73 protein-coding genes and 2 pseudogenes (1 of these 75 running past the window's edge) are annotated in these 91,597 nt (G+C 67.5%); 50 read left to right on the top strand and 25 right to left on the bottom strand.

The genetic code is table 11. From position 1 onward, the window contains the following. Positions 1-80: 80 nt before the first annotated feature. The 3 genes from WS61_RS10195 to WS61_RS10185 all read left to right on the top strand — a co-directional run bounded on the left by WS61_RS10195 (position 81) and on the right by WS61_RS10185 (position 3,410). Positions 81-1,265: a M20 aminoacylase family protein gene (locus WS61_RS10195; protein ID WP_095211657.1), complete on the top strand. Its 1,185-nt coding sequence runs from the start codon at positions 81-83 to the stop codon at positions 1,263-1,265. Positions 1,266-1,308: 43 nt separating this feature from the next. Next, on the top strand, positions 1,309-2,628 hold the full coding sequence (locus tag WS61_RS10190) for an MFS transporter (RefSeq protein WP_059500346.1): 1,320 nt from the start codon (positions 1,309-1,311) through the stop codon (positions 2,626-2,628). A 239-nt stretch (positions 2,629-2,867) separates the two neighbouring features. Then, positions 2,868-3,410 (top strand): cysteine hydrolase family protein, encoded by a 543-nt coding sequence (locus WS61_RS10185; protein ID WP_059500345.1) that lies wholly within the window; start codon positions 2,868-2,870, stop codon positions 3,408-3,410. Positions 3,411-3,677: 267 nt separating this feature from the next. On the opposite strand, the gene WS61_RS10180 is transcribed toward WS61_RS10185, so the two are convergent. The 5 genes from WS61_RS10180 to WS61_RS10160 form a co-directional block, all read right to left on the bottom strand. After that, on the bottom strand, positions 3,678-4,784 hold the full coding sequence (locus WS61_RS10180) for a porin (RefSeq protein ID WP_059500344.1): 1,107 nt from the start codon (positions 4,782-4,784) through the stop codon (positions 3,678-3,680). Between the two features lie 63 nt (positions 4,785-4,847). After that, positions 4,848-5,267 carry a DoxX family protein gene (locus WS61_RS10175; RefSeq protein ID WP_059500375.1) on the bottom strand — a complete coding sequence of 140 codons (420 nt, stop codon included), beginning with the start codon at positions 5,265-5,267 and terminating at the stop codon, positions 4,848-4,850. Positions 5,268-5,439: 172 nt separating this feature from the next. Then, on the bottom strand, positions 5,440-6,717 hold the full coding sequence (locus WS61_RS10170; RefSeq protein WP_059500343.1) for a cytochrome c: 1,278 nt from the start codon (positions 6,715-6,717) through the stop codon (positions 5,440-5,442). A 2-nt stretch (positions 6,718-6,719) separates the two neighbouring features. Then, positions 6,720-8,339: a GMC family oxidoreductase gene (locus WS61_RS10165; RefSeq protein WP_059500342.1), complete on the bottom strand. Its 1,620-nt coding sequence runs from the start codon at positions 8,337-8,339 to the stop codon at positions 6,720-6,722. Next, entirely contained in the window at positions 8,339-8,845 is a 507-nt protein-coding gene (locus WS61_RS10160) for a sugar dehydrogenase complex small subunit (protein ID WP_034204693.1), read from the bottom strand. The genes WS61_RS10165 and WS61_RS10160 overlap by 1 nt, the downstream gene beginning before the upstream one ends. Before the next feature lie 304 nt (positions 8,846-9,149). Between WS61_RS10160 and WS61_RS10155 the strand changes: the two genes are divergently transcribed. The 3 genes from WS61_RS10155 (at position 9,150) to WS61_RS10145 (ending at position 18,274) form a co-directional block, all read left to right on the top strand. Beyond that, complete coding sequence (locus WS61_RS10155) at positions 9,150-15,194, top strand: alpha-2-macroglobulin (protein ID WP_059500341.1); 6,045 nt, start codon at positions 9,150-9,152, stop codon at positions 15,192-15,194. Positions 15,195-15,204: 10 nt separating this feature from the next. Then, the gene (gene pbpC, locus WS61_RS10150; RefSeq protein ID WP_059500340.1) at positions 15,205-17,460 is read left to right on the top strand and encodes a penicillin-binding protein 1C; all 2,256 of its coding nucleotides are present in this window, start codon (positions 15,205-15,207) and stop codon (positions 17,458-17,460) included. Positions 17,461-17,584: 124 nt separating this feature from the next. Continuing rightward, on the top strand, positions 17,585-18,274 hold the full coding sequence (locus tag WS61_RS10145; protein ID WP_059500339.1) for a hypothetical protein: 690 nt from the start codon (positions 17,585-17,587) through the stop codon (positions 18,272-18,274). Positions 18,275-18,303: 29 nt separating this feature from the next. Here WS61_RS10145 and WS61_RS10140 read toward each other — a convergent pair whose 3' ends face one another. After that, positions 18,304-18,825, bottom strand: coding sequence for a GNAT family N-acetyltransferase (locus tag WS61_RS10140; protein ID WP_059500338.1), 522 nt, complete (start codon positions 18,823-18,825; stop codon positions 18,304-18,306). 21 nt (positions 18,826-18,846) lie between these two features. Continuing rightward, positions 18,847-20,094 (bottom strand): multidrug effflux MFS transporter, encoded by a 1,248-nt coding sequence (locus WS61_RS10135; protein WP_059500337.1) that lies wholly within the window; start codon positions 20,092-20,094, stop codon positions 18,847-18,849. 297 nt (positions 20,095-20,391) lie between these two features. Here WS61_RS10135 and WS61_RS10130 point away from each other — a divergent pair, with 297 nt between their 5' ends. Next, complete coding sequence (locus WS61_RS10130) at positions 20,392-20,940, top strand: hypothetical protein (protein WP_059500336.1); 549 nt, start codon at positions 20,392-20,394, stop codon at positions 20,938-20,940. A gap of 75 nt (positions 20,941-21,015) precedes the next feature. Here WS61_RS10130 and WS61_RS10125 read toward each other — a convergent pair whose 3' ends face one another. After that, positions 21,016-21,912, bottom strand: coding sequence for a glutamate/aspartate ABC transporter substrate-binding protein (locus tag WS61_RS10125; RefSeq protein ID WP_059500335.1), 897 nt, complete (start codon positions 21,910-21,912; stop codon positions 21,016-21,018). Positions 21,913-22,334: 422 nt separating this feature from the next. Between WS61_RS10125 and WS61_RS10120 the strand changes: the two genes are divergently transcribed. From WS61_RS10120 to mgtA, 3 genes are all read left to right on the top strand, one after another. After that, positions 22,335-23,993, top strand: coding sequence for a S8 family peptidase (locus WS61_RS10120; protein ID WP_059500334.1), 1,659 nt, complete (start codon positions 22,335-22,337; stop codon positions 23,991-23,993). A 532-nt stretch (positions 23,994-24,525) separates the two neighbouring features. Next, positions 24,526-24,693, top strand: coding sequence for a hypothetical protein (locus WS61_RS35185; protein WP_179949671.1), 168 nt, complete (start codon positions 24,526-24,528; stop codon positions 24,691-24,693). Positions 24,694-24,740: 47 nt separating this feature from the next. Further along, positions 24,741-27,506, top strand: coding sequence for a magnesium-translocating P-type ATPase (gene mgtA / locus WS61_RS10115; RefSeq protein WP_095211661.1), 2,766 nt, complete (start codon positions 24,741-24,743; stop codon positions 27,504-27,506). Between the two features lie 109 nt (positions 27,507-27,615). On the opposite strand, the gene WS61_RS10110 is transcribed toward mgtA, so the two are convergent. After that, a complete protein-coding gene (locus WS61_RS10110) occupies positions 27,616-27,900 on the bottom strand; it encodes a transcriptional regulator (protein WP_095211660.1) in 285 nt (94 codons plus the stop codon). 72 nt (positions 27,901-27,972) lie between these two features. After that, positions 27,973-28,848, bottom strand: a complete 876-nt coding sequence (locus WS61_RS10105) for a LysR family transcriptional regulator (RefSeq protein WP_059500332.1) — start codon at positions 28,846-28,848, stop codon at positions 27,973-27,975. 51 nt (positions 28,849-28,899) lie between these two features. Between WS61_RS10105 and WS61_RS10100 the strand changes: the two genes are divergently transcribed. The 6 genes from WS61_RS10100 to WS61_RS10075 all read left to right on the top strand — a co-directional run bounded on the left by WS61_RS10100 (position 28,900) and on the right by WS61_RS10075 (position 33,338). Beyond that, complete coding sequence (locus WS61_RS10100) at positions 28,900-29,178, top strand: hypothetical protein (RefSeq protein ID WP_059500331.1); 279 nt, start codon at positions 28,900-28,902, stop codon at positions 29,176-29,178. Between the two features lie 196 nt (positions 29,179-29,374). After that, entirely contained in the window at positions 29,375-30,448 is a 1,074-nt protein-coding gene (locus WS61_RS10095; RefSeq protein WP_059500330.1) for a serine hydrolase, read from the top strand. 45 nt (positions 30,449-30,493) lie between these two features. Further along, positions 30,494-30,727, top strand: a complete 234-nt coding sequence (locus WS61_RS10090; RefSeq protein ID WP_059500329.1) for a hypothetical protein — start codon at positions 30,494-30,496, stop codon at positions 30,725-30,727. Between the two features lie 71 nt (positions 30,728-30,798). After that, positions 30,799-31,254, top strand: coding sequence for a MarR family winged helix-turn-helix transcriptional regulator (locus WS61_RS10085; protein ID WP_059500328.1), 456 nt, complete (start codon positions 30,799-30,801; stop codon positions 31,252-31,254). 66 nt (positions 31,255-31,320) lie between these two features. Next, on the top strand, positions 31,321-31,884 hold the full coding sequence (locus tag WS61_RS10080) for an isochorismatase family protein (protein ID WP_059500327.1): 564 nt from the start codon (positions 31,321-31,323) through the stop codon (positions 31,882-31,884). After that, positions 31,881-33,338: a DHA2 family efflux MFS transporter permease subunit gene (locus WS61_RS10075; protein ID WP_059500326.1), complete on the top strand. Its 1,458-nt coding sequence runs from the start codon at positions 31,881-31,883 to the stop codon at positions 33,336-33,338. Before WS61_RS10080 ends, WS61_RS10075 begins: the two co-directional genes overlap by 4 nt. Before the next feature lie 31 nt (positions 33,339-33,369). Here the strand turns inward: WS61_RS10075 and WS61_RS10070 are convergent, their stop codons facing one another. Further along, on the bottom strand, positions 33,370-33,966 hold the full coding sequence (locus tag WS61_RS10070) for a LysE family translocator (protein ID WP_095211656.1): 597 nt from the start codon (positions 33,964-33,966) through the stop codon (positions 33,370-33,372). 11 nt (positions 33,967-33,977) lie between these two features. On the opposite strand from WS61_RS10070, the gene WS61_RS10065 reads away from it, so the two are divergent. Continuing rightward, a complete protein-coding gene (locus tag WS61_RS10065) occupies positions 33,978-34,853 on the top strand; it encodes a LysR substrate-binding domain-containing protein (protein ID WP_059500325.1) in 876 nt (291 codons plus the stop codon). A gap of 12 nt (positions 34,854-34,865) precedes the next feature. Here the strand turns inward: WS61_RS10065 and WS61_RS10060 are convergent. Then, positions 34,866-35,384, bottom strand: a pseudogene (locus tag WS61_RS10060) (STAS domain-containing protein); the annotation flags it as partial. A gap of 114 nt (positions 35,385-35,498) precedes the next feature. Here WS61_RS10060 and WS61_RS10055 point away from each other — a divergent pair. Further along, complete coding sequence (locus tag WS61_RS10055) at positions 35,499-36,740, top strand: mechanosensitive ion channel family protein (RefSeq protein WP_059500323.1); 1,242 nt, start codon at positions 35,499-35,501, stop codon at positions 36,738-36,740. Positions 36,741-36,798: 58 nt separating this feature from the next. Here WS61_RS10055 and WS61_RS10050 read toward each other — a convergent pair whose 3' ends face one another. Then, the gene (locus WS61_RS10050) at positions 36,799-38,220 is read right to left on the bottom strand and encodes a PLP-dependent aminotransferase family protein (protein ID WP_059500322.1); all 1,422 of its coding nucleotides are present in this window, start codon (positions 38,218-38,220) and stop codon (positions 36,799-36,801) included. A gap of 151 nt (positions 38,221-38,371) precedes the next feature. Between WS61_RS10050 and WS61_RS10045 the strand changes: the two genes are divergently transcribed. Continuing rightward, entirely contained in the window at positions 38,372-40,696 is a 2,325-nt protein-coding gene (locus WS61_RS10045; protein ID WP_059500321.1) for an FdhF/YdeP family oxidoreductase, read from the top strand. 12 nt (positions 40,697-40,708) lie between these two features. Next, entirely contained in the window at positions 40,709-41,629 is a 921-nt protein-coding gene (locus WS61_RS10040) for a bestrophin family protein (RefSeq protein WP_059500320.1), read from the top strand. Here the strand turns inward: WS61_RS10040 and WS61_RS10035 are convergent. Continuing rightward, positions 41,622-43,673, bottom strand: coding sequence for an FUSC family protein (locus WS61_RS10035; protein WP_059500372.1), 2,052 nt, complete (start codon positions 43,671-43,673; stop codon positions 41,622-41,624). The genes WS61_RS10040 and WS61_RS10035 overlap by 8 nt on opposite strands. 146 nt (positions 43,674-43,819) lie before the next feature. Here WS61_RS10035 and WS61_RS10030 point away from each other — a divergent pair, with 146 nt between their 5' ends. From WS61_RS10030 to WS61_RS10010, 5 genes are all read left to right on the top strand, one after another. Next, positions 43,820-44,722, top strand: coding sequence for a LysR family transcriptional regulator (locus tag WS61_RS10030; RefSeq protein WP_059500319.1), 903 nt, complete (start codon positions 43,820-43,822; stop codon positions 44,720-44,722). 379 nt (positions 44,723-45,101) lie between these two features. Continuing rightward, positions 45,102-46,661: a DHA2 family efflux MFS transporter permease subunit gene (locus tag WS61_RS10025; protein WP_059500318.1), complete on the top strand. Its 1,560-nt coding sequence runs from the start codon at positions 45,102-45,104 to the stop codon at positions 46,659-46,661. 279 nt (positions 46,662-46,940) lie between these two features. Beyond that, a complete protein-coding gene (locus WS61_RS10020; protein ID WP_059500317.1) occupies positions 46,941-47,273 on the top strand; it encodes a hypothetical protein in 333 nt (110 codons plus the stop codon). A 123-nt stretch (positions 47,274-47,396) separates the two neighbouring features. After that, the gene (locus WS61_RS10015) at positions 47,397-48,986 is read left to right on the top strand and encodes an ABC transporter substrate-binding protein (RefSeq protein ID WP_059500316.1); all 1,590 of its coding nucleotides are present in this window, start codon (positions 47,397-47,399) and stop codon (positions 48,984-48,986) included. A gap of 146 nt (positions 48,987-49,132) precedes the next feature. Next, positions 49,133-50,386 (top strand): hypothetical protein, encoded by a 1,254-nt coding sequence (locus WS61_RS10010; RefSeq protein WP_059500315.1) that lies wholly within the window; start codon positions 49,133-49,135, stop codon positions 50,384-50,386. Between the two features lie 18 nt (positions 50,387-50,404). Here WS61_RS10010 and WS61_RS10005 read toward each other — a convergent pair whose 3' ends face one another. The 4 genes and pseudogenes from WS61_RS10005 to WS61_RS09990 form a co-directional block, all read right to left on the bottom strand. Further along, entirely contained in the window at positions 50,405-51,712 is a 1,308-nt protein-coding gene (locus WS61_RS10005; RefSeq protein ID WP_059500314.1) for an Nramp family divalent metal transporter, read from the bottom strand. Positions 51,713-51,805: 93 nt separating this feature from the next. Further along, positions 51,806-53,062 (bottom strand): annotated as a pseudogene (locus tag WS61_RS10000) (oxalate decarboxylase family bicupin). 411 nt (positions 53,063-53,473) lie between these two features. Beyond that, a complete protein-coding gene (locus WS61_RS09995) occupies positions 53,474-54,805 on the bottom strand; it encodes a type II toxin-antitoxin system HipA family toxin (RefSeq protein ID WP_059500313.1) in 1,332 nt (443 codons plus the stop codon). A gap of 3 nt (positions 54,806-54,808) precedes the next feature. After that, on the bottom strand, positions 54,809-55,057 hold the full coding sequence (locus WS61_RS09990) for a helix-turn-helix transcriptional regulator (RefSeq protein WP_059500312.1): 249 nt from the start codon (positions 55,055-55,057) through the stop codon (positions 54,809-54,811). 249 nt (positions 55,058-55,306) lie between these two features. On the opposite strand from WS61_RS09990, the gene sapR reads away from it, so the two are divergent. From sapR to WS61_RS09925, 13 genes are all read left to right on the top strand, one after another. After that, the gene (sapR, locus tag WS61_RS09985) at positions 55,307-56,191 is read left to right on the top strand and encodes a sap1 transcriptional regulator SapR (RefSeq protein ID WP_059500311.1); all 885 of its coding nucleotides are present in this window, start codon (positions 55,307-55,309) and stop codon (positions 56,189-56,191) included. Positions 56,192-56,208: 17 nt separating this feature from the next. Beyond that, on the top strand, positions 56,209-56,772 hold the full coding sequence (gene ddpX, locus WS61_RS09980) for a D-alanyl-D-alanine dipeptidase (RefSeq protein WP_059500371.1): 564 nt from the start codon (positions 56,209-56,211) through the stop codon (positions 56,770-56,772). A 62-nt stretch (positions 56,773-56,834) separates the two neighbouring features. Further along, entirely contained in the window at positions 56,835-58,436 is a 1,602-nt protein-coding gene (locus WS61_RS09975; protein ID WP_059500310.1) for an ABC transporter substrate-binding protein, read from the top strand. A gap of 10 nt (positions 58,437-58,446) precedes the next feature. Further along, positions 58,447-59,517, top strand: coding sequence for an ABC transporter permease (locus WS61_RS09970; protein ID WP_034204661.1), 1,071 nt, complete (start codon positions 58,447-58,449; stop codon positions 59,515-59,517). A gap of 66 nt (positions 59,518-59,583) precedes the next feature. Beyond that, the gene (gene nikC, locus WS61_RS09965; protein WP_059500309.1) at positions 59,584-60,498 is read left to right on the top strand and encodes a nickel transporter permease; all 915 of its coding nucleotides are present in this window, start codon (positions 59,584-59,586) and stop codon (positions 60,496-60,498) included. Between the two features lies 1 nt (position 60,499). Beyond that, on the top strand, positions 60,500-61,414 hold the full coding sequence (locus WS61_RS09960; protein WP_059500308.1) for an ABC transporter ATP-binding protein: 915 nt from the start codon (positions 60,500-60,502) through the stop codon (positions 61,412-61,414). Continuing rightward, positions 61,411-62,187: an ABC transporter ATP-binding protein gene (locus WS61_RS09955; protein ID WP_059500307.1), complete on the top strand. Its 777-nt coding sequence runs from the start codon at positions 61,411-61,413 to the stop codon at positions 62,185-62,187. The genes WS61_RS09960 and WS61_RS09955 overlap by 4 nt, the downstream gene beginning before the upstream one ends. A gap of 130 nt (positions 62,188-62,317) precedes the next feature. Next, positions 62,318-62,572 carry a GlsB/YeaQ/YmgE family stress response membrane protein gene (locus WS61_RS09950; protein ID WP_059500306.1) on the top strand — a complete coding sequence of 85 codons (255 nt, stop codon included), beginning with the start codon at positions 62,318-62,320 and terminating at the stop codon, positions 62,570-62,572. 552 nt (positions 62,573-63,124) lie between these two features. Then, positions 63,125-63,688, top strand: coding sequence for a fimbrial protein (locus tag WS61_RS09945; protein ID WP_082742103.1), 564 nt, complete (start codon positions 63,125-63,127; stop codon positions 63,686-63,688). Positions 63,689-63,802: 114 nt separating this feature from the next. Next, entirely contained in the window at positions 63,803-64,546 is a 744-nt protein-coding gene (locus WS61_RS09940; protein WP_059500369.1) for a molecular chaperone, read from the top strand. 230 nt (positions 64,547-64,776) lie between these two features. After that, on the top strand, positions 64,777-67,341 hold the full coding sequence (locus WS61_RS09935) for a fimbria/pilus outer membrane usher protein (RefSeq protein WP_257127231.1): 2,565 nt from the start codon (positions 64,777-64,779) through the stop codon (positions 67,339-67,341). Between the two features lie 9 nt (positions 67,342-67,350). Then, positions 67,351-68,304, top strand: coding sequence for a fimbrial protein (locus WS61_RS09930; protein WP_257127230.1), 954 nt, complete (start codon positions 67,351-67,353; stop codon positions 68,302-68,304). A gap of 503 nt (positions 68,305-68,807) precedes the next feature. Next, on the top strand, positions 68,808-69,143 hold the full coding sequence (locus WS61_RS09925) for a hypothetical protein (RefSeq protein ID WP_059500303.1): 336 nt from the start codon (positions 68,808-68,810) through the stop codon (positions 69,141-69,143). A gap of 62 nt (positions 69,144-69,205) precedes the next feature. On the opposite strand, the gene WS61_RS09920 is transcribed toward WS61_RS09925, so the two are convergent. From WS61_RS09920 to WS61_RS09910, 3 genes are all read right to left on the bottom strand, one after another. Then, on the bottom strand, positions 69,206-70,078 hold the full coding sequence (locus WS61_RS09920) for a LysR substrate-binding domain-containing protein (RefSeq protein ID WP_059500302.1): 873 nt from the start codon (positions 70,076-70,078) through the stop codon (positions 69,206-69,208). Between the two features lie 118 nt (positions 70,079-70,196). Beyond that, positions 70,197-71,096 carry a class A beta-lactamase gene (gene bla / locus WS61_RS09915; RefSeq protein ID WP_059500301.1) on the bottom strand — a complete coding sequence of 300 codons (900 nt, stop codon included), beginning with the start codon at positions 71,094-71,096 and terminating at the stop codon, positions 70,197-70,199. Positions 71,097-71,307: 211 nt separating this feature from the next. After that, entirely contained in the window at positions 71,308-72,165 is an 858-nt protein-coding gene (locus WS61_RS09910; RefSeq protein ID WP_059500300.1) for a peptidoglycan DD-metalloendopeptidase family protein, read from the bottom strand. A gap of 498 nt (positions 72,166-72,663) precedes the next feature. On the opposite strand from WS61_RS09910, the gene WS61_RS09905 reads away from it, so the two are divergent. From WS61_RS09905 to WS61_RS09895, 3 genes are all read left to right on the top strand, one after another. Further along, positions 72,664-73,560 carry a LysR family transcriptional regulator gene (locus WS61_RS09905; protein ID WP_059500299.1) on the top strand — a complete coding sequence of 299 codons (897 nt, stop codon included), beginning with the start codon at positions 72,664-72,666 and terminating at the stop codon, positions 73,558-73,560. 46 nt (positions 73,561-73,606) lie between these two features. Next, positions 73,607-73,993, top strand: coding sequence for an ester cyclase (locus WS61_RS09900; protein ID WP_059500298.1), 387 nt, complete (start codon positions 73,607-73,609; stop codon positions 73,991-73,993). Positions 73,994-74,491: 498 nt separating this feature from the next. Next, complete coding sequence (locus WS61_RS09895; RefSeq protein WP_059500297.1) at positions 74,492-76,666, top strand: hypothetical protein; 2,175 nt, start codon at positions 74,492-74,494, stop codon at positions 76,664-76,666. A gap of 71 nt (positions 76,667-76,737) precedes the next feature. Here the strand turns inward: WS61_RS09895 and WS61_RS09890 are convergent, their stop codons facing one another. Together WS61_RS09890 and WS61_RS09885 are read right to left on the bottom strand one after the other, a co-directional pair. Next, the gene (locus tag WS61_RS09890) at positions 76,738-77,478 is read right to left on the bottom strand and encodes a sulfite exporter TauE/SafE family protein (protein ID WP_059500296.1); all 741 of its coding nucleotides are present in this window, start codon (positions 77,476-77,478) and stop codon (positions 76,738-76,740) included. Between the two features lie 133 nt (positions 77,479-77,611). Next, complete coding sequence (locus WS61_RS09885; RefSeq protein WP_059500295.1) at positions 77,612-78,613, bottom strand: aldo/keto reductase; 1,002 nt, start codon at positions 78,611-78,613, stop codon at positions 77,612-77,614. A 141-nt stretch (positions 78,614-78,754) separates the two neighbouring features. On the opposite strand from WS61_RS09885, the gene WS61_RS09880 reads away from it, so the two are divergent. Further along, positions 78,755-79,660: a LysR family transcriptional regulator gene (locus WS61_RS09880; RefSeq protein WP_059500294.1), complete on the top strand. Its 906-nt coding sequence runs from the start codon at positions 78,755-78,757 to the stop codon at positions 79,658-79,660. Positions 79,661-79,713: 53 nt separating this feature from the next. Here WS61_RS09880 and WS61_RS09875 read toward each other — a convergent pair whose 3' ends face one another. Further along, positions 79,714-80,868 (bottom strand): porin, encoded by a 1,155-nt coding sequence (locus WS61_RS09875; protein ID WP_059500293.1) that lies wholly within the window; start codon positions 80,866-80,868, stop codon positions 79,714-79,716. A 380-nt stretch (positions 80,869-81,248) separates the two neighbouring features. Between WS61_RS09875 and WS61_RS09870 the strand changes: the two genes are divergently transcribed. The 3 genes from WS61_RS09870 to WS61_RS09860 all read left to right on the top strand — a co-directional run bounded on the left by WS61_RS09870 (position 81,249) and on the right by WS61_RS09860 (position 84,289). Then, positions 81,249-82,346, top strand: a complete 1,098-nt coding sequence (locus WS61_RS09870) for an OpgC domain-containing protein (RefSeq protein WP_059500368.1) — start codon at positions 81,249-81,251, stop codon at positions 82,344-82,346. 61 nt (positions 82,347-82,407) lie between these two features. After that, positions 82,408-83,346, top strand: a complete 939-nt coding sequence (locus tag WS61_RS09865) for an esterase family protein (protein WP_059500292.1) — start codon at positions 82,408-82,410, stop codon at positions 83,344-83,346. 184 nt (positions 83,347-83,530) lie between these two features. After that, positions 83,531-84,289 (top strand): SDR family oxidoreductase, encoded by a 759-nt coding sequence (locus tag WS61_RS09860; RefSeq protein ID WP_059500291.1) that lies wholly within the window; start codon positions 83,531-83,533, stop codon positions 84,287-84,289. Positions 84,290-84,391: 102 nt separating this feature from the next. Here the strand turns inward: WS61_RS09860 and WS61_RS09855 are convergent, their stop codons facing one another. Next, on the bottom strand, positions 84,392-84,766 hold the full coding sequence (locus WS61_RS09855; RefSeq protein WP_059500290.1) for a hypothetical protein: 375 nt from the start codon (positions 84,764-84,766) through the stop codon (positions 84,392-84,394). A gap of 318 nt (positions 84,767-85,084) precedes the next feature. Between WS61_RS09855 and WS61_RS09850 the strand changes: the two genes are divergently transcribed. The 5 genes from WS61_RS09850 to WS61_RS09830 form a co-directional block, all read left to right on the top strand. Continuing rightward, a complete protein-coding gene (locus WS61_RS09850) occupies positions 85,085-86,008 on the top strand; it encodes a LysR family transcriptional regulator (RefSeq protein ID WP_059500289.1) in 924 nt (307 codons plus the stop codon). Positions 86,009-86,028: 20 nt separating this feature from the next. Next, positions 86,029-86,703, top strand: a complete 675-nt coding sequence (locus tag WS61_RS09845; RefSeq protein WP_059500288.1) for a response regulator transcription factor — start codon at positions 86,029-86,031, stop codon at positions 86,701-86,703. Positions 86,704-86,861: 158 nt separating this feature from the next. Further along, positions 86,862-90,116, top strand: coding sequence for an efflux RND transporter permease subunit (locus WS61_RS09840; RefSeq protein WP_059500287.1), 3,255 nt, complete (start codon positions 86,862-86,864; stop codon positions 90,114-90,116). After that, a complete protein-coding gene (locus WS61_RS09835; protein WP_059500286.1) occupies positions 90,106-91,311 on the top strand; it encodes an efflux RND transporter periplasmic adaptor subunit in 1,206 nt (401 codons plus the stop codon). The genes WS61_RS09840 and WS61_RS09835 overlap by 11 nt, the downstream gene beginning before the upstream one ends. Further along, positions 91,304-91,597, top strand: partial view of an efflux transporter outer membrane subunit gene (locus tag WS61_RS09830; protein ID WP_059500285.1) — the start only. The gene runs 1,173 nt beyond the window's last position; the window shows 294 of its 1,467 coding nt (coding positions 1-294); it begins with the start codon at positions 91,304-91,306; its stop codon lies off the right edge, out of view. The genes WS61_RS09835 and WS61_RS09830 overlap by 8 nt, the downstream gene beginning before the upstream one ends.

Below are 91,597 nucleotides of genomic sequence, written 5' to 3'. Positions count from 1 at the left end.
GCCGCCAACCGGCAAAGCAGCGCGCCAAACGGCGCGCCACCACTGAAGTTTGAAGCAAATCGAAGATATAAGGAGACACCATGCTGCAAGCCGCGAACCCCGTCATCCCGGCCATCGCCGCCATCGCCCCCGAGCTCGTCGAAGTGCGCCGCCGCATTCACGCCCACCCCGAACTCGCATTCGAAGAGACGCTCACGAGCGACCTCGTCGCCGAGTTGCTCACCGGCTGGGGCTACGAAGTGCATCGCGGTATCGGCAAGACGGGCGTGGTCGGCGTGCTACGCGAAGGGCAAGGCACACGCACGGTCGGGCTGCGCGCCGACATGGACGCGCTGCCGCTCTCGGAAGCCACGGGGCTGCCCTACGCAAGCCGTCACGCGAACAAGATGCATGCATGCGGCCACGACGGTCACACCGCGATGCTGCTGTGCGCGGCGCGCCACCTCGCGGCGACGCGCCGGTTCTCCGGCACGCTGAACCTGATCTTCCAGCCCGCCGAGGAAAACTTCGGCGGCGCGAAGGCGATGATGGACGACGGCCTGTTCGACCGTTTCCCGTGCGACGCGATCTTCGCGATCCACAACATGCCGGGCCGCGCGGCCGGCGACATGGCGTTCCGCACCGGCGCCGCGATGGCGTCGGCCGACCGCGTGACGATCACGCTGCGCGGCGTCGGCGGCCACGGCGCGATGCCGCATTTCGCGCGCGATCCGATGTCGGCCGCGGGCAGCATCATGGTCGCGCTGCAAACGATCGTCGCACGCGAGGTCGACGCGCAGCATGCGGCCGTGATCACCGTCGGCAGCGTGCAGGCCGGCGAAACGTTCAACATCATTCCCGAAACCGTCGTGATGAAATTGTCGGTGCGCGCGCTGAACGCCGACGTGCGCGCCCTGCTCGCGCGCCGCATCGAGGCGCTCGTGAAGGGCCAGGCGGAAAGCTTCGGCGTCACCGCGGAGGTCGACTACGACTATGGCTACCCGGTGCTCGTCAATCACGCGGAACCAACCGCGTTCGCGGCCGACATCGCATGCCAGATGCTCGGCGCGGAACGCGTCGAAACCGACACCGCGCCGCTGATGGGCAGCGAGGATTTCGCGTTCATGCTCGAAGCGCGCCCCGGCTGCTACGCGTTCATCGGCAACGGAATCGGCAGCAAGGGCGGCTGCATGGTGCACAACCCCGGCTACGACTTCAACGACGACATCCTCGCGATCGGCGCGAGCTACTGGGTTCGCGTCGCCGAAGCCTGGCTCGCGGCCTGACAGCCTTTCAACACGCAGTTCCGCGCTCAAAGCAAGGGAACCCATGGAAACGTCCGCCATTTCATTCGCCGGCACGCCGGTCGATGCCCGCGCCGCCGCGAAGAAGCGCCGGCTGATCGCGGCCGCCGCCGTCGGCAACGCGCTCGAGTTCTACGACTTCACGGTCTACAGCTTCTTCGCGATCCTGATCGGCAAGCTGTTCTTTCCCGTGCATTCGTCGTTCGGACAACTGATGCTCGCGGTCGCGAGCTTCGGCGTCGGCTTCGTCACGCGTCCGCTCGGCGGCCTCGTGATCGGCATGTATGCGGACCGCGCCGGCCGCAAGAAGGCGATGATCCTCACGCTGCTGCTGATGGCGCTCGGTACCGCGACGATCGCGGTCGCGCCGACCTTCGCGCAGATCGGCATCGCCGCGCCGCTGCTGCTCGTGCTCGCACGGCTGCTGCAAGGGTTCGCGTCGGGCGGCGAAGTCGGCGCATCGACGACGCTGCTGCTCGAACAGGCACCGCAGCATCGTCGCGGTTTCTATGCGTCGTTCCAGTTCTCGAGCCAGGGGCTCGCCGCGCTCGCGGGCGCACTCACCGGCGTCGCGCTGACGTCGACGCTGAGCGCCGCGCAACTCGAAAGCTGGGGCTGGCGCGTGCCGTTCATCATCGGCACGCTGTTCGTGCCGCTCGGCTACTGGTTGCGCCGCACCGTCGAGGAAGTGCCTGCTGCCGCCCCGGCCGCCGCACACGACGAGCCGGTCGCATCGCTGCCGCTCGCCGACGTGCTGCGCCATCACGCCAAGGCCGTATTCGCGGGCCTCGGCGTGACGATCGGCGGCACGTCGATCCACTACATCATCGTGTTCTACATGGCGATCTATGGCGTGCAGGTGCTGCACTTGCCGACCTGGCTGTCGATGACGGCCGGCTGCGTCGCCGGTGCGATCCTGATGCTCGTGACGCCGATCGGCGGCCTTCTGTCGGACGTGTATGGGCGCAACCGGATCGTCTGGTGGACACGCATCGTGCTGATGGCCGCGATCTACCCGGCGTTCATTGCCCTGAACCGCTGGCCCGGCGCCGTTTCGCTGCTGTCGATCATCGCCGCGCTGTCGATCGTGCATGCGATCAACATCGGTGCGACGGGGGCAATGCTCGGCGAGTTGTTTCCGCGGGCAGTGCGTGCGACGGGCGGTGCGCTGGTGTATAGCGTCGGCGTCGCGATCTTCGGCGGCTTCGCGCAGTTCTTCGTCACGTGGCTGATCGCGGCGACCGGAGATCCGAATGCGCCGGCGTGGTATGCGATCGGGTGTGGCGCGATGACGTTGCTTGCGATTCGTTTCATGGACGAGAAGGCGGGGAAAGCGCTGGATTGAGCGGCGGACGGTGCGCGGCACGTGAACAGTAATTGACGTCACGCGCGCGCATCGGGCATCATCGAGCCATGCACCACGCTCCGATCACCCTTTCGACGACCACGCGCACGACCGCCATTGGCGGGCCCGTGCGGCGAGTGCGCGCAAGATCGTAGCGTCACCGATTCCCACAGGCCCCGCCGGTTCCGGACGGGGTCTCGTCGTTTCTCCGTCTGCATCGGCCACTCAGGAGAAACGCGATGTCCGAAGCCCCTTCCCCGAAACGCGCGCTGCTCGTGATCGATATGCAGGTCGGGTTGTTTCATGGCCCCGATCGCCCGCATGACGGCGAACGCGTGCTGGCCAATATCAACCGGCTGATTTGCCGTGCGCATGACAGCGGTGCCCCCGTGTTCGCCGTGCGTCACGTCGGCCCGGCCGGCTCGCCGATCGCATCCGACGCGCCGCTGGCCGCACTGCTGCCGGAGCTTGCGATCGATACCGCACGCGACATCGTGTTCGACAAGACGCGGCCGAGCTGCTTCGCGGGCACGCGACTCGCCGAGTGGTTGCATGCGGCTAGTATCGGCGAGATCGTGATCGCGGGGATGAAAACGCAGTACTGCGTCGATACGACGTGCCGTGCGGCCGCCGATCTCGGCTTTCGCCCGGTACTCGTTGCCGATGCGCACACCTGTATGGATACACCAGCGCTGCCGGCCGAGCGGATCGTCGCGCACCATAATGCGACACTCGGCGGGCCGTTTGCGACGGTGACGACGACCGACGCATGCGTGTTCTGAAGTACGGCGCCGATCGGACGGCGATGCGCGAGCGTGCGCATTGCAATCGCGTCGGCATGAACCGTCAATTTACCGAGCTCGCCATGTCGATCGCTCGACGCGTCATACCGACTTTCGAGAACAGGACTGGCCTCGAAGCAGGTGAGTGCTTGTCGAGACCATATCGCGTCACGTCCCGGACAGCAACGATACGGCAGCCGGCGTAAACGCAAAAAGGCACGGACCTTCACCGCCCGTGCCTTCTTCACCTACCCAAACCGCCCGTGCTCAGAACGTATGCATCATCCCCACATACGCGCCCGTCTGCGACTCGCCCGTCATCGGGCTCGTCCCCGACGTCGCGTCACGCGGCGTCGCGAGCAGCGAGAAATTCGAATTCCCGCCGTTGCGCACATACGCGACCGTGCCGTACAGGAACGTGCGTTTCGACAGGTTGTACGTGGTGCCGAGCACGTACATCATCGCGTGCCCTGACGGGTCATGCGACGCATCGCCGCCGCCGTCACCCACCTTCACGTAATACCCGCCGCCCGTCACGGCCCACTGCGGCGTCGCCGAATAGGTCGCGCCGAGCCAGTAATGATCGGCACGGTCGGCAACACCGGCCGGGCTGTCCGGCGCCTGGTAGTGCGTATACGCCCCCTGGATCTTGAACTTCGACACCTTCACGTTCGCGCCGACGAAGTACTCGCGCGACGCGGTGAAGATATTGCTGAACTTGCCGTTGTTGTCGCGCAGCTCGTCGTAGATACCGCGCACGTCGAGCACCGGCGAATGGTACGAGATCATGATCCCGTCCGAGCGGCCGAAATCGTCGGCCGCGCCGTAGTTGAAGCCGCGTGACTGGTTGCCGAACGCGTATTGCGCCTGCACGTCGAAGCCGCCGATCACCGGGCTGTGATATTCGATGTTGTTGCTGGTCTGCTGCCAGTTGCGGCCACGCACGAGCGACGCCGACGAAAATGCCTGCTGGACGAACGGATCGAATTCCCACACGCCGTCGCTGTCGATGAACAGGTTGCGGCCGGCCTGCAACTGGCCCCACGTGTTGCTCTTCAACCCGACGTACGCGCGCCGCGACCACATGCGTCCGCCGCCCGTCTGGCCGTTCATCACCTGGAACGCGGTTTCCAGGTTGAACACCGTCGACAGCCCGCCGCCGAGATCCTCGACGCCCTTCAACCCGAACATGCTGGTGCCCCAGTCGCCGCTTTCCGCGCTCCAGCGCGTCCCGCTGCCGCCGTTCGGCTTCGCGATGTGGTTCAGGTATTCGATGCCGCCGTCGATCCGGCCGTACAGCGTGACGCTCGTCTGTGCAAACGCAGCCGCTGGCGTGGCGGCCGCAATCAGCCATGCGAAGTATTTGAGTCGCAAAATGATGCCCCCTCGAAGTCTCGACCGTCCGACGCGCGCCCCATGCACGCGCCTCGGGTCTGCTTATCCGCGATCGAGCGAAAAACGTCCGGGGCCGGCCGCGCAGAGCGCGAGCAAGCCGCCCGAGATCGCGATGTTCTTGTAGAAATGAATCATGTTGTTGATCTGCTCGCCGCCCGTCATCGTCCAGTAATGGTGACCGATAACGGCGGTGCCGATCGTATACAGCGCAAGCAACAGCGCGAGCGGCCGCGTCTGGAAGCCGATCAGGATCGCAATCCCGACGAACAGCTCCATCACGACGGAGATCGCCGCCGAGATGATCGGCGCCGGCGCGCCCTCGCTACCCATGAACGCGATCGTACCGGAGAAGTCGATAATCTTCTTCCAGCCGAACATCACGAACAGGATCACGATCAGGATTCGGGCAAGCAGCAGCAGCACATCGCGCTGGGACGCGAGAAACGGTTGATTCGGTGTCATGGTGTGATCAACGAAAACGATGCGCGCAATCGCACGCACCGGATTGCCTGTGAACCGGGGCGGACGGCCATCCGCGCCGCCGCCCCGCTCTGCAACAACCGGCATCGGGGCCTGCCCGATGTGCTGTGCTCCTCCTCTTTTACGTTGTCGCCCTGCTTCGTCGCGTGTCGCGTCAGCGCAGCTTCGCGACGTCCTGCTCGGTCACCTTCGCAGCCGGATTGCCGAACTGCCCGGTCAGGTAGTTCGTCAGCGCGGCGATCTGCGCATCCGACAACTCGTGGCGGAACGCCGGCATCCCGACGTCCTCGCTACCGGCCTTGCGCTGCACGCCGTTCAGGATCACCTGCACGAGGTTGGTCGGATTCGACGCACCGACCGTCGAGTTATGGAACAGCGGCGGGTAGTAACCGTCCGGCGTGCCCTTCCCCTGCATCTGGTGACAGGTCGCGCAGTTGCCGAGATACAGCCGGGCCGGATCGATGCCCGACGACGCGAGCGCCGCGCCGCGCAGCTTCAGGCCGTCCTCGGCAGGCTTGCCCCACGACGAGCGCGACTGCTTCGCGTCGCCGCTGGCCACGGCCGGCACCGTGCGGATGTACGTCGAGATCGCGCCGATGTCGGCTTCGGTCATCTTCGAGAAGCTGTGCTCGATCGCCTCGGCCATCGGGCCGGCCGCCTGCGCAAGGCCCGGCACGCTGCCGGTGCGCAGATACTGGACGAGCTGCTGCTGCGTCCAGCCGCCGATCCCCGCGTTCGGGTCGGACGTGATGTTGTAGCCGTCCCAACCCGCGAGCACAGAGCCCGACAGGAAGCTGCCGCCCGTTTCGTCGAGCGACTTCTCCTGCATCGCGATGCCGCGCGGCGTATGGCACGTGCTGCAGTGCGCAAGGCCCTGCACGAGATACGCGCCGCGGTTCCACTCGGCGCTCTGCGCCGGCTTCGGCTGGTAGACGCCGTCCTTCAGGAACAGCCAGTTCCAGATCTTCAGCGGCCAACGCATGCTCAGCAGCGCGGGGATCTCGTTCTTCGGCGGCGCCTGCTTGACCGGTTCGACGCCGTGCATGAAGTACGCGTACAGCGCCTGCACGTCGTCGTCGTTGATCTTCGCATACGACACGTACGGCATCGCCGGGTACAGGTTGTCGCCGTTCTTCGACACGCCATGACGCACCGCACGCTCGAAGTCGTCGAACGTCCAGGTGCCGATGCCCGTATCGGGGTCGGGCGTGATGTTGCTCGTATAGATCTTGCCGAGCATCGGCACCGGCATGCCGAGGCCGCCCGCGAACGGCTTGCCGCCCTTCGCGGTGTGGCAGGCCATGCAGTCGCCCGCGACCGCGAGGTATTCGCCGCGCTTGACCTGCGCCGGATCGGCCGAATCGGCCGCGCGCGCGAGGCCGGGCAGCGCGAGGCAGCCGGCGAGGAGGAAGGTGAGAGTAGATTTCCGCACGGTCAGACTTCCTTCTTCAGCGTGTCCGACATCCGCAGCGCGAGCGCCGCGATCGTCAGCGTCACGTTCACCGTACCGACGGTCGGCATCGTCGAGCTGCTCGAGATGAACAGGTTCGGATGGTCGAACGTCCGGCAGTCCTTGTCGACGACCGAGTCGCGTGCATCCGCGCCCATGATCGTCGCGCCGGTGATGTGGTTGTTCGGCGCGAACTCGTCGTTGAATACGACGTCGGTGCCGCCGAGCACCTTCGCGGCCGTCGCGTAAACCTCGCGCGTGTGCACGGCGCCGCGCTTCACGTAATCGTCGATCGCATACGTGATCTCGGGGCGCGGGATGCCGATCGCGTCGGTGGCCGTCTTGCTCGGCACGATGCGGTTCTCGGGTTGCGGCAGGATTTCGTGGAAGCAGTCGAACTGCACGTAGCGTGCGGAACGGTCGCGGATCTGCGCGTCGAGCTCCTCGTGCTTCATCAGCTTGCCGGCCTTGAAGATCTTCTGCGTCTCCTGGTTGATGCGCGACATGTTCGACAGGTGGATCTTCTTCGCGGCTTCGGTCGCGCGGAACGGACCGTCGCGGAAACCGATCAGCGACGTCATCTCCTGCGGGCCGCGGCCCGGCCACAGCTTCTCGCTCGCGTAGAACGACACGCCGGTGCCCGGGTGGTCCATCAGGTTGCGCCCGACCATGTCCGAGCTGTTCGCGACGCCGTTCGGGAAATCGCGGTTCGCGGACATCAGCAGGATCTTCGGCGTCTCGATGCCGTTCGCGGCGAGCACGAAGTACTTGCCCTCGACGCGATGGTCGGCGCCCGTCTTGTCCTTGTAGATCGCGGCGACGATGCGCTTGTCCGGCCCCGTCTCGAGCTTGTAGACGACCGCGCTGTCGATCAGCTTTGCGCCAGCCTGCTCGGCCTTCTCGACGTGGACGATGCCGTTGTACATCGCACCGATCGGACAGATCGGCATGCAATTGTTGTTTCCGCAACAGGTCGGCCGGCCGTCGTACGGGCGGCTGTTGCGCGCGACGGGCTCGGTCACCACGTGGAACTTCGGGTCATGGCCGTTGAGCGCGCTCTTGATGGTCTGCTCGTTGAACGACAACGGCAGCGGCGGCATCGGATACGCCTGCTTGCGCGGCGAGTACAGATCTTCCTCGGGGCCCGGGCCCCACACGCCGAGCTCTTCCTCGGCACGCTGGTAGTAATGCTCGAGGTCGTCGTACTGGATCGGCCAGTCGCGGCCGACGCCGTACACGGTCTTCATCTTGAAGTCGTTCGGAATGAAGCGCCACGCCGACGCGGCCCAGTGCCACGTCGTGCCGCCCACCGCGCGGATGTACTGCGAGTTGAACTTGTGCTCGCCCTTCAGGATCAGGTAGTCGTTCGGCGGGCCGTATTCCGGATGCGGGGCCCACGGGCTCGACGGGTACGGCGCCATGAAGTCGGTCTTGTCGGGCTGGTTGCGAAAGCGCTCGACGATTTCCCAGCGCGGCATGCGCGGGCCGGCTTCCAGCAGGATCACGGACTTGCCCGCCATCGCGAGCTGGTGTGCAACGATCGCGCCGGCGACACCCGATCCGACGACGACGACGTCGGCTTTTTGCGTATCGGTATCGGCCATCAGGCTTGCCTCTCGATCGGTTTTTCGGCCCAGAAGCCGGGTTTGTTGGGGCAATACGAAGGGATCACGAGCGTATCGGACACCACGCTGAACATTAATGCTTCTTCGTAGGTAATCACGACGTTGTCGACGATGCCGAGATACCACGCGCCGAGAATCGTCAGTGCGAGCGATTCCTGGTCGGGATTCAGCGAGCCGGATGCGAGCGCGCCGGCGAGCTGCGGCAGGCTGTCGGCCGTCTTGAACGAGCCCTTCTGCAAGGCCTGCAGATAGCGCTGGCCGGTGACGCGGCTCAGCCCTTTCTTGCCGGTCAATGCTTCGGAAAGCGTCATGAACGTATCGAGCGGCGCGGTGCCGGGATCGTCGGCCAGGGCCCGCAACGCCAGCGAGCCCGTGAGGCCCGCCGCCGTCAGCGCCAGTGCGCCCTGCAGCCATTGACGCCGCGTGATGCCGGTTGCGGCTGCGTCGTTGTCACGACGCGATTGGGGGGTGTTGTCGTTGTGCATGTTTCCTTCTCTCGAACACCGGATTCGGGAAAACCACGCTTGATATTTCTCAAACATTGGCGCGGACCTGCAATGTACGCGCACACGCCGGATCAAACAATCTTTTTATAGTCCATTTAATGTTCCGCAATCCGTGACAATCGACATTTCGCTGCATTTTTGTGTCGTCGACGCGACAAATCTGCGGCACGCACCCCCGTGTCGCGCGCCGGCGACACATTGCATGCCATGCTGCGCGCGCATGACGGTCGGTTAGAATCCCGTGCAATCAAACAGAAAGCTTCCCTCCGAGGGCAATCGAGCGATGAAGCAGCGCGACAAGCACAACAAAGAAACGCATCGAACCAACCACACGATCCGGCTGCTCTGGCGCATCGGCGCCGTGGCGGCGCTCGGCGGCGCCGCGGCCCTGTCGCTGCATGCGGGCGCGGCGCGCACGGTGAGCGTGTCGCCGCAAGGCACCGTCACCGAAGTCCGGCAGAGCGTCGTCAAGTTCGACGAACCGATGGTCGCCTTCGGCTCGGCCTCCGCGCCGAATCCGGCGCGCGTGAGCTGCAACGATTCGGCGGCCGCACGCGGCCAGGGCCACTGGCTCGACGACAAGACCTGGGTTTACGATTTCGAAAGCGACCTGCCGCCCGGCGTACGCTGCTCGGTCGCGCTCAACGACACGCTGCGTTCGGTCGCGGGCAATGCGGTCAGCGGCCCGCGTCGCTTCACGTTCCAGACGGGCGGCCCGTTTCCGGTGTCGGTGCGCCCCGGCTCGCGCGAGATCGAGGAGCGGCAGGTCTTCGTGATGAAGCTGAACGGCCCGGCCGAGCCGCGCTCGGCGCTCGCGAACATCTGGTGCGAAGCGGCCGGCATCGGCAACCGCATTCCCGTCGCGGCGGCCGACGACGATACGCGCAACGCCCTGCTCGATCATTTCGGGTTGAAGAAAGAGGCGGCGCGCGTGCTGACGCTGTCGTGTTCGCAGGCGCTGCCGGCGAGCGCGAAGGTGCAGCTGGTGTACGGCAAGGGCGTCGCGAGCCCGAGCGGCATCGCGAACGAAACCGAACGGCGTTTCGATTTCACCGTGCGCGCACCGTTCGCCGCGAGCTTCTCGTGCGAACGCGAGAACGCGAAGGCGCCCTGCACGCCGCTGCGCCCGCTCACGCTGTCGTTCAACGCGCCGATCTCGCGCAAGCAGGCCGACGCGATCAAGCTGCGCGGCCCCGACGGTTCGCTGTCGCCGACCTTCGCGGCCGACGACCACAGCGAGGAAGTGACGACCGTCACGTTCAACCCGCCGCTGCCCGCTCAGGCTGCGCTGACCGTCGAGCTGCCGTCGGGCCTGCGCGACGTGACCGACCGGCCGCTGTCCAACGCCGACCTGTTCCCGCTCGCGACGCGCACCGCGCCGATGCCGCCGCTCGCGAAATTCTCGTCGGGCACCTTCGGGATCGTCGAGCGCTTCGCCGAACCCGGTACGCCCGCGCTGGTGCCCGTCACGCTGCGCAACGTCGAGGCCGACCTGCATATCGCCGGCCTCAATGCGGGCGGCGCGCAATTCGCGAACCTGAAGGTCGAGAACGACACCGCGATCCGCCAATGGATGCGCACCGTCGATCGCTTCGACAACTGGTCGATGACGGCCGGCTCGATCGACGACCAGATACCCGGCCTGCTGGAACGCAAGGGCCAACACCCCGTCTACGTGCCGCTCGCGGCCGGCGAGAAGCAGCCCGCGCCGCAAAACCGCCGCATCGACGTGCGCTCGCTGTCGCTGCTGACGGGCGAGCCCGGTGCGCAGGTGCTGACGCTGCCGAAGGCCGACCCGAAGACGCTGCGCCCGTTCGAAGTGGTCGGCGTGCCGATCGACAAGCCCGGCTTCTACGTGCTCGAACTCGCGTCGCCCGCGCTCGGCCGCTCGCTGCTCGCGAAGCCGTCGAGCATGTACGTGCGCACCACCGTGCTCGTCACGAACCTCGGCGTGCACCTGAAACAGGGGCGCGAGAACAACCTCGTATGGGTCACGACGCTTGACAAGGGCAAGCCGGTGCCGAACGCGCAGATCCGCGTGTCGGACTGCAACGGCGACGAAATCGCGGCCGGCAAGACCGACGCGCAAGGCCTGCTGAAGATCGACGGGCCGTTCGAGCCGAAGCGCGCGTGCGGCGCGTCGGAACAGCGCTACGACGACTACTTCGTGTCGGCGCGCGTCGACGATCCGAAGACGGGCCCCGACATGGCGTTCGTCAGCTCGGGCTGGAACCGCGGGATCGAATCGTGGCGCTTCAACGTGCCGACCGATACCGACAGCGCACCGACCGTGCGCGCGCATACGGTGTTCGACCGCACGCTGCTGCGCGCCGGCGAAACCGTGTCGATGAAGCATTTCATCCGCACCGAGACGCTGCAGAGCCTCGCGTTCCCGTCGCAATACCCGACGCGCCTGACGATCCGCCATCTCGGCACGGGCCAGACGTACAAGCTGCCGCTCACGTGGGCTGCCGACCACAGCGCGGACTCGCAGTTCACGCTGCCGGCCGCCGCGAAGCTCGGCGAGTACAGCGTCGAACTCGAAGGCGGCCCGGAAGACGCGCCAACCGCCACCTATTACAGCGGCAGTTTCCGCGTCGAGGCGTTCCGCCTGCCGGTGCTGAAAGGCTCGATCGGCGCGCGCGACGCGCAGAAGAGCCCGCTCGTCGCCGTGAAGGAAGCGCCGCTCGCGGTGCAGATCGACTATGTGTCGGGCGGCGGCGCATCGAACCTGCCCGTCCAGGTGTCGGCGCTGATGAAATGGGCGTCGCCGCCGTTCGCGGATCGTTTCGAGGATTTCAGCTTCACGCCATATCGTCCCGACACGAGCGACGGCAACGCCGACGACGATTCGCAGGACGGCGACAACGCGTCGTCGTCGAACAACGATCCCGACGCGACGAAGCTGATCGCCGACAAGCTGCCGCTGACGCTCGATCGCAACGGCGCGGGTTCGGTCACGCTCAAGGGCCTGCCCGACGTCGACGCGCCGAAGCGCATCGCGCTGGAGGCGACGTTCGCGGATCCGAACGGCGAAGTGCAGACGATCCGCGGCGACACGATCCTGTGGCCGGCCGCGGTGGTAGCCGGCATCAAGGCAGGCCGCTGGGTGTCGGTCGGCCAGCGCGTGCCGGTGCAGGCACTGGCGGTCGACCTGCAGGGCAAGCCGCGCGCGTCGGTGCCGATCGAGATCAAGGGCGTCGCGCGCATCACGACGTCGTCGCGCAAGCGGATGGTCGGCGGCTTCTATGCATACGACAACAAGAGCGACACGCGCGACCTCGGCGTGCTGTGCTCGGGCAAGACCGACGACAAGGGCCGCATGGCCTGCGACGCGACGCTCGAGCAGGCCGGCAACGTGCAGCTGATCGCGGTCGCGAAGGACGGCGACGGCCGCACGTCGAATGCATCGACGTCGGTATGGGTCACGCGCGAGGACGAACTCTGGTTCGGCGGCGACAACACCGACCGGATCGACGTGATCCCCGAGAAAACCTCGTACGAGCCGGGCGAAACGGCCCGCTTCCAGGTACGCATGCCGTTCCGCTACGCGACCGCGCTCGTCGCGGTCGAGCGCGGCGGCGTGATGGAAACGCACATCGTCGAGCTGAACGGCAAGAACCCGACCGTCGACCTGAAGGTCGGCGAATCGTGGGGGCCGAACGTCTACGTGTCGGTGCTCGCGCTGCGCGGCCGGATTCGCGAGGTGCCGTGGTACTCGTTCTTCACGTGGGGCTGGAAGGCGCCGGTCGAATGGGCGCGCGCGTTCTGGCGCGAAGGCCGCCACTACGAGGCGCCGACCGCGTTCGTCGACCTGTCGAAGCCCGCGTTCCGCTACGGCCTCGGCGAAATCAAGGTCGGCACGGGCGTTCACCGCCTCGGCGTGACCGTGACGACCGACGCGACGCGCTACACGGTCCGCAGCAAGGCGCAGGCGCACGTGAAGGTCACGCTGCCGAACGGCCAGCCGGCACCGGCCGGCACGCAGATTGCGCTCGCGGCTGTCGACGAAGCGCTGCTCGAACTGATGCCGAACGACAGCTGGAACCTGCTCGACGCGATGCTGCGCCGGCGTGCGTACGGCGTCGAGACGGCCACCGCGCAGATGGAAATCGTCGGCCGCCGCCACTTCGGCCGCAAGGCCGTGCCGGCCGGCGGCGGCGGCGGCAGCGCGCCGACCCGCGAGCTGTTCGATACCCTGCTGCTGTGGAACCCGCGCGTGACGCTCGACGCGAACGGCAGCGCAACCGTCGAGGTGCCGCTGAACGATGCGCTCACGCGCTTCCGGATCGTCGCGATCGCGGCGGTCGGCCCTGACCGTTTCGGCACGGGCAGCACGTCGATCCGCAGCACGCAGGATCTGCAATTGATCTCCGGCCTGCCGCCGCTCGTGCGCGAAGGCGACGCGTTCCGCGCGCAGGTCACGCTGCGCAACACGACCGACCGCGCGATGCAGGTCGTCGTGACGCCGCGCGTGACGGGCCTCGACGTCGCCCCGCAAACCGTATCGCTGGCGGCGAATGCCGCGACCGAAGTCGCGTGGACGATCACCGTGCCCGAGCAGGCGCTCGATGCGGCCGGTGCGCTGAACTGGCGCATCGAGGCGGCCGAGCAAGGCGGCAAGCGCGCGTCCGACGCGCTGGCCGTCGCGCAGAAGGTCGTGCCCGCGCTGCCGGTAACCGTCCAGCAGGCGACGCTCGCGCAGGTCGACGGCACGCTGACGGTGCCCGTGGCGGCTCCGGCCGGCGCGGTGAGCAACGCCCAGGGCGCACCGCGCGGCGGCATCGCCGTGTCGCTGCAGTCGAAGCTCGCCGATGGCCTGCCCGGCGTGCGGCGCTGGTTCGAACGCTATCCGTACCGCTGCCTCGAACAGCAGACGTCGCGTGCGATCGGGCTGCGCGACCCTGCGCAATGGCAGGCGCTGATCGCCCGCATGCCCGTCTACCTCGACAGCGACGGCCTGGCAAGCTACTTTCCGCCGTCGTCGGACGATTCGCATCACGGCAGCCCGACGCTGTCGTCGTACCTGCTCGTGGTGTCCGACGAAGCCAGCCGTCTCGATCCGCGCTTCGCGCTGCCGGAAGACCTGCGCACGCAGCTCGAAGCCGGGCTCGCGCGCTTCGTCGACGGCCGCCTCGATCGCAACGCGTGGGCGCCGCGCCAGGATCGCGACCTGCGCAAGCTCGCCGCGATCGAGGCGCTGTCGCGCTACGGCGCCGCGCAGGGCCGCATGCTCGGCTCGATCGAAATCGCGCCGAACCAGTGGCCGACGTCGGCCGTGATCGACTATCACGCGATCCTGACGCGCGTGAAGGACATCCCGCAACGCGACGAGAAACGCGCGCAGGTCGAGCAGATCCTGCGGGCACGCCTCACGTATCAAGGCACGCAGCTCGTGTTCTCGACCGCGCGCGACGACGACCTGTGGTGGCTGATGACCAGCAACGAGACCAACTCCGCGCGTCTCGCGCTGGAATTCGCCGGCGACCCGGCGTGGAAGGACGAAATGCCGCGCGTGACGGCCGGCCTGCTCGCGCTGCAACGCCAGGGCGCATGGCAGACGACGACGTCCAACGCGCTCGGCCTGCTCGCGGTCGAGCGCTTCTCGCGAACCTACGAGAGCACGCCGGTCGCCGGCGCGACGAAGGTTGCGCTCGGCGGCGACGCGCGCTCGATCTCGTGGTCGCAGGCGGCATCGGCCGCGCCCGCCGATACGCCCGCATCGGCCACACCCGCGACCCGCGCGGCCGCCGCGCGCAGCGTGCTGCTGCCGTGGCCGCGTGCGTCGCAGGGGCCGGCCACGCTGTCGGTCACGCAGGACGGCACCGGCCGCCCGTGGGCGACCGTCGAAAGTCTCGCGGCCGTGCCGCTGCGCTCGCCGTTCGCGGCCGGCTACCGGATCACCAAGACCGTCACGCCCGTGTCGCCCGCCGTCAAGGGCGTGCTGACGCGCGGCGACGTCGTGCGCGTGCATCTCGACATCGATGCGCAGAGCGACATGACGTGGGTCGCCGTCAACGATCCGATCCCGGCCGGTGCGACGATCCTCGGGTCGGGCCTCGGTCGCGATTCCGAAGCCGCGACGCAGGGCGAGAAAACGCCGGACGGCGCGTGGCCGACGTTCGTCGAGCGCGACTTCGACGGCTACCGCGCGTACTACGACTATTTGCCGAAGGGCAAATTCTCGGTCGAGTACACGGTGCGGCTGAACAACGTCGGCACGTTCGGACTGCCGCCGACGCGCGTCGAGGCACTGTATGCACCGTCCGTGTACGGCCTGTGGCCGAACCCGCCGATAACCGTGAAGCCGGCCGACGCGGGCAAGTGACGAGACCGCGATGATGGATCCCGCTTTGCCGCGGCCGGCGCGTTTCGCCGGCCGCGTATTCGTCGCCGTCGTGCTGGCCGCGCCGCTCGTCGCGCATGCGCTGCCCGGCTACGACGACGTGCGCCGCAACTGGCGCAGTTCCGACTGGGTGCTGCTCGCCCGCGACGGCACGCCGCTGCAGCGCACGCGCGTCGACCTCGCCGAACGGCGCGGCGAATGGGTGTCGCTCGCCGACGTTTCGCCCGCGTTCCGCGAGGCGATCGTCGTGTCCGAGGACAAGCGCTTCTACGAACACAGCGGCGTCGACTGGCGCGGCATTGCCGGGGCCGCGTGGGGCAACCTGTGGAACGAGCGCACGCGCGGCGCGTCGACCGTCACGATGCAGCTCGCGGGCTTGCTCGGCGATTCGCCGCGCCGCTCGGGCCAGCGCTCGCTGCCGCAGAAAGCCACGCAGGCCGTGAACGCGCTGTGGCTCGAACGCAGCTGGCGCAAGGACCAGATCCTCGAGGCCTACCTGAACCTCGTGCCGTTCCGCGGCGAGACGATCGGGCTCGGCGCGCTGTCGCAGGTGTTGTTCGGCAAGGCGCCATCGGGCCTCGACGCGCGCGAGGCCGCGATCGCGGCCGCACTCGTGCGTGCGCCCAACGCGGCGCCCGCGAAGATCGCCGAGCGCGCGTGCCGGATCCTGCGCGACATGCATGCCGGGCAGGCGTGCGCCTCGCTCGACGGTTACGTGCAGCTCGTCACGGCGCGCCCGGCCAACGCCGTGCGTAACGACATCGCGGCGGACGGCACCGCGCTCGCCCCGCACTTCGCGCGGCGCATCGCGGCCGAAGTCAAGCCGGCGGCCGGCGCGCAGATCCGCACGACGCTCGACGCGCCGCTGCAGCGCTTCGCGCGCGACACGCTGATGCGCGCGCTGACCGAACTCAATGCGCCCGCGCACCGGCGCAACGTGCAGGACGGCGCGGTGGTCGTGATCGACAACGCGACCGGCGAGATCCGCGCGTGGGTCGGCTCGTCGGGGGCGCTGTCGAGCGCGCGCGACGTCGACGCCGTGCTCGCGCCGCGCCAGGCCGGCTCGACGCTCAAGCCGTTCCTCTATGCGCAGGCGCTCGACGAAAAACGGCTGACAGCCGCGTCGCTGCTCGACGATGCGCCGATCAACCTCGCCGCCGGCGGCGGCCTGTACATTCCGCAGAACTACGACAAGGATTTCAAGGGCTGGGTAAGCGTGCGCAGCGCACTCGGCGGCTCGTTGAACGTACCCGCCGTGCGCACGCTGGTGCTCGTCACGCCGCATCGCTTTGCGCGCACGCTGACCGCGCTCGGCCTGCCGCTCGCGCAGGAAGGCGATTACTACGGCTTCAGCCTCGCGCTCGGCAGCGCGGACGTCACGCTGCTGTCGCTGACCAATGCCTACCGCGCGCTCGCGAACGGCGGCGTCGCGCGCAAGGTCGTCGACCTGCCGGCCACGGCGCCGACGTCGGCCTCCGGTGCATCGGCGCCCGCGCGGACGGACGCCGGCACGCGCGTGTTCAGCGAAGCCGCCAGCTTCGTCGTCACCGACATCCTGTCCGACAACAACGCGCGCGTGCGCACCTTCGGCTTCGACAACCCGCTCGCGACGCGCTTCTTCTCGGCGGTCAAGACCGGCACGAGCAAGGACATGCGCGACAACTGGACCGTCGGTTTCACGTCGCGCTATACGGTCGGCGTGTGGGTCGGCAATGCGGACGGCTCGCCGATGTGGGACGTGTCGGGCGTCACGGGCGCGGCGCCCGTGTGGTCGGCCGTGGTCGGCTATCTGCACCGCGACCTGCCGAGCCGTGCGCCGCGCGCGCCGGCCGGTGTCGAGACGCGCCGCATCGCGTTCGAGCGCGACATCGAGCCGGCTCGCAACGAGTGGTTCGTCGCGGGCACGGCGGTCGACACGATCCGGCTCGCGGCGCCCGTCGCGCCCGGCAAGGACGGCGCGCGTGCGCCGCTGACGATCGGCGCGCCGACCGACGGCACGATCTTCGCGATCGACCCGGACATTCCGCCGAAGAACCAGCGGATCTGGTTCGAACGCTCGGCCGGGCGCGCGACGAAATTCGCGTGGCGGCTCGACGACAAGGTGATCGGCCATGCCGACCGCGTCGCGTGGCTACCGTGGCCGGGCCGGCACCGGCTGGAACTCGTCGACGCGCGCGGAAACGTCGCGGATGCGATCGGCTTCGAGGTGCGCGGCGCGTTCGCGAAGCCGGCCGCGCGCAAGCCCTGAGCCGGCGCGCCGACGTGACCGGCCGGCCGTGTTCGCTTTCGCCCCGGTTCAGGACATAGAATGGCAACAGCGCCACATTCCCCACGCGCACCGGTTGCCTCATTCTCTCGGATTGCCCGCGACCATGAACATTCGCCTTATGCGCTTCACTCGCCCCGCGCTGGGCGCATTGTGCGTTGCAACGCTCGCCGCGCTCCAGGCGTGCAACGGCGATGCCTGCTTCGGCGTCGATGCGTGCTTCGACGACAACACGCAAACCGTCTCGTTGTCGGGCACGGCCGCGACGGGCGACCCGCTCGCGAGCGCGCAAGTAACGGTCAATTGCGCGGCGGGCTCGGCCACGACGCTGACGGACGGCGGCGGCAACTACCGTGTGACGCTCAACGCGGCGCTGCCATGCGTCATCACCGTGGCGTCGGGCGGCGCGAGCCTGCATTCGCTCGCCTACGCGGGCGGCACCTTCAATACGACGCCCGAGACCGAGCTGATGCTCGTTTATCTCGCTGCGCAACTCGGGACGAACACGGCCGGGCTGATCGGCAATTTCCAGGGCACCCTGCGCTACCAGCGGGCGATGAACAGCCCGGACATCGTGCAGGCCGCGCAATCGGCCGTGGTGACGAACCTGCAGCAGCGCTATGCGGTTACGCTCGCCGCGCCGGCGTTCCTGACCACTTCGTTCGTGGTCGGGCAACCGGGCGTCGACAGCGATCTCGTCGCGCTGGCCAAGGCTGGGGCAATCGATCCGAACGGACTGCCGGATCCGGTGGCCGTGTCGCTGTTGCAGCAGGCCGGGGCCGCGCATCCGCTGTAAGCGGCGCGCGACGGGACGGAAATCGATCGTCAGGCGCCGCCTTCGCGCGCGTCGTCCGCCAGTAGCGCCCAGCGCTCGTGGTCGCGCCATTCGCCGCCGATGCGCAGATAGCGCGGCGAAAACCCCTCTTGCCTGAACCCGAGCCGTCGAACCAGCGCGATCGATGCATGGTTGCCGGGCTGGATGTTCGCTTCGAGACGGTGCAGCCCGAGTTCGCCGAACGCGACGCCGATCGCCGCGCGCAACGCTTCCGTCATCAGCCCCTTGCGGCTGGCCTCCGCCATGCCGTAGTACGCAAGATAAGCGCTCTGAAACACGCCGCCGACGATCTCGTTGAGGCACACCACGCCGACCACCGCGCCTGACGCCCGCTCGCGCGCGACGAATCCGACGTTCGGCCCCGTCAGGCAGCGGGCGAACCATTGATCGAACCCGGCCTGGTCGACGAACGAATCGACCCACGGCAGATGATGACTCCGGCTCGCGCGGTTGGCGGCGATCAGATCGGCGGCGTCGGATCGGGCGACGCGATTCAGCAGGATCCGGTTCATGAGTCGATCAGCAGCCGGCGCTTACGCCGCCTCCTCACTCCCGCACACCACCGGCGCCGCCTGCTGCTGCGACAGATACCGCAGCAGCTTCGTCACCATCCACACCACGACGAACGACAGCGCGACGAAGAACACGGCCAGCGGCGTCAGCACGTGAATCGACACGAAACCGGCCAGGCCCATCATCGCGGACGACACGAGCAGCAGCGCACAGCCGAGAATCGCGCTCGTCAGACCGGCGATATGCGGGAACAACGAATTGCCCTTGGCCATCAGCGTCGGATACATCGCGCCCGCGCAGAAGCCCATCACGAGCACCGGCGTCGCGAGCGTCCACACGCGCAGGCCGACGGTCAGCGCCAGCACGAGCATCACGACCGACGCACCCGCCATCACGCGCGCACCGATATGCAGCCGTTGCTCGGCGCTCGGCAGCCCGCGCCCGTGAATCCGGTTCGACAAGCCGCCAAGGAAATACATGAGGCCGATGCCGAGCGCGAGATAACCGAAGAAGGTCGGTGGCTTGTGCAGCGTGGTCTGCACCATGAACGGCCCGACGATGTTGAACACCAGCAGGATGCTGTAGCACAGCCCCTGTGCGAGGAAACAGCTCTGGAACACCGGGCTCGCCAGCACCTTGCCCGTATTCGCCATCAACGTGCGCGGCTCGAGATGCACCGGCTTCGGCAAGGTTTCGCGGTAGCGCCACAGCAGCGCCCACATCGCCAGCGAGTAGACCAGCAGAAACACGAGGCACGCGCGCCAGCCGAACCATTCCTGCAGGTGCGCGCCGATCACCGGCGCGACGATCGGCGCGAGCCCCCACGCGATCGACATGTACGTGAACGCGTGCATCAACGCCTGGCCGGAGAACGAATCGGTGATGATCGCCTTCGCCAGCAGGTTGGTGGTCGCGATCCCGAAGCCCTGCAGGCAGCGCGCCAGCACGAACGTCTCGAGGTTCGGCGCACCGAGCGACAGCAGGCAGCCGATCGTGTAGATCACGAGCCCGAACGCGAGCACGCGCTTGCGGCCGTAGGCGTCGGCGATCGGCCCGAAGATCAGTTGCCCGAGCGCGTAGGCCGCCATGTAGCCGGACACGCTGGACTGGATCGCCTGCGGCGTGGTCGCGAACGAACGGGCCATGTCGGGCAGCGCGGGTACGTAGATGTCGATCGCGAGTTGGCCGGCGGACGCGAACAGGCAGATCAGGAACAGCAGGAAGCGCGGCGAATTCGACTCGCGCGCGGGAGTGAGCGTGGCGTTCATGACGACTGGGAAGGAGGACAGGCAGCCGTGGCGCATCGTGCCATGTTCGATTGGCGAACATGCGTGCGGTCGCGGCGAATTCCGTATTGTGCCCGTTGTTGCACCGCACGACAGGATGTCCCTGGCGCGGGCGCGGTTGAATACCGATCGCGGCACGTCCCGAAATGCGCCGATCGGCCCGGCCGGCCGCGATTTTAATGTTGATTTAAGCCGCCTGTCGCATTGTCTCGGATGGCTCACTCCGTGAGCCGCACGTCATTGTTGATTCGATCAGTCTCGTTTGATGGAGATACGAAGATGCGATTCCGTTCGTATATGGCGGCGGGCGCGCTGGCGCTTGCGCCCGTGTTCGCGCTGGCCGGGCAGACCGGCGCGGCGGCGGCCGCCCAACCGATGTTCGTCAATGTCGACGGGCAGGCCGTGCCCGTGAAAGCCGAAACGCGCGTCGTCCAGACGGCCGTCGGCCCGATGAAGGTCAGCACGTGGAGCTGGCACAGCCCGCAAGGCGGCGCGAGCTTCGAGATGCAGACGTCGTCGTCGGGCGGCATGCCGCCGGCAGCCGCGCTGCGGCAGATGCAGGCCGCGCAGTACCGGATGCAGGCGGCCCAGGCGCAGATGGTCGCGATGCAGCAGCAGATGATGGCGCTCCAGCACATCGCGCTCGCCAACGCGTTCGCGATGCCAATGCCGATGCCGCAAACGGTCGGCTTCGCGATGCCGCTCTGGGCGATGCCGGAACCGGTCGTCGTCCTCGTGCCGGCACAGCCGCCGGCGCGTTCGGCGGCCCCGGCAACGCCGGCCGCACCTGTCGCACCCGCCGCACGCGGCCCGGAAATCAAGGCCTGACACGCTTCGCGCCACCCGGCGCGGCACGCTCGAACCGCCGGCATACGCCGGCGGTTTTTCATTGCGCCGGCCGAATCAGTACTGCGCCTGGTCCGTCGGATTCCTGAACAGCTGCTTCATCTCCGCCGACAGCGGATAGTTGAGGCTCACGCCCTTCGGCGGAATCGGTTGCATGAACCACTGGTCGTACAGCTTCTCGGCCGCGCCCGAGGTCTGCATCTTCGCGATCACGCCGTCGACGACGCGCTTGAACGCCGGATCGTCCCTGCGCATCATGCACGCGTAGTTTTCGTGAACGAGCGGCGTACCGGTGACCGTGTACGCACCCGGGTTGCGGTCCTTCGCGATCTCGCCGTACAGCAGCGGCTCGTCCATCACGAACGCGACCGCGCGCCCGGTCGTGACGTTCATGAACGCTTCGGCGTGATCCTTCGCGCTGATGATCGTCATGTTCATCGCCTTCTCTTCGTTGAGCTTGCGCAACAGGCGCTCGTCCGACGTGCCGGCCGTCGTCGCGACCGTCTTGCCGGCCAGGTCCGCAAAATCCTTCACGCCCGAATCCTTGCGCGTGCTGAAACGGATGCCGTACAAAAAGATGCTGTTCGAGAACGCGGCCTGCTTTTGGCGTTCGAGCGTGTTCGTCGTCGAGCCGCATTCGAAGTCGATCGTCCCGTTCTGCAGCAGCGGAATCCGGTTTTGCGACGTGATCGGGATTTCCTTCACCGCGAGGTTCGGCAGGTTCAGGTCCGTCTTCAACTGATCGATGATGCGCGACGCGATGTCGCGCGAGTAGCCGATGTTCTTCTGCTGGTTGTCCGAATACGAAAACGGCACCGACGATTCGCGAATGCCCAGCGACACGACACCCGTGTCCTTGATTTTCTTCAGCGTACCGGTAAGGGCCTGCGCGTGCGCGGTGCCGGCCAGCGCACAGGCCAGCGCGACGGCGAGCCAACGGAAACGGCGATCCATGCGTGTCTCCTGACGAAACGTTGATCGAATCGCGATCCTACGCCCGACAATATTCGCGTCACATCAGGAGAAGCGTAAGCAACCTTCCGCCGCGGCCCGATCCTGAACGATGTTTTCCGTGCCGCGCAAACCGCCCCGCGCCGCTCGTCTCGCCCGATCGACCCGCGCGCGGGCTTGGCCGCGCCGTCCGTGCCGGCCGTTCCAAACGCGCGTTCGTGCTGCGACGCAACAACGTAATCGTTTGCGGCACCCGTCGTTTTTCTCGCGAAACGCACTCAAGAAGCCGCCGCGCACGCCGTTACCCAGTGCATGGCGCGTCGCAGCAACCCGCTGCAACCGTCAGACAAAAACGACAAGGTCCGGCTCGCCCGGACCGGCGCCACCGCCGGCACGACGGTTATCTAAGAGGATCGAGTTTCAACATGAGAGCCAAACGTTTCCATTTCGCGCTGGCGCGCCCCGCACATGCGCGCATGCTCGCCGGCATGCTGTCCGCCGCCGCCCTGCTGCCCCTCGCCGGCTGCGGCGGTGGCGGCGGCGACGGCAGCAATCCGTCTTCGTCCAACGCGGCGCCCGCACCGGCCCCCGCACCGACGCCCGCTCCCGCGCCCGCCCCGACCACCCCGCCCGCGTCGTCCGGCAGCAATGCGTGCACGTCGCAGCAGGCCGCCGTGCAGATGGCCGCACAGGCCGCACCGGTCGAGCCGCCGGTCGATCACCTGATCGTCAAGCTGAAAACGCTGACGGCCACGCGTGCGATGGCGGCCGTCGACAACGGCTCGCGACTCGACGCGGTGATCCAGCGCGCGATGACGCGCTGGACGGCACCGGTGACCGGCAGTGCACGTGCGTACGCGAGCACGGTCCCGCAAACGCCGGTGAACGTGCAGGTCGAGCGAACGATCTCGAACGGCGCGGCCGTGCTGTCGCTCGGCCAGCGCATGGCCGCCGCCGATGCCGCCGCGCTCGCACAGGCGTTCGCGGCCGACAGCGATGTCGACTACGCGGAACCGGATCACCCGATGCAGATCCGCGACACGCCGAGCGATCCGCTCTACAACCAGCAGTGGTACCTGTCCGACCCGACCGCCGGCGTCGACCTGCCGCCCGCATGGAACCAGACCAAGGGTTCGCCGACCGTCGTCACGGCCGTGCTCGACACCGGCTACCGGCCGCACGGCGACCTCGTCGGCAACCTGATACAGCAAGGCTACAGCTTCATCAGCAACATCAACACCAGCAACAACGGCTTGACGCGCGGCCCGGACGCAACCGATCCGGGCGACTGGGTCACGCAGCAGGAACTGGACGACGCCAACGGCCCTTACTATCACTGCGCGAGCCAGCCGAGCAACAGCAGTTGGCACGGCACGCGCGTGATGGGCGTGATCGGTGCGACGGCCAACAACGGCACCGGTATCGCCGGCGTATCGTGGCTCAGCCGAATCCTGCCGGTGCGCGTGCTCGGCAAGTGCGGCGGCGTGACGAGCGACATCGCCGACGGCATGCGCTGGGCAGCCGGCATTCCCGTCAACGGCGTGCCGAACAATCCGAATCCCGCGAAGATCATCAACCTGAGCCTCGGCGGGGTCGGCGCATGCAGCACGACGTTCCAGCAGGCGATCGACGACGTGACCGCGAAGGGCGTGACCGTGGTCGTCGCGGCCGGCAACGACGGCCTGTCGAACGGGCTCGATCAGCCCGCGAACTGCCGCGGCGTGATCACCGTCGGCGCGACCGACGCGACGGGCCGCCGCGCATCGTTCAGCAACTTCGGCGCCGATGTCGCGCTGAGCGCACCCGGCGTCAACATCCTGTCGACGTCGAACACCGGCACGACGACGCCGGGCACCGACACCTATGGCCTCGCGAACGGCACCAGCCTCGCGACACCGCAGGTGACGGGGGTCGCCGCGCTGATGCTGTCGGTGAACGGCAATCTCACGCCCGCGCAGATCCTGCAGAAGCTGCAAGGCGGCACGCGCGCGGCGAAGCTGGCGGCCGGTACGTCGTGCACGGCAATGCCGGCAGGCTCCGGCATCCTCGATGCAGGGACCGCGGTCGCGGCCGCGAACCGGTAACCCGCACCCCTTTCGACGCGGCCGCGCGCATGCCGACATGGCACGCGCGCGGCTGTTTCGTGACAGGCTGTCGCATGTGCCCGCGAACGTGCATCGGCACGATCGATTATCCCGAAAAAACGCCTGAAAAAAGGGCCGACAAAAGGCCGACAAAAGGGTTGACGCTTCGCACAGCGAGCCATTACCATCGCTCCCGTCTAATTACATGGAGTGTTCTGTGAACACCGATGCGAGTTGTAGTTGGTGTCCGACCAACTTGACTGCTGCCTGAGGAAAACGCGCAGAGCCTCGTCTTCTGCCGCATCCCGGGAAGCAGGATGCGGCGCCCTTCCGGCCTGATTACCGGCCAGATCCCCCGCCGAATTTTCGATGTTGTCGAATGCACGCGACGCGCCGTCGCGCGCGTGCGTTCGTGTTGCGCGCGGCACCGGCCGCGTGCGCTCTCCGTTCGCGTGCCGTCCGGCCGCGTGCCTCGTTGCGCGCGCCGCTGCCGATCGCCCGTGCCGACTATCCGCAACCAACAGGAGTGCAGATGAACTCAGACGACAGTAGTCGATTACCGCTCGCCGGTGCGACGCTGCGCATCGACACGCCGTCCGCATCACGCGCGCCGGCGAGCGTTCCCGCTTTTACCGATCTTACCGATCCACAGCCGATCGCGCCTGACGCGACGCGGCGGGGAGCGCTCGTGCGTCGATAACGTCACGGTCGCTCCCCGCCCGCCGCCTCGTGCGCAAGGAGCGATTCATGACGACACGATACGACACCTCGCACAAGAAACAGCGCGGCTTCATCAAGGCCGGCGCCGGCCAGCAGCACGACCCGCGCATCATGCGCGCCGCGCAGGAAGCGGCCCGCCCGCTCGAAGCCACGCTGAAGTCGCTGCGCACCAGCACGCGCGGCCTCACCTACGACCAGGCCGCCGACCGCCTGCAGCATGACGGCCCGAACGAAATCGCGCACGACAAGCCGCCGCACTGGACCCGCCAGTTGCTGCTTTCGTTCCATAACCCGTTCGTCTACGTGCTGCTGGTGCTGGCCGCCATCAGCTTCTGCACCGACGTCTACTTCGCGGCACCCGACGATCGCGATTACGTCGGCATGACGATCCTGCTGACGATGGTCACGATCAGCGCGCTGCTGCGCTTCGTGCAGGAGTTCCGCTCGCTGCGCGCGGCCGAGAAGCTCAAGGCGATGGTCCGCACGACGGCGACCGTGCAGCGCGCGGTGACCGACACGTCGGAGCCGGCGCGCCGCGAGGTGCCGATGCGCGAGGTCGTCGTCGGCGACATCGTGCATCTTTCGGCCGGCGACATGATCCCCGCCGACGTGCGCCTGCTCGCGTCGCGCGACCTGTTCATCAGCCAGGCCGTGCTGACCGGCGAGGCGCTGCCCGTCGAGAAGTACGACACGCTCGGCGCGGTGGCCGGCAAATCCGCGAGCACGCATGCGGCCGCCGCGGCCGACGACGCACCGGCGTCGCTGCTCGACATCGAGAACGTCTGCTTCATGGGCACCAACGTCGTCAGCGGCACGGCGACGGCCGTCGTCGTCGCGACCGGCGAAGACACGTACTTCGGCTCGCTCGCGCGCAACGTCGTGAGCCACAAGCGCGTCGAGACGAGCTTCGACCGCGGCGTCGCGAGCGTCAGCTGGCTGCTGATCAAGTTCATGTTCGTGATGGTGCCGATCGTGTTCATGATCAACGGCCTGACCAAGGGCGACTGGCTGAGCGCACTCACGTTCGCCCTCGCGGTGGCCGTCGGCCTGACGCCCGAGATGCTGCCGATGATCGTCAGCGCGAACCTCGCGCGCGGCGCGGTCGCGATGGCGCGCCGCAAGGTCGTCGTCAAGCGGCTGAACTCGGTGCAGAACTTCGGCGCGATGGACGTGCTGTGCACCGACAAGACCGGCACGCTCACGCAGGACAAGATCATCCTCGAACATCACCTCGATCTGTCCGGCCACAAGAACGAAGACATCCTGCGGCTCGGCTGGCTGAACAGCTTCCACCAGAGCGGCCAGAAAAATCTGATCGACATCGCGGTCGTCGCGCGCGCCGACGAAATCGGCGAACGCGTGAAGCCGCAGGGCTACCAGAAGATCGACGAACTGCCGTTCGACTTCGTGCGGCGCCGCCTGTCGGTCGTCGTCGAGGACACGCACGGCGCGCACCTGCTGATCTGCAAGGGTGCGGTCGAGGAAATGCTGGCGGTTTCCACGCACGTGCAGGATGAAGACGGTGTGCGCCCGCTCGACTTCGTGGCCCGCAAGCGGCTGCTCGAACAGGCCACCGCGTACAACGAGGACGGTTTCCGCGTGCTCGTGCTCGCCACGCGCACGATCCCGCGCGGCGACGAACGCGCGCAATACCGCACCGCCGACGAACGCGATCTCGTCGTGCGCGGCTTCCTGACCTTCCTCGATCCGCCGAAGGAATCGGCCGCGCCGGCGCTCGCCGCGCTGCGCGAGAACGGCGTCGCGGTGAAGGTGCTGACGGGCGACAACCCGACCGTCACGATGAAGGTGTGCCGCCAGGTCGGCCTCGACCCCGGCAAGCCGATGCTCGGCACGGAAATCGAAGCGCTCGACGATGCCACGCTCGCGCAGGTCGTCGAACGCACCACCGTGTTCGCGAAGCTCACGCCGCTGCAGAAGGCGCGCATCGTCAAGGCGCTGCAGGCGAACGGCCACACGGTCGGCTTCCTCGGCGACGGCATCAACGACGCGCCCGCGCTGCGCGACGCCGACGTCGGCATCTCGGTGGACAGCGGCGCCGACATCGCGAAGGAAACCGCCGACATCATCCTGCTCGAAAAGAGCCTGATGGTGCTCGAGGAAGGCGTGATCAAGGGCCGCGAGACGTTCGGCAACATCCTGAAGTACCTGAACATGACCGCGAGCTCGAACTTCGGCAACGTGTTTTCGGTGCTCGTCGCCAGCGCGTTTCTGCCGTGGGAGCCGATGCTCGCGACGCAGCTGCTCGTGCTGAACCTGATCTACGACACGTCGCAAATGCTGCTGCCGTGGGACAAGATGGACCCCGAGTTCCTGAAGAAGCCGCGCAAGTGGGAAGCCGGCAACATCGGCCGCTTCATGCTGTGGGTCGGGCCTACGTCGTCGGTATTCGACATCACGACATACATCCTGATGTGGACCGTGTTCGGTGCGGGCGCGCTGTATCACCTGAACGGCGGCGCAAGCGGTCAGATCGTGATGAATTCGGGCTGGTTCATCGAGAGCCTCGTGTCGCAGACGCTCGTCGTGCACCTGCTGCGCACGCAGAAGATTCCGTTCCTGCAGAGCACGGCGTCGCTGCCGGTGCTGCTGTCGACCTTCACCGCGATCGCGATCGGCTGCTGGCTGCCGTTCTCGCCGTTCGCGCAAGCGCTCGGCTTCATGCACCTGCCGGGCACCTACTGGCTGTGGCTCGGCGCGACGATGGTCGGCTACATCGTGCTCGCGCAGATCGTCAAGACGATCTACGTGCGCCGCTACAAGCAATGGTTCTGACGTCGCGCGGATGTCGACGTGCCGGCCCGTGCGCCGGCCACGCGGGCCGAACGCCCCGACCCGCCGTCGTTCGGTGACGAACGGGCCGCATCCGCGGCCCGTTTTTCGTTCATCCGGCGTCGTCCGCGCCGAACAGCTGCGCGCACACCGCGCGCCCTTCGTCGGTCAGTGCGGCGCTGCCGGTACCGTCCTCGTTCAGCGTCGTCGCGCTCAGGCCCGCGGCGTCGAGCTGCGTGAGCACGCGGCGCAGCGTGCTCATCGGCAGTTGCGTACGCTTCGCGATCTTCGGCAGCGACCACGCCTTGCCGGCCGGATCGCTCGCGGCTTCGTGCAGCGTCGCGAGCGTGGCAACGAGTGCGGGATCGAGCGGGGATGCGTCGGTTTCTGAAGTCATCGGTTCGGGTTCGTCGGCCGGCGTCGGCACCGGCATGCATTGAGAAAACGATCGCGGACACTATACGCCGCGTCACGCCCCCTTGAGCGCCGCGCGCATGAACGACACGAAACGCGCGGTGACGGGATCGTCGCGATCGGACCGCCACGCGAGCCCCACGCGCCACTTCGCGTCCCGGCCGTCGAGCGGCAGCACCGTCGCGTCGCGCAGCAGGTACCGCGCGCTCGACGGGATGAACGCGACGCCGACGCCGGCCGCGACCGACGTCAGCACCGACTGCACGTCCTCCGCCTGCTGCATCACGTGCGGCACGAAGCGGCGCTCGACGCACCACCGGTCGATCTGTGCGGCCAGCCCCGGCCCGCGCGCACGCTGCAGCGCGATGAAACCGATCTCGTTGAGCACGTCGAGGTTGGCCGGCACGCGCTTGAAGCCGAGATGCGGCGGCGCCGCGAGCGCGAGCGCTTCGTCGGTCACCTTGAACGACGACAGGCCTTCGTCGGCAGGCACACGCAGGAAGCCCGCGTCGAGCTTGCCGGCGCGCAGCCGGCGCGTCTGTTCGGACGACGACAGATCGCTCAGCGTCACCGCGATACCCGGATTGCAACGGCGGAATTCGGCGATCAGCTTCGGCACGAGCGTGAGCACGGACAAGCAGATGCCGAGTCGCAAGTGCCCGCGCTGGCCACTCGTTGCTTCCCGCGCACGCGCCAGAATTTCGTCGGCATCGCGCACGAGCGCCTGCGCGTCGGGCAGGAAGCGTTCGCCGAACGGCGTCAGTTCCGCGCCATGCCGGCCGCGCTCGAACAGCTTGCCGCCGAGGCTCGCCTCGAGCGCGCCGATCTGCTTGCTGAGCGCAGGCTGGCTCATGTGCAACGCATCGGCCGCACGGCTGAAATGGCACAGCTCGGTGACCGTCAGGAACGTGCGCAACAGTCTGAGTTCCATTCTTCAACGGAATCGTAATGATCGAAATATTCATTTTACCGATCGAATGCAATGGCGTTCAATACGGACATGCCCTTCCCGGAATTCACCGTCATGTCTCTCGATCCAGCAGCCGACTGCGTGGCCGAGCCATCATCCGATGTCGCGGATACAACCGCATGCACCGTCGTCGCCGATGCGCGCGCACCGAAGCGTCGTGCCAAATGCACGGACGGGCGCAGCCGCCGCTTCCGCTTCGGCGACGCGCTGGAAGACGCGCCGCCACGCGCGGTGACGGGTTCGATCGCGATCAGTTTTGCGGTCGTGTCGCGGCGGAACTGGCCGCGCTGAACCGCACGCCCGCCCGCTTTTCATCCCACGCGCACCGCTGTCCGCAGCGCGAACACGACGGAAATCCTCCCGTATCACGCGTCATTGCACGTCATCCGATCGTCATCGCGCGGCGATCGACCGTATAATTTCCCGCACCCGCTGACCGCCCACGCATTCCGCGCAGCCGCATCGCGCGTGAAAAGGAGACTTTCGCTTGACCGGCCTCATCGCGCGCCTGCCTCGCGCCCGGACCACCCTGATCCTCGCCCTTTCGTTCCTGGTGCTCGCATTCGCCACGAACGCGTCCGCGCAAAGCGTGCAGCCGCATCGCACCCAGCCGCATGCGCACACGAAGGCCGTCAAGAAGAAGCCTCATCGCAAGAAAAAGGCCGTCAAGCATCGCCGCCCGCGCGTGACGCATCAGGCGGTCAAACGCCACGCGGCACCCGCACCGCAGCAGCGGCGCGCGAAACGCACGACGGCCGTGCGCCCGCGCCCGCCTGCCAAACCGAAGCTGCTCGCCAGTTGCGGCTACACGCCGCGCGCGGTCCGGTCGCTGCATTCGCGCGCGGCCTACGTGCTCGACGTCGATTCCGGCACCCCGCTGCTGGCCCGCAATGCGCGCGCCGTACGGCCGATCGCATCGATCTCGAAACTGATGACGGCCGTCGTCGCGCGCGACGCCGATCGTCCGCTGAACGGCGTGCTGCGCGTGACCGCGCGCGATCGCGACACGATCAAGTTCACCGGTTCGCGCCTGCAGGTCGGCTCGGAACTGTCGCGCCGCGAGATGTTCCATATCGCGCTGATGTCGTCGGAGAACCGCGCGGCCGCCGCGCTGAGCCGCGACTATCCGGGCGGGCGCACCGCGTTCGTCAAGGCGATGAACCGCGAAGCGCGCCGGCTCGGCATGCGGCATACGCACTTCCGCGAGCCGACCGGCCTGTCGCCGCACAACGTGTCGACGGCGGAAGATCTCGCGCGGCTCGTCGGCGCGGCCGCGCAGGATCCGCTGATCCGCTATTTCTCCACCGATCTGTCGACCACCGTGCGCCCCGGCGACGGCGAACTCGTATACGTCAACTCCGACCCGCTCGTGCGCTACCGCCGCCTGCCGATCCGGCTGCAGAAAACCGGCTTCATCAACGAATCGGGGCACGGCGTCGTGATGCGCATGCGCGTAAAAGGCCGCCGCGAAACGGTCGTGCTGCTCGGCGCACCGACGCGTGCCGGCGTATCGAGCGACGCAATCCGGATCCATCGCTGGCTGTCCTGCTCGATCCGGTAACCGCGCCCGGGCAGCCGGCGCGTTCACGCCTACGGGAGCGACGTCATGCAGCACGAATACCGCTTCAACGCGTTCGGCCGGCTGCTCGCCGTCGTGCGCACGAACGGCCGCTGGGCCGTGTTCGATCTCGGCGCCGATGGCAAGCGGCGCCCGGCCAATCTGCAGATCCCGTCGACGCTCGCCGCCGACGAACTTGGCCAGTACCTCGGCGATCTGCTGCACGAAAACGCGACCCCGCGATACAGCGAAGTCGTACCGATCGCGAATCGACGCGCGTAATCGCGCCCGGCAGCGCCGCCAGCCGGCGACCAATTCGACAGTTAAACTTGCAAGTTTAACTGTCGTGTTCTATGCTTAGCCGCATGAACCCGCCACGCAAACCCGGCGTTTCCGCCGAAACCGTCGCCGCCGACCTGACCCTCGCGGTCGGCCAGCTCATCCGCCGGCTGCGCTCCGAGATCGATTCCGAAGGGCTCGGCATGTCCCAGACGAGCGCGCTCGCACGGCTCGAACGGCACGGGCCGATGACGACCGCCGATCTCGCGCGCGCCGAGGCGATGAAGCCTCAGTCGATGAAGGCGATCCTCGCGAGCCTCGAGGAAGACGCGCTCGTCGAGCGCGAACCGCATCCGACCGACGGCCGCCAGATCCTGTTCAAACTCACCGCCGCCGGCCTCGACGCGCGACGCAAGCGCCACGCCGCGAAACACCGATGGCTCGGCGCCGCGATCGAGAAGCTCGACCCGCAAGACATCGACACGCTTGCCGCGGCCATCCCGCTGATCCGCCGCATCGGCGAGCAATGAACCGGCCCGTGCGCCACGCGGCATACGCGCGCACGGCTCTCCTCGTCCCTTCCCCGGAGTCCCATCATGAGCGCAACCCGTCTCGACACGAACACGGCGCTGGTCGTCATCGACCTGCAGAAAGGCATCGTCGCCCTCCCCACCGCGCACCCGGTCGCACCGGTGATCGCCCGCACCCGCGAACTGCTCGACGCATTCCGCAGCCGCGGCCTGCCGGTCGTGCTGGTCAACGTCGCGGGCGGCGCACCGGGCCGCACCGAGCAACCGCCGCGCACGGCGCAGCTCCCCGCTGACTGGACCGAACTCGTGCCCGAACTGAACCGCCAGCCGACCGACCACGTCGTGACGAAGCGGACCTGGGGCGCCTTCACCGGCACCGGTCTCGACGCGCATCTGAAGGCTGCCGGCGTCACGCAGATCGTGCTGACCGGCGTCGCGACGAGCATCGGCGTCGAATCGACCGCGCGGCAGGCGCACGAACTCGGCTACAACGTGACGCTCGCCGTCGACGCGATGACCGACCTCAACGCGGACGCGCACGTCAACAGCGTCGAGCGGCTGTTCCCGCGCCTCGGCGAAACGGGCACGACGCAGGACATCGTCGCGCTGCTCGACCGGCGCGGCGCGTGAGCGACGAGCGCATCCGGCCGGCGCCGGGCCACGCGGCCGGCCGGCTCGATCCGTCGATCTGGAAAGTCAGCGCGGTTGCGACGCTCGGCTCGCTGCTGTCGCAGCTCGATGCGACGATCGTCAACGTGTCGCTGTCGAGCCTCGCGACCGACCTGCATGCCGGCCTGTCGACGATCCAGTGGGTGACGAGCGGCTACCTGCTCGCGCTGACGCTGGTGCTGCCGCTGAACGGCTGGCTCGTCGACCGCATCGGTGCAAAGGCGCTCTACCTGTGGTGCTTCTCGGCGTTCACGCTCACGTCGGCGCTGTGCGGGCTCGCGTGGTCCGCGCCGTCGCTGATCGCGTTCCGCGTGTTGCAAGGCGTCAGCGGCGGCTTGCTCGCACCGATGGCGCAGATGATGATCGCGCGCGTCGCCGGCCAGCAGATGGCGCGCGTGATCGGCTACGCGGCGGTGCCGGTGCTGCTCGCGCCGATCCTCGGCCCGGTCGTGGCCGGCGCGATCCTGCAGCACATGTCGTGGCGCTGGCTGTTTCTGGTGAATCTGCCCGTCGGCGCGCTCGCGCTCGCACTGGCCGCGCGGTTCCTGCCCGGCGACCGGGACGATGCGCCGCGGCGCGCACTCGACTGGATCGGCCTCGCGTTGCTGTCGCCGGGCCTCGTGCTGTTCCTGTACGGCGTCGAGCGGATCGGCTCGGCGCCCGGCATCGCGGCGGTCGCAAGCTCGGCGCTGCTGCTCGTCGCGTTCCTGCGCTTCGAGCGCCGCCAGGGCAAGCATGCGCTGATCGATCTCGCACTGTTTCGCTCGCGCGTGTTCGGCGCGGCAGCCAGCACGCAATTCCTGTCGAACGGTGCGCTGTATGCAGGCCAGATGCTGATTCCCGTGTTCCTGATCCAGGCATGCGGGCGTACCCCGGGCGAAATGGGCTGGCTGCTCGCGCCGCTCGGGCTCGGCATGCTCGTCACCTATCCGTCGATGGGCGCGCTGACGAGCCGGTTTGGCGTACGCCGGCTGGCCGCGGCCGGCGCCCTGCTCGCACTCCTCGCCACGCTGCCGTTCGTGTTCCTCTCGCTGACCGGCTACGATCCACTCGTGCTCGTGCCGGCGCTGTTTCTGCGCGGCATGGGCCAGAGCGCGATCGGCGCGCCGTCGATCACCGCCGCGTATGCGTCGGTCGAGCGCCGCAACCTGCCGATGGCGACCACGTCGCTCAACATCGTGCAACGGCTCGGCGGCCCGACGTTCACGACGTTATGCACGCTGTTTCTCGCGTGGCGGCTGCAGGCCGAATCGACGTCGGCGGGCGGCACGCAGGCCGTCGCGTATGCATGGGCGTTCGGGCTGCTGTGTGCGCTGCATGCGGCGAGCTTCGCGACGACGCTGCGGCTGCCGTTGCGCTCGGCTGGCGCAGGCGGCGACGGACGAGCCCGCAACACACCGGCCGGTTCGCGCTGAAGACGGGCCGCGCCGCGTGCGCGGCCTCCCGCTAAGGCAACCACATCGGCACGATCGACGCCACGAGCAACAAGCCGAGCCCCGCATTCAGGCAGCGCCACTGCCGCTCCGTACGCAACACGCGTGCGAACAGCAGCCCGGCGAGGCACCACAGCGACAACGACGCCATCGCAGCCACGCCGAATGCGAAGCCGAGCAGCACGCCGAGCCGTGCCGGCCCCGACGCGAGCGCCGCGAACGATGCGGCCGCGCCGAGTGTCATCGCCCAGCCTTTCGGGTTGTGCCACAGCATCCACACGCCGCTCACGAACCCTTGCGGCCGATGCACGTCGACATCGAGCCGCGGCTTGCCGCCACGGCCGATGCGCACGGCCAGCCACATCAGGTATGCCGAGCCGACCGCTTTCATCGCGAGCTGCAACGCAGGCAGCGCGAGCAGCACACTGCCGAGGCCGGCGGCAGCCGCCGCCGCCATCGACGCGAGGCCAGCCGCGATGCCCGCCATCAACGGCAACGAACGCCGATAGCCGAAATGGGCGCCCGACGCGGTCGCGAGCGTCGTCACGGAACCCCTGTTTTTACCTGCGATTTCGTCATTACGACAGCGAAAGCTTTTTATGCTACCCATTAGCATTCATAATGCGACGCATGGCACGCAATCTCGACCTCGCGCTGCTGCGCGCATTCGTCTCGGTCGCCGATCATCGCAGCATGACGGCAGCCGGCCACGCGCTGCATCTGACGCAAGGCGCGATCAGCCAGCAGGTCGCGAGGCTCGAAACGCTGTCCGGGCCGCTGTTCGTTCGCGAGCATCGCAACCTGCTGCTGACGGCGGCCGGCGAGCGGCTGCTCGAACAGGCGCGCCGGCTGCTCGCCGCTCACGATGCGCTGCTCGCCGACCTGAGCGCCGGCGCGGTGGAAGGCGCGGTGCGTCTCGGTGCGCCGCAGGATCTGGTCGGCACTTGTCTCGCACCGATCCTGAAAAGCTATGCGCATGCGCATCCGCAGGTCACGCTCACGCTCGTGTGCGCGGCGTCGCCGGAGTTGCGGCGCGGGCTCAAGCACGGCGAGCCCGACGTCGCGCTGATCGAGGCGCCGGTCGGGTCGTCGCGCGGCGAGTGCATCGCCGTCGACCGGCTGGTATGGGTCGGCGCGAAAGGCGGCATCGCGCATCGGCACTCGCCGCTGCCGGTATCGATGGTCGCGCAGACCTGCGCATTCCGCCCGACGGTGCTCGACGCACTACGCAGCTGCGATCGCCCGTGGCGCACCGTGTTCGAGAACGGCAGCCTCGATGCAACGGCCGCGACCGTGCGCGCCGATCTTGCCGTGACCGTCTGGCTCGCGTCCACCGTGCCGCCCGATCTCGACATCCTGTCGGCCGGCAGCGGCCTGCCCGCCCTGCCGAATTTCTCGATCGACCTGCACGTGCCGCGCGGCCAGCACATGCCCGCCGCGACGGAGCTGGCCCGCTACCTGCGCAACGGCTTCGCGCGGCTGCGCGCGGTCGCGTAGCGGCGCTGCCCGCTACACCGTGCCCGGCTCCTGCGGCGCGGGCGTCGTGCCCGCCGCCTCGAGCGCCTGATGCAGCGTGGCGAAGATGCACGACGCACCGACCACGTCGGTGATCCCATGACGATCCATGTCCGCGCGCAGATAGCGGTTTACGCGCCCGAACAGCACGCCGATCCCGCGCGCATGCAGCGTCCTGACGAGATCGGCCAGGGTCCGCGCGGCCGAATAATCGACATCGGCGATCGCCCCCGCATCGACGACGAACCAGCGCGGCGGCACCGGCGGCGCCGCATCGACGAGCGCGGTCACTTCGGCAGCGAACAGATGATCGTTCGCGAAGAACAGGTCGGCGCCGAACCGGTAGACGATCAACCCGGGCGCCGTCATCGCGCCGCGCCGGGCGGGCACCGGCTGCCACCGGCCGTTGCCGGCGACGGGTTCGAGCACCATCGTGTGCGGCTGGTAGCTGTGGCGCACGTGCCGCATCAGCGACAACGCAACGGCCAGCAGGATGCCCTGTTCGACGCCGACGGCACGCATCCGGAACCCGATGGCACAATCACGGTCCCTTTCATGCGCCCTTCACCGGGCGTACGTCGCATCGCGGCGCCGATTCAACGCACAAGAAGGCCCCAGTCCACCCCTATGACCCTGAACGAATCCTGGTTGACGCCGCTCGTCGGCATCGTCGTCCTGCTCGCCGCCGCCGGCGCGGTCACCGCCGTCGTCCACTTCCTGCTGTTTCGCGTGGTCGCGCGTCTCGCGCGGCTGTCCGCCACGCGCGTCGACGACGCGCTGTTCGAATTCGGCGCGTTCAAATGGCTGAACCGCATCGTCCCGTTCGTCGTGATCAAGCTCGGGCTCGGCGCGGTGCCCGGCATGCCGGGCCTGGTCGCGCAGGTCGCCGACAAGGTGCTGTTCGCGCTGATCGTGTTCCTCGTGACGATGACCATCAGCGCGACGCTGTCCGCGCTCGAGCATACGCACCGCACGTCGCAGCGCGACCAGCCGCGCCTGTCGCTGAAAGGCGCGATGCAGCTCGTCAAGCTGGTGATGTTCATCACGGCCGCGCTCGTCGTGATCGGCGACGCGACCGGCAAGCAGATCGGCCTGCTGCTGTCCGGCATCGGCGCGATGTCCGCGGTGCTGATGCTGATCTTCAAGGACACGCTGCTCGGCCTCGTCGCCGGCGTGCAGCTGTCGTCGAACGACATGCTGCGGATCGGCGACTGGATCACGATGCCGTCGGCCGGGGCGGACGGCACGGTCATCGACATCACGCTGAACACCGTCAAGGTCGCGAACTTCGATCACACGATCATCACGGTGCCGACGTGGAAGCTGATCACCGAGAGCTACCAGAACTGGCGCGGGATGACCGAAGCGGGCGGCCGCCGCATCAAGCGCGCGCTGTTCGTCGATGCGACGAGCGTGCGCTTTCTCACGAACGACGAGATCGAACGGCTCGAACGCCTGACGCTGCTGAAGGACTATCTCGAGGACAAGGTCGACGCGATCGAGCAATGGAACGGCACGCTCGGCGCGGCCGGCGACTGCCCGGCGAACCGCCGCCAGTTGACGAATCTCGGCACGTTCCGCGCGTACGTCGCGAACTACCTGAAGGGCCATCCGCGCATTCGCCGCGACATGACGAACATGGCGCGACAACTGCCGCTCACGGCCGAGGGCATTCCGCTCGAACTGTACTGCTTCACCGATACGACGACGTGGGTCGACTACGAAACCATCCAGGCCGACCTGTTCGACCATCTGATCGCGGTGCTGCCTGAATTCGGGCTGCGCGTGTACCAGCATCCGTCGGGCTTCGACATGCGGCAGATGGCCGACGCCGCGCAAGCCGGGCTGCACGCGCCGCGCGCGGCTTGATAGCGGCCACGACGGCCGGCCGCCAGCGGCCGTCTGCCCCGCCGTCGGGCAGCGGCGCTCACCGCGCCGCGCACTCCGACGCGAGCCGCCCCAGCACCTTCAGCGCGTCCTCGATCTGCCGCGACCACGGGTAGCTGTAGTTGAGCCGGATGAAATGACGGTAATCGGTGCCGGCCGAGAACATGTGCCCGGGCCCGACCGTGATCCGCTGCGCGAGCGCCAGCGTATACAGCTTCATCGCGTCGACCTGCCGCGGCAGTTCGACCCACAGCACATAGCCGCCCTGCGGCTGCGACAGCCGCGTGCCTTCCGGGAAGAAACGCCGCACCATCGCACTCATCAGGCTCGCCTGCTGCGCATACTGCTTGCGCATGCGCCGCAGGTGAAAATCGTAGCCGTCGTATTTCAGGTATTCGGCGATCGCGAGTTGCTCGATCGCGGGCGTCGCGAGCGTGTTCAGGAATTTCAGCTTTTCGACCTGGTCGCGATAACGGCCCGGCATCGCCCAGCCGATCCGGTAGCGCGGCGACAGGCTCTTCGTGAACGACGCGCAATGCAGCACCAGTCCGTCGCGATCGAACGACTTCAGCGCGCTCGGCGCCGTGTCGCCGAAGTGCAGCTCGTGATAGACGTCGCTCTCGATCGCCGGCACGCCGTGCTTCGCGAGCAGTTCGACCAGCGCGCGCTTGCGCGCATCGGGCATCTGGAAGCCGAGCGGATTCTGGAAATTCGGCATCACCATGCATGCGGCGACGGGCTCGCGCGCGAGGACCCGCTCGAGCGCGTCGAGATCGATGCCGTCGCCCGGGTGCGTCGCGACCTCCAGCGCGCGCATGCCCATCCGCTCGATCGCGTGCAGCATCGCGTAGAACGTCGGCGACTCCACCGCGATCGTGTCGCCCGGCTTCGCCACCGCCTGCAGGCACAGGTTGATCGCCTCGGTCGCGCCGATCGTCATCACGATCTCGCCCGGCTCGACCGCGACGCCGCGCTCCGCATAGCGCCGCGCGATCTGGCGGATCAGCTCCTGATTGCCGGGCGGCAGGTCGTCGATCACGCCCCAGCGCGTGCGCCGCCGCCCGATCGTCTGCGCATAGCGCGCGAGGCGCTGCACCGGAAACTGGGACGCGTCGGGATACGGCGAGCCGAGCGGCACCGCGTCGTCGCGCGCGATCGAGCGCAGCGTCGACAGCACGAGCCGGCTCACGTCCACGGCCGACGGCTCGGCGGCGGGTGCGGAGACATGCAGCTCGGCCTCGGCCGGCGCCGCCGCGCGCGCCCGCACGAAGTAGCCCGACTGCGGCCGGCTTTCGATCAGGCCGCGGCTTTCCAGCACGAGGTACGCGCGCAGCACGGTCGTGACGCTGAGCTGCTGCTGCCGGCTCGCCTGCCGCACCGACGGAATCCGTTCGCCGGGCCGGTACACGCCTCGCTCGATCTGCGCCTGGAGATCGTCGGCCAGTTGTTCGTAACGCTTCACGTGCCTCCTTTCAGCTTCCCTTCAGCAACACAGTTGCGATCCGCATGGTATGGATGGCCGAAACTGTACTCTTTTTTGAAGTGAACAGGTGTACACACAGCGGTACGGGCGCCGCGCGTACTCTGCACGCATCGACCCCGACACCCGCATCATGAAAAAGAAATCCGCCACCGCGCGCATCGAACCGTATACCCATCCGGCCGCCGGCTGGGGCGCGCTGAAAGCCGTCACGATCAACCTGATCAAGGAAAAGGTCGCCGGCGGCAACTACCGCACGCTGCTGCGCCAGAACCAGCCGGACGGCTTCGACTGCCCGGGCTGTGCATGGCCCGACCGCCAGCACGCGTCGACGTTCGAATTCTGCGAGAACGGCGTGAAGGCCGTGGCCGCGGAAGCGACGAGCAAGCGCGTGACGCCCGACTTCTTTGCCGCGCACACGGTGACCGAACTGCTCGAACAGTCGGATTTCGAACTCGAACAGCACGGGCGGCTCACCGACCCGATGGTGTACGACGCGCAGACCGACCGCTACGTGCCGATCGCGTGGGACGACGCGTTCGAGCTGATCGCGCGCCACCTGCGCGCGTTGCCGGACCCGAACCAGGCCGCGTTCTACACGTCCGGCCGCGCCAGCAACGAGGCCGCGTTCCTGTACCAGCTGTTCGTGCGGCGATACGGCACGAACAACTTCCCCGACTGCTCGAACATGTGCCACGAGGCGACGAGCCGCGGGCTGCCGGCGTCGGTCGGCGTCGGCAAGGGCACCGTCACGCTCGACGATTTCGAGCATGCCGACACGCTGCTGATCTTCGGCCAGAACCCCGCGACCAACCATCCGCGGATGATGGGCGAGCTGCGCGAGTGCGCGAAGCGCGGCGCGACGATCGTGTCGATCAACCCGCTGAAGGAGCGCGGCCTCGAACGCTTCGCCGATCCGCAAAGCCCGCTCGAGATGCTGACGATGTCGGGCACGAAGATCGCATCGACGTTCATCCAGCCGACGATCGGCGGCGATTTCGCGCTGATCAAGGGGATGGCCAAGCGCGTGCTCGAACTCGACGACGCCGCGCGCGCCGCCGATGCGCAGCGCGTGCTCGACACCGCGTTCATCGACGCGCACACGGCCGGCTTCGACGTGTTCGCCGATGATCTGCGCAACGAAAGCTGGTCCGCGCTGACGGCCGAAAGCGGCGTGCCGTACGAGCAGATCGACGCGCTCGCGCAGCTCTATGCACGCAGCGAACGCGTGATCGCGACGTGGGGCATGGGCATCACGCAGCACAAGCATTCGGTCGCGACGGTGCAGATGCTGACGAACCTGATGCTGATGCGCGGCAACATCGGCCGCCCCGGCGCCGGCCTGTGCCCGGTGCGCGGCCACTCGAACGTGCAGGGCAACCGCACGGTCGGCATCGAGGAAAAGCCGTCGCAGGCGTTCCTCGACCGGCTCGGCCACGTGTTCGATTTCGAACCGCCGCGCCATCACGGCTACGACGTCGTCGAGACGATCGAAGGGATGCTCGACGGCCGTGTGAAAGTGCTGATCGGTCTGGGCGGCAATTTCGCGATGGCGACGCCCGACACGCCGCGCACGTGGGAAGGCATGCGGCGCTGCGCACTGTCCGTGCACATCACGACGAAGCTGAACCGCAGCCACCTGATCCACGGCCGCGACGCGCTGATCCTGCCGACGCTCGGCCGCACCGAGATCGACCTGCAGGACGGCGTCGCGCAAGGCGTGACGGTCGAGGATTCGATGAGCATGGTCCACGTGTCGTACGGGATGAACAAGCCGGCCTCGCCGAACCTGATGTCGGAGCCCGCGATCGTCGCGCACATGGGCCACGCGCTGTTCGGCAGCGGCACGATCGACTGGCTCGCATACAAGGACGATTACGCGAAGATCCGCGACGCGATCGAGGCGACCGTCGACGGCTTCCACGACTACAACGCACGCATCGCGCGGCCCGGCGGCTTCCACCTGCGCGTCGCATCGCGCGAGCGCGAATGGCTGACGCCGACGGCCAAGGCGAACTTCATCGCGCACGCGCTGCCGACCGACACGCCGATCCAGCGCGCCCGCGCGCTGCACGGCGACCGGCTGATGACGCTGATGACGACGCGCTCGCACGACCAGTACAACACGACCGTCTACGGGCTCGACGACCGCTATCGCGGCGTGTTCGGCCAGCGCCGCGTGGTGTTCGTCAACCGCGACGATCTCGCGATGCTCGGCCTGAAGGCCGGCGAATGGGTCGACATGGAAACCGTGTGGCACGACGGCATCGAGCGGCGCGCGGACGGCTTCCTGCTCGTCGAGTACGACATTCCGCGCGGCTGCATCGGCGCGTACTACCCGGAAACCAACCCGCTCGTGCCGCTCGACAGCGTCGGCGACGTGTGCAACACGCCGACGTCGAAATCGGTGCCCGTGCTGCTGCATCCCGCGGCCGCGCCCGCCTCGATCGCCGCCTGACGGAGCACGACGATGATCGTTCGTCCGCGCGAGCACTGGCTGCGGATGCTGCTCGTCTGGAACGGCTCGGTGCTGCCGACCATCCTGCCGCAGCTCGTGCTGACGCTCGCGATCAGCCTCGTCGCGGTCTGGGGCGGCGGCCGCGTGCTCGGCGAGAAGGTGCCGCTGAACCCGACGCCGTTCACGCTGATCGGCCTGACGCTCGCGATCTTCGCCGGGTTTCGCAACAACGCCAGCTACGAACGCTATCGCGAAGGCCGGCAGCTGTGGGGCGGCGTGCTGACCGCCACGCGCACGCTGGTATCGCAGGCGCTCTGCTACGGCGCGCTCGACCGTGACGACGCCTCGCGCCGCGCATTCGTGCGCACGGTCGTCGCGTTCGTCTATGCGCTCAAGCACCAGCTGCGCGGCACCGATCCGGCCGCGGACCTGCGCGCGCTGCTCGACGGCGCCACTTACGCGCGCGTCGCCGCTTCCCGGTTTCGCCCGATCGTCATCGTGCACGCGCTGCGCGAAGCGTTCGCCGCGCGCGCCGATGCGGGCCATCTCGCCGACACGCGCCTGTGGATGCTCGATGCGCGCCTCGACGATCTCGTCGCGATGGTGAGCGGCTGCGAGCGTATCGCATCGACGCCGATTCCGTTTTCATACGACGTGCTGCTGCACCGGACCATCTACGCGTATTGCGTGTTGTTGCCGTTCGGCCTCGTCGACTCGATCGGCGCGGCGACACCTTTTGTAACAGTTTTCGTCGCCTATACGCTGATCGCGCTCGACGCCATCGCGCATGCGATCGCCGAGCCGTTCGGCGACGGCCCGAACCATCTCGCGCTCGATGCGATGACGCGGCAGATCGAGCGCACGCTGCTCGAACTGAACCGCGAGCCGCTGCCGGCCGAGGTGACGCCCGGCCCGTCCTACCGCCTCACCTGAGCGGCCATCCTGCCCGATCGCGGCGGCCGCGCAGGAAGTCGCCATGCGCGGCCGCCGCATCCGCGATCCGCCGCAGCAGGACCACGCCGTGCAGCAACGCATGCGCGTCGTCGCCGTCGCGCGCGGCCACGCGCCGTCGCAACAGGCCGGCCGCGGCGTCGCAAGTTCGCTCGAGCCGCGCGAAATCCGCCCGTGCGACGCGCCCACGCACCGCCGCCGCCGCACGGCACGCGGCCGGTTCGCGCGTGGCCAGCTCGGCGAGCGACAGCAGGCTGTCGCCGATTCCCCAGATCGCGAGCAGATCGCGCATGTCGCGCTCGATCAGCGTCTGCGGCACGCTACCCGCGAACCCGAGCTCGCGTGCGAGACGGTCGGCCGTGCGGCTCAGCCACACGCTCGCCGACCACGCCCGCGGATCGCGCGCGATCCGCGCCAGGTCGCGGCGCACCGCGCGATGCAGGCGTCGCCGGCTCGTGCCCGGATCGCCGGGAAACACCAGCGCGAATACCAACGCGCCGAACGCGATGCCGAGCAGCGTCGCGAGCGCGCTGTTCAGAAACGCGGCATCGCCGATCCGCGTCGTGTTGTTCGGCGACGTGAAATTCCAGAAAAAGATCGAGAACGCGCTGCCCATCGCGGCCGTGCGCGGATGGCGTATCGCGAGGCCGGTGCCGATCAGGAACACGCCGAGGATGTAGGCCAGCATCTCGAAGCCCGACACCGCAGGCAACAGCGCGAAGTTGCAGACGACGCCCGCGACCGCCGCGCATGCCGTGCCTTTCAGGAAACCGACGATCGCACGCACCGAATTGGGACGTGTCGAGAACAGCGCGCTCACCACGGCCGTGATCGCGACGAACCCGCCGCCCGCCGGCCACGCGGTGAAGATCCAGATCGCCGACGCGGCCAGCACCGCGATGAACGCGCGGACGCCGTTGTGGCACGCGAGCACCGGATCGCGGTGGAACGCGTAGCGCACGCGTGCAGGCGGCGGCACCGGCCGGTCGAGCAATGCCTGGCTCGCGAATGCACGGTCGAAGCCGCCGAGCAGCGCCGACAGCCGATCGAGCGTGAGCAGGCGCGACGTGTCCGGGCCGGCCGGCGCGGCCGCTTCGGCACGCAGTGCGTCGTCCACGCGTGCGCGCAGCGCGGCCATCTCGTGCCCGGCGTCGCTCGATACGGCGACCCGGTCGAGCACGCGTGCCGCCTCGTCGACGAGCGGTTCCGGCGCATCGCCGCCGCGCGCCGCATGCTCGCGGATCGCCTGCCCCGCGGCTTGCGCGGCGAGCACGCCGAGCGCCGCCGCGCGCAGATGGCCGATCATGTTGCGCACCGGCGGCGCGCCGGCCGCCGCATATTCGGCCGCCGTATCGAGTTCGAGCGCGTCCGCGAACAACCGGTGCACGGCCGCGTCGTTCGGCTCGCGGCGCAGCGCATCCGCGCCGACCGTCACCGCGCGGTCGAGATAGCGCGCGAGTCGCGTGCGGACATCCTTCAGCGGCGCGCCGGGTGCGAAGACCGTTTCGAACAGCGCACCGCACAGGATGCCGACCACCACGTACAGAAACCGCGCGACGGCGATGTCGAACGCATGCAGCGGCGCGGATACCGCGTCCATCGCGACGATCGCGGCCGTATAGCCCGCGAGCACCGCCGCATATGCACGAAAATTCCGCTGGAACGTCGCGATGGCCGCGCACAGGCCGATCCACGCGGCGAGCGCGGGCAGGAACAATTGGGGCGTCTGCGCGAATGTGCTGGTCAGCGCGAGCGCCACGGCCGCACCGATCGCGGTGCCGAGAATCCGGTACTGGCTCTTCGACAGCCCCATTCCGCGGCTGCCCTGCGCGACGATCCACACGGTCGAGGCGGCCCATATCGGATCGTCGAGATTCATCCGGAACGCGATATAGAGCGCGGTCAACGACGCGGCGGTATTGCGGAGTGCGAATGCAAGCGCGCCGGGCGGCAGCGTCGGACGCACGTCGCGCAGCGCGGCCCGGACGGCCGCGAGCGGCGGCATGCTGGGGAAAGCGAATTTCATCCGGCGAGCATACGGTCGCGCGGCGGCCGCCACTACGGGGCGCGGGCAGGATGCGTTATTGCGCCGGGCGGGATAATCGGCTCGATCCGCAGCGTTCCGGCCCGCGACGGTAAGATGCGCGCAGGCCAACCACCGAAACGAATCGCATGGACCTCGAGAGCATCCGGATATTCTTGCGCGTGGTGGAACGCGGCAGCTTCACCGCCGCGGCCACGCAGATCGACATGCCGCTCAGTCGCGTGAGCCGCAAGATCAGGCAGCTCGAGGACGACCTCGGCGTCCAGTTGCTGTACCGCACGACGCGCCGCGTGTCCGTCACCGAAGCCGGCCGCGACTATTACGAACGCTGCCTGCGCGCCGAGGAGATCCTGCTCGACGCGGATCGTCAGGTGCGCGCACTGCGCACGGAACCCGAAGGCACGCTGCGCGTGCTGGTGCCTTACGCGATCGGCCTGTTCGAACTGGAACCGGCGCTCGCCGAGTTTCGCCGGCGCTACCCGCTGGTCCAGCTCGTGCTGATCTACGACAACAGCGCGCTCGACCTCGTCGAACACGGCTTCGACGTCGCGCTGCGCACCGGCGTGCTGACCGATTCCGGCTATGTCGCGCGCGCGCTCGGCTGGTCGCACGCGAAACTCGCGGCCAGCCCGCGCTATCTCGACCGCGCCGGCCGGCCGCGCACGCCGCAGGATCTCGTCGATCACGACATCCTGTTCGTCGGCCGCGACACGCCCGGCCTGACGCTGCGCCTCACCAACGCGGCCGGCGACGTCGCCGACGTGCCGGTGCGGCCCGTGCTGATCTCGAACGAATCGGTCACGGTGCTGCGCCAGGCCGCGAGCGGCGGCGGCATCGCGCTGATTTCGACCCACTTCACCACACGGCGGATCGAGAGCAACGAACTCGAAATCGTGCTGCCCGACTGGCATCGCACCGACGACGTCGAGCTGCACGCGCTCTACCCGAAACGCGCGACGCTAGACAGCAAGGTGCGCGCATTCGTCGAGTTCCTGACCGAAGTCTTCACTGCGTGGCGGACCGTGCCGTAGGGCCTGCGATCGATGCACGGCGTCCACATTATTGCGACCCACGAAAGGAATTAATGAGTGCGCAAGCGTTGATCGTCGTTCGCCGCATCGTTAGCCTGTGACGATGAAAAACGACCACACCCGCTACGGCAGCCACGTGCCCGCTGCCCGCCGACGCGTCACGCGCGTCGCGCCCTCCTGACCGGCACCCTCCCGCTCCGCGAAGCCGGCCCCGGCTTCGCCATTCCGATTCACCGTTCGAACCGACCACCGCACGCGACGGCACCGCTCGTCGGGCCGCCGTGCGGCGCGCGCGCGTCCGTCCGTTTCGCGCTTCGCCGCGCGCCGCACGCCACGTGCGGGCGCGGCGTACGGCCTTCGTCCATCACGCAGGAACGCCATGTCCTCTCCCTCGTCTTCAGGCCCGCTGTCGGGCGGCCGGCTCGTCATCGGCACGATCGCGGTATCGCTGGCGATGTTCATGAACGTGCTCGACTCGTCGATTGCGAACGTCGCGATCCCGACGATCTCGGGCGAGCTCGGCGTGTCGGTCGACGAAGGCACGTGGGTGATCACGATCTTCGCGGCGGCCAACGCGGTGTCGATTCCACTGACCGGCTGGCTCACGCAGCGCTTCGGTCAGGTACGCCTGTTCGTCACGTCGATCCTGCTGTTCGTGCTCGCGTCGTGGCTGTGCGGAATCGCACCGAACCTGCCGACGCTGCTCGCCGCGCGGATCCTGCAGGGTGCGGTCGCGGGGCCGCTCGCGCCGCTGTCGCAAGCGCTGCTGCTCGGCGCATGGCCGCGGCAGAAGTCGTCGACCGCGCTCGCGCTGTGGTCGATGACGGCGCTCGTCGGCCCGATCGCGGGGCCGTCGCTCGGCGGCTGGATCACGTACGACTACAACTGGTCGTGGATCTTCTACATCAACATTCCGGTCGGCTTCTTCGCGGCCGCCGTCACGTGGTTCGTGTTCCGCGATCGCGAATCGGCCACGCGCCGCATGCCGATCGACACGGTCGGCCTGCTCCTGCTCGTGCTGTGGGTCGCGTCGTTGCAGATCATGCTCGACAAGGGCAAGGATCTCGACTGGTTCAACTCGCCGGTGGTCGTCGCGCTGGGCATCGTCGCGCTGATCGGCTTCGCGTTCTTCCTCGTGTGGGAGTTGCACGAAGCCAACCCGATCGTCGACCTGCGACTCTTCACGCAGCGCAATTTCGCGGGCGGCACGATCGCGATTTCCGTCGCGTACGGGATGTTCTTCGGCACGCTCGTGCTGCTGCCGCAATGGATGCAGGGCTATCTCGGCTACCGCGCGGTCGATTCGGGGCTGGCCACCGCGCCGCTCGGATTCTTCGCGATCCTGCTCACGCCGGTCATGGGGCGTCTGCTGCCGCGCACCGATCCGCGCTATATCGCGACGCTCGCGTTCGTCGGCTTCGCGGTTGTCTTCATGATGCGCACGACGTTCTATACCGACGTGTCGCGCCGGGATCTGGTGCTGCCGACGCTGTTGCAGGGCATTCCGATGGCGATGTTCTTCGTGCCGCTGACGTCGATCATCCTGTCCGGGCTGCCGCCGGAAAAGATTCCGGCCGCGGCCGGCCTGTCGAATTTCGGCCGCACGTTCTGCGGAGCGGTGGGGACGTCGCTGATCGGCAATGCGTGGAACGACCGCACGATCCTGCATCACGTGCGGCTCACCGAACAGGCGAGCGCCACCAATCCGGTCTTCATGCAACAGCTCGACACGAGCCGTTCGCTGCTGCACCTGAGCCCCGATTCGGCACTCGCGTTCTTCAATGCATCGGTCGATTCGCAGGCGGCCGTGATGGGCCTGAACGACATCTTCTACGTGTCGGCGATCATCTTCATCGCGATCATCCCGCTCATCTGGATCACGAAACCGTCGCGCTCGGGCGGCGGCGATGCCGATGCGGCGGCGGCCGGCGCGCATTGATCCGCATGCGCGGCGCCGGACTGCGCGCCGGCATCGACGACCGCGCGATGCGCCGATAACGGCGACGACCGACGCAAGCGCCCGTCCGGCAGCGGGCGCTTTGTATCGAATCGTTTCAACGCGCCGACGGCGTCAAATGCTGCGGGTATACTCCGTCGTCAGCCGCCCGTTGCATCGTCGTCCGTCAAAAGCGGCCCGATTCCGGGCGGTTTCGTCGCGAAGCTTCGCGTTTCGCCACCCCGCGCTCCAGCCTCGATACGAGACACCCGACGACCGACCATGAAACGATTCCTGCTGCTCCTCCCCGCTGCCCTGCTCGCCGCCTGCGGTTCCGCTCCGTCGTCCGACTCGGCCGGCTCGGGGGCTGCACCGATGATCTACGTGTCATCGCAACGCCCGGCCTACGCGATCGCGAACTGCCTCGACAGCCGCCTGTCGGGCACCGAACGATCGCAGCACAACGGCGTGACGGACATCGCCGTCGGTTCGAATTCGTACTTCGTCACGCTGACGCCGTCGGGCAACGGCTCGGTGATCAAGGTCGTGCGCGGCTCGGGCAGCGAGCCCCCTGAGGAAGCGATGCGCTTCGCGGTCGCGCGCTGCGCGATCTGACGCCCGCCGGCGCGAGCCGCCCGGTCCGTCGCGACGCGCCAACCGGCGCGCCTGCCGAATATTTTCATCCGGGCGCCCGTCGATGAGAGAATCGCACCACGATTCCTTTTCAACGGAGCCCGCATGAAGCACCTGCTGTCCCGGCTGTTCGTCAGCGCCGCGCTCGTCGCGCTTGTTCCGGCGCTGCCGGCGCAGGCTGCCACGCCGCCCGGCATCTTCGTCGTCGCCACGCAACTGGGCGAATTCACGACCCTCGATCCGAGCGGGATCTACGAGCTGGTGCCGTCCGAATACGTCGCGAACACCTACGAACGGCTGGTGCGCGTCGACCTGAAGGACCCGACGCGCTTCGACGGACAGATCGCGCAATCGTGGACGGTCGGCGCCGACGGCCTGACCTACACGTTCAAGCTGCGCCCGGGCCTCACGTTCCACTCCGGCAACCCCGTCACCGCCGACGACGTCGCATGGTCGCTGCAGCGCACCATCCTGCTCGACAAGGGGCCGGCCGGCGTGCTCGCCGATCTCGGCCTCACGAAGGCGAACGTGATGCAGAAGGTGCGCGCGATCGATCCGCAAACCGTCGTGCTCGAAACCGACCGCAAGTACGCGCCGAGCTTCGTGCTCAACGTGTTGAGCGCGTGCCCGGCATCGGTGTTCGACAAGAAGCTGCTGCTGTCGCACCAGCAAGGCAACGATTTCGGCAGCGGCTGGCTGCGCACCAACGACGCGGGCTCGGGCCCGTACCAGCTCGTCAAGTGGACGCCGAACGAATCCATCGTGCTGCAGCGCTTCGACAAATACCGCACGCCGTACCCGATGAAGCGCGTCGTGCTGCGTCACGTGCCCGAAGCGTCCGCGCAACGGCTGCTGCTGGAGAACGGGGACGCCGACGCCGCGCGCAACCTGAGCCCCGACAGCCTCGCCGCGCTGTCGAAGGCCGGCAAGATCAAGGTCGCGTCGTGGCCGGTGTCGGCCCTGCTGTACCTGAGCCTGAACACGAAGAACCCGAACCTCGCGAAGCCCGAGGTGCAGCAGGCGATGAAGTGGCTCGTCGATTACGACGGCATCCAGCGCAACATCGTCAGCACGACCTACAAGGTGCATCAGACCTTCCTGCCCGAGGGCTTCCTCGGCACGCTGAACGCGCGGCCGTACAAGCAGGACGTCGCGAAGGCGAAGGCGCTGCTCGCGAAGGCCGGCCTGCCGAACGGTTTCGACGTGACGATGGACATGCCGAACGACTATCCGTACCTCGAGATCGCGCAGGCGCTGCAGGCGAACTTCGCGCAGGGCGGCATCCGCGTGAAGTTGATCCCCGGCGACGCGAAGCAGGCGATCGGCAAGTATCGCGCGCGCCAGCACGACATCTTCGTCGGCGAATGGTCGCCCGACTACATGGACCCGAACAGCAACGCGCGCGGTTTCGCGTGGAATCCGGACAACTCGGACCAGTCGCCGACCAAGATGCTCGCGTGGCGCAACAGCTGGGACATTCCGCAACTGACGAAGGACACCGAGGCCGCGCTCGTCGAGCCGTCGCCCGCGAAGCGCGCGCAGCGTTACGAAGCGCTGCAGAAGGCCGTGCTCGCGAACTCGCCGTTCATCATCATGTTCGAGAAGGTCGTGCAGGTCGCCACGCGCCCCGGCGCGACCGGACCGGAAATCGGGCCGATCAACGACCTCGTGTCATACCGCACGCTCGCGAAATAATCGCGGCTACCCGCACGCGCGGCCACGCCGCCGTGCAGGTAATCGCCGCGCGCCGCCGGGCCGGCGACGGCCCGTGCGGCGGCGGCGATCTACAATGACCTGCATCGCGCGGATACCGCGCCGGGCACACGTAACGGGACGAGAGCATGCATTCGAACGAGCACGCAGTGTGCGTGGCGATCAACGACAACAACCGCGCGTGGTACGAAATGCTCGTGCCGTTCCTGCTGTCGCTGCGGCACGCCGGCTACGACGGGCGGATCGCGGTGATCGGCTACGGGCTGTCCGAGCGCAAGCGGCAGATTCTCGCGAGCCAGTCGGTCGACGTGATCGACGCGTCGAGTGCCTACGCGCTGCCGGTCGGCCGCTTCATCGAGGCTGCCGAGTACTGCGCACGCCATCCGCAGATCCGCAAGCTCGCGCTGTACGACGCGGACATCTGGTTCTGCGCGCCGCAGTTCGACCTGTTCTCGCGGATCGGCGACGACCGCATCCACGTGTGCCCCGACCCGCTGTTCTGCACGTTCGTCGTCACGCCGCTGATCGGCGAGCGGCGCGACCATCACTGGCGCCTCGTCGTCGACGAAGTCAATGCGCGCCACGGCGGTGCGCTGCAGGCCGGGCTCGTCGCCGGAACCGCCGCCGCATGGGCGCGTTATGCCGGCCACCTGCGCGACTGCATCGCCCGCATCGGCACCGATTTCCAGGAATGCTTCGGCATCGATACGACATTCCTGCATCTGTGGAGCGCACAAGGCGAAACGGCGCTGCTCGACCCGGTCCAGAACTTCGTCAGCAAGTACGGCATTCACGAATCGTTCGATGCGGGCAGCGGCAAGACCACGCTCCGGTATCACGGCGAGCCGATCCGTGCGCTGCACATGACCGGCGACATCCGCTTCCTCGACCGGTGGCGCTACTACGCGAACCACACCGACGCCGCGCTGCGCGACGGCAGGCCGTTCGCGCTGTCGGACGGCACGCCGGCCCCGTCCGATGCGCTCGCCGCACGCATCGCGGCGGCGGATTACGTGCAGTCGGCCGGGCTGAGCGTTGCGTCCGCGGCGATCGAGACGAGCGCGGGCGCCCACCTGCAGGCGATCGACGAACCGGGCGGCACGATGCTCGTCGGCAGCGGGAACCACGAAATCGTGTTCGCCGCGATCCGCGACATCGCACGGCTGAACGTCTACGTCACGCACCCGTCCGGCTCGCCGTCGCCGCTGCTGTGCGAAGTGCTGGTCGACGGCCACGCGCAGCGCAAAGGCACCGAACTGATGGCGCATTTCTGGTACCGGATAGCAGCCGGCGCCGTCGTCACGCTGCGCGCGACGAGCCTCGGCGGCCAGCAGTGCAACGCGATCTGGCGGCTACGGGAAGCGCCGGACATGCAACAATAAGCGCGTGCCCGCACGCGTTCAATTGAACGCCACCCATACCAGGTAAGCATTCAGCCCGACGATCACGACCGTTGCCGCGCCGGCGACGATCCGCAGCGGCATCCGCATCGCGTAAGCGCCCATCACGTCCTTGCGCGCCGACAGCATCAGCAGCGCGATCATCGGCATCGGCAGCACGAAGCTCAGCACGACCTGGCTCGCCACCATCGCCCGCGTCACGTCGCAGCCGAGCGCGACCACCGCGAACGCGGGCGCGATCGTCACCGCACGCCGCACCCAGACCGACATGCGGCGGTGGATGAAGCCCTGCATCACGACCTGCCCGGCCATCGTGCCGACCACCGAGCTCGACACGCCCGAGGTCAGCAGCGCGACGAGAAACAGCGCGCCGGCCGCCGGCCCGAGCACCGGGACCAGCGTGTGATAGGCGTCGCCGATGTCGGTCATGCCCGGCGCGGTCACGTGGAACGCAGACGACGCCATCATCACCATCGCGAGATTCACGAATCCGGCGAGCCCGAGCGCGATCACGACTTCGCGGTTCGAGAAACGCACGAGCCGCCGCCGCTGCGCGTCGTCGCGCGGCGCGGTGCGATCCTGCGTGAGGCCCGAATGCAGATACAGCGTGTGCGGCATGATCGTCGCGCCGATGATCCCGACTGCGATCGTCAGCGCCGCATGATCCGGAATCTGCGGGACCACCAGATGGAACGCGGCCGCACGCCAGTCCTGCGGCGCGATCAGCAACTCGCCGAGATAGCACGCGCCGATCACGCCGACCAGCGCCGCGATCGCCGCTTCGAGCGGCCGGAAGCCGCGCTTTTCGAGCGCGAGGATCGCGCAGGTCGCGAACGCGGTCGCGATCATCCCCGCGAACAGCGACAAATGGCACAACAGCCCGAACGCGAGCGCGCCGCCGAGGAATTCGGCGAGGTCGGTCGCCATCGCGGCGATCTCGGATGCGATCCACATGCCCCACACGACCGGCGCGGGAAACCGGTCGCGGCACAGTTCGGCGAGATTGCGGCCGGTCACGATGCCGAGCTTCGCCGACATCGCCTGGAACAGCATCGCGATCGCGTTCGCGGCCAGCACGACCCACAGCAGCCGGTAGCCATACGCGGCGCCAGCCTGAATGTTGGTCGCGAAGTTGCCGGGGTCCATGTAGCCGATCGATGCGATCACGGCCGGGCCGACGAACGGCAGCAGCGCGGCGACGCCGGTGCGGCGCCCTTCCAGCGCGGCGCGCGCCGCGCCGTCGGGGTGCTCGGTGGTGCGGCCCGGCAGCGCGAAGCCGCCGGCAGGTTTGCTCGGGACGGGAAGCATGGTGGAGTTTCCGTTCGAATGAGAAAGACCGATTCGGGCGCACGTGCCGTGGCCGGCCTGCCGCGTGCCGGCCATGGCAGGACGATGGCGGCGTTACAGCGGCACGACGTCGGGACGATTGCGCGGAAACTGCGCGATCACGTCCGGCGCGACGTTCAGGTGCGCTTCGACGAGCTTCGGCGGCGTATGCGCGAGCCAGTCGGACAACGACACCTCCGCATAGCGGTCGGTCTTGAAGATTTCGAGGAACACGAGGTCGGTCTGGCCGGTGTTCTGCACGTAGTGACCGAGGCTCTTCTTCACATAGCCGACGTCGCCCGCGCGGAAGTCGGCCGTCTGCGCCTTCGGCCCCGTGTCGAACACCGTCATCCGCGCCTCGCCTTGCAGGTAGTACTACCATTCGTCGGCGTTCGGGTGCCAGTGCAGCTCGCGCATGCCGCCCGGATGCACGGTGACGAGCGCCGCCGCGACGGTCGTCGACACGTTGAAGTTGGTGCTGTCCGCGATCCGCACCTCGCCGCCGCGCGTCTTCCTGACCGGCTTCATGTCGCCGAGCGAAAAGACGAACGGATGCGGCGGCACACCGGCCGATGCGGCCGACGCGCGCTGCGCGTCCGCGAGCGGGCCCGGCTCGTCGCCCTGGAAGATCCACAGGTTGTCGAGCGGCACGTTCCTGAACGCATCGGCCGGCACGCCGAAGTTGAGCGCGAGCACGTCGGGCGGCGTATGCGCGATCCAGTCGGTCAGCAACAGCGTGTTGAATTCCGATGCGCGGCCGTTATCGAATGCGAGCAGGAACTCGGCGCCGTCGCGGCCGACGCCCTGCAGCGAATGCGGCAGGCCGGGCGGGAAATACCAGAGATCGCCGGTTTTGACGTCCTGCACCGACGGCCGGCCGAGTTCGTCGAGCACCGTGATCCGGCAGCGGCCGTCGAGCATGATGGCCCACTCGGCCTGCTGGTGCCAGTGCATCTCGCGAATGCCGCCGCGCGTCAGCCGCATGTTGACGCCGGAAATGGTTTCGGAAATCGCGAAATCGTCCTGCGTCACTTCGCGCGCCCAGCCGCCATTTTGAATGCGTTTATGGGCATTATTGAAAGACGCCCAGAATAACGGCATCCCGTTGATATCGGTGGCCGGCGGATCCTGAAAAGACGGAAATTGATTGGCGATGGACGGATTTTTAGGCCCCGGGTCGGTCAGACTCTGGCGATTGCGCGCATTCACCGCGCCTTCCGGCGGACTGTCCGGATTGCCGAACGAGGCGGCCTTGGCCGATACCGCGATGCCCGCGGCAGCAATGGTGCCGGCCGTACCTGCCAGCATCCTGCGTCGAGAAAGATTCGTCATGATTTCCTCTTCATTCTTGCGATTGAGAGAATTCCGGTTACGGAATACTTGCCGTTTTCGGATTATCGAAAATCAAACATCCCGTGACGCAAGTTAAATCCAAATCACAGAAAAACTTAAATGAATTATTAACCTGAATCAATGATTTAATCTGATCGACTTTAATTTTGTAATTATTGCGGTGCGGAGGGACCGGGCGGCGACGGTTGTCGGCGAATCGGTCGGGTGCGATGAATGCGGAAATACGACCGCGGCAGGTCGTGACGTCACGCATGGCGACGGGAAGCGATCGAGACGCCACGTGCGATCGCCGATGCGATGCAGTCGATGAAGAACCGATCGTGAAAAACGGGAAACAAGCGAACGCCGGTCCGTCGACCACCGGCTAGCCGGGCCGCGTCGGGCCGCGGTTTACTCCCGCGGCATGTCGGCGAGCCGCTGCGCGGCGAACCGCAATCCGCCCAGAATGCGCTCCGCGACCCTGGCCGGGAAACCGGGAGGCAGTGCGGCACCGACCGACTCGATCACCTGCGGCGTCGCGGCGATGAGCCGTTCGACGATCGGCGTCGCGATGTCGCCGAGCAGGCAATATTCGGCCATCGCGGTAAAGTGCCGTCGCGTGATATCGCGCATCGCATAGTGCTTGCGCTTGCCGTGCACGGCCATCGCGAGCTTCGCCTTGTGCCACGACCACTGGTTCGCGCCATCGCCTTCGACCGGCCAGATCGACATCACGTCATAGAGCGGCGTGAGGCGGAAACGGCCGCCCGGCAGCAGGCGCAGGCTGAAGTTCTTCGCATGCCCGTCCGGGGCGGCGAGCATCCAGAACACGATCAGGGCGGCGAACAGTGTGTCGAGATCCTCCCGCGCCGTCTCCGAACGGCGCAGAAGGCCGGCCAGATCGGGCACGCCGGGGCCGCCCTGCGACTCGTACTTCAGGTGAGGCGGCACGCCGAGCGCCTGGCAGAAATCTTCCTGCGGCAAGCGCAACAGCCATCCGCCGTCGCGATGCAACACCCGATCGAACCGTTCGACCGACAGTACCTTGTGCGCGCCGAAACGCACGATTTCCGCACCCGCCGCCGGTAGACCGAATGCTCGCAGGATCGCGAGACACAGCCATTCGTTCTCGATGGAGGCCGTGAGATCGGCCCGCTTGTTGCCGACCAGCCCGAGCGGCAACTTGAGAACATGCGTCGTCGGCGTGGCGCCGTGCGGGCGCATCCAGCGCCCGTCGTGAAACAGCAGTGCGGTCTTTTCCTGCGCACCGGCCAGCGACAGCCGGAAATCGTCGTCTTCGGCCCCCGTCGCCACACCGCTCGCCTGATCGAGCACGCGTGCGACGTCCTCGTCCGACAGCGGCGTGCCGTCGATGCGATCCAGGCCAGTCGGCGCATCGTCTTCGCCGAGCAATTGCACCGCCCCGGCGCAATCGCGACCGAGCGCGGCAAGCAGATCGAACGGCTCGGTCGTCGCCGTGCCGAACCGGGCGGCCAATCGGCGCCGAATGGCGTCGCTGTCCGGAAGCAGGTTGTCGAAGTAATGATTGACGCGTTCGCCGCGCAACGGGGCATCGCCGACACCGAACGGCAGCGACAACGACAACGGGCGGCCGACAGCCGACTGCTTCCAGCCGGCGTCGTACAGCAGTTCCATGTCGCCGCGCACGGGAATCCGCCATGTGCCGACCCTCTGGCCGTTCGTCCAGATCGACAGCGCGCGAGTATGCGATTTGCGTCCCATCGCTTACCACTCGGCGGCGGCTGCGTCGCGCCCGTCCTTGGTGCGAATGATGAGTTCGAGACCGTACAGCGCGGTCAGCTCGAGCAATTGCCTGAGCGACAGGCTTTCGGTACGCGTGGTTTCGAGCAGCGACAGCCGCGACTGGCCCACGCCGATTCGCACTGCCGCTTCGGCTTGCGTCAGGCCGTTGGCCTGACGCGCGGAAGACAGGATTTCGCCCAGTTGCGCGGGCGTATTGACGATGAGATTCACGGCGCGTATTCCTGTAGGCAATAAGCGCAGTATATTCCCAACAGGCATAAACGCAAATTATTCCTCACACGCATAAATGCAAAATATGCATGACAGACATAAAAAGGACGCCCTTGCATGCTGCCATCCGCTCTTGAACAGCCCCTATCGCCCATCCTCACACCATAGTTTTTATCCGCTGGCGCGAATGATTTTGGCTTTGTTAGATGGATGACATTCGTTCAACCAACGACAACGATCTAACATCCAATGACTTGCGCGTTCGCCCGTACCGTCGAATCCCGCTATGCCGAGCTGACGCCGACGGCCAAGCGCATCGCGAGCTACATGCTCGCGAACCTCGACCGGCTCGGGCTCGAGACGGCCGACCAGATCGCGCAGCAGGCCGGCACCAGCGGCATCTCGGTCGGGCGCTTCCTGCGCAGCGTCGGCTACCGCAATCTCGACGACCTGAAGCGCGAACTGCGCGGCGGCGGCGATCGTCCGTGGATGATCACCGACCGGCTCGACGAATACCGCCGCATCGCGGGCACGCAACCGGCCGAACGCAACCGCGGCAACGGGAGTGACGGCCCGCTCGCGTCGTCGCTCGAGCGCGAGCTCGACGCGATCCGTCACGTGTACCGCCTGGCCGAAGGCCCGGTGTTCGCGCAGGTCGCCGACCGCATCGCGCAGGCCGACGCCGTGTTCATCCTCGGCATCCAGTCGACGCGCGGCATCAGCAACGCATTCAGCAGCTACCTCGAATACCTGCGCCCGCGCGTGTTCTATTCCGACGGCCAGTCGGGCTCGTACGTCGATTCGCTGAACTCCGAATTCGAGCGGCCGTACTGCGTCGTCACCGATACGCGCGCGTATTCGCGCAGCGCGCGCCGCTATTGCGAGGCGGCCGCCGAGCTCGGCCAGCCGTTCGCGCTGGTCACCGATCTGTCGTGCCCGTGGGCGCGCGAATGGCCGGCCGACCTGCTGCAGGTGAAGACCGACGTCGGCCAGTTCTGGGATTCGCTCGCGCCGCTCACCTGCCTGTTCAACCTGCTGATCACGGCAGTGGTCGACCGCCTCGGCCCCGCGATCGACCGGCGCGTCGCGCGCAACCGCGAACTGCAGCGCACGTTCGATCAATTCGAATCATGAGCGAGCCCACCCTGCCGATGAACGATCACCGCCTCGTCGAAATCACGCCCGCCACGCATCGCGTCGATATCGATCTCGTCTATGCGACCGAGCGCAACCTGACCGGCAAGCCGATCTACCGCAACGCGCACTGTCTGCTGCTCGAGCCGGCCGAAGCCGCATTGCGCCGCGCGGTCGACGTCGCCGCGCAGGCAGGCTTCACGCTGCGCATCTACGACGCCTACCGGCCGCCGCAGGCGCAGCAGGTGCTGTGGGATTTCCTGCCCGATCCGAACTTCGTCGCCGATCTCGGCCGCGGCTCGAATCACAGCCGCGGCACCGCGCTCGACCTGACGCTCGTCGGCGCGAACGGCGCGCCGCTCGACATGGGCACCGGCTTCGACGAGATGGTCGCCGCGTCGGGCCACTTTCACGCGGGGCTGCCCGAGCAAGTGCAACGCAACCGCCTGCTGCTGCTCGGCGTGATGCACGCGGCCGGCTTCGCGCACATCGACAGCGAATGGTGGCACTACGAACTGCCCGGCTCTCGCGCGTTGCCGCAGATCGACAACGCGGCGAGCGGCCCGTGGCGCCTGATGTAACGACGAAGCACGCCCCCCTTTTCCGTTCACGTTCAACGACTTCAACGACCGATGGAGCGCACATGAAATTCCCGACATCCCGGCTCGTCGCGGCGCTGGCCGCCGCGTCCGTATTCGCCGCCGTTCCGCTTTGCGCCGCCCATGCGGAAACGCCGAAGGACTTGTTCGTGATGGCCACGCTGCTCGACGAATTCACGACGCTCGACCCCGGCGAGATCTACGAGCTGGTGCCGGAGGAATACGTCGCGAACACGTACGACCGGCTCGTGCGCGTCGACCTGCGCGATCCGTCGAAATTCAACGGCGACGTCGCGCAGTCGTGGACGGTCAGCCCCGACGGCCTGACCTACACGTTCAAGCTGCGCACCGGCCTCAAGTTCCACTCGGGCAACCCGCTGACGGCCGACGACGTCGCGTGGTCGATCCAGCGCGCGGTGCTGCTCGACAAGGGGCCGGCCGCCGTGCTGACCGGCATCGGCCTCACGAAGGCGAACGTCGCCGCGAACGTGAAGAAGCTCGACGACGCGACGGTGTCGATCACGACCGACCGCAAGTACGCGCCGACCTTCGTGCTGAACGTGCTCGGCTCGTGGTCCGCGTCGGTGCTCGACAAGAAGCTGCTGCTGTCGCACCAGCAGGGCAACGACTTCGGCAACGCGTGGCTGAAGACCAACGAAGCCGGCTCCGGCGCATACAGGCTGGTCAAGTGGACGGCCGGCGACAGCCTCGTGCTGCAACGCTTCGACGGCTACCGGCTACCGCTCGCGATGAAGCGCATCGTGCTGCGCCACGTGCCCGAAGCCGCAAGCCAGCGCCTGCTGCTGGAAAACGGCGACGTCGACGCGGCGCGCGACCTGAGCCCCGACGATCTCGCGTCGGTGGCGAAGTCCGGCAAGGCGAAGGTGGCGGCATCGCCGCAGGCGACGCTGCTGTATCTCGGCCTGAACACGAAGAACCCGACGCTCGCGAAACCCGACGTGCAGGAAGCGCTGAAATGGCTCGTCGACTATGCGGGCATCCAGAGCAACGTCGTGAAGACGACCTACAAGGTGCACCAGACCTTCTTGCCCGAAGGCTTCCTCGGCACGCTGAACACGAACCCGTACAAGCTCGACGTCGCGAAGGCGAAGGCGCTGCTCGCGAAGGCCGGCGTGCCCGGCGGCTTCTCGGTGACGATGGACGTGCGCAACGATTATCCGTACACGGAGATCGCACAGGCCGTGCAGGCGAACTTCGCGCAGGCGGGCATCAAGGTTCAGCTGATCCCCGGCGACAACAAGCAGACGCTCGCGAAATACCGCGCGCGCCAGCACGACATCTACATCGGCGAATGGTCGGCGGACTACATCGACCCGCACAGCAACGCGCAAGGTTTTGCGTGGAATCCGGACAACTCCGACAAGTCGAGCTATAAAATGCTGGCCTGGCGCAACAGCTGGGACATCCCGCAACTGACGAGGGAAACCGACGCCGCGCTCGCCGAGCCGGCCGCCGCGAAACGCGCGCAACGGTATCAGGCGATGCAGAAGGAAGTGCTCGCGCGCTCGCCGTTCGTGATCATGTTCGAGAAAGTCGCGCAGGTCGCGACGCGGCCCGGCGTGAGCGGGCTCGAAGTCGGGCCGATCAACGATCTCGTGTCGTACCGCAACCTGAAGAAGCAATAAGATTCGCCGCATGTCGACTCCCGCCTCCTCCCTCGAAGCCCTGCGCACGCTGCCCGCGCGGCGCCCGGCCGTACGCTGGGCACTGCGCGTGCTGCGCTGGGCGCTCACGCTCGCCGTCACGTTCGCGGGGCTGCTCGCGCTGACGTTCGTGATCGGCCGCAAGGTGCCGATCGATCCCGTGCTCGCGATTCTCGGCGATCGCGCATCGGCCGACGCCTATGCGGCCGAGCGCATCGCGCTCGGGCTCGACAAGCCGCTCGTCACGCAATTCCTGATCTATGCGCGCGACGTACTGCACGGCAACCTCGGCGTGTCGCTGCTGACCGCGAACCCGGTGCTCGACGACATCCGGCGCGTGTTCCCGGCCACGCTCGAACTGGCGACGATCGCGACGTTGATCGGCATCGCGATCGGCGTGCCGCTCGGCGTGGCGGCCGCCGTGAAGCACAACCGGCCGATCGATCACATCGCGCGCTTCGTCGGGCTGATCGGCAACTCGGTGCCGGTATTCTGGCTCGGGCTGATGGGGCTGCTGCTGTTCTATGCGCGGCTGCACTGGGTCGGCGGCCCCGGCCGGCTCGATCCCGTGTACGACGGGATGGTCGACCCGCGCACCGGCAGCCTGCTGCTCGATGCGGCGCTCGCGGGCGAGTGGGACGTATTGCGCAACGCGGTGTCGCACATCGCGCTGCCGGCCGCGATCCTCGGCTACTACTCGGTCGCGTATCTGAGCCGCATGACGCGCTCGTTCATGCTCGACCAACTGAGCCAGGAATACATCGTCACCGCGCGCGCGAAGGGCCTGTCCGAGCGGCGCGTGATCTGGCGGCACGCGTTCGGCAACATCGCGGTGCCGCTGCTCACCGTGATCGCGCTCACGTACAGCAACCTGCTCGAAGGCTCGGTGCTGACCGAAATCGTGTTCGCGTGGCCGGGGCTCGGCTCGTACCTGACCGGCGCGCTGCTGAACGCCGACATGAACGCGGTGCTCGGCGCGACGCTCGTGATCGGCGCGATGTTCATCACCGTCAACCTGCTGACCGACGCGCTGTACCGCGTGTTCGATCCGCGTGCGCGCTGAGGGCCGCTCCGACATGACCGCTTCCGCCCCGCTTCTTTCCCCATCCACCCCGAAGGCCGCCCGATCATGAATGCCGAGCGTCTCACGCTGCGCGCGTGGCTTCTTTCCGATGCGCCCGCGTCGCGCTCGCAGGCCGCGTTCGGCCTCGCGTACCGCCGCTGGCGCCGCTTCGCGGTCAATCCGCTCAACCTGTTCGGGCTCGCGATCCTGGTCGCGCTGATCGCGGTCGCGATCGTCGGCCCGCTGATCATGCCGCACGATCCGCTGCGCCAGGTGCTGGCCGACCGGCTGCTGCCGCCCGGCTCGCCGTCGCACTGGTTCGGCACCGACCAGCTCGGCCGCGACATCCTTTCGCGGCTGATCGCGGGGTCGCGCCTGACGCTCGGCATCGCGCTGCTCGTCGTCGTGATCGTCGTGCCTATCGGTCTGCTGATAGGCACGACGGCCGGCTATTGCAGCGGCTTCGTCGACAGCGTGCTGATGCGCATCACCGACATCGCGCTGGCGTTCCCGAAGATCGTGCTCGCGCTCGCATTCGCGGCCGCGCTCGGCCCCGGCGTGATCAACGCGGTCGTCGCGATCTCGATCACCGCATGGCCCGCGTATGCGCGGCTCGCGCGCGCGGAGACGATCCGCATCGCACAGGCCGACTACATCCATGCGGCGCGGCTGCAAGGCGCGTCGGGCCCGCGCATCCTGCTGCGCTACATCATGCCGCTGTGCATGTCGTCGGTGATCGTGCGCGCGACGCTCGACATGGCCGGCATCATCCTGACCGTCGCGGGCCTCGGCTTTCTCGGCCTCGGCGCGCAGCCGCCGAGCCCCGAATGGGGTTTCATGGTCGCGTCGGGCCGCAACGTACTGCTCGACGCGTGGTGGGTCGCGACGCTGCCCGGCATCGCGATCCTGCTCGTGAGCCTCGCGTTCAACCTGCTCGGCGACGGGCTGCGCGACGTCTTCGATCCCCGCCATGGAGCGTGACATGCCGATGAATTCCACCGCCGCGCCGGCGCCGCTCTGCGAGATCGACGGGCTGAAGATCGGTTTCCGCGGGCACGACGGCAGCGTCACCGACGCCGTGCGCGACCTGTCGCTGACGCTCGCACCGGGCGAACGGCTCGGCATCGTCGGCGAATCGGGCTCCGGCAAGTCGCTGACGGGCCGCGCGCTGCTCGGCCTGCTGCCCGACGCCGCGCGCTGGTCCGCGCACACGATGCGCTTCGCGGGCCACGACCTGCTCGCGATGTCGCCGCGCGAACGCAGGCGGCTATGCGGCAGCCAGATGGGCATGATCCTGCAGGACCCGAAATATTCGCTGAACCCGGTGATGACCGTCGCGAAGCAGATGGGCGAAGCGTTCCGGCTGCACGAGCCGGGCTTGCGCGGCCGCGCGCTGCGCGAGCGGATCGTCGACGCGCTCGCGGCCGTGCAGATCCGCGACCCGGCGCGCGTCGCCGATGCGTATCCGCACGAGCTGTCGGGCGGCATGGGCCAGCGTGTGATGATCGCGATGATGGTGTCGACCGGCCCGCGCCTGTTGATCGCCGACGAGCCGACCTCCGCGCTCGACGTTGCGGTGTCGATGCAAGTACTCGCGGTGCTCGATGCGATGATCGCGCGACACGGCACCGGCCTGATGTTCATCAGCCACGACCTGCCGCTCGTGATGTCGTTCTGCGACCGCGTCGCGGTGATGTATGCGGGGCGCGTGGTCGAAACCTGCGCCGCGCGCGACCTGCGCGATGCGTCTCATCCCTATACGCGCGGGCTGCTCGCGGCGCATCCGCCGCTCGCGAACCCGCCCGCCGAACTGCCGGTGCTGCGGCGCGACCCGGCATGGCTCGAGCCCACGCCGCCGGCCGCCGTACGCGCCGATCGACAGGAGGCCCCACGATGATCGACGTCGATCACGCATCGATCCGTTTCCCGACCCGCACGGGTCACGTCGACGCCGTGCGCGACGCGAGCTTCGCGGTACGCGACGGCGAAGTGTTCGGGCTCGTCGGCGAATCGGGTTCCGGCAAGTCGACGCTGCTGCGTGCGCTGACGGGCCTCGCGCCGCTCGCGTCCGGCAGCCTGTCGATCGACGGCCGCCCGGTGGGCGGCACGCCCGATCGTGCGTTCCGCCGCCACGTGCAGATGGTGTTTCAGGATCCGTACGCGTCGCTGCATCCGCGCTTCACCGTCGACCAGACGCTGCGCGAGCCGCTGTCGATCCATGCGATCGGCGACGCCGACGCGCGGATCGCCCGCGCGCTGTCCGAGGTCGGGCTCGGCCCGGCGTTCCGCTTCCGCTACCCGCACCAGTTGTCGGGCGGCCAGCGCCAGCGCGTGGCGATCGCGCGCGCGCTGATCGTCGAGCCGCGCGTGCTGCTGCTCGACGAGCCGACGTCGGCGCTCGACGTGTCGGTGCAGGCCGAGATTCTGAACCTGCTGCGCCGCCTGCATCGCGAGCGCAACCTGACGATGATCCTCGTCAGTCACAATCTCGCGGTGATCGGCTTCCTGTGCCAGCGCGTCGCGGTGATGCGGCACGGCGAGATCGTCGAACAGCTGCGCATCGAGGACGTGCGCGCCGGACAGGTCGCACGCGACTACACGCGCACGCTGCTGCAGGCGACCGAAGGCTACCGCCGCCTCGATCCGGTGGCCGACGCGTCCGCCACGTGACATCCGCCGGACGCGAACACATGCGATACTGCGCACGCCACGTGCCGGCTTGCCGCCGCGTGGAACCCCTTGCGCACTGCAGGGGTCAACTTCCTTTCGTCAACAGCTCAATCGCAATAGGGAGGCGTTCATGCTGCAATTCATCGAAACCCTGGTCGTCGGGCTCATCGTCGGCCTCCTCGCCCGCGCGTTCAAGCCGGGCGACGACAAGATGGGCATCCTGATGACCATCGTGCTCGGCGTCGTCGGCTCGCTGGTCGCCGGCTACGTCGGCCGCGCGGCCGGGTGGTATGCGCCGGGCCAGGGCGCGGGCTGGATCGCGTCGATCATCGGTGCGATCGTGCTGCTCGTGATCGTGGGTGCGATCCGCAAGCGCGCCGGCTGATCGCCTAACGCGCCGCTCGCCAGAGCGGGCACCCCAAGCAAAACGGCCGCTCGCACACGAGCGGCCGTTTTGCTTGGCGCGTTCCGATCGCGCGCCCAGGCGCCCGTTTGCGCAGGCGCGCGCACTGCGCCGCGATCGAATGGCGGGATATTGCCTCGCGTCGAACGCGAATCACGTGCGGCTTCCGAGGTCGCATGTCCGTCGTGCCAACGGCAAACACGTGAATCACGCAACACGGCGGGCCGCGGCACGATCCTCATCGCCGACAGCCGTTACGGGCACGACCGGGCTCTCCCTTCCCGCGCGACCCGCCCCCTCCTTCCCGGAGCCGTTCCGGTCCATCGGAAAGCAAGTTCAGGACACTCGGCTTCGGCCGCGCCCAACCCTATTTAACATTTTCTCGTACTCGTCCTACCAACTTCAAAATAGACATCGTAATCGTCTCATTAACAACGATTTCATAGACCTTCAAACTTCATTCCGAAACGCGATTGTGGTTTTTTAAATCACAAATCTGCGATTTTCAACGTAAATTCCTGTGGAGATTTGAAGATGGAAATCAAAAAAATTGCACGTGCGCTGCCCTTCGTCCTGATCGCGGCGGGCGCGACGGTCTCTACCATGGCCCACGCGTCCGACGGCACCATTTCGTTCGACGGCAAGGTCATCGCGTCGACGTGCAAGATCGACGGCGAATCCAGCGGTAACTTCACCGTTCACCTTCCCCCCGTCAGCACCAATGCGCTCGCCGCGACAGGGGCCGTCGCCGGCCGCACGCCGTTCTCGTTGTCGCTGAGCGGCTGCACCGTCGGCGAAGGCAATCCGGTGAAGGTCGGTGTCGTGTTCGAACCCGGTGCGAACGTCGATCAGTCCACCGGTCGCCTGACGCTCGACCAGGGCGAAGACAAGGCACAAGGCATTCAGCTCAACGTGCTGGATGCGCAGCAGAAGCAGATCATGATCGGTTCGGCTTCCTCGTCGAATCCGCCGCAGGCGGTCGACATCGGTGCAGACGGCAAGGCGAAACTGGACTATTTCACGGAGTACTACGCATCGGGCGCTGTGAAGGCCGGCGACGTGAATTCGCGCGTCGAGTATTCGTTGATCTACCAATAACGGGCGGCGAACGGCGGTCGCCTACGCGGCTATCGCCGAGCCATTCGGTTGCTGCCCGCGCAACGATTGCGTTGCACGGGCCGCATGGTCCCAACGATACGACGAAGCATGCTCATGAAACCGTTGAAACTCCTCCGCACCCTGACCGTCGCTGCCGCAGCACTCGCGACCCAGGCCGAAGCCAGCGTGATCATCGCCGGCACGCGCGTCGTCTTTCCGTCCAGCGAGCGCGAAGTGACGATCCAGCTGACGAACGACGGCAAGCGGCCTGCGCTGGTCCAGGCGTGGATCGACGACGGCGATCGCAACGCGCTGCCGGAACAGATCGACGTGCCGTTCGCGCTGACGCCGTCGATGTTCAGGATGGAGCCAGGCACCGGGCAGACGCTGCGCGTGATGCATACCGGCCAGCCGCTGCCGGCCGACAAGGAATCGCTGTTCTGGCTGAACGTGCTCGAAGTGCCGCCGAAGGCAACGGCCGGCGACAATCCGAACCGGGTGCAGCTTGCGTTCCGCTCGCGCATCAAGATCATGTACCGCCCGGCGAGCCTGAAGGGCGATGCGAATGCCGCTCCGGCACGGCTCGACTGGCGCGTGACCCGCACCGACGGCGGCCGCTATGCGCTGCAGGCAACGAACCCGACGTCTTACGTCGTCAATCTCGGCAGCGTGATGCTGAAATCCGCAGGACGCCAATACGACGCCGGCTCGGGCTATGTGCTGCCGGGCGCCACCCAGCGCTTCCCGATCAAGGATCTCGTCGCGGCACCCGCCGCCGGCGCTGCGGTCGGATTCGCCGCCATCAACGACTGGGGCGCGTCGACCGACATCGAACTCCCGGTGTCCGTCGCACCGTAACGCCGTCGGCCCGGACGGCCGCACCGCCGACCGATAGCGTCCCCCTTCCGTTTCCTTCCCTCCGGTTGCCCCGTCGGCCGACGCAAGACGCCGCTGGCCGCGCGCGCCGACCGTCGATCGCGCCACGGCGCGACATGGAGAAAACGGCACGGCTTCGGCCCGATGAACGCCAGGAATTGCGAATGTCTTCGAATCGACCTTTGAGAATCGGCACGGCACGGCTACCGCGCATGAAACTGATCCCGCTGTTGGTGACGGGCTGCGTCGCCACGTGGGTCGGCGACGGTCGCGCCCAACCGGCAGCGTCCGCTCAAGCCGCGACTTCGCAGCCCGAGCGGGTCGAGTTCGACGACGCCTTTCTTGCCAATCGCGTCGGCAAGAACTTCGACATCACGCGCTTCGAGCAGCGCAATATCACGGCCCCGGGCGTGTACGGCGTCGACATCCGCGTGGGCAACGACTGGATCGGCCGGCACGACGTGCGTTTCGCAGCCGTGGCCGACACGGCGGACGCGCAGCCCTGTTTCGACCGTGCGCTGCTGGAACGCGCCGGCGTCGACCTGACCCGGCTTGCGCCCGACGCCGTCGCGCGGCTCGACGCAAGCGAAGCCTGTCATCGGATCGGCGACATCGTGGCGGATGCGAGCGCGACCTTCGACTTCACGCGGCAGACGCTCACGCTCGGCATTCCGCAGGCGGCGCTCGTGCGGCGCGCGCGCGGCTACGTGAGCCCCGATCAATGGACATCCGGCGTGCCGGTCGGCTTGCTCGGCTACAACCTCAACGTCTACACGTCGAAAAGCAGCGGCGAGGCGGCCCGCACGCAAGGCTACCTCGGCCTGAGCGGCGGCGTGAACGTCGGCGACTGGCATCTGCGCCACGAAGGCTCGTACTCGTGGTCGTCGAGCGGCGAGCGCCAATATCAGGACATCGCCACCTATCTTCAGCGCGACCTGACGGCGCTGTCGTCGCAGCTCGTGATCGGCGAAAGCTACACGTCGGGCGAACTGTTCGATTCGACCCGGTTCCGCGGCGTGCGCGTGTCGACGGACGACCGGATGCTGCCCGATTCGCTGCGCGGCTACGCGCCCGTCGTGCGCGGCGTCGCGAACAGCAATGCGAAGGTGACGATCCGCCAGAACGGCGTGCTGCTCTACGAGACGACGGTCGCGCCCGGCAATTTCGAGATCGACGATCTGTACCCGACCGGTTACGGCGGCGATCTCGACGTGTCGGTGAACGAGGCCGACGGCACCGTACACACGTTCTCGGTGCCTTACGCGGCCGTGCCGCTGTCGCTGCGGCCCGGCATCAGCCGCTACAGCTTCGTCGCGGGCGCGCTGCGCAGCACGGGCGGCGGCCAGCCTTTGTTCACGCAGGCCACCTACCAGCGCGGGCTGACCAATCTGCTGACCGGGTACGGCGGCGTCACGCTTGCGGGCGGCTATGCGGCGTTCATGATCGGCGGCGCGCTGAACACGTCGTTCGGCGCGATCGGCATGGACGTCACGCATGCGACGACGTCGATTCCCGGCGCCAGGCGCTTCAACGGCTCGAGCATGCGCGTCAGCTATGCGAAATCGGTCGCGCAAACCGGCACCGACATCGCGCTCGCCGCGTATCGCTATTCGACGGACGGCTATTTCGGGCTCAACGATGCGATGCAGGCGCGCGACGCCGCGCGAAACGGCCTGTCGTCGAGCGCATCGGTGTGGCGTCAGCGCCACCGCGCGTCGCTCACGCTCACGCAGCGCCTGGGCGAGAAAGGCGGACGCGTAGACCTGACCGCGTCGGCGGCCGACTACTGGAACCGTTCGGGCTCGGACGTCAATTACACGGTCGGCTACACCAACAGCTTCCGGAACGTGTCGTACAACCTGTCGGCCACCCGCCAGCGCAATATCGGCGGCGACATGAGCACGCTGTATTACGCGAGCGTCACGATTCCGCTCGGTCGCGCTCGGCCGACGACGCTCACCGGCAATCTGTCGTACGACACGCGCGGTCGCACGCGCATGCAGTCGACGCTGTCCGGTTCGACCGGCATGGACAACGCGTTGTCGTACAGCGTCAGCGCGAACCACGCGTCCGGCTCGGGCATGTCGACGACGGACGGCAGCGGCAACGTCGCCTATCGTTCGCGAGTCGCCGAGTTCAGCGCCAGCGCCGGCGCAAGCGCGGATTACCAGCAAGGCTCGCTCGGCATGCGCGGCGCGATCGTCGCGCACGGCGGCGGCATCACATTCTCGCAGCCGGTGTCCGAGACGTTCGCGATCGTCGAAGCGCCGGGCGCGGCCGGTGCGCGCATCACCAACGCGTCGGGTGCGCGGGTCGACGGCAGCGGCTACGCGATCGTCCCGTATCTGACGCCGTACAGCCTCAACACGGTCGCACTCGATCCGAAGGGCATCTCGATGGATGTCGATCTGAAGGAAACGAGCCGGCAGATCGCGCCGCGCGCGGGCGCGGTGCCGCTGATCCGCTTCGCGACCGACAACGGCCGCGCCGCGCTCGTCCACGCGCGCCAGGCGGACGGCGCGCCGCTGCCGTTCGGCGCGGCCGTGTACGACGAGACGGGCAAGGAGATCGGCGTCGTCGGCCAGGCCAGCAGGATCTTCGTGCGCGGGCTCAAGCATGAAGGCGAGTTGACCGTGCAATGGGGCACGGACGACGGCTCGGCGTGCCGGATCACGTACGAGCTGCCGACCGTGAACAAACATCAACGGAAGTCGTCGGGACTTCAATCGATCGACGGCGTGTGCGCAGCCGCGCCGACACTCGCCGGCGGCGAATAAGGAGGGAGCATGCGTAACATTTCTCGATCGGACGTACCGACTCGACGCGATCGATCGGCGTTCGTGCCCGCTGCGATTCTATTGGCATCGGCTGCATGGTTCGCACCTGAGCCGGCGGTCGCGCGCTTGTTGTACGCATTCGGACAAACGTCCGTCTCGATTCCGTCGAACGCCGTATCGGGCACAATCGTGGCGCGCCAGTATTACTCGCCCGAGGAATTTTGCGGAAAGGACTCGTGCACGATCACGGGCGTCGTCCTCTCCGAGAAAGGTTCGATCTGGTCGTTCGCCAAAGGCCCGGATCTGCTGACGAACGTCTCCGGCTTGTCGACCCGCATGCTCGTCGACGGCACGCCGGTCACCTCGTCTCTCAGGACGACGGTGCGCAACGCAGTCGAAATTCAACTGTTCCGCGACGGCCGTGCCCCCGAAAGCGGAGCATTGAGTCCGGGCGCAGTCAACAGCTACTATCAGATCAGCTACAGATCCGGCCTCCTGGGTGACGAAACGTTCGTCTACCTGGCCACGAAAGTCAGCTTCATCAACGGCACCTGCTCGGTACCCGACCAGACCGTCACGCTGCCGCCGGTTCAGCAAAGCGCGTTCAAAGGCGTCGGCTCGACCACCGGCACGGTCGATTTCCAGCTGCGCCTGAACAACTGCCCGCCCGGCTACAACCGGATCGGCTATCAGCTTTCGCCTCTGGATGGTGCCGTCAGCGGTAGCCCCGGCACACTGCAACTGCGCCCGGGATCGACCGCCGCCGGCGTCGGCGTCCAGATCGCCGACGGCACGACCGGAAATCCATTGCCGTTCCAGCAATCGATCCCCGTGACCGGCTACAACAAGAACACGGGCGGTTCGCCGTCGATTCCGCTGCGCGCGTCGTACATCCAGACCGACGCAACCGTCAAGGGCGGTTCGGTGCGCGCCGCAGCCCAGGTGCTGCTCGACTATCAATGATGTCCGGCGCGTCGGCCGGCCGGCGTTCGCGGGCGGGGCGCGCACGCCCCGATCGCGAACGCTCGCTGATCCCGGTCGCCGCCTGCCCGACGACAGCCCTCGCTACCCGCGAAAAACGCCATTGCGAGATACGTGAAGCAACAGGCAGACGCCGGGCTCGAGATCGATATCGGACGGCCGCTCGATTGAGCGACCGTTTCCGCCGGCTCCCGCAAATTCGCGAGCGCGCCGATTGGCCGACTCCACCGCGATTTGCGTTCGAGATCGGCATCGGGCGACGGTCTTCTACCAGCTTCCGCCTCCGGCCATACCCTGCCTTGCGCCCGCACAAATTTGAGATAAATTGATTGAAGGAATACGCCGTCGTTTGCGTATTCCCGCTATTTCCGGATTTTCATTCAAGAGGTTCGATGAAGTTGCCGTTTACGCATTCAGCCCCGCAGCGTTGACGGACTGCCATTCGAGCGGCCTCGCTGCGACGCGCTTCCTCTCTGGAGCCTGTCATGAAGCATCGCCTGTTCGCCGCCTCGTTCGCCCTGGCTGCCTCGCTTCTGGCCACGTCCTCTTCATTTGCCGCCGGCACGTCCGGCATCATCTACTTCACCGGCATGATCGTCGAGCCGCCGTGCTCGTTCGCGCTCGACGCCACCGGCACCGCGCCCGCGCACGTGCGCGCCGACTGCCCGCGCCCCGCGACCGGACAGATCGCGTTCGTCGACGCGGCGAGCATGCGGGCCGTGAAGACCACGACCTTTACCCAGGCCTCTCGCGCAATCGTTTTACCGAACCGTCCGGGCAACGATCAGGCGCCGATGATCGCCGTCGTCACGTATCAGTAACGCGCGGCGCCGGTGCGGCATGGTGCGGTTTCGCGCCGCGGTCGGGCGCGTGCGATCGCCGGTCAGTCGCGATGGCAGGCGATCCAGTCGCTGAACGCGCGGATCTTCTGCTGGCTGCCGAGGCTCTCCGGATAGACGAAGTAGTAACGCGCGCCGGTCTCGAGCACGACGTCGAACGGCCGTTCGAGCCGGCGCGCACTGACGTCCTCATCGACGAGCGTCACGTCGCCGATCGCGACGCCGAACCCCTGCATCGCCGCGTTCGTCGCGAGATCGAGCGTGTCGAACGTCGGCCCGCGCGCGGGATCCACACGGCGCTCGCCCGCATGATCGAGCCATGCACGCCAGTCGCGATGGTCGCGCGTGGGATGCAGCAGCGTATGGCGCGCAAGATCGCCGGTCGCATCGAGCGGCGCGGTTTGTCGCAATTCGGGTGCGCAGACGGGCGTCAGCCGTTCGTCGAACAGCGGCAGTGCGACGACGCCCGGGCCCGGCGACGTCCCGTAGACGATTGCCGCGTCGAACGGCTCGCTCGAAAAATCGACGACGTGCTGCCACGCGGTCGTAATCTGCACGTGGAGATCGGGATGCTCGCCCTGGAAGCGCATGATGCGCGGCAGCATCCAGCGGATCACGCAGGTCGGCACCTTCAGCGCGAGATCGGTGCGCTGCCGCGTGAGCTTCATCGAGATGTCCTCGATGCGCGCGAAGCTCTCGTCGACCACCGGCAACAACTGCTCGCCCTCGGCCGTCAGCGTGAGGCCCTTCGCATGCCGCTTGAACAGCGGAAAACCGTAATGCGCCTCGAGCGTCTGGATCTGCCGGCTCACGGCGCCCTGAGTGAGACACAGCTGTTCGGCCGCACGCGTGAAGCTGCGGTGGCGGGCCACCGTCGAGAAGATCTGCAGCGCGTGCAGGGGCGGAAGTCGGCGCATGGCGAACGGAAAACAGGAAACGGCGAGGAAAACGGCGCGGAAGGGCCGCGCGCCAACGCCGGCGCGCGCTGTTCGACACGATAAGCCAAACGCCGGCTTTGCGCGAGATGCTGGATGCTCAGGCCGTCGCGGTCAGCGCGCCTGACGCGATGCGCGCCGCCGCTGCGACGACATCCGCGCGCGCGGCGGCGGCGGCCTCCGGCTGCGTGAACGACACGGCCATCACGATCGGTGCGCGCGACGGCGGCCACAGCACCGCGATGTCCGTCGTCGTACCGAAGCCGCCGGTGCCGGCCTTGTCGGCAACGCGCCAGCCGGGCGGCACGCCCGCCGCGATGCCGGTCGCCCCGCGTGCGCCGCCGACCATCCATTCCGTCAGTTGCGCGCGCTGCGGCTCGCGCAGCGCGTCGCCGAGCAGCAACCGCTGCAGCGTGTCGACCATTGCGACCGGCGTCGACGTGTCGCGCTCGTCGCCGGGCGTCGCCTTGTTCAGTTCGGGTTCCCAGTGATCGAGGCGGAAGGTGGTGTCGCCGCTTTCGCGCGCGAACGCCGTGACGGCCTGCGGGCCGCCGAGCACGCCCATCAGCAGGTTGCCCGCGCCCTTGTCGCCCGACTGCAGCATCGCCGCGCACAGCTGCGCGATCGTCATGCCGGTGTCGACGTGGCTTTCCGTAATCGGCGAGCCGGACACGATTTCATAGCGGCGGTACAGGATGCGGCGCGGCAGCAGCGATGCGTCGAGCGAACCGCGCGCGAGCATCGCGGCGGCCGCCATGACCGCATACGTGCCGCACAGCGGGAAGCGCTCGCGCGCATGGTGCGCGATGCGCACGCCGTTCGACGTATCGAGCGCGGCGACGCCGAGCCGCCCGTTCGATGCTTTTTCGAGCGCGGCGAGTTCGGCTTGTGCGGTGTGGGCGCGCCCCTGGTCGGCGACCGGCGCGGACGTGCATGCTGCAACGAACGGCGCGGCAACGGCGGCGAGCAACAGCGAGCGGCGTGTCGGAGAGTATTCCATGAATGCGATCTGTTCTGTCGGAAACGGTGGCTCGAAGCAACGCGGCCGCGCCTCGGCGACGCGCGACCACTCACGCCGACGGCCGGCCCGCGACGGCATTCGCCGCGCATCCCCGAAAGACGCCCGTCGGCCCCGCGCGAAGGCGGGATTCGAATGAACAGACCCTAGCGTAGCAGCGACCGCCGTCGCGTTCCAGCGAAACGGCCGCGCTTCACCCTTGCAACGAAGGCAGATACGGCATCGGATTCACCGGCTTGCCGTCGCGTCGCACCTCGAACAGCAGCGCGACGCGCGAATTGTCGAGATCGCCCATCTCGGCGATCGCATCGCCCTGATGCACGATGTCGCCCGTCTTCACGAGCAACTTGCGGTTGTGCGCATAGGCAGTCAGGAAATCGGCGTTGTGCTGGACGATGATCAGGCTGCCGTAATCGTTCAGGCCGGTGCCCGCATACATCACGCGGCCGTCGGCTGCGGCGCGGACCGGGTCGCCCGGCCGGCCGGCGATCTGGATGCCGCGGTTCTGCCCGGGCCGGAACCCTTCGACGATCTTGCCCGTTGCGGGCCACTTGAGCGCGACGCGGCCCGCATGACGCCTGGTTTCCTTGACGACCTCGCGATCGCTCGCGGTCGACGCGGCGGCTTGCGAATTGGCCTGCGCGGTGGCCTGGTTACCCACCGCGCCATTGCCCGCCACGGCCTGCGTGTCCGCCGCGCGCGCGGGCGGCAGCGGCTGCTGCCTGACGATGCGCAGCACCTGCCCCATGCGCAGCCTGCCGTTGGCGGTCAGCTTGTTCCAGGTGCGCAAGTCGGCCACGCTGCAACCGTTCGCGGATGCGATGCCCGTCAGCGTGTCGCCGCGTTTCACGACGTACTTTTGCGCGACGAGAATCGGCGCAGGCGGCATCGTGGCGGCCGACGGCGCGGCAGGCGGGCTCGAATCGGAAGGCTGCCCCGCCAGCGTGTCGCTCGGCGGAACGGACGGGTTACTTGCACAACCGGCCATGACGAGCACGGCGGCCAGGCCCGACAGCCACGCCGCCTTGCGGTGAATCTCGCGCGTTTTCATGGACGATCCGACTCCGGTTTGACAATCTTTCAAGCATCTCAAAAACGGAACGGCCGACGTGTAACCGGATGCAAACAATGATGACAAACGATCACGGACCGGATGCCGGCCGGCATTCGCTACCGGTAATACGGTCCGATCCGGAAAAACTTGATGGTCTTTTCGCTGAAAAACGGAAGAATTTTCGTTGTTAAAAACTATGACTGGAATGTTTCAATAGGCACGAGCACGCCATTCACCGTAACCATGCGACGAATTCGGCACACGCCCATGCGATGCCGCTGCACAGGAACAGCAGGTGCAACGCGATCTTGAACGACACGCCCCAGGACGAATCGGTCTGCATGACAGGCTCCCCGATGGATGTGCGTCCATCATCGACCATCGATCGCGCCCCGAAAATGCGGAAGCGGCGAACCGGGTCTCAGGCGGCCCCTGAGACCGGCGCGGCGGTTCCTGCTAACTTATCGACCACTCTCACCCATCGCTTCGCCCATCATGCGCTTCGACCTGACCGACCTGCGGCTTTTCCTCAATATCTGCGAAGCCGGCACGATCACGAGCGGCGCCGAACGAACGCACATCACGCTGCAGGCGGCGAGCGAACGCATTCGCGGGATGGAGGACGAACTCGGCGTGCCGCTGCTGCACCGGACCAAGTCGGGCGCGCAGGCGACCGATGCGGGCCGCGCGCTCGAACATCACGCACGCACCGTGCTGCAGCAGATCGATCACATGCGCGGCGAGCTGCAGCAATACGGCCAGGGGCTGCGCGGCCATATCCGGCTGCTGTGCAACACCGCGTCGCTGAGCGAATACCTGCCGGACGCACTGGCCGAGTACCTGCCGCACCACCCGAAACTGTCGATCAGCGTCGAGGAGCGCTCGAGCCAGGAGATCGTGCATGCGATCCGCAACAAGACGGCCGAGGTCGGCATCGTCGCCGATTCGGTCGGGCTCGGCGGACTCGAACAGAAGCCGTTCCGCGAAGACTGGCTGATCGTCGTCGCGCCGGCCGCGCATCCGCTCGCGTCGCGCGACAAGGTCGCGTTCGACGACATCGCCGGCGAAGACTTCATCGGCCTCACCGACGGCAGCGCGCTGCAAGTGCATCTGGCCGACCAGGCGCGCGCGCTCGGCAAACGGATCCGCTATCGCGTGCAGTTGAAGAGCTTCGACGCGATCTGCCGCGTGATCGCGAGCGGCGTGGGCATCGGCATCGTGTCGCGGCACGCGGCCGAGCGCGCGATGCAGACGATGGACGTGCGGCTCGTCGAACTGTCCGATCCGTGGAGCCATCGGAAACTGACGCTCTGCGCGCGGTCGTTCGATGCACTGCCGAAGTACACGCGCGAGTTCGTCGCGTTTTTGTCGGGCGACGCGCCGCCGCGGTGACGCGCGCCGCACTCGACTCGCCCCATCGACATACGGAGACATCGCCATGACCGATATCGATCTCGCAACCCGTTATCGCGCGTATATCGACTGCCTGAACCGGCAGGACTGGGCGGCGCTCGGCGAGTACGTGTCCGGCGACGTGATCCACAACGACCGGCCGCTCGGCCTCGCCGGTTACCGCGCGATGCTGGAACAGGACTTCCGCGACATCCCCGATCTCCGTTTCGAGATCCGGTTGCTCGCGTGCGACCCGCCGCACGTCGCGTGCCGCCTGCGCTTCGCGTGTTCGCCGAAAGGGACGTTCATGGGGCTCGCCGTCGACGGCCGCAAGGTCACGTTCGCCGAAAACGTGTTCTACGAGTTTCACGAAGGCAAGATCCGCCAGGTGTGGTCGGTGATCGACAAGGCGGCGATCGAAAAGCAGCTTTGAACGTCGTCGAAGCGGGGGCGTCGCCCGCGGCGCCCGGTGGGCAGCGGCGGCTCAATGCATTTCGATTCTTATGGATAACGTTTTCTCTCGTCATCCATCGAGAACCCCTTTCCATGCGATGCGCGCTTCCGCCACTCCCAAGCCGGTTCATCGCGCGCGGTGAACACGCGATCATCAAGAAAAATCCCGACGATTTCGTGTAATCCCGATTCCATTCCGCCTCCTCCGCTCCCGCCATTCGGGTTTCTACCGGCGTCTCCGACGAGAAAGTTCATTGACATCGCGCCGATCGATGCCTAAATTTGGAAAACGTTTTCCAATACCGAAGTGCGACGCCGGTCTCGGCCCGCGCAGGGGAAACGCTTGCCCGCTCGATTTGTGATTCAGGCCGTCCGTCTTCAGGGATCAGGGTTGCAAGGCGGAAGCCGGGTACGGGCATCGAGCGCGGCATCGGCCACACGTGCCCGTCCTTCACCACTATTCAAAACCGGAGACACCATGTATCAGCGCAGCAGATTCGCGCTCGGCGCCGCGCTCAGCGCCCTTTCCGTCGTGCTCGTCAGCGCGTGCGGCGGCAACGACGTGACCGATACGCCGCCGTCGCCCCCGCCGTCGTCCCCGCCGTCCACCCCGCCCGCGCTCGCATCGAACTCGCTGCAGGCGCTCGTCTATGGCGCGCCCGACACCAGCGTGCCGGCCGGCACGAACGTTCCGCTCACGATGATGGGGCAGATGCGTGCGCTGTTCGATCTGATCCGGAAATCGCCCGACTTCACGCAGGTCGTGATGGATCTCGGCGACGGCACGCCCGTCCACGTGCTCGACACGAATACCGGCGACAAATTCCTGCCCGGCAAGCTCGCGCTCGGCCTGTCGTACATCCTGATCGACATGAAGTCGAAGAACGACCCGCAATACGCGAGCTACCTCGCGACGTACCAGACCATCACGACCGCGATGATGGCGCAATCGGGCAGCAACTACACGTATGCGAACACGTCGTGGGGCGAGTACTACTACCTCGTCGCGCTGAACAACCTGAAGGCTCACGGGATGCTCAACGAAGTCTTCAGCGATGCGATGCTCGCGACGCTGCAGCAGCGCCTCACCTTCTGCGACATGTTCGGCCCCGACGCGAGCGGCAAGACCACGACGTGCCCGGCCGCCGGCACGCCGATCGACATCGCGTCGCTCAACACCGCGCAGAACTACTATGCGGTGTCCTACGGAATCGCCGGACTGCGCCAGAAGCTCGGCTGGAGCAGCCCGTCGTTCGCGTCGAAGACCGATCCGGCGGTCGCGACGATGAGCGCGCGAGACGCGCTGCTGTACACGCTGACGAACCACATCCGGAACGACTCGTCGGGTGGCTTCTCCGACGAAGCATCGAACACCCACACGACCTACTACGATCAGGCGCGCTTCGACCGCTACAGCACGTTGCTGATCGGCGAAGTGGTCGAGCGCACGTTCGAAATGGGCAACGAAGCGAATCTCACGCCGGAACTGAAGGGTTATCTGCGCAAGTCGGTCGACCTGATCCTGCCGCAGCTGAACGCCGACGGCCAGGGCTTCAACTACGGCCGCTCGATCGGCCCGTACGGCGATTCCGCGTTCATGGAGGTACTGACGGCTGCGGCCAATGCCGGCGTGCTGACCGATCGCGAGAAACAGGTTGCGTATGCATTCATCTACCAGGCCGCGCGTCGTTTCGACACGTACTGGTACGACCCGTCGCTGCCGACGCCATCGGTCAACATGTGGGTCAAGGGGCGCGGCACCGACGCGTATCGCGGCAAGCCGCGCGTGATGGGCGAGAACTTCAGCCTGCTGCACCAGTACCTGTACGTGAACGCGTGGTGGAACAAGCTCGGCTTCAGCGGTCAGGCGCCGATGGCCGACGCGGACTACCGCGCGTGGCTCGACGCGCTGCCGCACTACACGCTCACCTGGTACAACCAGCCGGGCGACGCCGCGCATCCGTACAGCGCCGCGCTGCTCACCGTGCGCGACGGCCGGCGCGTGATCAACCTGAACCTCAGCCAGGCGCCCGACTACAACTCGTATACGCCGTATTACCCGGTGCCGTTCTCCGACAAGCTGATCTACGGCACGACCGACCTCGGCTATGCGCTGCTGCTCCCGCAGGTGACGTACAACGCGAAGACCTACATCCCCGTCACGTACTACAAGAACCTGAACGTGCAGCAAAGCAACGGCCAGGTGATCGTGTCCTTCGATACGACGAAGTTCCGCCTTGCGTCGAAGAACGCCGCTTACACGACGGATCTCGACCTGCAGGTGCACACGGTGCTGACGTTCGCGCACGGCATGGTCTCGCGCAGCGATACGCTCAGTTCGGGCACGCTCGCGGGAACCCTCGCGGTCGAAACGGACTTCACGTCGTTCGCGGATTTCGCGTCGACGCGGGCCAACGGGGACGGCGTGTCGGTGACGTACGCGAACAGCGCCGCGACCGGCTATGCGGCATCCGGGTTCGACAACTGCGCGCTGTCCGCCTTCGACACCGCAAACGGCACGACGAATCCGCTGTCGACGACGCCGATCGGGCAGTTGCATTCGAACTTCGCCTGCACGACGAAGCCGTTCGCACTCGGCGCGGGCGCGACCCGCACGGTCGGATGGACGCTGAGGTACGCCGATCCGGCGTAAGCGGCGCGACCGCGATCCCGAAGGCGGTTGCCGAAACCGGCTTCGGGATCATTCGGCGGCCACGCGCGCGCTCACCACCAGCCCGACCCCGCCATATACGCGCCGAGCGCAATCAGCCCGACGAAGAAACAGCGCTTGAACGTCTTCTCGCTCATCACGCGCCGCGCGTATTGCCCGCCGGCCATTCCAGCCAGGGCGGGCACGAGCGCGAGCGCCGACACGCCGAGATCGACCGTCTGCAGTGCGCCCGTCATGCGCAACTGCAGGCCGAGCACGATCGTCGACGCGGTGAACGACAGCCCGAGCGCCTGGATCAGATCGTCCTTCGACAGCCGCAGCGCCTGCAGGTACGGCACGGCCGGTACGACGAACACGCCGGTCGCGGCCGTCACGGCGCCCGTCAGGTAGCCGACCACGGCCGACAGCCATTTTTCGTGACGGCCCGGCGCGGGCAGCCGCGCAGCCGCCAGCCCCCACAGTCCGTAAAGCACGAGGACCACGCCGAGCGCCGCATGCGTCCACGTGCTGCCGGCCGCGAGCGCCGGCAGCCCGCCCGCCAGCGTGCCGACCGTCAGGCCCGCGAGCAGCGGCCACAGCCGGCGCAGCAACGCGCCGAACGACGGGCCGAGCCCCAACTGCCATACGTTGGTGACGAACGACGGCACGAGCAGCAGGCTCGCCGCCGCCGACGGCGGCATCGCGAGCGTCAGCAGCCCCATCGCGATCGTCGGCAGCCCGAGTCCGATCATGCCCTTGACCGCGCCGGCCAGCAGGAAAACCAGCACGACGATCGTCAGCGTATGAGTTTGCATGGCACGCATTCCGTCCGGTGAGTACGGCGCCGATGGTGCCTGCCCGTCATGCCGCCCGCCATCTGGTTTTGCCTGAGGCTGGCTCGCCCTCGTCGGACGGTTTTTTTCGGGTCGGTCGATCCGGCCCCGAGAATCACCCCCGGCCCTGCTCGCTATCGAGATGCGCCATCTGAGCGGCCGGATAGCGCTCGCCGGCAGCCGCCCCGGCGGGAACCGCCGCTTCGATGCGAGCGAGATCATTGACCGTTAGTTGCAATTCTGTCGCCAGCAAACCGTCCTGCAGTTGCGTGCGCTTGCGCGCGCCGACCAGCGGCACGATGTCGGCACCGCGCGACAGCGCCCATGCGATTGCGATCTGCGCCGGATTGCTGCCCTTCTCGTCGGCGATCGCGCGCAGCGCATCGACGAGCGCGAGGTTGTGCGCGAGGTTCTCGCCCTGGAAGCGCGGGCTTGCCGCGCGGAAATCGCGCTCGCCCTGCCGCGCCGCGCTCCAGCGCCCGCCCAGCAACCCGCGCGACAGCACGCCATAGGCCGTCACGCCGATGCCGAGCTCGCGGCATACGGGCAGAATCTCTGCCTCGATCCCGCGCGACAGCAACGAGTATTCGATCTGCAGATCGGCGATCGGCGCGACGGCGGCCGCGCGGCGGATCGTGTCCGCGCCGGCTTCCGACAGGCCGATATGACGCACGTACCCGGCCTTCACGAGATCGGCGATCGCGCCCACCATCTCCTCGATCGGCACGGCCGGATCGACGCGGGCCGGGCGGTAGATGTCGAGGTAGTCGGTGCCGAGCCGCTTCAGCGAGTACGCGACGAAGTTCCGGATCGCCGCGGGCCGCGCGTCGTAGCCGGCAAACCCGCCGGCCGGATCGCGCAGTGCGCCGAATTTCACGCTGAGCCGCACCTGATCGCGCACACGGCCGCGCAACGCGTCGCGGATCAGCATCTCGTTGTCGCCCATGCCGTAGAAGTCGCCGGTATCGAGCAGCGTGATCCCGTGGTCGAGCGCCGCGTGCAGCGTCGCGATGCTTTCGTCGCGATCGGCCGGCCCGTACAAATCCGACATCCCCATGCAGCCGAGTCCGATCGCCGATACCTGCGGGCCGGTGCGGCCCAGTTGACGCATGTCCATGTCCGTTTCCTTCGAATGGTGAGTGGATGAAACGGATTCTGGACGCGCGACGCCGCGCGATAAACGCGAAACGCTCCACCAAACCATTCGACGCTGATTAACAATGGAGCCTTTCCCTTTCCCGCCGAGGCCCTCGCCCGCATGGACCACCTGCAAGCAATGCGCATCTTCGCGCGCGTCGCCCATCTCGGCAGCTTCACGAAAGCGGCCGAGCAACTCCAATTGCCGCGCCCGACGGTCAGCAACGCCGTCCAGTATCTGGAAAAGCACCTGAAGATCCGCCTGTTGCAACGCACGACGCGGCGCGTCGCGCTGACCGCCGAGGGCGCGACCTATTACGAGCGCTGCGTGCAGTTGCTGGCCGATCTCGACGATGCGGAAACGCTGTTCGAGGATGCCGGTGCGTCGCCGCGCGGCGTGATCCGCGTCGACCTGCCCGAACGTTTCGCGCTGAACCGGGTGATTCCGGCGCTGCCGGATTTTCACGCGCGCTACCCCGATCTGCGCGTCGCGATCAGCACGACCGATCGCTTCGTCGATCTCGTCGCGGACGGCATCGACTGCGCGGTGCGGGTCGGCGTGCTGTCCGACACGTCGCTCGTCGCGCGGCGCGTCGGCGAGATGGCCCAGATCAACTGCGCGTCGCCCGCCTATCTCGCGCGCCACGGCACGCCGCGCTCGCCGGACGAGCTGCCGGACCACGTCGCGGTCGGCTATTTCTCGACCCGGACGGGGCGCGAGCTGGACTGGGAATATGCGGACATGGATTCGGGCGAGATGCACACGGTGAAGATGCGCAGCGTCGTGTCGGTCAACAGCTCGCAGGCGTATCTTGCGTGCTGCGTCGCGGGCCTCGGGCTGATCCAGGCGCCGCGCGACGGGCTCGCGCCGCTGCTCGCCGACGGTTCGCTGGTCGAGGTGCTGCCGGAATGGAATGCCGGGCCGCTGCCCGTGTCGGTAGTGTTTCCGTACGGCCGGCATCTCGCGCCGCGCGTGCGGATCTTCGTCGACTGGCTCGCGGAGACGCTCGGCGGCCGCGCGGATTGACGGCGGCCGTGCCGGGGCTGGCCCTTCGCCCCGGCCCCGGCGCCGCCGCCCGGTCAGAACTTGTGGCGGATCGCGGCGCGCACCGAGAACTGGTTCGACGACGCCGACGGGCCGTCGGTCCCGACGACATAGCCGCCGTCGGCCGCCGTGCCCGTCTTGTCGCCGCCCACTTTCTGCCACGCGCCCTGCAGGTACACGTCGGTGCGCTTCGACAGGCTGTAGTCGGCCATCAGGCCGACCGTGTGGTACTTCGGCTTGAACGAGCCGGCCGCGGCATCGTATTTGCCGTCCGTGTACACGTACTGCGCGCCGAGGTAGAAATCGGACGTGAGCTGGTACTTGCCGTTGATCTCGAAGTTCTGGAACTTGGTCGCGGTCAGCCCGAGGCCGGCGAACGTCGACGCCGGCAGGTAGACCGTCGACACGGGATTCTTCACGTCGGTCTTCGTATAGACGATGCCGACCGTGGCCGGGCCGAACGTGTAGTTGACGCCGCCGCCGAAGATGCGCAGCCGATCGGCGACGAAGTTCGCGTCGTCGGCCGCGATCGCGCCCGCGCTGCCGACGCCCGGGTTGTTCGCCTGCAGGTACGCGGCCGCGACCTGCAGCCCGGCCAGCGAATACTGCGCGCCGATGCTGTACTGGCGGTTGTTCGAGAAACCGGTGCCGTTGCTGAAGCTGTACGTGCCGCCGAACGTCAGGCCGTTCCAGTCGGGGCTCGCGTACTTGACCGTGTTGTTGACGCGGAACGAGTTGTCCGTGTTGTCGTTGTCGAACGGGTGCGAGAACAGCGTGCCGCCCCAGTTGCCGTTCGCGGTCAGCGGCGCGAGATAGTCCACGACGGAATCGTACTGGCGGCCGAGCGTCAGCGTGCCGAAGCGCGACTCGGAAAGCCCGACGAACGCCTGACGGCCGAACATGCGGCCGCCCTGGCCGAGCCGGCCGTTGTTCACGTCGAACCCGTTTTCCAGCGTGAAGATCGCCTTCAGCCCGCCGCCGAGATCCTCGCTGCCCTTCAAGCCCCACCGGCTGCCCTGCGCATAGCCGCTCGCGAGCTGGTAATTCGTCTTTCCGACCCCATTGACGTTGACGTTGTTCGTGTAATTGAAGCCTTCGTCGATCACGCCGTACAGCGTCACGCTGCTCTCGGCAAAGGCCGGCGCGGCGAATGCAGCGAGCGCGGCGGCAAAAATGACGTGCTTCCTCATGACGGATCTCCGGAGCCGAGGGCCGGGCAGGCCGAACGCCCGGCGAATGTTTGGTCTGTGTATGGGTGGCCCGCAGGGCGGACGACGCGGTGTGCGGCCGCGTGAGGACAAAATGGTGTCACGACGCAAACCTGCCGTCCATCGGGTGCGGGTCGTCGCGCGCAAAGCGTTGCGCTCGTCCAACTGCCCCGTTGCGCGGATAGCCTGACCGGGCTTATCGGCAGCGGCAGACAGGCAGGCCATCCGCGTAAACCCGATGGGCGTCGCATCGGTGGCACAATGCGCATCCGTTCGTCATTTCTTCACGAAGTCATGCTTCACCCCGATTCATGCGCGGCGCGCGCCGGCCGTGCCCGCGGCCCGCGCCGGAAGGCGCGCCGATGACCGCGCCGGCCCGCGCCGGCCGCTACGCCGAGCTCGATTTCTTCCGCGGCCTCGTGCTGCTCGTCATCGTCGTCGACCACATCGGCGGCAGCATTCTGTCGCGCGTCACGCTGCACGCGTACGCGCTGTGCGATGCGGCCGAGGTATTCGTGTTCCTCGGCGGCTTTGCAACCGCCATTGCGTACAACTCGCTCGCCGAGCGGCACGACGAGGCCGCCGCGCGCCAGCGTTTCATCCGGCGTGCATTCGAGATCTACCGCGCGTTCCTCGTGACGGCCGGCCTGATGCTGCTGATCACGGCCGTGCTGAATGCGTTCGCGATCGACGGCCCGAACATGCCGACCAACGATCTCGACGGGCTGCTGCACAAGCCGCTCGCCGCGCTGCGCGACATCCTGCTGTTCCGCCGCCAGCCGTATCTTGCGTCGGTGCTGCCGATGTACGCGTTCTTCGCGCTGCTCGTCCCGCTCGCGCTGCCGCTCGCGCGCACGCAGCCATGGCTGATGCTCGCGTTCAGCGGATCGCTGTGGTACGCGGCGCCGCACGTCGCGCGCTTCCTGCCGACCGTCGAAGGCGCGCCGTGGGATTTCAATCCGTTCGCGTGGCAATTCCTGTTCGTGCTCGGCGTGATCGCACGCTGCCAGCCCGTCTACCAGACGCTCTCGCCCCGGCCGCAAGGCTGGCTGCTGACGGCCGCGTCGCTCGCGATCGTCGCGGCCGGCGCGTACTACCGGCTGCGCATCGAGCCGTTCCCCACCGATCCGTCGATCAAGCAGAACCTCGGCGTGCTGCGGCTCGTGAACTTCCTCGCGATCGCGTGGCTCGCCGCCAAGCTCGTGCACCTCGGCTGGATGAAGAAGGTCGCGCACGCGATGCCGTGGATCGGCACGATCGGCCGGCAGGGGCTGCTGTGCTTCGTCGCGGGCACCGGCATCTCGCTCGCGGTCGATTCGCTGCTCTACCAGGCGACCGAAGGCTATCTCGACGTGCCGCTGGGCCTGACCGCCGACGCCGTCGCGATGGGCCTGCTGTATCTCGTCGCCAAGCTCTACGGGCCGCTCGTCGCGCGGCTGTCGTTCCGTTCGCGGCAATGACGCGCCGCGCCGTCATGCGCCGCTGCTACGATAGCCGGCGCCTCTCCTGAAACGATTCGCCATGCGCCGACTCGCCCTTCCGTTCGCCATCGCCCTGCTCGCCGGCGCCATCGCCACCGCCCATGCCGCGCCGCCGGCGGCGCCTGCTCCGGCCGTATCGACCGCGCCGCCGGCCGTCCAGACCGCGACGACGCCGTCCTCCGCGCCGGAGCCGTCCGTCAATCCGGGCAGCAGCGTCGTGCTGCGCACGTTCCGCTCGGCGTCGCTGAAGCGCGACTGGTCGTACACGGTCTACCTGCCGCCCGGCTACAACGCGGAAGGCGCCCGCTACCCGGTGATGTACCTGCTGCACGGCAACGCGGGCAACGCGAACGACTGGATCACGCAGGGCCGGCTGCAGGCCACCGCCGATACGCTGATCGAGCGCCACGACATCCCGCCCGTCGTGATCGTGATGCCGCAGGGCGGCACCGACTGGTACGTCGACCGCAAGGAGAAAATGCAGAGCGCGTTCCTCAACGACCTGCTGCCCGAAGTCGAAGCGCACTTCGCGGTGTCGAACCAGCGCGCGGGCCGCGCGATCGGCGGCGTGTCGATGGGCGGCTTCGGCGCACTGCGCTTCTCGCTGCTCGAGCCGGGCCTGTTCTGCGGCGCGATGCTGCTGAGCCCCGCGATCTATGCGAACGAGCCGCCGCTCAATTCCGCCGCGCGCTACGTCGGCGTGTTCGGCGACCGGCAGTTCGATTCGCGCGTGTGGCACGAGCTGAACTATCCGGCGCTGCTGCGCGGCTATTTCGCGCGCAACTGGCGCGTGCCGATGTTCATCGCGGCCGGCGACGACGACCTCACGATCCAGGCGGAATCGAGCGTGCTGTACACGCATCTGCGCCGTGCGCAAAACCCGGCCGAGCTGCGCATCGTCGACGGCGGGCATACGTGGGACGTCTGGCGCGGATTGCTCGGGCAGGGGTTGAAGTATGCGCTGGAGTGCGTGAAGTGACGGCCGGCGGGCGCGGCAGGAAAGCCGCGCCCGGGCGGAAGAAATGGTCGCCGCCGCCGTCTCGTCGAGCACGTTTCACGATGTCGCCCGAATCCGGGCATCGCGCATTTCGACTACAGTGCCGAAGTGGCGACGGCATCGACCGGCCACCTCTCCCGTCACTCAACCCGCAGGGTTTCCCGCCATGTCTGACTCGAAGAAATTCGCCGCCGTCACGGGCGCCGGCTCCGGCATCGGTCGCGCCGCGGCCATCGCGCTCGCCCGGGCCGGCTTCACCGTCGCGCTGCTCGGACGCACGGAGGCGTCGCTGCGCGACACGCAGGATGCCATCCGCGCCAGCGGCGGCGACGCCGACGTGTTTCCCGTCGACGTCACCGACGAAGCTTCGGTCGATCACGCGTTCGCGCAGGTCGCGCAACGGTTCGGCCGGCTCGATGTACTGTTCAACAATGCCGGCCGCAACGCCCCGGTCGTTTCCCTCGACGAATACGAACTCGACGTGTGGAACAGCGTCGTCGCGACGAACCTGACCGGCGTCTTTCTGTGTGCGCGGGCCGCGTGGCGGCTGATGAAAACGCAGACGCCGCAGGGCGGCCGAATCATCAACAACGGCTCGATCTCGGCACACGCGCCGCGCCCCGATACGATCGCGTACACGGCCACCAAGCACGCGGTCACCGGGATCACGAAGTCGCTCGCGCTGGACGGCCGCCGGTACAACATCGCGTGCGGCCAGATCGACATCGGCAACGCGGCCACCGCGCTCACCGAACGGATGACGCAAGGCGTCCCGCAAGCGGACGGCAGCCTCGCGCCCGAGGCGCGGATGGACGTCGCGCATGTCGCGAATGCGGTCGTCCAGATGGCGAATCTGCCGCTCGACGCGAACATCCTCAACATGACGATCATGGCGACCGCGATGCCGTTCGTCGGGCGCGGATAGTGCGTGGTGCGCGCCCGCGCCGGACGGCGGCGTTCACGCACGGGCTGCTGCCGAACCGGTCCGTGGCGACGCGCCGAATGCCCGCGCGTTCACGATGCACATTCAGTGAGGCAGGCTAATCGCTTGCTGCTCGTCCTCGAGCAACTGCGTCAGCGAACCATGCAACCGCTCGAGGCTGCGCGGCGGTAGTGCGAAGCCTGCCCAGCCAAGCCCACTATGACGCAGCAACAGCACCGCGCCGCCCTCCAGCGGATGGCGCTCGGCATACCAGCAAGGATCCATCTCCGTCACGAATTGCTGCGCGTGCGGCGGACGTTCCGGCACCGCGGGCCGCATCGACGCGCGCAACAGGCTCAAGTACTGGATGACTGCGTCCACGTCTTCCGGATCGAGCACTGCCGCGCCCCGCTCGATCGACATCAACACGACGAGCTTGCCGTGCTCTTCGATCATCTTGATGCTCAACGGTTGTGCCATTTCTGTGGTCCTTGCCGCGGTTACGTGATCCCATTATCGATCTCGGTACACGTCTGCCGCCTGAAGATTCGTGATCCGCGCATGAATCTTTTTTTAGAAATCTTTTAGAAAATGCGCCGCGCCGTCGTCTGTCGACGCTCCGCCGCTTTCTAAACGAAATTTCATCCGGCCAGCACTGTTTTTTTAGCGTCCCGCACCCGCGTGCCTTCCATAATGAATTCGCTGCCCGCCCCGGCAGGCGCCGCGCGATGCGTCGACGTAGCCCGCTGAAGACGGACGCGCCACCCGTATTTCCGGCAAATCCATTCCTCGCCGATCATGAACCAACTGCAAGCGATGCGTGTGTTCACGCGTGTGGTCGAATTATCGAGCTTCAGCCTCGCCGCACGTCAGCTCGGCATGTCGGCCGCCGCGGTCACGCGCAGCGTCGGCATGCTCGAGGCACATCTGAACATGCGCCTGTTGAACCGGACCACGCGCAGCCTGTCGCTCACCGAGACGGGCCGCGAATATCTCGACGGCTGCCGCGCGATCATCGAGAAGCTCGACGAGATCGAATCGAATCTCGCGCAGGTCAATCGCGACCCGCACGGTACGCTGCGCATCGCCGCATCGGCAACCTCGGTTGCGGCCGGGCTGGGCGCACTGCTTTCCACGTATCGCCTCGCGCATCCGCGCGTGCGATTCGACGTGACGACCTTCGATATCCAGGTCGACATGGTGGAAGGCGGCTACGACGTATGCTTCTGCGACGATCACCGCCTCGTCAACTCGACCTTCGTGTCGCGCACCTTGACGATCGTTCGCGACGTGATCGTCGCTTCTCCCGACTACCTCGCGCGCCACGGCACGCCCGTCGAGCCGGCCGAACTGAATACGCACTGCCTGCTGACCGTGTCGAATGGCGCCGCGCGCAACTGGGCGTTCTCGGACGTCAACGGGTGCTCTCGCATCGATACCGGCAATGCGCTGGCGTCGACCAGCAACACGATGGTGCGGATCGCGGCGCTCAATCACATGGGCATCGCGCAATTGCCGCATCCGCTCGTTGCCGACGATCTCGCACGCGGCGCCTTGGTGCCGATTCTCGAACGCTACGACGTGAACGGCGGGCCGCGCTGCGTATCGATCCTCTACCCGAGCCGCAATTATCTGTCCACGAAAGTGCGCAGCTTCATCGACTACGCGGTCGATCACTATCGCACGCCCGAGCGCACGGCCATGCAGCTTGCCGCGGCCTGATTCCGCCGATCGCGTACGCCATGGCTCACATCCTGACGATCGAAGACGATCCGCTGATCGCGGATCACATCGCGCACACGCTGCGTGCCGAAGGCCACCGGATCGACATCGCGCGCACCGGCCGCGACGGCATGGCCCGGGCGATGAGCGCGAACTACGACGTCGTCACGCTCGATCGCATGCTGCCCGACCTCGACGGGCTGACGATCCTCGCAACGATGCGAGGCGTCGGCCTCGATACGCCGGTACTCGTGATGAGTTCGATGGCCGACGTCGACCAGCGTATCCAGGGGCTGCGCGCAGGCGGCGACGACTACCTCGTCAAGCCGTTCTCGCTCGAAGAAATGTGCGCGCGCATCGACGTGCTGATTCGCCGGCGGCCGCGCGGCACGCACGTCGAGACGGTGCTGCGCGCCGGCGAGCTGGCGCTCGATCTGGTGCGGCGACGCGCCACGTTGGGCGCGCGCGAGCTCGCGCTGCTGCCGACCGAGTCCCGCGTACTCGAATTCATGATGCGCAACGCCGGCCGCGTGCTCACGCGCACGATGATCTTCGAGGCCGTGTGGGGCTGCCGCTTCGATCCCGGTACGAACCTGATCGACGTGCACATCGGCCGCCTGCGCAAGAAGGTGAACCGGCCAGGCGCGGCGCCGCTGATCCGCACGATCCGAGGCTCGGGCTATATGCTCGGTTGAATCAACCCGCCCGCTACTTAAAACTTGTTTCATCTTTTTTGCGACCCGTTGTTAGGGGCTGCTCCGCAGAATGCGGTCGTCGGATGCGCATCGGTGTTTTCCCGAAGGCGCGCACATCCGGCTCTTCTTCACGACGCTTTTGAACGGAGCAGCATCTCATGCTGAAAATTGTCCGGCTCGCGCTCACGCGGCCCTATACGTTCGTCGTACTGGCGCTGCTGATCCTGATCGCGGGCCCGCTCGCTGCAGTCCGCACGCCGATCGACATCTTCCCGGACATCCGCATCCCGGTGATCAGCGTCGTCTGGAACTACGCCGGATTGCAGCCGGACGACATGTCCGGGCGCGTGATCACCTACTACGAGCGCACGCTCGGCACGACGGTCAACGACGTCCAGCATATCGAGTCGCAATCGTTCCGCGGCTACGGCATCGTGAAGATCTTCTTCCAGCCGACCGTCGATATCCGCACGGCGACCGCGCAGGTCACCTCGATCTCGCAGACCGTGCTCAAGCAGATGCCGCCCGGCACCACGCCGCCGCAGATCCTCAACTACAACGCGTCGACCGTGCCCGTGCTGCAGATCGCGCTGACCAGCGACACGCTCGACGAACAGAAGCTGGGCGATTACGCGGTCAACTTCATTCGGCCGCAGTTGCTGTCGGTGCCGGGCGTCGCGATTCCGACGCCGTACGGCGGCAAGACGCGCGAAGTCCAGATCGACCTCGACCCGCAGGCGCTGCAATCGAAAGGGCTGTCGGCGCAGGACGTCGCGCACGCGCTCGCGCAGCAGAATCAGATCATCCCGGCCGGCACGCAGAAGATCGGCCGCTTCGAATACAACATCAAGCTCAACAACAGCCCGCTCGCGCTCGACGCGTTGAACGACCTGCCGATCAAGTCGGTCGGCGGCACGACGATTTACATCCGCGACGTCGCACACGTGCGCGACGGCTACCCGCCGCAGGGCAACATCGTGCGCGTGGACGGCCACCGCGCGGTGTTGATGAGCATCCTGAAGAACGGCTCGGCATCGACGCTCGACATCATCGCGGGCGTGAAGGCGAAGCTGCCGCTCGTCGAACAGACGCTGCCGCCGGGCCTGAAGCTCGTCACGATGGGCGACCAGTCGACCTTCGTGAACGGCGCCGTCAGCGGCGTGGCGCGCGAAGGCATCATCGCGGCCGCGCTGACCTCGCTGATGATCCTGCTGTTCCTCGGCTCGTGGCGCTCGACGCTGATCATCGCCGCGTCGATCCCGCTGGCCGTGCTCTCTGCGATCGCGCTGCTCGCGGCCACCGGCGAAACGCTGAACGTGATGACGCTCGGCGGCCTCGCGCTCGCGGTCGGGATCCTCGTCGACGATGCAACGGTGACGATCGAGAACGTGAACTGGCACCTCGAACAGGGCAAGGACACGCGCACCGCGATCGTCGACGGCGCGAAACAGATCGTGATGCCGGCGCTCGTCTCGCTGATGTGCATCTGCATCGTGTTCGTGCCGATGCTGATGCTCGACGGCATCTCGCGCTTTCTGTTCGTGCCGATGGCCAAGGCGGTGATCTTCTCGATGGTGTCGTCGTTCGTGCTGTCGCGCACCTTCGTGCCGATGCTCGCGCAATATCTGCTCAAGCCGCATGCGTCGGCCGGTCACGCGTCGGGCGAACTGGCCGCGGTGATGGACCCGCACGCGGGCCACACCGGCGCGCACGACGTCCCGCCGTCGCGCAATCCGCTGGTGCGGTTCCAGCGTGCGTTCGAGCGCCGCTTCGAGTCCGTGCGCGCGTCGTACCGGATCCTGCTGGGCCTCGCGCTCACGCGCCGCAAGCCGTTCGTCTCCGCCTTCCTCTGCATCGTGGCCGCGTCCTTCCTGCTCGCACCGTCGCTCGGCCGCAATTTCTTCCCGACCATCGATTCCGGCGAGATCGCGCTGCACGTGCGCGCGCCGGTCGGCACGCGTGTCGAGGAAACCGCCGCCGAGCTCGACCGCATCGAAAACACGATTCGTAGCGTCATCCCGCCCGCGCAATTGCGCGAAGTGATCGACAACATCGGCTTGCCGAACAGCGGGATCAACCTGACCTACAACAACAGCGGCACGCTCGGGCCGCAGGACGGCGACATCCTGATCTCGCTGTCGCGCGATCACGCGCCGACCGCCGACTACGTGCGCACGCTGCGCGAACGCCTGCCGCGCGCCTATCCGGGCACCACGTTCTCGTTCCTGCCCGCCGACATCGTCAGTCAGATCCTCAACTTCGGCGCACCGGCCCCGGTCGACCTGCAGGTGGCCGGCCCCAACCAGCAGGCCAACCTCGCTTATGCGCGCGAGCTGTACCGCAAGCTGCGCCTGATCGCGGGGGTCGCCGACCCACGCATCCAGCAGGCCAGCACCTATCCGCAGTTCACGGTGACGGTCGACCGCACGCGCGCCGACCAGCTCGGTATCACCGAGCAGGACGTGACGAACTCGGTGGTCGCGACGCTCGCCGGCACCAGCCAGGTCGACCCGACCTACTGGCTCAACCCGCGCAACGGCATGTCCTATCCGATCGTCGCGCAAACGCCGCAGTACAGGATGACCACGCTGTCGGCGCTGCAGAACCTGCCGGTCACCGGCGCGAACGGCCAGTCCCAGCTGCTGGGCGGCCTGGCCACGATCACGCGGGGTGTCGGCAACGCGGTGGTGTCGCACTACAACATCGAACCGCTGTTCGACATCTACGCGACCACCCAGGGGCGCGACCTCGGCGCGGTCGCGGCCGACATCGACGATATCGTCAAGGCCACCGCGAAGGATGTGCCCAAGGGCTCGACCGTCACGCTGCGCGGCCAGGTGCAGACCATGAACGGCGCGTTCGCCGGCCTGCTGCTCGGCCTCGTGGGCGCGATCGTGCTGATCTACCTGCTGATCGTCGTGAACTTCCACTCGTGGGCCGACGCATTCGTGATCGTCTCGGCGCTGCCGGCGGCGCTGGCCGGCATCGTGTGGATGTTGTTCACCACGCATACGCCGCTGTCGGTGCCGGCGCTGACCGGCGCGATCCTGTGCATGGGCGTGGCCACCGCCAACTCGATCCTCGTCGTCAGTTTCGCGCGCGAGCACCTGGCGGAAACGGGCAATGCGCTCGCCTCCGCGCTCGAAGCCGGTTTCACGCGTTTCCGCCCGGTGCTGATGACCGCGCTCGCGATGATCATCGGCATGGCGCCGATGGCGCTCGGCCTCGGCGACGGCGGCGAGCAGAACGCGCCGCTCGGCCGCGCCGTGATCGGCGGCCTCGCGTGCGCGACGATCGCGACACTGTTCTTCGTGCCCGTCGTGTTCAGCCTCGTGCATCGGCGCGACGCGCTGAAGCACGACGCGCCCCGCGCTTCCTCCCCTTCCGCGTCCGGAGCTTCCCATGTCCACTGAGATCGATATCAAGTCGCCGAAACGGCTGCCCAACCTCAAGCTCGTCGCCACGATCACCGCGCTGATCGCGGTCGGCATCGTGGCGACCGGCATCGTCGGCCGCGCGCACGCGAAACAGGAAATGACCCGGTGGTCCGCCGAACGAGCGGTGCCGACCGTGGTCGCGTACACGCCATCGACCGGCGGAGACGGCGCAACGCTCGTGCTGCCCGGCCACCTGTCCGCGTTCGAAAGCGCGCCGATCCACGCGCAGGTGTCGGGCTACCTGCATGCGTGGTACGCCGATATCGGCGCACACGTGAAGTCGGGGCAGTTGCTCGGGCTGATCGATACGCCCGAACTCGACCAGCAACTGCAGCAGGCGCGCGCCGACCTGCAGAGCGCGCTCGCCAACGAGAAGCTTGCCGCGTCCACGGCTGCGCGCTGGACCAGGATGCTCGCGCAGGATTCGGTGTCGCAGCAGGAAACCGACGAGAAGACCAGCGACCTCGCGGCCAAGCAGGCGATCGTCGCCGCCAACGAGGCCAACGTGCGACGCCTCGACGCGCTCGAGGCGTTCAAGCGCATCGTCGCGCCATTCGACGGCGTCGTCACCGCGCGCAAGACCGACATCGGCCAGTTGATCTCGGCCGGCGGCGGCGCCGGCCCGGAGCTGTTTGCCGTGTCCGACGTCCACCGGATGCGCGTCTACGTGAGCGTGCCGCAGAGCGAGGCCGCCGCGATCCGGCCCGGCATGACGGCCACGCTGACCGTGCCGGAACATCCGGGCGAGACCTTCCGTGCGACGCTCGCCGACACCGACGACTCGATCGCCGATTCGACCGGCACACTGCTCGTGCAGTTGATGGTCGACAACCCTGCAGGCAAGCTGATTCCCGGCGAATACACCGAAGTGCATTTCGCGCTGCCGGCCGGCAGCACCCATGCGTTGACGATTCCGGCCAGCTCGTTGATCTTCCGTCAGGCCGGCCTCCAGGTCGCCGTGGTCGGCAAGGACAATCGCGCGGTGTTCAAACCCGTGACGATCGCGACCGACCTCGGTACGCACGTGCAGATCGCGACCGGCCTCGCACCGGACGATCGCGTGATCGACAACCCGCCCGACTCGCTCTCGGCCGGCGACCCGGTCAGGCTCGCGGCGCCGGCCCGCGCCATCGCGTCGGCCGCGCGCGATACGGAGCGTGCGCATGGCTAACCCGCTTCGGCTCAGCGCGCTGCTCGCCGGCGTCGCGTTTCTGTCCGCGTGCTCGTTCGCGCCCGCCTATCGTGCGCCGCAGACGGCGCTGCCGGCCAGCTTCAAGGAAGCGGACGGCTGGCAGGCCGCGAAGCCGGCCGACCGCATCGCGCGCGACGGCTGGTGGAAGGCGTTCCGCGATCCCGTGCTCGACCGGCTCGAAGCGCAGGTAAGCGTGGCCAACCCCGACGTGGCCGCGGCCGTGGCCCGCCACGACGAGGCGGCCGCGCTGTTCGATCAGGCGCGC

The sequence above is a fragment of the Burkholderia sp. ABCPW 11 genome (genome assembly GCF_001523445.1).
GTDB lineage: Bacteria > Pseudomonadota > Gammaproteobacteria > Burkholderiales > Burkholderiaceae > Burkholderia.
Note: the sequence above shows the minus strand (reverse complement) of the source record. Positions and strands in the feature narration are given on the sequence as shown.

Bases quoted from the DNA above. Each gene is read 5' to 3' on its own strand.
- WS61_RS10140 (WP_059500338.1), bottom strand. From the start codon at position 18,825: ATGAACCGGATCCTGCTGAATCGCGTCGCCCGATCCGACGCCGCCGAT.
- WS61_RS10030 (WP_059500319.1), top strand. From the start codon at position 43,820: ATGGACCTCGAGAGCATCCGGATATTCTTGCGCGTGGTGGAACGCGGC.
- WS61_RS10135 (WP_059500337.1), bottom strand. From the start codon at position 20,094: ATGAACGCCACGCTCACTCCCGCGCGCGAGTCGAATTCGCCGCGCTTC.
- WS61_RS10020 (WP_059500317.1), top strand. From the start codon at position 46,941: ATGAAACGATTCCTGCTGCTCCTCCCCGCTGCCCTGCTCGCCGCCTGC.
- WS61_RS09995 (WP_059500313.1), bottom strand. From the start codon at position 54,805: ATGGGACGCAAATCGCATACTCGCGCGCTGTCGATCTGGACGAACGGC.
- WS61_RS10025 (WP_059500318.1), top strand. From the start codon at position 45,102: ATGTCCTCTCCCTCGTCTTCAGGCCCGCTGTCGGGCGGCCGGCTCGTC.
- WS61_RS09850 (WP_059500289.1), top strand. From the start codon at position 85,085: ATGAACCAACTGCAAGCGATGCGTGTGTTCACGCGTGTGGTCGAATTA.
- WS61_RS10015 (WP_059500316.1), top strand. From the start codon at position 47,397: ATGAAGCACCTGCTGTCCCGGCTGTTCGTCAGCGCCGCGCTCGTCGCG.
- WS61_RS10085 (WP_059500328.1), top strand. From the start codon at position 30,799: ATGCTTAGCCGCATGAACCCGCCACGCAAACCCGGCGTTTCCGCCGAA.
- WS61_RS10110 (WP_095211660.1), bottom strand. From the start codon at position 27,900: ATGACTTCAGAAACCGACGCATCCCCGCTCGATCCCGCACTCGTTGCC.
- WS61_RS10160 (WP_034204693.1), bottom strand. From the start codon at position 8,845: ATGCACAACGACAACACCCCCCAATCGCGTCGTGACAACGACGCAGCC.
- WS61_RS10090 (WP_059500329.1), top strand. From the start codon at position 30,494: ATGCAGCACGAATACCGCTTCAACGCGTTCGGCCGGCTGCTCGCCGTC.
- WS61_RS09875 (WP_059500293.1), bottom strand. From the start codon at position 80,868: ATGAGGAAGCACGTCATTTTTGCCGCCGCGCTCGCTGCATTCGCCGCG.
- WS61_RS09960 (WP_059500308.1), top strand. From the start codon at position 60,500: ATGCCGATGAATTCCACCGCCGCGCCGGCGCCGCTCTGCGAGATCGAC.
- sapR (WP_059500311.1), top strand. From the start codon at position 55,307: ATGACTTGCGCGTTCGCCCGTACCGTCGAATCCCGCTATGCCGAGCTG.
- WS61_RS10045 (WP_059500321.1), top strand. From the start codon at position 38,372: ATGAAAAAGAAATCCGCCACCGCGCGCATCGAACCGTATACCCATCCG.
- WS61_RS10005 (WP_059500314.1), bottom strand. From the start codon at position 51,712: ATGCTTCCCGTCCCGAGCAAACCTGCCGGCGGCTTCGCGCTGCCGGGC.
- WS61_RS09930 (WP_257127230.1), top strand. From the start codon at position 67,351: ATGCGTAACATTTCTCGATCGGACGTACCGACTCGACGCGATCGATCG.
- WS61_RS09890 (WP_059500296.1), bottom strand. From the start codon at position 77,478: ATGCAAACTCATACGCTGACGATCGTCGTGCTGGTTTTCCTGCTGGCC.
- WS61_RS10055 (WP_059500323.1), top strand. From the start codon at position 35,499: ATGACCCTGAACGAATCCTGGTTGACGCCGCTCGTCGGCATCGTCGTC.
- WS61_RS09895 (WP_059500297.1), top strand. From the start codon at position 74,492: ATGTATCAGCGCAGCAGATTCGCGCTCGGCGCCGCGCTCAGCGCCCTT.
- WS61_RS09910 (WP_059500300.1), bottom strand. From the start codon at position 72,165: ATGAAAACGCGCGAGATTCACCGCAAGGCGGCGTGGCTGTCGGGCCTG.
- pbpC (WP_059500340.1), top strand. From the start codon at position 15,205: ATGATGGATCCCGCTTTGCCGCGGCCGGCGCGTTTCGCCGGCCGCGTA.
- ddpX (WP_059500371.1), top strand. From the start codon at position 56,209: ATGAACGATCACCGCCTCGTCGAAATCACGCCCGCCACGCATCGCGTC.
- WS61_RS10010 (WP_059500315.1), top strand. From the start codon at position 49,133: ATGCATTCGAACGAGCACGCAGTGTGCGTGGCGATCAACGACAACAAC.
- WS61_RS09840 (WP_059500287.1), top strand. From the start codon at position 86,862: ATGCTGAAAATTGTCCGGCTCGCGCTCACGCGGCCCTATACGTTCGTC.
- WS61_RS09860 (WP_059500291.1), top strand. From the start codon at position 83,531: ATGTCTGACTCGAAGAAATTCGCCGCCGTCACGGGCGCCGGCTCCGGC.
- WS61_RS09885 (WP_059500295.1), bottom strand. From the start codon at position 78,613: ATGGACATGCGTCAACTGGGCCGCACCGGCCCGCAGGTATCGGCGATC.
- WS61_RS10070 (WP_095211656.1), bottom strand. From the start codon at position 33,966: ATGGGTAGCATAAAAAGCTTTCGCTGTCGTAATGACGAAATCGCAGGT.
- WS61_RS09905 (WP_059500299.1), top strand. From the start codon at position 72,664: ATGCGCTTCGACCTGACCGACCTGCGGCTTTTCCTCAATATCTGCGAA.
- WS61_RS09855 (WP_059500290.1), bottom strand. From the start codon at position 84,766: ATGGCACAACCGTTGAGCATCAAGATGATCGAAGAGCACGGCAAGCTC.
- WS61_RS09870 (WP_059500368.1), top strand. From the start codon at position 81,249: ATGACCGCGCCGGCCCGCGCCGGCCGCTACGCCGAGCTCGATTTCTTC.
- WS61_RS09880 (WP_059500294.1), top strand. From the start codon at position 78,755: ATGGACCACCTGCAAGCAATGCGCATCTTCGCGCGCGTCGCCCATCTC.
- WS61_RS10195 (WP_095211657.1), top strand. From the start codon at position 81: ATGCTGCAAGCCGCGAACCCCGTCATCCCGGCCATCGCCGCCATCGCC.
- WS61_RS10040 (WP_059500320.1), top strand. From the start codon at position 40,709: ATGATCGTTCGTCCGCGCGAGCACTGGCTGCGGATGCTGCTCGTCTGG.
- WS61_RS09950 (WP_059500306.1), top strand. From the start codon at position 62,318: ATGCTGCAATTCATCGAAACCCTGGTCGTCGGGCTCATCGTCGGCCTC.
- WS61_RS09945 (WP_082742103.1), top strand. From the start codon at position 63,125: ATGGAAATCAAAAAAATTGCACGTGCGCTGCCCTTCGTCCTGATCGCG.
- WS61_RS10190 (WP_059500346.1), top strand. From the start codon at position 1,309: ATGGAAACGTCCGCCATTTCATTCGCCGGCACGCCGGTCGATGCCCGC.
- WS61_RS10145 (WP_059500339.1), top strand. From the start codon at position 17,585: ATGAACATTCGCCTTATGCGCTTCACTCGCCCCGCGCTGGGCGCATTG.
- WS61_RS09835 (WP_059500286.1), top strand. From the start codon at position 90,106: ATGTCCACTGAGATCGATATCAAGTCGCCGAAACGGCTGCCCAACCTC.
- WS61_RS09925 (WP_059500303.1), top strand. From the start codon at position 68,808: ATGAAGCATCGCCTGTTCGCCGCCTCGTTCGCCCTGGCTGCCTCGCTT.
- nikC (WP_059500309.1), top strand. From the start codon at position 59,584: ATGAATGCCGAGCGTCTCACGCTGCGCGCGTGGCTTCTTTCCGATGCG.
- WS61_RS10080 (WP_059500327.1), top strand. From the start codon at position 31,321: ATGAGCGCAACCCGTCTCGACACGAACACGGCGCTGGTCGTCATCGAC.
- WS61_RS10105 (WP_059500332.1), bottom strand. From the start codon at position 28,848: ATGGAACTCAGACTGTTGCGCACGTTCCTGACGGTCACCGAGCTGTGC.
- bla (WP_059500301.1), bottom strand. From the start codon at position 71,096: ATGGAATACTCTCCGACACGCCGCTCGCTGTTGCTCGCCGCCGTTGCC.
- WS61_RS10130 (WP_059500336.1), top strand. From the start codon at position 20,392: ATGCGATTCCGTTCGTATATGGCGGCGGGCGCGCTGGCGCTTGCGCCC.
- WS61_RS09970 (WP_034204661.1), top strand. From the start codon at position 58,447: ATGTCGACTCCCGCCTCCTCCCTCGAAGCCCTGCGCACGCTGCCCGCG.
- WS61_RS10100 (WP_059500331.1), top strand. From the start codon at position 28,900: ATGGCGTTCAATACGGACATGCCCTTCCCGGAATTCACCGTCATGTCT.
- WS61_RS10185 (WP_059500345.1), top strand. From the start codon at position 2,868: ATGTCCGAAGCCCCTTCCCCGAAACGCGCGCTGCTCGTGATCGATATG.
- WS61_RS35185 (WP_179949671.1), top strand. From the start codon at position 24,526: ATGAACTCAGACGACAGTAGTCGATTACCGCTCGCCGGTGCGACGCTG.
- WS61_RS09935 (WP_257127231.1), top strand. From the start codon at position 64,777: ATGAAACTGATCCCGCTGTTGGTGACGGGCTGCGTCGCCACGTGGGTC.
- WS61_RS10165 (WP_059500342.1), bottom strand. From the start codon at position 8,339: ATGGCCGATACCGATACGCAAAAAGCCGACGTCGTCGTCGTCGGATCG.
- WS61_RS09940 (WP_059500369.1), top strand. From the start codon at position 63,803: ATGAAACCGTTGAAACTCCTCCGCACCCTGACCGTCGCTGCCGCAGCA.
- WS61_RS10065 (WP_059500325.1), top strand. From the start codon at position 33,978: ATGCGACGCATGGCACGCAATCTCGACCTCGCGCTGCTGCGCGCATTC.
- WS61_RS09975 (WP_059500310.1), top strand. From the start codon at position 56,835: ATGAAATTCCCGACATCCCGGCTCGTCGCGGCGCTGGCCGCCGCGTCC.
- WS61_RS10125 (WP_059500335.1), bottom strand. From the start codon at position 21,912: ATGGATCGCCGTTTCCGTTGGCTCGCCGTCGCGCTGGCCTGTGCGCTG.
- WS61_RS10175 (WP_059500375.1), bottom strand. From the start codon at position 5,267: ATGACACCGAATCAACCGTTTCTCGCGTCCCAGCGCGATGTGCTGCTG.
- WS61_RS09865 (WP_059500292.1), top strand. From the start codon at position 82,408: ATGCGCCGACTCGCCCTTCCGTTCGCCATCGCCCTGCTCGCCGGCGCC.
- WS61_RS09920 (WP_059500302.1), bottom strand. From the start codon at position 70,078: ATGCGCCGACTTCCGCCCCTGCACGCGCTGCAGATCTTCTCGACGGTG.
- WS61_RS09900 (WP_059500298.1), top strand. From the start codon at position 73,607: ATGACCGATATCGATCTCGCAACCCGTTATCGCGCGTATATCGACTGC.
- mgtA (WP_095211661.1), top strand. From the start codon at position 24,741: ATGACGACACGATACGACACCTCGCACAAGAAACAGCGCGGCTTCATC.
- WS61_RS09955 (WP_059500307.1), top strand. From the start codon at position 61,411: ATGATCGACGTCGATCACGCATCGATCCGTTTCCCGACCCGCACGGGT.
- WS61_RS10035 (WP_059500372.1), bottom strand. From the start codon at position 43,673: ATGAAATTCGCTTTCCCCAGCATGCCGCCGCTCGCGGCCGTCCGGGCC.
- WS61_RS09845 (WP_059500288.1), top strand. From the start codon at position 86,029: ATGGCTCACATCCTGACGATCGAAGACGATCCGCTGATCGCGGATCAC.
- WS61_RS10120 (WP_059500334.1), top strand. From the start codon at position 22,335: ATGAGAGCCAAACGTTTCCATTTCGCGCTGGCGCGCCCCGCACATGCG.
- WS61_RS10155 (WP_059500341.1), top strand. From the start codon at position 9,150: ATGAAGCAGCGCGACAAGCACAACAAAGAAACGCATCGAACCAACCAC.